At 63.6% G+C, this 111742-nt stretch carries 103 protein-coding genes, 3 rRNA genes, 2 other RNA genes and 1 riboswitch (1 of these 109 cut by a window edge); of the genes, 67 read left to right on the forward strand and 41 right to left on the reverse strand.

The features are described 5' to 3' along the window. The 9 genes from PQU95_RS03010 to speB all read left to right on the forward strand — a co-directional run. Nucleotides 1-2728: ribosomal RNA gene (locus PQU95_RS03010) — 23S ribosomal RNA — on the forward strand; the annotation flags it as partial. Between the two features lie 107 nt (nt 2729-2835). Further along, nucleotides 2836-2948: ribosomal RNA gene (gene rrf / locus PQU95_RS03015) — 5S ribosomal RNA — on the forward strand. 68 nt (nt 2949-3016) lie between these two features. Continuing rightward, a 5S ribosomal RNA gene (gene rrf, locus PQU95_RS03020) occupies nt 3017-3130 on the forward strand. Between the two features lie 127 nt (nt 3131-3257). Continuing rightward, complete coding sequence (rfaE2, locus tag PQU95_RS03025; RefSeq protein WP_272750626.1) at nt 3258-3761, forward strand: D-glycero-beta-D-manno-heptose 1-phosphate adenylyltransferase; 504 nt, start codon at nt 3258-3260, stop codon at nt 3759-3761. Next, a complete protein-coding gene (locus tag PQU95_RS03030) occupies nt 3758-4723 on the forward strand; it encodes a biotin--[acetyl-CoA-carboxylase] ligase (protein WP_272750627.1) in 966 nt (321 codons plus the stop codon). The genes rfaE2 and PQU95_RS03030 overlap by 4 nt, the downstream gene beginning before the upstream one ends. Continuing rightward, nucleotides 4720-5433: a type III pantothenate kinase gene (locus tag PQU95_RS03035; protein ID WP_272750628.1), complete on the forward strand. Its 714-nt coding sequence runs from the start codon at nt 4720-4722 to the stop codon at nt 5431-5433. Before PQU95_RS03030 ends, PQU95_RS03035 begins: the two co-directional genes overlap by 4 nt. Next, on the forward strand, nt 5430-6284 hold the full coding sequence (locus tag PQU95_RS03040; protein ID WP_272750629.1) for an SPOR domain-containing protein: 855 nt from the start codon (nt 5430-5432) through the stop codon (nt 6282-6284). Before PQU95_RS03035 ends, PQU95_RS03040 begins: the two co-directional genes overlap by 4 nt. Nucleotides 6285-6434: 150 nt before the next feature. After that, nucleotides 6435-8396 carry a PhoX family protein gene (locus PQU95_RS03045; RefSeq protein WP_272750630.1) on the forward strand — a complete coding sequence of 654 codons (1962 nt, stop codon included), beginning with the start codon at nt 6435-6437 and terminating at the stop codon, nt 8394-8396. Nucleotides 8397-8686: 290 nt separating this feature from the next. Continuing rightward, complete coding sequence (gene speB, locus PQU95_RS03050) at nt 8687-9655, forward strand: agmatinase (protein ID WP_147694998.1); 969 nt, start codon at nt 8687-8689, stop codon at nt 9653-9655. Between the two features lie 69 nt (nt 9656-9724). On the opposite strand, the gene PQU95_RS03055 is transcribed toward speB, so the two are convergent. The 3 genes from PQU95_RS03055 to cobT all read right to left on the reverse strand — a co-directional run bounded on the left by PQU95_RS03055 (nt 9725) and on the right by cobT (nt 12387). Continuing rightward, nucleotides 9725-10543, reverse strand: a complete 819-nt coding sequence (locus PQU95_RS03055; RefSeq protein WP_272750631.1) for an adenosylcobinamide-GDP ribazoletransferase — start codon at nt 10541-10543, stop codon at nt 9725-9727. 73 nt (nt 10544-10616) lie between these two features. Beyond that, nucleotides 10617-11222 (reverse strand): histidine phosphatase family protein, encoded by a 606-nt coding sequence (locus tag PQU95_RS03060; RefSeq protein ID WP_272750632.1) that lies wholly within the window; start codon nt 11220-11222, stop codon nt 10617-10619. A 130-nt stretch (nt 11223-11352) separates the two neighbouring features. Then, nucleotides 11353-12387 carry a nicotinate-nucleotide--dimethylbenzimidazole phosphoribosyltransferase gene (cobT, locus tag PQU95_RS03065; protein ID WP_272750633.1) on the reverse strand — a complete coding sequence of 345 codons (1035 nt, stop codon included), beginning with the start codon at nt 12385-12387 and terminating at the stop codon, nt 11353-11355. A gap of 138 nt (nt 12388-12525) precedes the next feature. Beyond that, nucleotides 12526-12731, forward strand: a riboswitch (cobalamin riboswitch). A gap of 125 nt (nt 12732-12856) precedes the next feature. Here cobT and PQU95_RS03070 point away from each other — a divergent pair. The 13 genes from PQU95_RS03070 (at nt 12857) to holA (ending at nt 23614) form a co-directional block, all read left to right on the forward strand. Next, nucleotides 12857-14686 (forward strand): TonB-dependent receptor domain-containing protein, encoded by a 1830-nt coding sequence (locus PQU95_RS03070; RefSeq protein WP_272750634.1) that lies wholly within the window; start codon nt 12857-12859, stop codon nt 14684-14686. Nucleotides 14687-14824: 138 nt separating this feature from the next. After that, on the forward strand, nt 14825-15358 hold the full coding sequence (gene cobU / locus PQU95_RS03075) for a bifunctional adenosylcobinamide kinase/adenosylcobinamide-phosphate guanylyltransferase (RefSeq protein ID WP_272750635.1): 534 nt from the start codon (nt 14825-14827) through the stop codon (nt 15356-15358). After that, nucleotides 15355-16227 (forward strand): cobalamin-binding protein, encoded by an 873-nt coding sequence (locus tag PQU95_RS03080; RefSeq protein ID WP_272750636.1) that lies wholly within the window; start codon nt 15355-15357, stop codon nt 16225-16227. Before cobU ends, PQU95_RS03080 begins: the two co-directional genes overlap by 4 nt. Before the next feature lie 21 nt (nt 16228-16248). Further along, a complete protein-coding gene (locus tag PQU95_RS03085) occupies nt 16249-16452 on the forward strand; it encodes a hypothetical protein (RefSeq protein ID WP_017507600.1) in 204 nt (67 codons plus the stop codon). After that, nucleotides 16449-16766 (forward strand): cell division protein ZapA, encoded by a 318-nt coding sequence (locus PQU95_RS03090; protein ID WP_017507599.1) that lies wholly within the window; start codon nt 16449-16451, stop codon nt 16764-16766. Before PQU95_RS03085 ends, PQU95_RS03090 begins: the two co-directional genes overlap by 4 nt. A 15-nt stretch (nt 16767-16781) precedes the next feature. Continuing rightward, a non-coding RNA gene (ssrS, locus tag PQU95_RS03095) (6S RNA) lies at nt 16782-16965 on the forward strand. A 26-nt stretch (nt 16966-16991) separates the two neighbouring features. Further along, nucleotides 16992-17585, forward strand: coding sequence for a 5-formyltetrahydrofolate cyclo-ligase (locus PQU95_RS03100; protein ID WP_272750637.1), 594 nt, complete (start codon nt 16992-16994; stop codon nt 17583-17585). 27 nt (nt 17586-17612) lie between these two features. Then, nucleotides 17613-18071 carry an EVE domain-containing protein gene (locus tag PQU95_RS03105; RefSeq protein WP_272750638.1) on the forward strand — a complete coding sequence of 153 codons (459 nt, stop codon included), beginning with the start codon at nt 17613-17615 and terminating at the stop codon, nt 18069-18071. Next, on the forward strand, nt 18071-18883 hold the full coding sequence (locus tag PQU95_RS03110; protein WP_272750639.1) for a sulfite exporter TauE/SafE family protein: 813 nt from the start codon (nt 18071-18073) through the stop codon (nt 18881-18883). The genes PQU95_RS03105 and PQU95_RS03110 overlap by 1 nt, the downstream gene beginning before the upstream one ends. An 11-nt stretch (nt 18884-18894) precedes the next feature. Continuing rightward, the gene (locus tag PQU95_RS03115) at nt 18895-19275 is read left to right on the forward strand and encodes a hypothetical protein (protein ID WP_272750640.1); all 381 of its coding nucleotides are present in this window, start codon (nt 18895-18897) and stop codon (nt 19273-19275) included. Between the two features lie 118 nt (nt 19276-19393). Further along, nucleotides 19394-22009, forward strand: a complete 2616-nt coding sequence (gene leuS / locus PQU95_RS03120; RefSeq protein WP_272750641.1) for a leucine--tRNA ligase — start codon at nt 19394-19396, stop codon at nt 22007-22009. An 83-nt stretch (nt 22010-22092) separates the two neighbouring features. Continuing rightward, entirely contained in the window at nt 22093-22620 is a 528-nt protein-coding gene (locus tag PQU95_RS03125) for an LPS-assembly lipoprotein LptE (protein ID WP_272750642.1), read from the forward strand. Continuing rightward, nucleotides 22601-23614 carry a DNA polymerase III subunit delta gene (gene holA / locus PQU95_RS03130; RefSeq protein WP_272750643.1) on the forward strand — a complete coding sequence of 338 codons (1014 nt, stop codon included), beginning with the start codon at nt 22601-22603 and terminating at the stop codon, nt 23612-23614. The genes PQU95_RS03125 and holA overlap by 20 nt, the downstream gene beginning before the upstream one ends. 65 nt (nt 23615-23679) lie before the next feature. On the opposite strand, the gene PQU95_RS03135 is transcribed toward holA, so the two are convergent. Beyond that, nucleotides 23680-24405: a lytic transglycosylase domain-containing protein gene (locus PQU95_RS03135; protein WP_272750644.1), complete on the reverse strand. Its 726-nt coding sequence runs from the start codon at nt 24403-24405 to the stop codon at nt 23680-23682. Between the two features lie 36 nt (nt 24406-24441). Between PQU95_RS03135 and PQU95_RS03140 the strand changes: the two genes are divergently transcribed. Next, the gene (locus tag PQU95_RS03140) at nt 24442-24621 is read left to right on the forward strand and encodes a hypothetical protein (protein WP_272750645.1); all 180 of its coding nucleotides are present in this window, start codon (nt 24442-24444) and stop codon (nt 24619-24621) included. Nucleotides 24622-24636: 15 nt separating this feature from the next. Here PQU95_RS03140 and PQU95_RS03145 read toward each other — a convergent pair whose 3' ends face one another. From PQU95_RS03145 to PQU95_RS03175, 7 genes are all read right to left on the reverse strand, one after another. Then, complete coding sequence (locus tag PQU95_RS03145) at nt 24637-25089, reverse strand: YcnI family copper-binding membrane protein (protein ID WP_272750646.1); 453 nt, start codon at nt 25087-25089, stop codon at nt 24637-24639. 93 nt (nt 25090-25182) lie between these two features. Next, the gene (gene rlmH, locus PQU95_RS03150) at nt 25183-25653 is read right to left on the reverse strand and encodes a 23S rRNA (pseudouridine(1915)-N(3))-methyltransferase RlmH (protein ID WP_272750647.1); all 471 of its coding nucleotides are present in this window, start codon (nt 25651-25653) and stop codon (nt 25183-25185) included. Between the two features lie 73 nt (nt 25654-25726). Then, on the reverse strand, nt 25727-26098 hold the full coding sequence (gene rsfS / locus PQU95_RS03155; protein WP_017507585.1) for a ribosome silencing factor: 372 nt from the start codon (nt 26096-26098) through the stop codon (nt 25727-25729). A gap of 122 nt (nt 26099-26220) precedes the next feature. Next, nucleotides 26221-26880 (reverse strand): nicotinate-nucleotide adenylyltransferase, encoded by a 660-nt coding sequence (nadD, locus tag PQU95_RS03160; RefSeq protein ID WP_272750648.1) that lies wholly within the window; start codon nt 26878-26880, stop codon nt 26221-26223. Next, a complete protein-coding gene (locus PQU95_RS03165) occupies nt 26864-27427 on the reverse strand; it encodes a beta-class carbonic anhydrase (RefSeq protein WP_272750649.1) in 564 nt (187 codons plus the stop codon). The genes nadD and PQU95_RS03165 overlap by 17 nt, the downstream gene beginning before the upstream one ends. 188 nt (nt 27428-27615) lie before the next feature. Next, nucleotides 27616-28053 carry a GNAT family N-acetyltransferase gene (locus PQU95_RS03170; protein WP_272750650.1) on the reverse strand — a complete coding sequence of 146 codons (438 nt, stop codon included), beginning with the start codon at nt 28051-28053 and terminating at the stop codon, nt 27616-27618. After that, nucleotides 28047-29039 (reverse strand): DUF2804 domain-containing protein, encoded by a 993-nt coding sequence (locus PQU95_RS03175; protein WP_373321368.1) that lies wholly within the window; start codon nt 29037-29039, stop codon nt 28047-28049. The genes PQU95_RS03170 and PQU95_RS03175 overlap by 7 nt, the downstream gene beginning before the upstream one ends. A gap of 384 nt (nt 29040-29423) precedes the next feature. Between PQU95_RS03175 and PQU95_RS03180 the strand changes: the two genes are divergently transcribed. From PQU95_RS03180 to lpdA, 5 genes are all read left to right on the forward strand, one after another. Next, complete coding sequence (locus PQU95_RS03180) at nt 29424-29762, forward strand: ArsR/SmtB family transcription factor (protein WP_272750652.1); 339 nt, start codon at nt 29424-29426, stop codon at nt 29760-29762. A 140-nt stretch (nt 29763-29902) separates the two neighbouring features. Next, nucleotides 29903-31342 (forward strand): beta-barrel assembly-enhancing protease, encoded by a 1440-nt coding sequence (locus PQU95_RS03185; protein WP_272750653.1) that lies wholly within the window; start codon nt 29903-29905, stop codon nt 31340-31342. 379 nt (nt 31343-31721) lie between these two features. Continuing rightward, nucleotides 31722-34385, forward strand: a complete 2664-nt coding sequence (gene aceE / locus PQU95_RS03190; protein WP_272750654.1) for a pyruvate dehydrogenase (acetyl-transferring), homodimeric type — start codon at nt 31722-31724, stop codon at nt 34383-34385. A 111-nt stretch (nt 34386-34496) separates the two neighbouring features. Then, on the forward strand, nt 34497-36155 hold the full coding sequence (aceF, locus tag PQU95_RS03195; RefSeq protein ID WP_272750655.1) for a dihydrolipoyllysine-residue acetyltransferase: 1659 nt from the start codon (nt 34497-34499) through the stop codon (nt 36153-36155). 57 nt (nt 36156-36212) lie between these two features. Further along, entirely contained in the window at nt 36213-37994 is a 1782-nt protein-coding gene (gene lpdA, locus PQU95_RS03200; RefSeq protein ID WP_272750656.1) for a dihydrolipoyl dehydrogenase, read from the forward strand. 136 nt (nt 37995-38130) lie between these two features. On the opposite strand, the gene trxC is transcribed toward lpdA, so the two are convergent. The 3 genes from trxC to PQU95_RS03215 form a co-directional block, all read right to left on the reverse strand. Then, nucleotides 38131-38592: a thioredoxin TrxC gene (gene trxC, locus PQU95_RS03205; protein WP_272750657.1), complete on the reverse strand. Its 462-nt coding sequence runs from the start codon at nt 38590-38592 to the stop codon at nt 38131-38133. Between the two features lie 69 nt (nt 38593-38661). Beyond that, the gene (locus PQU95_RS03210; RefSeq protein ID WP_272750658.1) at nt 38662-38991 is read right to left on the reverse strand and encodes a low molecular weight protein tyrosine phosphatase family protein; all 330 of its coding nucleotides are present in this window, start codon (nt 38989-38991) and stop codon (nt 38662-38664) included. After that, the gene (locus PQU95_RS03215) at nt 38988-39593 is read right to left on the reverse strand and encodes a TetR/AcrR family transcriptional regulator (protein WP_272750659.1); all 606 of its coding nucleotides are present in this window, start codon (nt 39591-39593) and stop codon (nt 38988-38990) included. The genes PQU95_RS03210 and PQU95_RS03215 overlap by 4 nt, the downstream gene beginning before the upstream one ends. A 96-nt stretch (nt 39594-39689) precedes the next feature. Between PQU95_RS03215 and PQU95_RS03220 the strand changes: the two genes are divergently transcribed. Then, entirely contained in the window at nt 39690-40577 is an 888-nt protein-coding gene (locus tag PQU95_RS03220) for an alpha/beta hydrolase family protein (RefSeq protein WP_272750660.1), read from the forward strand. 82 nt (nt 40578-40659) lie between these two features. Next, entirely contained in the window at nt 40660-41892 is a 1233-nt protein-coding gene (gene fliB, locus PQU95_RS03225) for a flagellin lysine-N-methylase (RefSeq protein WP_272750661.1), read from the forward strand. Here fliB and PQU95_RS03230 read toward each other — a convergent pair. Beyond that, nucleotides 41881-42285, reverse strand: a complete 405-nt coding sequence (locus PQU95_RS03230) for a VOC family protein (RefSeq protein ID WP_272750662.1) — start codon at nt 42283-42285, stop codon at nt 41881-41883. The genes fliB and PQU95_RS03230 overlap by 12 nt on opposite strands. A gap of 174 nt (nt 42286-42459) precedes the next feature. Here PQU95_RS03230 and PQU95_RS03235 point away from each other — a divergent pair, with 174 nt between their 5' ends. Beyond that, nucleotides 42460-44184 carry an autotransporter assembly complex protein TamA gene (locus PQU95_RS03235; RefSeq protein WP_272750663.1) on the forward strand — a complete coding sequence of 575 codons (1725 nt, stop codon included), beginning with the start codon at nt 42460-42462 and terminating at the stop codon, nt 44182-44184. Beyond that, on the forward strand, nt 44181-47993 hold the full coding sequence (locus PQU95_RS03240) for a translocation/assembly module TamB domain-containing protein (RefSeq protein ID WP_272750664.1): 3813 nt from the start codon (nt 44181-44183) through the stop codon (nt 47991-47993). The genes PQU95_RS03235 and PQU95_RS03240 overlap by 4 nt, the downstream gene beginning before the upstream one ends. 57 nt (nt 47994-48050) lie before the next feature. Here the strand turns inward: PQU95_RS03240 and PQU95_RS03245 are convergent, their stop codons facing one another. Then, nucleotides 48051-51173, reverse strand: coding sequence for a bifunctional diguanylate cyclase/phosphodiesterase (locus PQU95_RS03245; protein WP_272750665.1), 3123 nt, complete (start codon nt 51171-51173; stop codon nt 48051-48053). 117 nt (nt 51174-51290) lie between these two features. Between PQU95_RS03245 and rnpB the strand changes: the two genes are divergently transcribed. From rnpB to tolQ, 9 genes are all read left to right on the forward strand, one after another. Beyond that, nucleotides 51291-51657, forward strand: an RNA gene (gene rnpB, locus PQU95_RS03250) — RNase P RNA component class A. A 171-nt stretch (nt 51658-51828) separates the two neighbouring features. Then, nucleotides 51829-52860 carry a tRNA dihydrouridine synthase DusB gene (gene dusB / locus PQU95_RS03255; protein ID WP_272750666.1) on the forward strand — a complete coding sequence of 344 codons (1032 nt, stop codon included), beginning with the start codon at nt 51829-51831 and terminating at the stop codon, nt 52858-52860. Between the two features lie 22 nt (nt 52861-52882). Next, entirely contained in the window at nt 52883-53119 is a 237-nt protein-coding gene (locus tag PQU95_RS03260) for a helix-turn-helix domain-containing protein (protein ID WP_017507566.1), read from the forward strand. Nucleotides 53120-53376: 257 nt separating this feature from the next. Further along, nucleotides 53377-54954, forward strand: coding sequence for a bifunctional phosphoribosylaminoimidazolecarboxamide formyltransferase/IMP cyclohydrolase (gene purH, locus PQU95_RS03265; protein WP_272750667.1), 1578 nt, complete (start codon nt 53377-53379; stop codon nt 54952-54954). Nucleotides 54955-55034: 80 nt separating this feature from the next. Then, a complete protein-coding gene (gene pagP, locus PQU95_RS03270; protein ID WP_272750668.1) occupies nt 55035-55565 on the forward strand; it encodes a lipid IV(A) palmitoyltransferase PagP in 531 nt (176 codons plus the stop codon). A gap of 55 nt (nt 55566-55620) precedes the next feature. Continuing rightward, on the forward strand, nt 55621-56898 hold the full coding sequence (gene purD / locus PQU95_RS03275; RefSeq protein WP_272750669.1) for a phosphoribosylamine--glycine ligase: 1278 nt from the start codon (nt 55621-55623) through the stop codon (nt 56896-56898). Nucleotides 56899-57269: 371 nt separating this feature from the next. Beyond that, a complete protein-coding gene (locus PQU95_RS03280) occupies nt 57270-58001 on the forward strand; it encodes a substrate-binding periplasmic protein (protein ID WP_272750670.1) in 732 nt (243 codons plus the stop codon). Nucleotides 58002-58060: 59 nt separating this feature from the next. Continuing rightward, entirely contained in the window at nt 58061-58636 is a 576-nt protein-coding gene (tsaC, locus tag PQU95_RS03285; RefSeq protein ID WP_272750671.1) for an L-threonylcarbamoyladenylate synthase type 1 TsaC, read from the forward strand. Between the two features lie 18 nt (nt 58637-58654). Further along, on the forward strand, nt 58655-59323 hold the full coding sequence (gene tolQ, locus PQU95_RS03290) for a protein TolQ (RefSeq protein WP_272750672.1): 669 nt from the start codon (nt 58655-58657) through the stop codon (nt 59321-59323). Between the two features lie 98 nt (nt 59324-59421). Here the strand turns inward: tolQ and PQU95_RS03295 are convergent, their stop codons facing one another. After that, on the reverse strand, nt 59422-60018 hold the full coding sequence (locus PQU95_RS03295; RefSeq protein WP_272750673.1) for a phosphorylase family protein: 597 nt from the start codon (nt 60016-60018) through the stop codon (nt 59422-59424). 84 nt (nt 60019-60102) lie between these two features. Between PQU95_RS03295 and PQU95_RS03300 the strand changes: the two genes are divergently transcribed. Beyond that, nucleotides 60103-60597, forward strand: a complete 495-nt coding sequence (locus PQU95_RS03300) for a YgjP-like metallopeptidase domain-containing protein (protein ID WP_272750674.1) — start codon at nt 60103-60105, stop codon at nt 60595-60597. 60 nt (nt 60598-60657) lie between these two features. Here PQU95_RS03300 and PQU95_RS03305 read toward each other — a convergent pair whose 3' ends face one another. The 7 genes from PQU95_RS03305 to zwf all read right to left on the reverse strand — a co-directional run bounded on the left by PQU95_RS03305 (nt 60658) and on the right by zwf (nt 68203). Beyond that, nucleotides 60658-61293 (reverse strand): LysE family translocator, encoded by a 636-nt coding sequence (locus PQU95_RS03305; RefSeq protein ID WP_272750675.1) that lies wholly within the window; start codon nt 61291-61293, stop codon nt 60658-60660. A gap of 66 nt (nt 61294-61359) precedes the next feature. Further along, the gene (locus PQU95_RS03310; RefSeq protein ID WP_272750676.1) at nt 61360-62166 is read right to left on the reverse strand and encodes a helix-turn-helix transcriptional regulator; all 807 of its coding nucleotides are present in this window, start codon (nt 62164-62166) and stop codon (nt 61360-61362) included. Between the two features lie 193 nt (nt 62167-62359). Next, on the reverse strand, nt 62360-64009 hold the full coding sequence (gene pgi / locus PQU95_RS03315; protein ID WP_272750677.1) for a glucose-6-phosphate isomerase: 1650 nt from the start codon (nt 64007-64009) through the stop codon (nt 62360-62362). A 45-nt stretch (nt 64010-64054) separates the two neighbouring features. Then, on the reverse strand, nt 64055-64906 hold the full coding sequence (hexR, locus tag PQU95_RS03320) for a transcriptional regulator HexR (RefSeq protein ID WP_272750678.1): 852 nt from the start codon (nt 64904-64906) through the stop codon (nt 64055-64057). Next, a complete protein-coding gene (locus PQU95_RS03325) occupies nt 64899-65885 on the reverse strand; it encodes a glucokinase (RefSeq protein WP_272750679.1) in 987 nt (328 codons plus the stop codon). The genes hexR and PQU95_RS03325 overlap by 8 nt, the downstream gene beginning before the upstream one ends. Continuing rightward, a complete protein-coding gene (gene pgl / locus PQU95_RS03330) occupies nt 65866-66543 on the reverse strand; it encodes a 6-phosphogluconolactonase (RefSeq protein ID WP_272750680.1) in 678 nt (225 codons plus the stop codon). The genes PQU95_RS03325 and pgl overlap by 20 nt, the downstream gene beginning before the upstream one ends. Nucleotides 66544-66730: 187 nt before the next feature. After that, nucleotides 66731-68203, reverse strand: a complete 1473-nt coding sequence (zwf, locus tag PQU95_RS03335) for a glucose-6-phosphate dehydrogenase (RefSeq protein WP_272750681.1) — start codon at nt 68201-68203, stop codon at nt 66731-66733. A 249-nt stretch (nt 68204-68452) separates the two neighbouring features. On the opposite strand from zwf, the gene edd reads away from it, so the two are divergent. The 15 genes from edd to alaC all read left to right on the forward strand — a co-directional run bounded on the left by edd (nt 68453) and on the right by alaC (nt 85855). Next, nucleotides 68453-70291: a phosphogluconate dehydratase gene (edd, locus tag PQU95_RS03340; RefSeq protein ID WP_272750682.1), complete on the forward strand. Its 1839-nt coding sequence runs from the start codon at nt 68453-68455 to the stop codon at nt 70289-70291. A 94-nt stretch (nt 70292-70385) separates the two neighbouring features. After that, the gene (gene eda, locus PQU95_RS03345; protein ID WP_272750683.1) at nt 70386-71012 is read left to right on the forward strand and encodes a bifunctional 4-hydroxy-2-oxoglutarate aldolase/2-dehydro-3-deoxy-phosphogluconate aldolase; all 627 of its coding nucleotides are present in this window, start codon (nt 70386-70388) and stop codon (nt 71010-71012) included. Between the two features lie 285 nt (nt 71013-71297). Further along, nucleotides 71298-72359 carry a dTDP-glucose 4,6-dehydratase gene (gene rfbB / locus PQU95_RS03350; protein ID WP_272750684.1) on the forward strand — a complete coding sequence of 354 codons (1062 nt, stop codon included), beginning with the start codon at nt 71298-71300 and terminating at the stop codon, nt 72357-72359. A gap of 2 nt (nt 72360-72361) precedes the next feature. Then, a complete protein-coding gene (gene rfbD, locus PQU95_RS03355; RefSeq protein ID WP_272750685.1) occupies nt 72362-73255 on the forward strand; it encodes a dTDP-4-dehydrorhamnose reductase in 894 nt (297 codons plus the stop codon). Then, complete coding sequence (gene rfbA, locus PQU95_RS03360) at nt 73252-74142, forward strand: glucose-1-phosphate thymidylyltransferase RfbA (protein ID WP_272750686.1); 891 nt, start codon at nt 73252-73254, stop codon at nt 74140-74142. Before rfbD ends, rfbA begins: the two co-directional genes overlap by 4 nt. Nucleotides 74143-74202: 60 nt before the next feature. Then, complete coding sequence (rfbC, locus tag PQU95_RS03365; RefSeq protein ID WP_272750687.1) at nt 74203-74751, forward strand: dTDP-4-dehydrorhamnose 3,5-epimerase; 549 nt, start codon at nt 74203-74205, stop codon at nt 74749-74751. A 126-nt stretch (nt 74752-74877) separates the two neighbouring features. Beyond that, the gene (locus PQU95_RS03370; protein ID WP_272750688.1) at nt 74878-75558 is read left to right on the forward strand and encodes a response regulator transcription factor; all 681 of its coding nucleotides are present in this window, start codon (nt 74878-74880) and stop codon (nt 75556-75558) included. A 29-nt stretch (nt 75559-75587) separates the two neighbouring features. Then, the gene (locus tag PQU95_RS03375) at nt 75588-76997 is read left to right on the forward strand and encodes a sensor histidine kinase (RefSeq protein WP_272750689.1); all 1410 of its coding nucleotides are present in this window, start codon (nt 75588-75590) and stop codon (nt 76995-76997) included. Nucleotides 76998-77314: 317 nt separating this feature from the next. Continuing rightward, entirely contained in the window at nt 77315-78559 is a 1245-nt protein-coding gene (locus tag PQU95_RS03380) for an ABC transporter substrate-binding protein (protein WP_272750690.1), read from the forward strand. Between the two features lie 181 nt (nt 78560-78740). Then, nucleotides 78741-79643: a carbohydrate ABC transporter permease gene (locus PQU95_RS03385; protein ID WP_147688193.1), complete on the forward strand. Its 903-nt coding sequence runs from the start codon at nt 78741-78743 to the stop codon at nt 79641-79643. After that, nucleotides 79636-80634, forward strand: coding sequence for a carbohydrate ABC transporter permease (locus PQU95_RS03390; protein WP_272750691.1), 999 nt, complete (start codon nt 79636-79638; stop codon nt 80632-80634). The genes PQU95_RS03385 and PQU95_RS03390 overlap by 8 nt, the downstream gene beginning before the upstream one ends. Before the next feature lie 4 nt (nt 80635-80638). Then, nucleotides 80639-81748, forward strand: coding sequence for an ABC transporter ATP-binding protein (locus PQU95_RS03395; protein WP_272750692.1), 1110 nt, complete (start codon nt 80639-80641; stop codon nt 81746-81748). A 317-nt stretch (nt 81749-82065) separates the two neighbouring features. Beyond that, a complete protein-coding gene (gene kynB / locus PQU95_RS03400) occupies nt 82066-82704 on the forward strand; it encodes an arylformamidase (RefSeq protein ID WP_272750693.1) in 639 nt (212 codons plus the stop codon). Nucleotides 82705-82857: 153 nt separating this feature from the next. After that, nucleotides 82858-84246, forward strand: a complete 1389-nt coding sequence (locus tag PQU95_RS03405; RefSeq protein ID WP_272750694.1) for an amino acid permease — start codon at nt 82858-82860, stop codon at nt 84244-84246. Between the two features lie 400 nt (nt 84247-84646). Beyond that, nucleotides 84647-85855 (forward strand): alanine transaminase, encoded by a 1209-nt coding sequence (gene alaC / locus PQU95_RS03410; RefSeq protein WP_272750695.1) that lies wholly within the window; start codon nt 84647-84649, stop codon nt 85853-85855. 592 nt (nt 85856-86447) lie between these two features. Here alaC and PQU95_RS03415 read toward each other — a convergent pair. The 3 genes from PQU95_RS03415 to alr all read right to left on the reverse strand — a co-directional run bounded on the left by PQU95_RS03415 (nt 86448) and on the right by alr (nt 88782). Further along, entirely contained in the window at nt 86448-86849 is a 402-nt protein-coding gene (locus PQU95_RS03415; RefSeq protein ID WP_272750696.1) for a GFA family protein, read from the reverse strand. A gap of 85 nt (nt 86850-86934) precedes the next feature. Beyond that, nucleotides 86935-87477, reverse strand: a complete 543-nt coding sequence (locus PQU95_RS03420; RefSeq protein WP_272750697.1) for a methylated-DNA--[protein]-cysteine S-methyltransferase — start codon at nt 87475-87477, stop codon at nt 86935-86937. A gap of 78 nt (nt 87478-87555) precedes the next feature. After that, nucleotides 87556-88782, reverse strand: a complete 1227-nt coding sequence (gene alr, locus PQU95_RS03425) for an alanine racemase (RefSeq protein ID WP_272750698.1) — start codon at nt 88780-88782, stop codon at nt 87556-87558. A gap of 257 nt (nt 88783-89039) precedes the next feature. Here alr and PQU95_RS03430 point away from each other — a divergent pair, with 257 nt between their 5' ends. Both PQU95_RS03430 and PQU95_RS03435 read left to right on the forward strand, forming a co-directional pair. Next, on the forward strand, nt 89040-89279 hold the full coding sequence (locus PQU95_RS03430) for a hypothetical protein (RefSeq protein ID WP_272750699.1): 240 nt from the start codon (nt 89040-89042) through the stop codon (nt 89277-89279). Nucleotides 89280-89511: 232 nt separating this feature from the next. After that, complete coding sequence (locus PQU95_RS03435) at nt 89512-90336, forward strand: HDOD domain-containing protein (RefSeq protein ID WP_272750700.1); 825 nt, start codon at nt 89512-89514, stop codon at nt 90334-90336. Between the two features lie 61 nt (nt 90337-90397). Here the strand turns inward: PQU95_RS03435 and PQU95_RS03440 are convergent, their stop codons facing one another. Continuing rightward, nucleotides 90398-92284: a ribonuclease catalytic domain-containing protein gene (locus tag PQU95_RS03440; RefSeq protein ID WP_272750701.1), complete on the reverse strand. Its 1887-nt coding sequence runs from the start codon at nt 92282-92284 to the stop codon at nt 90398-90400. Nucleotides 92285-92414: 130 nt separating this feature from the next. On the opposite strand from PQU95_RS03440, the gene PQU95_RS03445 reads away from it, so the two are divergent. Further along, nucleotides 92415-94007 carry a GGDEF domain-containing protein gene (locus PQU95_RS03445; RefSeq protein WP_272750702.1) on the forward strand — a complete coding sequence of 531 codons (1593 nt, stop codon included), beginning with the start codon at nt 92415-92417 and terminating at the stop codon, nt 94005-94007. Nucleotides 94008-94064: 57 nt separating this feature from the next. Here PQU95_RS03445 and PQU95_RS03450 read toward each other — a convergent pair whose 3' ends face one another. The 4 genes from PQU95_RS03450 to PQU95_RS03465 form a co-directional block, all read right to left on the reverse strand. Then, complete coding sequence (locus PQU95_RS03450; RefSeq protein WP_017507526.1) at nt 94065-94835, reverse strand: DeoR/GlpR family DNA-binding transcription regulator; 771 nt, start codon at nt 94833-94835, stop codon at nt 94065-94067. Between the two features lie 287 nt (nt 94836-95122). Next, the gene (locus tag PQU95_RS03455) at nt 95123-95905 is read right to left on the reverse strand and encodes an outer membrane protein OmpK (RefSeq protein ID WP_272750703.1); all 783 of its coding nucleotides are present in this window, start codon (nt 95903-95905) and stop codon (nt 95123-95125) included. 181 nt (nt 95906-96086) lie between these two features. After that, nucleotides 96087-96407: an MGMT family protein gene (locus tag PQU95_RS03460; protein ID WP_272750704.1), complete on the reverse strand. Its 321-nt coding sequence runs from the start codon at nt 96405-96407 to the stop codon at nt 96087-96089. Then, complete coding sequence (locus PQU95_RS03465) at nt 96407-97057, reverse strand: MBL fold metallo-hydrolase (protein WP_272750705.1); 651 nt, start codon at nt 97055-97057, stop codon at nt 96407-96409. The genes PQU95_RS03460 and PQU95_RS03465 overlap by 1 nt, the downstream gene beginning before the upstream one ends. 138 nt (nt 97058-97195) lie before the next feature. On the opposite strand from PQU95_RS03465, the gene PQU95_RS03470 reads away from it, so the two are divergent. From PQU95_RS03470 to PQU95_RS03480, 3 genes are read left to right on the forward strand one after another with little or no spacing between them, the layout of a single operon-like run. Further along, complete coding sequence (locus PQU95_RS03470) at nt 97196-98086, forward strand: GGDEF domain-containing protein (protein ID WP_272750706.1); 891 nt, start codon at nt 97196-97198, stop codon at nt 98084-98086. Nucleotides 98087-98129: 43 nt separating this feature from the next. Further along, nucleotides 98130-98951 carry a class I SAM-dependent methyltransferase gene (locus tag PQU95_RS03475; RefSeq protein ID WP_272750707.1) on the forward strand — a complete coding sequence of 274 codons (822 nt, stop codon included), beginning with the start codon at nt 98130-98132 and terminating at the stop codon, nt 98949-98951. A gap of 10 nt (nt 98952-98961) precedes the next feature. After that, a complete protein-coding gene (locus tag PQU95_RS03480; protein WP_272750708.1) occupies nt 98962-99846 on the forward strand; it encodes a LysR family transcriptional regulator in 885 nt (294 codons plus the stop codon). Between the two features lies 1 nt (nt 99847). Here the strand turns inward: PQU95_RS03480 and dsdA are convergent, their stop codons facing one another. After that, nucleotides 99848-101059: a D-serine ammonia-lyase gene (dsdA, locus tag PQU95_RS03485; RefSeq protein WP_272750709.1), complete on the reverse strand. Its 1212-nt coding sequence runs from the start codon at nt 101057-101059 to the stop codon at nt 99848-99850. Nucleotides 101060-101245: 186 nt separating this feature from the next. On the opposite strand from dsdA, the gene PQU95_RS03490 reads away from it, so the two are divergent. After that, entirely contained in the window at nt 101246-103207 is a 1962-nt protein-coding gene (locus tag PQU95_RS03490; protein ID WP_272750710.1) for an EAL domain-containing protein, read from the forward strand. Here the strand turns inward: PQU95_RS03490 and PQU95_RS03495 are convergent. The 8 genes from PQU95_RS03495 to PQU95_RS03530 all read right to left on the reverse strand — a co-directional run bounded on the left by PQU95_RS03495 (nt 103165) and on the right by PQU95_RS03530 (nt 108782). Beyond that, nucleotides 103165-103479, reverse strand: coding sequence for a GIY-YIG nuclease family protein (locus PQU95_RS03495; RefSeq protein WP_272750711.1), 315 nt, complete (start codon nt 103477-103479; stop codon nt 103165-103167). The two genes, PQU95_RS03490 and PQU95_RS03495, sit on opposite strands and share 43 nt — an antisense overlap. Then, entirely contained in the window at nt 103476-104654 is a 1179-nt protein-coding gene (locus PQU95_RS03500) for an aminotransferase class I/II-fold pyridoxal phosphate-dependent enzyme (protein ID WP_272750712.1), read from the reverse strand. Before PQU95_RS03500 ends, PQU95_RS03495 begins: the two co-directional genes overlap by 4 nt. Nucleotides 104655-104725: 71 nt before the next feature. Next, nucleotides 104726-105265: a YbhB/YbcL family Raf kinase inhibitor-like protein gene (locus PQU95_RS03505; protein WP_272750713.1), complete on the reverse strand. Its 540-nt coding sequence runs from the start codon at nt 105263-105265 to the stop codon at nt 104726-104728. Between the two features lie 101 nt (nt 105266-105366). Next, the gene (locus PQU95_RS03510; protein WP_272750714.1) at nt 105367-106173 is read right to left on the reverse strand and encodes a helix-turn-helix transcriptional regulator; all 807 of its coding nucleotides are present in this window, start codon (nt 106171-106173) and stop codon (nt 105367-105369) included. 100 nt (nt 106174-106273) lie between these two features. Then, on the reverse strand, nt 106274-106519 hold the full coding sequence (locus tag PQU95_RS03515) for a hypothetical protein (protein WP_272750715.1): 246 nt from the start codon (nt 106517-106519) through the stop codon (nt 106274-106276). Beyond that, a complete protein-coding gene (locus PQU95_RS03520; protein ID WP_272750717.1) occupies nt 106516-106998 on the reverse strand; it encodes a YehS family protein in 483 nt (160 codons plus the stop codon). Before PQU95_RS03520 ends, PQU95_RS03515 begins: the two co-directional genes overlap by 4 nt. Before the next feature lie 49 nt (nt 106999-107047). After that, on the reverse strand, nt 107048-107689 hold the full coding sequence (gene pdxH, locus PQU95_RS03525) for a pyridoxamine 5'-phosphate oxidase (RefSeq protein ID WP_272750718.1): 642 nt from the start codon (nt 107687-107689) through the stop codon (nt 107048-107050). 202 nt (nt 107690-107891) lie between these two features. After that, nucleotides 107892-108782, reverse strand: a complete 891-nt coding sequence (locus tag PQU95_RS03530) for a LysR substrate-binding domain-containing protein (RefSeq protein ID WP_272750719.1) — start codon at nt 108780-108782, stop codon at nt 107892-107894. 65 nt (nt 108783-108847) lie between these two features. On the opposite strand from PQU95_RS03530, the gene PQU95_RS03535 reads away from it, so the two are divergent. The 3 genes from PQU95_RS03535 to hemA all read left to right on the forward strand — a co-directional run. Then, nucleotides 108848-110008, forward strand: a complete 1161-nt coding sequence (locus tag PQU95_RS03535; protein ID WP_441374543.1) for an S-(hydroxymethyl)glutathione dehydrogenase/class III alcohol dehydrogenase — start codon at nt 108848-108850, stop codon at nt 110006-110008. A gap of 55 nt (nt 110009-110063) precedes the next feature. Continuing rightward, the gene (gene fghA / locus PQU95_RS03540) at nt 110064-110903 is read left to right on the forward strand and encodes an S-formylglutathione hydrolase (RefSeq protein WP_272750817.1); all 840 of its coding nucleotides are present in this window, start codon (nt 110064-110066) and stop codon (nt 110901-110903) included. A gap of 115 nt (nt 110904-111018) precedes the next feature. Next, nucleotides 111019-111742, forward strand: the 5' portion of a protein-coding gene (gene hemA / locus PQU95_RS03545; RefSeq protein WP_272750720.1) for a glutamyl-tRNA reductase. 530 nt of this gene lie beyond the right edge of the window; the window shows 724 of its 1254 coding nt (coding positions 1-724); the start codon lies at nt 111019-111021; its stop codon lies beyond the right edge, outside the window.

Raw genomic sequence — 111742 nt, forward strand, 5'->3', positions numbered from 1 at the left:
CGCATGGAGGCGAACCGGGAGAACTGAAACATCTAAGTACCCCGAGGAAAAGAAATCAACCGAGATTCCGTAAGTAGTGGCGAGCGAACGCGGAAGAGCCTGTATGTGTTATGGATTGAGTTAGTGGAACGCTCTGGAAAGTGCGGCCATAGTGGGTGATAGCCCCGTACACGAAAACCCATTCCAAGAACTAAGCATACGACAAGTAGGGCGGGACACGCGAAATCCTGTCTGAATATGGGGGGACCATCCTCCAAGGCTAAATACTCGTGATCGACCGATAGTGAACCAGTACCGTGAGGGAAAGGCGAAAAGAACCCCGGGAGGGGAGTGAAATAGAACCTGAAACCGGATGCATACAAACAGTGGGAGCCTGGAAACGGGTGACTGCGTACCTTTTGTATAATGGGTCAGCGACTTACATTCAGTGGCAAGCTTAACCGCATAGGGGAGGCGTAGGGAAACCGAGTCCGAATAGGGCGAATCAGTCGCTGGGTGTAGACCCGAAACCGAGTGATCTATCCATGGCCAGGATGAAGGTGCGGTAACACGCACTGGAGGTCCGAACCCACTAGTGTTGCAAAACTAGGGGATGAGCTGTGGATAGGGGTGAAAGGCTAAACAAACTCGGAGATAGCTGGTTCTCCCCGAAAACTATTTAGGTAGTGCCTCATGTATCACTTCCGGGGGTAAAGCACTGTTATGGCTAGGGGGTCATTGCGATTTACCAAACCATGGCAAACTCTGAATACCGGAAAGTGCAAGCATGGGAGACAGACGGTGGGTGCTAACGTCCATCGTCAAGAGGGAAACAACCCAGACCGCCAGCTAAGGTCCCAAATGATCAGTTAAGTGGTAAACGAGGTGGGAAGGCCTAGACAGCCAGGATGTTGGCTTAGAAGCAGCCATCATTTAAAGAAAGCGTAATAGCTCACTGGTCGAGTCGTCCTGCGCGGAAGATGTAACGGGGCTCAAACTGATAACCGAAGCTGCGGATGGGCACATTAATGTGTCCGTGGTAGGGGAGCGTTCTGTAGGTCTGTGAAGGTGGTGGTGTAAACCCTGCTGGAGATATCAGAAGTGCGAATGCTGACATGAGTAGCGATAAAGCGGGTGAAAAGCCCGCTCGCCGAAAGCCCAAGGTTTCCTACGCAACGTTCATCGGCGTAGGGTGAGTCGGCCCCTAAGGCGAGGCTGAAAAGCGTAGTCGATGGGAAACGGGTTAATATTCCCGTACTTTTATGCAGTGCGATGTGGGGACGGAGAAGGTTAGGTTAGCGGCCTGTTGGAATAGGTCGTTTAAGCCGGTAGGCTGGTGCGGTAGGCAAATCCGCTGCACCTTAAGGCCGAGAGGTGATGACGAGGGTCTACGGACCTGAAGTAACTGATACCACGCTTCCAGGAAAAGCCACTAAGCTTCAGCTGCATAAGAACCGTACCGCAAACCGACACAGGTGGGCAGGATGAGAATTCTAAGGCGCTTGAGAGAACTCAGGAGAAGGAACTCGGCAAATTGACACCGTAACTTCGGGAGAAGGTGTGCCTCTGTTGGTGTAGGACTTCGCGTCCGAAGCTAGTAGAGGTCGCAGAGAATAGGTGGCTGCGACTGTTTAACAAAAACACAGCTCTGTGCCAACACGAAAGTGGACGTATACGGAGTGACGCCTGCCCGGTGCTGGAAGATTAAATGATGGGGTGCAAGCTCTTGATTGAAGTCCCAGTAAACGGCGGCCGTAACTATAACGGTCCTAAGGTAGCGAAATTCCTTGTCGGGTAAGTTCCGACCCGCACGAATGGCGTAACGATGGCCACACTGTCTCCTCCTGAGACTCAGCGAAGTTGAAATGTTTGTGAAGATGCAATCTACCCGCTGCTAGACGGAAAGACCCCGTGAACCTTTACTGTAGCTTTGCATTGGACTTTGAACAGACTTGTGTAGGATAGGTGGGAGGCTATGAAGCTGGAACGCTAGTTTCAGTGGAGCCGTCCTTGAAATACCACCCTGGTGTGTTTGAGGTTCTAACCTTGGTCCGTGATCCGGATCGGGGACAGTGCATGGTAGGCAGTTTGACTGGGGCGGTCTCCTCCCAAAGTGTAACGGAGGAGTTCGAAGGTTACCTAGGTACGGTCGGAAATCGTGCTGATAGTGCAATGGCAAAAGGTAGCTTAACTGCGAGACCGACAAGTCGAGCAGGTGCGAAAGCAGGACATAGTGATCCGGTGGTTCTGAATGGAAGGGCCATCGCTCAACGGATAAAAGGTACTCCGGGGATAACAGGCTGATTCCGCCCAAGAGTTCACATCGACGGCGGAGTTTGGCACCTCGATGTCGGCTCATCACATCCTGGGGCTGTAGCCGGTCCCAAGGGTATGGCTGTTCGCCATTTAAAGTGGTACGTGAGCTGGGTTCAAAACGTCGTGAGACAGTTTGGTCCCTATCTGCAGTGGGCGTTGGAAGTTTGACGGGGGCTGCTCCTAGTACGAGAGGACCGGAGTGGACGAACCTCTGGTGTACCGGTTGTGACGCCAGTCGCATCGCCGGGTAGCTAAGTTCGGAAGAGATAACCGCTGAAAGCATCTAAGCGGGAAACTTGCCTGAAGATGAGACTTCCCTGGAGGCTTGACCTCCCTGAAGAGTCGTTCGAGACCAGGACGTTGATAGGTCGGGTGTGGAAGCGCTGTGAGGCGTTAAGCTAACCGATACTAATTGCTCGTGAGGCTTGATCCTATCATTTGAGTTGCTTTGTTGATGACGAAGCGCTGGTTGATACAAGAAAATTCTACCGGCTGGAGAGCAAATCCAGCCTGGCTTCTTCAAGTTTGTGACAGTTTATGTCTGGTGGCCATAGCGAGGTGGTCCCACGCCTTCCCATTCCGAACAGGACCGTGAAACGCCTCAGCGCCGATGATAGTGCAGATACCTGTGTGAAAGTAGGACACCGCCAGACGCCCGATACAGACGCCCAGACCACCGGTCTGGGCGTTGGTTTACCCAGCAAGGTAGACAAACAGTTTTTCTGGTGACCATAGCAGAGTGGTCCCACGCCTTCCCATTCCGAACAGGACCGTGAAACACTCTAGCGCCGATGATAGTGCCGATTGCCGGTGTGAAAGTAGGACATTGCCAGAACCCCATTACGAAGCCCGGACCCCATGGTCCGGGCTTTTTGCATTTGGGATGCGGGCAGTGCGATGGTATCCTTGCGCCGTTGCAATCAAAGAGACATATGCGCAGGCACTGCCCTGGCACAGGAAGGATGAGCATGAGCTACCCCGCACCGGATTTCGAAAACAAGATCTGCCCGCCCGAGGTGCTGGCCGAGAAGCTGGCGGCTTTGCCGCGCCCTATCGTGTTTACCAATGGCTGTTTCGATATCCTGCACCGCGGCCATGTGACCTATCTGGCACAAGCGCGGGCGCTGGGTGCCAGCCTGGTACTGGGCTTGAATACCGATGCCTCGGTCAAACGCCTGGGTAAAGGGGATGATCGCCCTATCAATAACGAGCTGAACCGTGCTGCGGTACTGGCTGCCTTGCAAAGCGTAGATCTGGTGACCTGGTTTGATAGCGATACCCCGGCCGAGTTGATCGAACGGGTAAAGCCGGATGTGCTGGTAAAGGGTGGCGATTGGGCGCCGGACAAGATCGTTGGTAGTGCCGAAACGCTGGCACGTGGTGGTAGCGTGCATTCCATTCCGTTTTTGTTTGCTACCTCTACTACCGAAACCATCAAGAAAATCCGCACCGTGGACGGCCAATGAGCGACCTGGCTTTTGCGGTGTTGCGCACGCTGGCGAATGGCAAGTTCCACTCCGGTGAGGCTATGGCGCAGCAGCTGGGCTGTTCGCGCACATTGGTCTGGCAAGCGGTACACCATCTGGAAAGCGAGTTCGGCCTGACGGTATTCAGCGTGCGTGGCCAGGGGTACCGTTTGCCACAGCCCTTTGCCTTGCTGGATGTAGCCAGCATCCGTGCTACGCTGGATGAGTATGCGGCCAACGTGTTTACCCTGGCGTTGGCCGAGCAGATCGACTCCTCCAACACCCAGCTGATGACCCGTGCCGCGCAAGGGGCGCCGCATGGTTTGGTGCTGGCTGCCGAACGGCAGACGGCTGGCCGTGGCCGGCTGGGGCGGCGCTGGCAGATGCGCCTGGGCGCAGGCTTGACGTTCTCTTTGCTATGGCGTTTCGAGCGCGGTTTGTCCGGTTTGGCCGGCTTGTCGCTGGCGGTAGGGATTGCCATGGTGCGTGCTCTGCGCGAGTTTGGCGCCCCGGTCAGCCTGAAGTGGCCTAATGATGTATTGCTGGATGGCCGCAAACTGGCGGGTATCCTGATCGAATTGTCTGGCGATGCCCTGGGCCCGGCGGCCGTGGTGATTGGTATCGGCCTGAATGTGGCCAACCCGGGTGAGGTTGACCAGCCGGTAGCCAACCTGGCGGATGCCGGCATCAAGGTTGGCCGCAATGAACTGATGGCGGCGTTATTGAACCAGCTGGCGCAAGTATTGAGTCAGTTTGACCGCGAAGGTTTTATCGCTTTCCGAGAAGAGTGGCTGGGTTTGGCCGCTTACCTGCAGCAGCCGGTACGGCTGGCTTTCAGCCACGGGCAGCCGGTGGACGGTATGGCTACCGGGGTGGATGAGAGCGGTGCCTTGTTGGTGGACACCGCCGATGGGCCACGTGTGTTCCACGTGGGTGAAGTCAGCCTGAGGCCGCAGCCATGAAGCTGCTGATCGACGCCGGCAACAGCCGGGTCAAGTGGGCGCTATGGGATGGCGAAAGCTTGTCCCCGGTACAGGCCTTGCCGCATGCAGATCTGGGCCAGCTGGCCGCGCATTGGCAGAGCCTGGCAGTCGATGCTGTGCTGGCAGCCAATGTGGCCAGCAGCAGCGTGCGTGCCGCCATTACCAACGCGGCACCCTGTCCCGTGCAATGGCAGCACGCACAGCCTGCCGCACTGGGTGTGCGCAATCACTACCGGCAAGTGGCCGAGCAGGGGGCCGATCGCTGGCTGGCCGTGCTGGGCGCGCGGCAGCTCTGTGCGGATGATGTCGTGATTGCCAGTGCTGGCACCGCGCTGACGATTGAAGTGCTGACCGCCGGTGGCAACTATCTGGGCGGTGACATCCTGCCGGGCTACCGCCTGATGCTGCAGGCACTGGCGCACAATACAGCGCAGCTGGATCGTGCTGCAGGGCAGGTGTGTGATTTTCCACAGGGTACGGAAGACGCATTGGCTACCGGGGTGGTCGATGCCTTGTGCGGCGCGATAGAGCGTGTGGTACGCAGGTTGGCCGCACAGCAGGGGCGGGTGCCGCAGGTGCTGCTCACTGGCGGGGACGCGGCTTTGTTGCGGCCACACCTCCCGTTTGATGCCCGTATCGTGGATAATCTTGTCATCTATGGTTTAGCAAACGTGGCGAACGGCTCATGAAGTGGTTTATTGGAACGCTGGTAGTGGTCAACCTGTTGGCCGCGCTGTATGGCGCGCTGAAACAAAAGCCCGAAGTGGATATTCACGCGCAGGAAGTCAATGCAGCACAGCTGAAAATGCTGCCGGCTAACTGGAAACCGTCGCTAGCCAGTGCGCCAGAAGCCAGCGCGCCGGCGACCGATATCGCCAGCAGCATGCCGCAGGCCGAGAGCATGCCGGCGGTACCCGCCGTGACCAGTGCCACCGCAACGGTAGCGGCGCCGAAAGAGACCAAGCCCGCCGTGCTGGCCGCCAAGCCCGAAGCCAAAGTGCAGGAAGCGAAAGCAGAGGACAAGGCCGTGAAACCGGCCGAGACCAAAGTCGCCGATGCCAAACCGGCCGCCGCGACACTGTGCTACAGCTGGGGTGGGCTCGACCCGCAACAGTTGGCGCGGGTACAAGGTGGTGTGCCTTTGCTGAAGTTGTCCAGCCCGCCACAAGCCAGTGTCGAAGACCAGCGCCGAGGTTCGGGCAAGACCTGGGTGTTCTATCCGCCGCTAGCTACACAGGCGGAGACCCAGACGCTGGTTGCCGAGCTCAAAGCCAAAGGTTTTGACAGCTATATCGTGCAGACCGCGGGCGAGTTCAAGGGCCATTTGTCGCTGGGCCTGTTTGGCCGTGAAGAGGGCGCGCAGGCACTGGTGAAACGGCTGAAGGCCGCCGGTTACGACAAGGCAAAAGTGGATAGCCGCGGTGATGTGGTGAAAGTCACCACACTGAGCTTCCGCCAGCTGGATGAGGCCACCGCCAGCAAACTCAAAGCGCTACAAAAGCGGCTGCTACCAGGCATACCGGTACAGGCGTGCCGCTAGGCGGGATACCAAGGCAGACGAGAGTCTGCCTTTTTTATTGCGGCCAACCATGACGTGTCATGTTATGGACATATTGCCTTGATCGTACTGTCACAAAGATACCTTAAGGTTGCAACGTTCATTTCAACGCTTGCAGCAATGGGGTCCCACATGTCAGACGGCTACAAAATCAAACACCATGGTGTGAATGACACCGCCAATACCTGTAATAACCCGGCACTGTCCGACGTGCTGGAAGCGCGCCTGTCGCGCCGCGGCCTGTTGCAAGGTACCGGCGCATTGGGTATGGCCGGCTTGTTTACCGGCACATTTACCACGCTGGCCGAAGCGGCGCAGGGTGTCGGTACCCTGGCGGCACCCAAGCTGGGTTTCGCACCCGTGCCATTCGGTTTTGAAGACAAGGTAGTCGTACCGGCAGGCTACACCGCCGAAGTGCTGTACGCCTGGGGCGACCCGGTGGGCATCCCCGGCAATATGCCGGCGTTCAAACAAGACGCGTCCAATACCGCTGCCGAACAGGAAGCCCAGGCCGGCATGCACCACGACGGCATGCACTACTACCCGCTGCCACTGGGTGCCACCGGCTCCAAGCACGGCCTGCTGGCGATTAACCACGAATACACCGACGACGGCCTGCTGCACGTAAACGGCATGAACGGCTGGAACGGCGATAAAGTGAAGAAAGCCCAGGCAGCGGTTGGGGTTTCCATTGTGGAAGTGGAAGCTACCGGCAAAGGCTGGCAAGTCGTGCGTCCGTCCAAGTACGCCCGCCGCATTACCGCCAATACCCCTATCGCCATTGGCGGCCCGGCACGTGGCCACGACCTGATGAAAACCGAAGCCGACCCGCAAGCAGTAGAAATTCTGGGTACCTTCCAGAACTGCGCCAGCGGCCCGACCCCGTGGGGCACCTACCTTACCTGCGAAGAAAACTTCGACGGCGTATTTGCCAACGAGTCCGGCAACCTGACCGACCTGGAAAAGCGCTACGGCATTTCCCCTACCGGTGCCGGCTACAAGTGGGCGTGGGAAGACTTCCGCTTTGACCTGCAGCTGAACCCCAACGAAGCCAACCGCTTTGGCTGGGTGGTAGAAATCGACCCGTTCGACCCGAAAGCCAAGCCGGTGAAGCGCACCGCACTGGGCCGCATCAAGCACGAAGGCGCCACCACTACCATCGCGGCCAACGGCCATGTGGTGGTGTACATGGGCGACGACCAGCGCTTCGAATACATCTACAAGTTTGTTTCCAAGAACAAGTACGACCCGAAAAACCGCAAGGCCAATATGCAGCTGCTGGAAGAAGGCACGCTGTACGTGGCGCGCTTCGATGCGGACGGCAGCGGTAGCTGGCTGCCGCTGGTGGCCGGCCAGAACGGCCTGACCGCCGACAAGGGCTTTGCCAACCAGGGTGACGTGGTGATCAAGGCCCGTATGGCTGCCGACATTGCCGGCGCCACCAAGATGGACCGCCCGGAATGGATCGCCGTTAACCCGCGCAAAGCGGGCGAGGTGTACTGCACACTGACCAACAACAGCGATCGCGGCAAGGAAGGCAAGCCGGGTGCCGATGCGGCCAACCCGCGCAACGCCAACCTGTTCGGTCACATCATCCGCTGGCAAGAAAATGCGGGCGACGCCACCAGCACCGGCTTCAAGTGGGATATCTTCGCACTGGCCGGCCGCCCGGACGCAGCCAAGCAAGAACACGTGGGCAATATCAAGGGCGACGCCTTCGGTAGCCCGGACGGCCTGAAGTTCGACCAGCTGGGCGTGCTGTGGGTACAGACCGACGTGTCGACGTCCACCGTCAACATGAAAGAGTACAAGGACATGGGCAACAACCAGATGTTGGCCGTGGTGCCGGAAACCGGCGAATTCCGCCGCTTCCTTACCGGGCCGAATGGTTGTGAAATCACCGGTCTGGCCTTTACCCCGGATAACAAGACCATGTTCGTCAACATCCAGCACCCGGGCGAACCGGCTGACGAGCGCAATGACCCGGCCAAGCCGCTGGCCATTTCCAGCTGGCCGGATGGCCCGAAAGCCGGCCGTCCACGCGCTGCCACCGTGGTGGTGCGCAAGCTGGATGGCGGCGTGATCGGCAGCTAAGCCTGCCGTAGCGCAAAGGCAAGCCGCCCCGAGCGATCGGGGCGGCTTTTTCATGGCCGCGTGCCAGCGTCAGGGCAGGCCTCGCATGGCCATCGCCCGGGGTGTGTCTGCCATCAACAGGCCAGGGCGGATGTTGTGGCGGTCGTGGTGATAAAACTTGCCGTGTGGCGCCGCTGGCGTCACACTTCGCGCTGCGTGCCGCGGGGTGCGCCAGCCTCAAACCGTCGGCTGTACAGATGGACGGTAATCGCCGTGGCGTCACTACGGCGTGCTCTTTTTGTGGAGCGAACATGTCTGACGATCAAATCCGTGGCGACGGTGCCATCCGCCGCCAAAGCCTGTACGGCTCTTCCATCGAAAACACCTACGCCGGCGTACTGTCCTTCATGCGCCGCAACTACACGCGCAACCTGGAAGGCGTGGACGTGGTGGTATCCGGCATTCCGCTGGACCTGTCGGTGACCTTCCGCAGCGGTGCGCGCATGGGCCCGCAGGCCATCCGCGCTGCCAGCGTGCAGCTGGCCGAGCTCAAGCCCTACCCGTGGGGCTTCGACCCGTTTGAAGACCTGGCCGTGGTGGATTACGGCGATTGCTGGTTCGACGCGCACAACCCGCTCACCATCAAGCCGTCCATCATCGAACACGCCCGCACCATCCTGGCCAGCGGCGCCAAGATGCTGACCTTCGGCGGCGACCACTTCGTCACCTACCCCTTGCTGATTGCACACGCCGAAAAGTACGGCAAGCCGCTGGCGCTGCTGCATTTCGATGCGCACTGTGACACCTGGCCGGACGACGAGCCGGACAGCCTGAACCACGGCACCATGTTCTACAAGGCGGTGAAAGAAGGCCTGATCGACCCGGCCAAATCGGTACAGGTGGGCATCCGCACCTGGAACGACGACTTCATGGGCCTGAACGTGCTGGGCGCACCGTGGGTACACGATAACGGCGTGGACGCTACCATCGCCGAGATCAAGAAAACCATCGGCGATGCGCCGGTGTACGTCACCTTCGATATCGACTGCCTGGACCCGTCCGCCGCGCCGGGCACCGGCACGCCGGTACCGGGTGGCCTGACCACCGCGCAGGCGCTGAAGATCATCCGCAATCTGGGCGACCTCAACATCGTCGGTATGGATGTCGTGGAAGTGGCCCCCAGCTACGACCAGAGCGAAATCACCGCCATTGCGGCGGCGCACATCGCCTGTGACATGCTGTGCCTGATGCGCAACAAGAAGGTGGCAGGTACGCTGTAAGCCAGCTGTTGCGGCCAACCTTGGCCGTACTGCCCGCACCGCGCTCGGCAGCCTGCCCGGCGCGGTTTTTCATGCCAGACCGCTATGGGCTGCCACCACCAGCGCCAGCAGCAGCAGGCTCTCGCACACCTCGATGCCGGCCCCCAGGCAGTCGCCGGTCATGCCGCCCAGTTTGCGCTTCAGGTAGACCCACCAGCACAGCCCGGCCAGCGGCGCCAGCAGCAACACCGGCGCCAGCCAGGCGCTGGCGGCGGCCAGCAGCAGGCCGCACAGCCAGAAGCTGGGCCAGTGCGGGCGCCAGGCAAAGCGTTCGCCGCTGCCGGCGGCCAGGCTGGGTAGCGTGGCCGACCACGCCACGGTAAACAGCCGCGCCCAGGCTGGCACCAACACCAAGCCACCCAGCGTTGCGGCCAACCCTGCCAGCGCGGTGATGCCGGTGCTGCTGTGGTCACCCCGATAAGCCGCAGGTGCATCCGGGGCAAGCGGCGCTAAGCTCAGCTTCACCAGCAGCATCAGTAGTACCAGCTTCACGATCAGCTGCGTGGCCAGGCTCAGCACGCCAAAGCTGCCCAGATGCGGGTCTTTCAGCACCTCAAGAAAGCGCTCGCGCGAGCGGTGCGCCGCGCCCTGCGCGTCGGCCAGGTCGGCCAGGCCGTCGATATGCAGGCCGCCGGTGACCCACAGCCAGGCCAGCAGGCCGGCCAGTGCGGCCAACCAGGGGTCCACCAGGCTACCGGCCAGCACCGCCAGCCACACGATGGCGCCTACCAGCACGCCCACCGGGGCAAACCAGCGCGCGGCGTCGGCCAGCCACGCCGGGTCGAAGGTTTTCAGCTGCGGCGTGGGCAGGCGGGTAAGAAACTGGATCGCCAGAATGAGGGTGCGCATGGGCAATAAGCTGTGGATAAGGTTGTGGGTAAGCAGTGGGCTGCCCGTGGGTAGCCTGTGCGTTGCTTGTGGGCTAGCCCGCTGGCTGCGGCGATTCCAGCCGCGTCAGGTAAGCCGGGTGGCCATCCAGAATCGACAGCTGGGCAAAGCCGCCGCGCTGTACCGCCATCAGCCGGGCCACGTTGAACTCGGTGCCCAGCAGCTCGGCCAGTAGCACGTTGATCACGCCGCCGTGGCTGACCAGTACGCGGTGGCTGCCACGCGCCTGCTGCATCCACTCGGCAAAGCCGGTGAGCACGCGGGTACGGAAAGCATCGAAGCTTTCCCCGCCTTCCGGCGTGAGCAGGCCGCGCGCCAGCAGCGTTTGCCAGTCTGGCGTGGTGGCGCTGATATCGGCCAGCGGGCGGTTTTCCCAGGCGCCAAAGTGGCACTCGGCCAAGGCCGGGGCCACGTGCAAGGGCACGCGGCTGGCCAGCGCCTGCTGCACGGCAAACTCGCGGCAACGCAGCAGCGGCGAAGTGGCCATGCAGCTGACCGGCGCCAACTGCACGATGCGCTGCCAGCTGGCAGCCATATCGGCGCGGCCGCGTTCGGTCAGCGGCAGGTCGGTGTGGCCGATCAGCCGCCCCTGGTGGTCGATGTCGCCGTGGCGCAGCAGGGTGAGGGTGTAGGGGTTCATGCAGCAAGCCTCCTGGCCACGAAAGCAGAGGGGAAACACGAGACCCGCTGCCGGTTGTGGCTGGCCGGCAGCGGACGCCTGGCAAGGATACCCGTCACCGGCTAGCCCTGCGATGGCTTCAATGTGGCAATCAGGCGCTTTTGCCGGCCACGCCTGCTTCGGCAAAGGTGGCCATGCCGGCGTGCAGTGCGATGGCTTGCTGCAGCAGTGGCAGCGCGGCGGCGGCACCGCTGCCCTCGCCCAGGCGGAAGCCCAGGTCGATCAGCGGGCTCAGACCCAGCGCCTGTAGCGCCAGCGCATGGCCGGTTTCCTGCGAGCAATGGCTGGCCAGCAGCCACGGGGCAATGTCGGCATCGATGGCATGGGCGGCCAGCGCGGCGGCAGTGCTGATGAAACCATCCAGCAACAGCGGTACGCCCTGGCGTGCGCCTTCCAGATAAAAACCGGCCATGGCGGCGATTTCCAGCCCGCCCAGCTCGGCCAGCACGCCGTGGCCGTCCAGCGTTTGCCCGGCCAAGCGTGCCAGCGCGTCGGCTACTACCTGGCGTTTTACTGCCAGGCCGGCATCGCTGACGCCGGTGCCGCGGCCAACGATGGCCTCCACGCCGTGGCCGGTGAGGCGGCAAATCAGCGCGGCAGACGGCGTGGTGTTGCCAATGCCCATGTCGCCGGCGATCAGCAGCGTGGCGCCGTCGGCTATGGCACGGCGGGCGGCGTCGCGGCCAACCTCCAGCGCGGCTTCGGCCTGCTGGCGGGTCATCGCGGCTTCATGGCGCAGGTTGCCGCTGCCGGCACGCACCTTGGCGTGCACGATGGGCAGGGTGGACAGGTCGCTGGCCACGCCGGCGTCCACCACTTCCAGCCGCGCCTGGTTGGCACGCGCCAGTACGCTGATGGCGGCGCCGCCGTGGACGAAGTTGGCCACCATGGCGCCGGTGACTTCTGGCGGGAAAGCCGATACGCCCTCGGCGCAGACGCCGTGGTCGCCGGCAAACACGGTAATGGCCGGCGATAGCGGTAGCGGGATGTCGCGCCCCTGCAGCCCGGCCAGGGTGACGGCCAGCTGCTCCAGTTTGCCCAGGCTGCCGGCGGGTTTGGTCAGCTGCTGCTGGCGGGCTTCGGCGGCTTGGCGGGTAGACAGATTGGGGGCGGGGATACGTGGCATGTGGGGTCCTTGCATGATTTTCTGGCCTGCAGGGCAGGCGAACGGGCAGACCATACGACAGCACGGCGCAGCTGGCAATGGGCGCTTCATGCAGATGGTTTAATTTCCCGCGCTGGCGTTCTGCGGCGCAGCATCCCGTTATAATAGCGGCTTGCAGGTGCCTGCCACACCCGAACGGTGTGGGCAGGTGAAACGGGAAGCCGGTGAAAGACCGGCGCTGCCCCCGCAACGGTAAGGCCTGAGCGTACGCGCTCCAGGCATCGTACAAGCCACTGCCCCGCAGGGTGGGAAGGCACGATGCCGCATGGCCCAGCCCGGAGACCGGCCTGCAATAGACGCGGCGGAATCGCGTCTTGCTGGAGTATCGCGGGGAGGCGATAAGACAGCCTGCTGCCGGTGCCTGCCGGCAGTGCGCTTGTGTCCTTTTATTTCTCCGCACTCCCTTTTTGTCCTTACGGAGTGTGTCTACATGTCTTTCAGCAACAAACCCCTGGCCACGCTGGTAGCGCTGGCCTGTGCCCAGGCCGCCATGGCCAACCAGCCTGTCACCCTGGATGAAGTGGTCGTAACCGCCACGCGTACCACCACCCCGGTGGCCAAAGTGCTATCCGATATCACCGTGCTGGGGCGCGAGGAAATCGCCCAGTCCGGCAACCTTACCGTCGCCGAGCTGCTCAGCCGCGAAGCGGGCGTGGAGTTTTACAGCAACGGTGGCGAAGGCAAGAGCAGTAACCTGATGCTGCGCGGCGCTACGGCCAAACAGACCGTGGTGCTGATTGACGGCGTGCGCGTCGTCTCGGCTACCTCGGGGGTAACCTCGCTGGAATACCTGAACCCGGACGCCATCGAGCGCATCGAGATCCTGCGCGGTCCGGCTTCCAGCCTGTACGGTGCCGACGCCATCGGCGGCGTAGTGCAGATCTTTACCAAGCGTGGCAGCGGCGCGCCAGCGCTGTCGGCCAATGTGGGCGTGGGTGCCGAAGGCAAGCGTGTGGTGGGTGCCGGTATCTCCGGCAAGGTAGACCGCACCGCGTTCAACCTGGCCTTCAGCCATAACCGTACCGACGGTATTTCGGCACGCAGCAACCGTCTGTCTACTTATAACCCGGACCGCGACGGCTACGAGAACACCACCTATACCGCCAGCGTGCAGCACCAGCTGGCCCCCGGCCACAGCTTGAACCTGACAGCGTTCCAGTCGGAAAGCCTCAACGAATACGACTCTTCGGCCAAGGCGCAGGATGAAGCCGACTCCCGGCTGGTAGGCCAGAGCCTGGAGCTGAAAAACCGCCTGGGCGAGCGCTGGAACAGCAGCTTGCGCTACAGCTATAGCGCCGATAAATCGCTGAACTACACCAACGGCAACTTCGCCAAGGCCAGCAGCTTATTTGACACCCGCCAGAACGAATGGCAGTGGCAGAATGATCTGGACCTGGGCAGTGCGGGCCAGCTGGCGCTGGGTTTGGTGAATACCGAACAGCACGTACTCAGCAGCACGGCTTTCACCCAGACCCGCCGCAGCGTGAATGCCGCGTTTGCTGGCTACCAGGGCGAGTTTGGCGCTCACCGCCTGCAAGGTAGCGTGCGTTATGACGATAACTCGCAGTTTGGCGGCCATCGTACTGGCCAGATCGGCTACGGCTTTGTTCCTGCTGCCGGCTGGCTGCTGCGCGTGGGTTACGGCACGGCGTTCAAGGCACCAACCTTTAACGACCTGTACTGGCCGCTGGCATTCGGCTACCAAGGCAACCCCAAGCTGAAACCGGAAGAGGCGCGCAACCGCGAGCTATCCGCCCAGTGGCGCCAGGGTGGCAGCAACGTGAAGCTCACCGCTTTCGATAACCATATCGATAACCTGATCGTCGGCAATGCTAACTTCTCCAGCGTGGACAATATCGACCAGGCCCGCATCATCGGCCAGACGCTGGAAGGCAGCACCGTGATTGCTGGTGTCAACCTGTCGGCCAACGTTACCTCGCAGCGCGCCCGCGACGAAAAAACCGGCAAGACACTGCAGTACCGCAGCAAGTTGCACGGTGGCGTTACCGCCAGCCTGGGGCTGGACCGTGCCACGCTGAGCGCCGAGCTGCGTGCTGCCGGCAAGCGCCCGACCAGTGCGGCAAACACCGAGTACCTGCGCGGCTATGGCGTAGTGAACCTGGGTGCCGACTACCAGCTGGACAAGCAGTGGACGCTGAACACCAAGCTGACCAATGTGGGTGACAAGCGTTACGAAACGGTAAAAGACTACAATCAGCCAGGCCGTGGCTGGTTCGTCGGCGTACGCTACGCCCAGTAAGCCTGCTGCCGGCACCCCGCTGGCGCGGGGTCTTGCCTGCTGGCCGCCCGTGTGCGGCCAACCCCGCCCCGCTTGCCTTGGCAGCGGGGTTTGTCTTACCTTGCCCGCCCCGAGCCGGTTTTGACAGGAATACACACCATGACCACTACCCACCTGATCAGCGGCGGCGCCCGCAGCGGCAAGAGCCGCTACGCCGAAAGCCTGGCGCTGCAGCACGGCGGCGCCGTGTGCTACGTGGCCACCGCCGAGCGCCGCAGCGATGCGGCCTTTGCCGAGCGCATCGCCCACCATCGGGCGCGACGCCCGGCGCACTGGAGCCTGGCCGAGGTTGGCCGCAATCTGGGTGAGGCGCTGCTGCAGGCTGCGCCGGGTAGCCTGGTACTGGTGGATTGCCTGGGCATGTGGCTGATGCGTTTTTTTGACGAGGATGGCCAGTTCGACGCCGGTGCCTGGCAGCAGCAACGCAGCAGCTTGCTGGCGGTGTTGGCCGCGCCGCCGGCGCAAATCGTGCTGGTAAGCAACGAGGTGGGCTGGGGCGTGGTGCCGCTGGGGGCGGAAACCCGCCATTTTGTCGACGAGCTGGGGCGGCTGAACCAGGACGTGGCAGCGGTATGCCAGCGCGTCACGCTGGTGGCCTGCGGCCAACCTTTGGTCTTGAAAGGCGCGGCATGAGGTGGCGGCTATGGGCGGCTGCGCTATGGCTGGCTGCGCCGGCCATAGCGGCGGTATCGGTGCGCGATGCGCAGGGGAATAGTGTGGTGCTGCCCGCACCGGCGCGCCGTGTGGTGGCGCTGGTGCCGCACGCGGTGGAAAACCTGTACGCCATTGGCGCGGGTAGCCAGCTGGTGGCGGCGGTGGATTACAGCGATTACCCACCCGCCGCGCGCCAGCTGCCGCGTGTCGGCGGCTATAGCGGCCTGAGCATCGAAGCCATCCTGCAACAACAGCCGGATCTGATCGTGGCCTGGCGCGATGGCGGCAACCCGCGCACCGTACAAAAGCTGCGCGACATGGGCGTGCCGGTGTATATCAGCGCCCCGCTGCAGCTGGCTGACATTCCGCGCGAGATGCGCGATCTGGGCCAGCTGACCGGCCACGCCGCCCAGGCCGATGCGCAGGCCACGGCGTTCGAGCGCCGCATCGCCAGCCTGCAGCAGCGCTACCGCCGCAGCGCGCCGGTGTCGGTATTTATGCAAATAGGCGACAACCCCGTGTTTACCGTGAGCAAGCACAGCTTTCTGGGCTCGCTCATCACCCTGTGTGGTGGCCACAATGTGTTTGCCGGGGCCGCCCTGCCTGCGCCACAGGTCAGTATCGAGGCCGTTGTGCTGGCGCGCCCGCAGGTCATGCTGGCGTTTAATGCGGCCAACCACGCCCGCTGGCAACGTTGGCCGCAGCTGCCCGCCGTAGCGCAAGGCTTGCAACTTACCCTGGATCAGGACACGATAAGCCGTCCCGGCCCGCGTCTGGCCGGGGCTGCCGAACAACTGTGTAGCACTCTGGATCATGCCAGGCGCAAGCTGGGTTTGACGCCCCCGTAGCGCTTGGCTATTCTCGCCGCCATGGAACACGAACTCGAATATCTGGAAGGCCGTGTCGCTGCGCTGATTGCGCGCATTCACGAGCTGGAAACCCAAAATAGCCGCTTTGCCTCGGCGCTGGCCGAAGCCATGCGTGAAAACGCCGAGATGAAGTTCAATCTGGAAGAAACGCGCCACCGCGTGACCCTGCTGATTGACCGCTTGCCGAAGGAGGAAGAAGCATGAGCGACGTGGTTCAGGTGGATGTCACCCTGCTGGGCCGCCATTTTTCCATTGGCACCCCGGCAGAGGAGCGCGAAACGCTGGAGCAGGCCGTGCGTCTGCTGGGCGAAAAAATCGATAGTATTCAAGCCACTGGCCGCGTAATGGATACTGACAAGGTCGCCATCATGGCTGCGCTGAACATTGCACACGATCTGTTGAAAGTGAAAGTAGGCGATGGTGGCTTGGAGATGGCCGCAATCCAGCGTAAAATACGCAGTATGAGCGAGGCAGCAGACCAGGCGCTAAGCGCTGGCCAGCAAGGCTTGCTCTCGTAGTACAGAACATCCGTCTACCCCCTGCGGTGTTCGAGAAGGCTCCCAAATTCCTTTGTACCAATGCGTTCGCTACGGTTGCTAGCCATGGTTGCAGGTGTGCCGCGTCCCTTAGCCGGATGTGCCCGAAGCAACGGGCGGGCGACCACCCTGGAAACAGGGTACAAGCGAATTTTGCCGGATCGACACTCGCGGGGGACTCCCCCCCGTTTTCCCCCTTGATACCCGATGACAGCCGCCGACCCGCTTAGCGCCAAGGCACAGCTGCGCAAAACGCTGCGCCGCGCCCGCATGGCCTTGCCGCGCGCCTATCGCCAGCAAGCCGCCCGCGCCATTGCCCGCCATGCCTCGCGCTTGTTGCGCCGTGGCAAGCACCTGGGTGCCTATATCGCCGCCGGTAGCGAGCTGGATATGGCGCCGCTGATGGCCGCCGCGCGCGGCCGTGGTGCGGCGCTGTACCTGCCGGTGATCCCGCAGCGCGGGCGCCGGCTGTGGTTCGCCCGCCTGGGTGCGGCCAACCTTTGGTATACCCACCCGCGCTACGGCATTGCCGAGTACGCCGGCCCGCAGCTGCGCGCCGAGCGGCTGGACGTGCTGTTTGTGCCCTTGCTGGGTATCGATGCCGACGGCTACCGCATGGGGCAGGGCGGCGGTTTCTACGACAGCACGCTGGCGTTCCGCCGCCGCCACCCGCGCTACGGCAAGCCGCTTTTGGTGGGCGTGGCTTACGACTGCCAGCGCGTGGCCCGTGTGCCGCGCGAGCCGTGGGACGTGCGCCTCGACTACCTGCTGACCGAAAGCGGCCTGCATCGTTTTGCCTGAGCGCATGATGCGCGCGAAAGGACCCCCATGGCCTACTGGCTGATGAAATCCGAGCCCGACGATGTGGGCATCGACCACCTGCAAGCCGCCCCGCAGCGCCACTTTGTGTGGACCGGTGTGCGTAACTATCAGGCGCGCAACTTCATGCGCGACCAGATGCAGCCGGGTGATTTGCTGCTGTTCTGGCACTCGTCCTGCCCAGAGCCGGGCATTGCCGGTATTGCCGAGGTGGTGGCAGCGGCACACGACGACCCCAGCCAGTTTGACCCGGCCAGCCCTTATTTCGACCCCAAATCCCACCCCGACAAGCCACGCTGGCAATGCGTGGACGTACGCTTTGTTCGCAAGACGCGGCTGGTGTCGCCGGCAGAATTGCGCCAGCATGACGCTTTGCAGGACATGACGGTGCTGGCGCGCGGCAACCGTTTGTCCATCACCCCCGTCACGCCCGAACAGTGGGCCTATCTGCAGGAGCACGTTTTCTGATGTTGTCTTTAGCGATGTTTGCCGTACTGCTGGGTTTTGGTGCTATTGCCGGCTTTCTGGCCGGTTTGCTGGGTGTGGGTGGTGGTCTGGTGATTGTGCCGGTGGTGGTCGGCGTGTTGGAGGCCGCAGGCTTGGGTGGCAATCATGTACAGCACCTGGCAGTAGGCACCTCGCTGGCGGTAATGGTGTTTACCAGCTTTGCCAGCGTACGCGAGCACCACAAGAAGGGCGCGGTAAGCTGGGCCATCGTGCGCGGTATGGTACCGGCCATGGTACTGGGCACCTTTGCCGGTAGCCTGTTGGCCGGAGATATCCCCAGTAATGGCCTGAAGTGGTTCTTCGTGGTGTATGCCTACGCTATTGGTGCACAGATGTTTTTCGGCGCCAAGCCGCCCGCCAGCCGCGATATGCCTGGCCTGGTGGGTAAAGGCGCCGCCGGTGGTGTCATCGGTATGGTGTCCAGCTGGGTGGGTATCGGCGGTGGCTCCATGAGCGTACCGTTCATGAGCTGGTGTAATGTGCCGGTGCATACCGCCATTGCCACCAGCGCTGCGCTGGGCTGGCCGATTGCGGTATCCGGTGCGCTGGGCTACCTGTCCAGCGGCTGGGGGGTGGCCGGTTTGCCGTGGGGCAGTGCCGGGTTCATTTATTTGCCGGCCATGCTGGCCTTGATGTTGATGACCGTGCTGTGCGCCCCGCTGGGTGCCCGTGCCGCGCATACCTTGCCGGTGGCAAAACTGAAAAAGGCCTTCGCCGTGCTGATGGTGGTGATGGCCAGCGAAATGTTGTGGACGCTGCTGCGCCACGGCTGAAAGGACACACCATGAAGCGCATGTTGACCGCGTGCTTGCTGGCCGGGTTGGCCGCAGGCACCGCCCAGGCCGATAGCGGGCCGCTCTATACCGGCCAGCCGGGCGAGCTGCCGGTACAGGTGGCGCTGGCCTACCTGGCGCCGGATATGGGCCGCGATGGCCAGTTCGAGTATGCCCGCCTGCGCATCAGCCAGCGCAGCCAGCCGGAATCGTTCGACCGCGTTAGCGTGAGCATCCAGCAAGATGGCTTGCTGGACGACAGCGTGCGCGCGCGGCGCTGGTCGCTGCAGCTGATCCGCGGTGGCGACAGCCGCTGGTATATCACCCGCCAGCTGGCCGAGCAGCGCTGCTACCGCGGCCCGCAGGGCTGGCAGCGCAAACCCTGCCCCTGAGCGCCGGCCGGCTATGGTCTTTTTCGCCAGGCTGCCAGCTGCCGTGTAGGCACTGGCAGCCTGCGTCGTTATAATGTCCCGATTGAATTTTCACGCTTTTTTGCGCCAAGAGATCCCCATGCAAGAACAATACAGCCCGCGCGAGCTTGAAGCCGCCGCCCAGCAGAAATGGCAAAAAACCGCGGCCTTCAAGGCCGTGGAAGACAGCACCCGCCCCAAGTACTACGCCTTGTCGATGTTCCCGTACCCGTCCGGCAAGCTGCACATGGGCCATGTGCGTAACTACACCATTACCGACGTGCTGGCCCGCTTCAAGCGCGCGCAAGGCTTTAATGTGCTGCAGCCCATGGGCTGGGATGCTTTTGGCCTGCCGGCAGAGAACGCCGCCATGAAAAACGGTGGTGCACCGGCCGCATGGACCTACGCCAACATCGAATACATGAAAAAGCAGCTGGACAGCCTGGGCTTTGCCCTGGACTGGGAGCGCGAGCTGGCTACCTGCAAGCCCGACTACTACCGCTGGGAACAGTGGCTGTTCACCCGCCTGTTCGAGAAGGGCATCATCTACAAGAAAAACGGCGTGGTGAACTGGGACCCGGTAGACCAGACCGTACTGGCTAACGAACAAGTAGTGGATGGCCGCGGCTGGCGCTCTGGCGCGCTGGTGGAAAAGCGCGAAATCCCGATGTATTACTTCGCCATTACCAAGTACGCCGACGAGCTGCTGAACGACCTGGACAAACTGGACGGCTGGCCGGAGCAGGTGAAAACCATGCAGCGCAACTGGATCGGCAAGAGCTTTGGCTCCGACGTGTCCTTTGCCTACGACGTAGACAGCATCGGCCACGCTGGCGAAATGAAGGTGTACACCACCCGTCCGGATACCCTGATGGGCGCCACCTACGTGGCCGTGGCTGCCGAGCACCCGCTGGCTACCCAGGCTGCTGCGGCCAACCCTGCGCTGCAGGCATTTATTGCCGAATGCAAAGCCGGCTCCGTGGCCGAGGCTGACGTGGCCAAGATGGAAAAGAAAGGCGTGGACACCGGCCTGTTCGTGATCCACCCGCTGACCGGTGCCAAGCTGCCGGTATGGATTGCCAACTACGTGTTGTGGGGCTACGGCGAAGGCGCAGTGATGGCCGTGCCGGCGCACGACGAGCGCGACTTCGAGTTTGCCAACAAGTACAGCCTGCCGATTACCCAGGTGTACGCCCCGGCTAGCGGCGAAGACAACTTCGACGCCACTATCTGGCAAGACTGGTACGGCGCCAAGGAAGGCCTGATCACCCGCAACAGCGGCAAGTACGACGGCCTGGCCTTTGCCGCCGCCTTCGACGCCATCGTGGCCGACCTGGAAGCCAAAGCCGCCGGCGCCAAGAAAACCCAGTACCGCCTGCGCGACTGGGGTATCAGCCGCCAGCGCTACTGGGGCTGCCCGATTCCTGTCATCCACTGCCCGTGCTGCGGCGACGTGCCGGTGCCGGAAAAAGACCTGCCGGTAGTACTGCCGGAAGACGTGATTCCCGACGGCGCCGGTAGCCCGCTGGCCAAGATGCCGGCCTTCTACGAAACCATCTGCCCCAAGTGTGGTGGCGAAGCCCGTCGCGAAACCGACACCATGGACACCTTCGTGGAGTCCAGCTGGTACTACGCCCGCTACGCCAGCCCGCAGTGCGACACTGCCATGCTGGACAAGGCTGCGGCCAACTACTGGCTGCAGGTAGACCAGTACGTGGGCGGTATCGAACACGCCATCCTGCACCTGCTGTACGCGCGCTTCTTCCACAAGCTGATGCGCGACGAAGGCCTGGTAGACAGCGACGAGCCGTTCAAAAGCCTGCTGACCCAGGGCATGGTGATCTGCGAAACCTTCTACCGCGACCTGCCTAACGGCAGCAAGGACTGGATCGCGCCGCAAGACGTGGTACTGGAACGCGACGCCAAGGGCAAGATCATCGGCGCGACCCACCGCGTAGACGGCCTGCCGGTAGTGGTGGGCGGCGTAGAGAAAATGTCCAAGTCCAAGAACAACGGCGTGGACCCGCAGGAATTCATCGAAAACTACGGTGCCGACACCGCGCGCCTGTTCATGATGTTTGCCGCCCCGCCAGAGCAGAGCCTGGAATGGTCCGACGCCGGTGTGGAAGGCGCGTTCCGCTTCCTGAAACGCCTGTGGAAGCTGAGCCGCGAACACGTGGCTGCCGGCATCGCCGCGCCGTACAGCGCGGGCGAGCTGAACGCCAGCCAGAAAGAGCTGCGCTTCAAGCTGCACAGCACCATCCAGAAAGTGGCCGACGATTACGGCCGCCGCCTGCAATTCAACACCGCCATCGCCGCGGTGATGGAGCTGCTGAACACCTACGACAAGGCCGATACCAGCGGTGACGTTGGCCGCGCCGTGGCGCAGGAAGTGCTGGAAGCCGCCACTATCCTGCTGTCGCCTATCGTGCCGCACATTACCGACGCCATCTGGCGTGCCCTGAAACCGGGTACCGAGCTGCTGGCCCAAGCCTGGCCGCAGGTAGACGAGAGTGCGCTGGTGAAGAGCGAGATCGAACTGATGGTGCAGGTGTGCGGCAAGCTGCGTGGCAGCGTAACCGTGGCTGCCGACGCCGGCAAGGACGTGATCGAAGCCGCTGCGCTGGCGCACGAAAACGTGATCAAGTTCATGGAAGGCAAGCCGGCCAAGAAGATCATCGTGGTGCCCGGCCGCCTGGTCAATATCGTGGTTTAAACCCGTACCCGGGCCCTGGCGCACGTAGCCGGGGCGGGTGCACGGCGCGGCCTGGCCCGCGCCGTTTTCATCGGTAACACGCCATGAAGCGAACTTTGCATTGTGCTGTTCTGGCCGTGGGTATCAGCCTGCTGGCGGGCTGCGGCTTTCATCTGCGCGGCATGTCTGCACCGCTGGGGCCGCTGTCGTTCAGCAGCCTGAGCCTGCAAAACACCGGCTCGCTGGATGAAGCCTTGCGCGCAGCGCTGCAACGCGATGGCCGCCTGACCCTGCAAACGGGTACGGCTCAGGCCACGCTGCGGGTGGTAGACGAAGAAAGCCGCAAGGACATCCTCACCATCAACCGTGGTGGCAAGGTCAACGAGTACCTGCTGATCTACCGTGTGAGTGCCACTGTACAGCGCCTGACTGACAGCGCGCCTGTGCCCATGTCGGTGGTGGTGCGCCGCGAGATGAGCTACAGCGACGCCGCCGTACTGGGCAAAGAGCGCGAAGAAGCCCTGTTGTGGGCCGATATGCGCCGCGACGCCGCCGAGCAGCTGGTGCGCCGCCTGTCTTATCTGCCGGCGGTGACGCCTGCCAAGCCTGCCAATGCCAGCACTCAGCCCTGACGCCCTGAAAGAGCAGCTGGCGCGCAGCCCGCTGGCACCGCTTTATGTGGTGTACGGCGAGGAGGCGTTGCTGGCGCTGGAGGCAGCAGATACCCTGCGTGCCAGCGCCCGCCAGGCCGGCTATCTGGAGCGCGAGGTACTGACGGTAGAGGGCGGCCATTTTGACTGGTCTCGCCTGCGTGATGCCATGAGCAGCGTGTCGCTGTTTGCCAGCCTCAAGCTGCTGGAAATCCGCATCCCCGGTGGCAAGCCGGGCGTCGACGGTGCCGAGGCGCTGCAGCAGTTGGCCGCGCAGCCGCCGCAGGACACCATCACGCTGATCCAGCTGCCGCGTCTGGACAAAGCCCAGCAAAAAGCCAAATGGTTTGCTGCGCTGGAAAAGCACGCGGTGCTGGTAGAGGCCCGCCCGGTTGGCCGCAGCGAGCTGCCGGCCTGGATCAGCCGCCGGCTGAAGGCACAGGGGCAGAGCGTGGCGCACGACAGCGCTGCGTTCTTTGCCGACCGCGTAGAAGGCAACTTGCTGGCCGCCAAGCAGGAAATCGACAAGCTGGCGCTGCTATACCCCAAAGGCGAGCTGAGCCTGGCCGATATCCGCGATGCGGTGGCCAATGTGGCGCGCTTTGACGTATTCCACCTGTCCGAGAGCTGGCTGGCGGGCGATGCCGCCCGTGCTACCCGCATGCTGGACGGGCTGGAAGCCGAGGGCGAAGCGCCGGTGCTGGTGTTGTGGTCGTTCACCGAAGACGTGCGCATGCTGATCAAGCTGGGCCGTGGCCTGAAGGATGGCCGTCAGGTGCGCGACATGGCGGGCGAACTGCGTTTGTGGGGCGACAAGCAAAAGCTGGCCGCGCCGGCGGTGCAGCGTATCGGGCCGCGCCGTCTGACCGATGCGCTGGCTACCTGTGCGCGCATCGACCGCCAGATCAAGGGGGTAGAGCAAGGCGATGCCTGGCATAGCCTGAAAAGGTTGGCCGCCAGCCTGGCGGCACGCTAGCGCGAGCAAATAAAAAGGCCGGATCGAAAGATCCGGCCTTTTTGTTGCGCAGGGCGCCAGCTGGCTTACAGCGGTGTATCCGCCGGGAAGGTTACGCGTACCCGGCCGCCTACGGTGGCGGTAGCGGTGCTTGCAAGCAGCAGGCTCTGGCCTGTGCGCTTCTCGTAGGAAGCCAGTACCTTGGCCACGTACATCCGGGTTTCCGGGTAGGGCGGGATACTGTTGCGGTACTTGCTGACACTGCCCTCGCCAGCATTGTAGGCGGCGATCACCAGGGGCATATCGTGCTTGAACGCCGTCAGCAGGAAGCGCACATAGCGCGCACCGGCTCGCAGATTGTCCAGCGGGTCTGCCGGGTTGCTGGCACCGAAGCGGGCAGCCGTTTGCGGCATCAGCTGCATCAGCCCTTGCGCCCCTTTGGGCGATAAGGCTTCCGGGTCGTAGCCCGATTCCACCGCAATGATGGCGTGCAGCAGCTGGGGATCGACTTTTTGCTCGCGGGCAACTTTTGCGATCAGTTTGTTGAAAGTGGCTGCCTGGCGCGCATCGACAGATGGCGCTTTGACTACCGGGATATCGAGCGCTTTGATGGCTTTGACGGCCGGGGGCTTACGGAAAGGCGGTACTGCCTCCGGGTTCAGCTTGGTACCCAAGCCCGGCGCAATGGCGTCATCCAGCTCGCGGTAAAGGCCTAAAGCGTGATCGGTTTGGATATCACTCCAGCTGTCGGCCCAAGCCGCAGGCAGGGTGGCAAAGGCGATCAGCCCGGCCAGTATCGGTCGTATAGTCATGAGTAAAGAACCAATGCCCTTGCGGGCGGAACATGCATGTTACTGATTATCTTGGTAAATTTCCAGTTTTTGGGCGATTTTGTAAAAACGGGTGTGCTGGCGCAGGGGCATTCTTATGGCTTAAAGCCAGCTATAGCTGGCTTTGCGGGGTGTTGCCGAGGCAGAATTTTTTTGCCTAAAAAAAAGGCAAAAGGGTACCGAAGCACCCTTTTTTGACCGGGTCAGGCTGGTTTAGTGGCTATGTGCCGGGCTGGCTGGCGGGGTCAGTTTTACCCCGGCCGCGGGTTTGGCCAGTGCTTTGCCATCGGCAGGCATCTCATCCCAGCGCGTCTCGCCCTTCGTGCATTTTTGTACCACTTTAAACCAGGCGGTTTCACCTGCCCTTGCCGGCAGCGTGCCGCGGAAAACAAATTCGTCGTAGAAATCGTCGGGCAGATTGCCGCCACGCCATTCGATTTCACTCACATCTTCACGCACGGTAGTGCCGTGGTTGTCGAACGGTTCCACGGCTTTGTAGACCGTAACCAGCTGCCAGCCCGCCTTGGGCATGGGTTTGGCCAAGCGGAAGCCTTCCGGCAGCAGCACGCGGATACTGGTGGTGGGGCTGCCATCGCAGCCATGTGGTACGCGCAGTACCGTTTTGCGCCGCTGCCGGCAGGGTGCAGAGTGCCCGTGTGGCGCCAAGCAGCAGGTTATTCATGACTCATGCACCACACAGAATGAAGTGGGGCAATAGTCGATGAGGCCTGTGCCGGGCTATTGCGGCGCGGTGGCCTGCTATTCGCGGTGGTAAGGGTGGTTATTCAGGATGGAGTACGCGCGGTACAGCTGTTCGGCCAGCAGCACACGCACCATGCCGTGTGGCAGGGTCATGGCAGACAGCTGCAGCATGATATCGGCGCGGGCTTTCAGCGGCTGCGACAGGCCGTCGGCCCCGCCGATGACGATGCAGATATCGTCGCCGCCGGCCATCCACTCCTTCATGGCGCCCGCCAGCTGTACCGAGGTCCAGTTTTTGCCGCGTTCGTCCAGGATGACCAGCTTGCTGCGCGGCGGAATGGCGGCCACGATGCGTTCGTGTTCGGCGGCAATGCCTTTTTCGGCGGTGACGCCGCCGCCGCGTTTTTCCGGCTTGATTTCTTTGAGCTCGAACTGGATATCGCGGCCAAAGCGCTTGGCGTAGTCGCCAAAGGCATCGTCTACCCAGCGTGGCATCTTGCTGCCCACGGCAAGCAGGGTGATTTTCATGGGTGCATCCCCAAAAAGGTTGGCCGCAGCACCTTGCGGGGCTGCGGCCAACGGGTTACTGCATGGGCTTAGCTTAGACTGCAGCGTTCCACGGGCGGCCGCCTACCGGCACGAAGGATGGCTTTTCGCCGCCCCACAGTGCTTCGATATCGTAGTAGTCGCGCACGGCCGGCAGCATCACGTGGATGACCACGTCGCCGGCGTCTACCAGTACCCATTCGCCGCTTTCGTGGCCTTCGGTACCTACCAGGTCGATACCTTTTTCTTTCAGGGTCACGGCAACGTTATTGGCCAGGGCTTTGACCTGACGGTTGGAGTCGCCGGTGCACACGATCAGGCGTGCAAACAGCGAGGTCAGCTGGGTGGTGTCCAGCTCGACGATATCTTTGCCTTTTACGTCTTCCAGGGCTTCTACAGCCAGCTTGGCGATGTCTTGAACTTGCATGGTATTCCTTGAGTAGTGTGTCGGGGACGTAATGTCACGTCAGCGTCCGGTGCCAACAGAGGTCCCGTAAAGAGCAAACGGCCGCGGGACGGCGGCACGTGCAATCAATAGCCTGCCACCGTCTACCGGTATAGCTGGTGCTGGCGGATATAGGCCAGTACCGGCTTGGCAATCAGCCCGCTGCAGTCGCTGCCACTGGCGAGGCGGGCTCGCAGTTCGGTGGCAGAGAGGGGGACGGGTGGCAAGGTCAGGGCGCGGATTGTACCGGAAGGCGCGCTGTTTGAAAAATCAGATACTTGCGCGGCCTGCCAGCGGCTGGCGATATCGGGGTGCAGGCGGGTGGGGTCGAACCCCGGCCGGATGGCTACGGCCAGGTTGGCGGTGTCCAGCAGGTGGTGCCAGCGGTGCCAGGTATGCAGGTTTTCCAGCGAGTCGCCGCCCACCAGAAACCACAGTGTGCAGCCCGGGGGCAGCTCGGCGCGGATTTCTTCCAGCGTTTCAATGGTATAGGCGTGGTGGCCGCGTTGTACTTCGCGCCCGTCAGCCAGCCAGCCGGGCCGGCCTGCTATGGCTTGCTGCACCATGGCCAGGCGCTGTGTGGCGCTGGCGGCGGGGCCTTGCTGGCGGTGGTAGGGTTGGCCGGCTGGGATCAGGTGCAGGCGCGTGAGCGCGCATTGCTGCCAGAACGCGTCGGCCATGCGCAGGTGCGCGGCGTGGATGGGGTCGAAGGTGCCGCCAAACACGCCCACGCAGCAGGGTGCGTGCTCAGCTGGCGTAGCCATCCAGGATCAGGTCGAGCTGGCCGGTGGCCGGGTGAATCACCAGGCCGTGTACCGGGATGTCTTTGGGCATCAGCGGGTGGTTGCGGATGGTATGCACGGTGTGGCGTACGCTGTCTTGCACATTGTCAAAACCCTTCAGCCAGGCGTCCAGGTCGATACCGGCACCGCGCAGGGTGGTGATGGTGTCGGCGCTGACGCCGCGCTCTTGCGCATTGGCCAGAATGCGGGCCGGGTCGATGGCGCGCATGCCACAGTCGTGGTGGGCGACGACGCAGATTTCTTCTGCGCGCAGCTCGTATACCGCTACCAGCAGGCTGCGCATGACCGAACCCCATTGGTGGGTCACCAGTGCGCCTGCGTTTTTGATGAGCTTGGCGTCGCCGTTTTTCAGGCCCATGGCCTTGGGCAGCAGCTCTACCAGCCGTGCGTCCATGCAGGCCAGGACAGCCAGGTTTTTGTCGGGGAATTTGTCGGTTTCGAATTGTTCGTACTCGCGCGCTTCAACGAAGGCACGGTTGTGCTCCAGCAGGCTATTCAGCAGTCCCATCGGGGGTCTCCAGTGTGACAGCCACCGGGGCAGGCGGCGCCGGGTGGCTGGCTTGGTTCACGCCACGGCAGCCAGGTGGGGTGCCGTGTCGCAGCTCGTGGCAGGCCGCGGATGGCGGCTGCCGCTACGGGATGTTGGTATGTTTGCTCTATATCTGGCGGGCGCCATGCTACCACGGGCAGGGTGTTTTATGGTGTCAGCCGCTTGCGCAGGCATAGCTGGCGTTTGGCCACGTGGTAGCCCTGGTTCTGGTAGAAGCGGTGCGCGCCGGTACGCTGTTCGTGGCAGCGCACGGTTAGCTGTGTCACGCCTTGCTGGCGGGCCCAGCTTTCGGCCGCGGTAAGCAGCAGGGCGCCAATGCCCTGGCCGCGTGCGCGCTCAGCCACCACCAGCCCGCCGATTTCCAGTGCCGGGTCTGATTCCAGCAGCGGGCGGATGTAGCCGTGTATCCAGCCGCACAGGCCGCTAGCGTTTTCGGCCACCAGTAGCAGGTGGGTGGCCGGCTGGGCGAGTAATGCGGCCAACCTGGGGGCCAGCTGCCCGGCGCTGGCCGGGTAGCCCAGCTCACCGCATAGCGGGGCGAGGGCGGCGATATCGTCAGGGTGGGCGGGGCGCAGCTTTACCATTTGGCGTAGTGGTCTTCGGTAACACCCACCAGCTGGCTTACCGTATGGGCACGGCCGCTGTCGGGGTGGATGAGGGTACCTGTAAAGGTACCGATGGGCTGGATATAGCGGCTGGCGGCGATGAACAGGTCTTTGTTTTCGCCACGCGCGCCCTCGGGGTAAAACTGCAGGTCTACCGCGCCATCATCGGTATGGATGTGCCATGGTGCCAGCGGCTTGGCCGCGTCGTAGCGAAAGTGGGCAGGGCCGACCGCCAGTAGCTCACCATCCAGCCAGATGGCGTTTTCCGCGTCACCCATATAGCCGGCTTGCAGGTTGAAGCCTAGTGCCGGGCTGTGCGCGCTGGCCCAGCGCCAGCTGGTTTCACGCGCCAGCAGGCCGTTCGAGGCATCCAGGCTGGCGATGGCACCATCCAGCGACAAGCGCTGGCCGGCGCACTCGGCAAAGCCGCTTACCGCCAGGGCGCTGCTTTTGTGGGTGGCGTGGGCTTGCCAGTTGGCGGGGGCGATCACCGCCAGGGTTTGCTCTGGCATGGGCAGGGCAAGATGTGCGGCCAACTTGAGCGCATCGGTATTGATGGTGAGCTCGAGGCGGTTATCGGCGCGGCGAAAGGCAATGCGCTGCTTGCCGCGCTGGAAAGTGGCGTCGCCAAAGGCGCGGTTTTCCATCCGGGTGGCCAGCAATGGCAGGCCATCGGCACTAAAACTGGCCAGCAGCGTGCGCTGGCGGCGGTCAAACAGGTAGGCAAAAGCGCTGCTGACCCAGCCCGCGTCCACCACCGCCACGCCGATAAAGTAATGCTCGTGTGCCAGCGCGGCGTACTGCCAGCGCTTGTGGTGCAAGGGGCGTAGCAGCTGTCTGGCGGGCGGCATGCGCAAAGCCTGCCAGTCAAGCCGGGTAACGATACCTTGGTAAGTACCAAAAGCCGGTATGCCGCGTTCGTGTACCAGGCGCGCCGGCGCCGGGGGGAGTGAGCTGCTTGCCATCAGGCCGGGGCGGACTGCCGCCTATGTGTAAAAGGACTCCCGAGTCTAGCGCACATTGCACCTGTTGCGCGCGATGCCGGCATGTTGGCCGCCAAAGCGCGCAAGATAACGGCAGTAGCGCTCGTCCGGGCGCGGGATGTGTTGCCCGCTTGCGACACGATGCCTGACCGCCGGCGCAGGTGACAGGCCGTGTTGTGCGCATGTCAGGTGTGGCGCTTTGCCATAATTTGTTACATTGTGGCCAACTCTGCTGCTGCAGTACCGCGCGGCCAGGTGCGCCAGCAGGTGATAGTGTTGGCAAGGGGCTGTTTTTACACTATCAATAAATACATAATATTTGTATTCCGCCAGAACGACAAAAAACAGACATGAGAGGGTCATCACATGGATTTGACTGTGTTGCACGATAACGCAAACCGTGCCGCCAGCCTGCTAAAGAGCCTGGCAAACCAGGACCGGCTGCTGTTGTTGTGCCAGCTGGTAGCCGGCGAGCGCACGGTGTCCGAGCTGGAAAAGCTCACCGGCATCCGCCAGCCTACCCTGTCCCAGCAGCTGGGCGTGTTGCGCAACGAAGCGCTGGTCAGCACGCGGCGTGATGGCAAATGGATTTATTACCGCGTGGCCAGCCAGGAAGCCATGGCGATCCTGGAAACACTCTACGGCTTGTATTGTGGTGCCCAGCAGGACACCCCGGTCTGCGAGCTGCCCCCCTCCGCGGCCTAGCCGCCAGGTAAAGCAGGCCTGGCACGCTGCCTATGCCCTCTGTACGCCAGCCTTGCCCGGGCTGGCGTTTTGCTTGCGCTGCGTCGTCGGGCAGTTGATCTTGCGTGCAACTTTTGCCGCAGGGGCCCTATCATAGCGGCATGACCTTGCGCCCCCGTCTTGTCGCCCTGGCGACCTCGCTGGCTCTGATCTGGCCAGCCGCCCCCAGTACCGCCCACGACCTGCCCAATCTGGGGACGGTTGCCGAATCTGCCTTGCCCCAGGCCGAAGAAAACCGTATCGGCCGCGATATCCTGCGTAGTCTGCGTGACGATGGCGACGTGATCGACGATGCCGAAGTCGGTGACTACCTGGCCGACCTGGGCGGCAGCCTGGCCGCTACGGCGCAGGCACCCCTGTTGACCTTCCGTTTTTTTACCGTGAACGACCGCAGCATCAACGCCTTTGCCCTGCCTGGCGGGGTGATCGGCGTACACAGCGGCCTGCTGATGGTGGCGCAAAGCGAGGGCGAGGTGGCCTCGGTGCTAGCGCATGAAATTGCCCACGTTACCCAGCGCCATCTGGCGCGCATGCAGGAAAACCAGGGCAAGAACCAGCTTTGGTTGCTGGCGGCTGTGCTGGCCGGCGCGTTGGCGGCCTCGCGCAGCAGTAATGGTGATGCCACCTTTGGCGCGCTGAACGCCGGTGTGGGCCTGTCTATTAGCCAGCAGCTGGCCTATAGCCGCGATTTCGAACGCGAAGCCGACCGGCTGGGCATGCAGTATCTGGCGGCAGCCGGTTTCGACCCCCGCGCCATGCCGGCGTTCTTTGAGCGCCTGCAGCAGGAGCAGCGCCATAACGACAATAACGCGCTGGGCTTTTTGCGTACGCACCCTTTAACCGTGGAACGCATCAGCGAGGGCCAGGGCCGTGCACAAAGCTACCCGGTGAAGATGCGCGCCAACAGTACCGACTTTGTCCTGATGCGCGAAAAGCTGCGCATCGCTACGCTAGGTGCGCAGGACGCCCTGGCGTACTACCAGACCGCGTTGGCTAGCGGGCGTTACCTGAACCGTGGCGCGGCACTGTACGGGCAGGCGCGTGCCTTGCTGGCGCAGGGCGAAACGGCCGCTGCCCAGGCCTTGTTGCCTGCGGTGCGTCAACAGCTTGGCAGCCACCCGTCTGTCTTGCTGCTGGAAGGCGATATCCAGCGTGCTGCGGCCAACCTGCCCGCCGCCATCCAGACCTACCATCAGGCCCTGCAAACCTGGCCGGCCCGCCGTGCCTTGCGGCTGGCCGAGATCGACACCCTGCTGCAAGCCGGTCGCAGTAGCGACGCGCGGCAGGCCATAGACGCGGCGCTGCTGCGCTACGGCGACGACGCCCAGCTGTGGCGGCTGTCGGCGCGCAGCTACGGCGAGGCCGACGCCTTGCGCTACCACGCCGCACTGGGAAATGCGTTCTTTTTCGAACAAAAGTTCGATTCCGCACGCGTACAGTACCAGCTGGCCAGCCGCGCACGCGGGGACGACTTTTATTTGCGCTCGTCTATCGAAGCGCGGCTGCGCGAGCTCGATGCCCTGCTGAAAACCGGGCCTTGAGCACATCGCCATACCGTCTTTTCCCTGCCATTCGGGTGCAAGGTGCGCGATACCGGGTAAAAGCCCGCCAGCTGTGCCGGGCGTAGTGTTATGACAACATGACGCTGGCACGCGGCAATCGCAAAAATACAACATGATGCGGCGCAATATCCCTGATTTTAAAGCTGGTTTTGAGTGAAAACCCCAATAGCCTATTCCGCCCGATCACAGGCAGGATTTACACTCTGCACCGTGTAAGAAAGTTTTCGTTTCCGCAAATTTTATTTGCGAAAATGTTCGCTTATAATCCGTGTTGACCTGAAGCGGCCTCTACCCGGGGCTGAAACGACATGCAGGGCGTCGCCACAAGATGCCCCTAACAATAATGTGAGGATGTGAGATGGCAGCAATCTACCCTGACGATATCGACCCGATTGAAACCCATGAGTGGACCGATGCGCTGGAGTCCGTACTGGACAGCGATGGCGCTGAACGCGCCCATTTCCTGCTGGAAAAAATGGTTGAGCGCACCCGTCGTCGCGGCGCCCACCTGCCATTCGAAGCCACCACGGCTTATCAGAACACCATCCCGGTAGGCAAAGAGCAAAAGTCGCCGGGCAACCACGAGATGGAGCACCGCATCCGCTCGATCAACCGCTGGAACGCCATGGCCCTGGTGCTGCGTGCCGGCAAGAAAGACCTGGAGCTGGGTGGCCACATTGCCTCCTTCCAGTCGTCCGCCACCCTGTACGACGTCGGTTTCAACCACTTCTGGCGCGCCCATAACGACGAGCAAGAAGGCGATCTGGTGTACTTCCAGGGCCATATTTCCCCAGGCGTGTATGCCCGTGCCTACCTGGAAGGCCGCCTGAACGAAGAACAGCTGGACAGCTTCCGCCAGGAAGTGGACGGCGGTGGCCTGTCGTCCTACCCGCACCCGTGGCTGATGGAAGACTTCTGGCAGTTCCCTACCGTATCCATGGGCCTGGGCCCGTTGATGGCCATCTACCAGGCACGCTTCCTGAAGTACCTGGAAAGCCGCGGTCTGGCCAAGACCCCTGGCCGTAAAGTGTGGTGCTTCTGCGGCGACGGCGAGATGGACGAGCCGGAATCCCTGGGCGCGATCGCCCTGGCCGCCCGCGAAGGCCTGGACAACCTGGTATTCGTGATCAACTGCAACCTGCAGCGTCTGGACGGCCCGGTACGCGGTAACGGCAAGATCATCCAGGAACTGGAAGGCGACTTCCGCGGTTCCGGCTGGAACGTGCTGAAAGTGATCTGGGGCTCGCGTTGGGACCCGCTGCTGGCCATGGATACCAAAGGCCTGCTGAAAAAGCGCATGGACGAGTGCGTGGATGGCGATTACCAGACCTTCAAGTCCAAAGACGGCGCCTACGTTCGCGAACACTTCTTCGGTAAACACCCGGAGCTGCGCGAGATGGTGGCCAATATGTCCGACGACGAGATCTGGGCACTGAACCGTGGTGGCCACGACCCGCACAAAGTGTACGCGGCGTACCACGAAGCGACCCACAATGCCAATGGCCGCCCGACCGTGATCCTGGCCAAGACCATCAAAGGTTACGGCATGGGCTCCAGCGGCGAAGCGCAAAACGTGGCGCACCAGGCCAAGAAAATGGCGCTGGAAAACCTGCGCAAGTTCCGCGACCGCTTTGCCATTCCGGTGTCCGACGAAGATCTGGAAAAAGTACCGTACTACAAGCCGGCCGAAGACAGCCCGGAAATGCAGTACATGCGCGAGCGCCGCGCGGCGCTGGGTGGCTACCTGCCAGCCCGCAAACCGGTGAAAACCCCGCTGGCCGTACCTGGCCTGCACGTGTTCGACAGCCAGTTCAGCGATTCCGGCGAGCGCGAGTTCTCCACCACCATGGCTTTCGTACGTCAGCTGGGCATCCTGCTGAAAGACAAGAACATCGGTAAGCAGATCGTACCTATCGTGCCGGACGAGTCCCGCACCTTCGGTATGGAAGGCATGTTCCGCCAGTACGGCATCTGGTCTACCCAAGGCCAGAACTACGTACCGCAGGACGCCGACCAGCTGATGTTCTACAAGGAATCCAAAGACGGCCAGATGCTGCAGGAAGGCATCAACGAGCCGGGCGCGATGTCCTCGTGGATTGCGGCAGCCACCAGCTACGCCAACCACGGCATCCCGATGATTCCGTTCTACATCTACTACTCGATGTTCGGCTTCCAGCGCATTGGCGATCTGGCCTGGGCAGCGGGCGACATGCGCGCACGCGGCTTCATGCTGGGCGGCACCGCCGGCCGTACCACCCTGAACGGTGAAGGCCTGCAGCACGAAGACGGCCACAGCCACATCCAGGCCGGCCTGATCCCGAACTGCATCAGCTACGACCCGACCTTCGCCTACGAGCTGGCCGTGATCCTGCAAGACGGCCTGCGCCGCATGTATGTAGAACAGCAAGACGTGTTCTATTACATCACCCTGATGAACGAGAACTACACCCACCCGGCCATGCCGCAGGGCGCCGAAGAAGGCATCCTGAAGGGGATGTACCTGTTCAAGGACGGTGGCGACGCCGAGGTGAAAGTGCAGCTGATGGGCTCCGGCACCATCCTGCGCGAAGTGATTGCCGCGGCCGACCTGCTGCGCAATGACTTCGGTATCGCGTCCGATATCTGGAGCGTGACCTCGTTCAACGAGCTGCGTCGCGACGGCATGGAAACCGCCCGCCACAACCTGCTGAACCCGCTGGGCGAACAGCGCCTGTCCTACGTAGAACAGCAGCTGGCAGGCCGTACCGGCCCGGTAGTGGCTTCTACCGACTACATCCGCAACTACGCCGACCAGATCCGCGAATACGTACCAGGCCGCTACGTGGTACTGGGTACCGACGGTTATGGCCGCTCCGACAGCCGCGCCAAGCTGCGCGAGTTCTTCGAAGTGAACCGTTACTACGTGGTGGTAGCCGCCCTGTCGGCGCTGGCACGCGAAGGCAAGATCGACGCCGCCCGCGTACAGGAATCCATCACCAAGTACGGCATCAACGTGAACAAGCTGCCAAGCTGGAAGGTTTAAGCCGCCTGCGGCCAACCTTGGGGAAGGGCGCGCCGCACGGCGCGCCCTGCACAAGCCGAATAGTGGCAGCCGGCGTTTACCCGCCTGCTGCCCCACGATGTGGATAAAGCCATGAGCAATCTGATCGAACTGAAAGTGCCCGACATTGGCGGGCACAGCAATGTAGACGTGATCGAAGTATTCATCCAGCCGGGCCAGACCGTTGCCGTAGACGACAGCCTGATCACGCTGGAAACCGATAAAGCCACCATGGAAGTACCGGCCGAAGCCGCCGGCGTGGTGAAAGAAGTGCGCGCCGTACTGGGTGGCAAGATCTCCGAAGGCGACGTGATCGCCATTATCGAAGTGGGTGCCAGCGCCGCTGCCCCGGCGCCGGCTGCTGCCGTGGCGGCCCCCGTTGCTGCTGCGCCGGCCCCGGTAGCCGCACCTGCACCTGCTGCAGCCCCGGCCGCTGCGGCCAACGTTGGCCGCAGCGAGATCCGCATTCCGGATATCGGCGGCCACAGCGGTGTGGACGTGATCGAGGTATCGGTAAAAGTGGGTGACGAGATCAAGGTGGACGACAGCCTGATCACCCTGGAAACCGACAAGGCCACCATGGAAGTGCCGGCTACCGCCGCAGGCCGTGTGGTAGAGGTGAAAGTAAAAGTAGGCGACAAGGCCAGCGAAGGCGACCTGATCGTGGTGGTAGAGGGTGCCGGCGCTGCTGCTGCACCGGCCGCTGCCGCACCGGTGGCTGCCCCGGCACCCGCTGCCGCGCCAGCTGCCGTAGCCGCACCTGCTGCTGTCCCTGTGGTCGCCCCGGTAGCCGCTGCCGTGGCTGCTGCGTTCAACGAAGCCGGCTTTGCCAAGTCGCACGCTGGCCCGTCGGTACGCAAGCTGGCGCGCGAGCTGGGCGTGGACCTGTCCAAGGTGAAGGGTTCCGGCCGCAAGGGCCGTATCGTCGAAGACGATGTGAAGGGCTTCGTGAAAGCCGTGCTGCAGAACCCGGCTGCGCTGGCACCGGCTGCCGCCGCACCGGCAGGCAGCGGCGTGGGTCTGGACCTGCTGCCGTGGCCGAAGGTGGACTTCGCCAAGTTCGGCCCGATCGAAACCAAGCCGCTGTCGCGCATCCAGAAGATTTCTGGCGCCAACCTCAGCCGCAACTGGGTGATGATCCCGCACGTCACGTTCAACGACGAGTGCGACATCACCGAGCTGGAAGACTTCCGCAAGACCATCGGCAAAGAGTGGGAAAAGTCCGGCCTGAAGATCAGCCCGCTGGCCTTCATCATCAAGGCCGCCGCCGAAGCGCTGAAGGCGTTCCCCACCTTCAACAGCTCGCTGGACGGTGACAACCTGGTGCTCAAGCAGTACTACCATATCGGCTTTGCTGCCGACACGCCGAACGGCCTGGTGGTACCGGTGATCAAGAACGTGGACCAGAAGGGCATCAAGCAGATTGCCAAGGAACTCACCGACCTGTCCGCGCTGGCGCGCGACGGCAAGCTGAAGCCGACCGACATGCAGGGTGCGACCTTCACCATCTCCAGCCTGGGCGGTATTGGCGGCACCAGCTTCACCCCGATCGTGAATGCGCCGGAAGTGGCCATCCTGGGCGTGTGCAAATCGCAGATCAAGCCGGTATGGAACGGTAAAGAGTTCGCACCGCGCCTGATGTGCCCGCTCTCGCTGTCCTTCGACCACCGCGTGATCGACGGCGCCGCTGCGGCCCGCTTCACCGTGTACCTGGGCAAGCTGCTGTCCGACGTACGTCGCCTGATCCTGTAATCATGCCTGGCGCAGGTTGGCCGCGGCCAGCCTGCCCGCCATTGCGGATGGAAAACCATGAGCAATCTGATTGAACTGAAAGTGCCGGACATCGGCGGCCACAGCAATGTGGACGTGATCGACGTGTTCGTGAAAGTAGGCGACACCGTTGCCAAAGACGACAGCCTGATCACGCTGGAAACCGACAAAGCCACCATGGAAGTGCCGGCCGAACAAGCCGGCGTGGTGAAAGAAGTGCGTACCGCTGTGGGCGGCAAAATCTCCGAAGGTGACGTAATCGTCATTATCGAAGCTGCCGGTGCTGCCGCTGCGGCCAACCCCGCGCCAGCAGCTGCCCCGGCCGCTGCTGCACCCGCCGCAGCCCCTGCAGCTGCCCCGGTGGCTGGCAGCCACGCAGGTGCTGCCGACATCGAGTGCGACGTGCTGGTACTGGGCGCCGGCCCTGGCGGCTACTCCGCCGCCTTCCGCGCGGCCGACCTGGGCCTGAAAGTGGTACTGGTCGAGCGTTACGCCACCCTGGGCGGCGTGTGCCTGAACGTGGGCTGCATCCCGTCCAAGGCGCTGCTGCACAACGCGGCGGTGATCGACGAGGTGAAACACCTGGCTGCCAACGGCATCAAGTTTGCCGCGCCGGAAATCGACATCGACATGCTGCGTGGCTACAAGGAAAAAGTCATCGGCAAACTCACCGGTGGTCTGGCCGGCATGGCCAAGGCACGCAAGGTGCAAGTGGTGCGCGGTGTCGGCCAGTTCCTGGACCCGTACCACCTGCAGGTGGAAACCACCGAAGGCAGCGGCCAGGACAAGACCGGTGCCAAGCAGGTGATCAAGTTCAAGAACGCCATCATCGCTGCCGGTAGCCGCGTGGTGAACCTGCCGTTCATCCCGCAAGACCCGCGCATCGTGGATTCCACCGGCGCGCTGGAGCTGAAAACCGTGCCCGGCAAGATGCTGGTGATCGGTGGCGGCATTATCGGCCTGGAAATGGGCACCGTGTACTCCACGCTGGGCGCACGCCTGGACGTGGTGGAAATGATGGACGGCCTGATGCAAGGCCCGGACCGTGATCTGGTGAAGGTATGGGAAAAGTACAACGCCCATCGCTTCGACAACATCATGACCGGCACCAAAACCGTGGCGGTAGAAGCCCGTGAAGACGGCATCTACGTGAGCTTTGAAGGTGCCAAGGCTCCGAAAGAGCCGCAGCGTTACGACCTGGTACTGGTCGCCGCCGGCCGCGCGCCGAACGGCAAGCTGATCGGCGCCGAAAACGCCGGTATTGCCGTGAGCGACCGTGGCTTTATCGAAGTGGACAAGCAGCAGCGCACCAACGTGCCGCACATCTACGCCATCGGCGATATCGTTGGCCAGCCTATGCTGGCGCACAAGGCGGTGCACGAGGCGCACGTGGCAGCGGAAAACTGCGCCGGCCACAAAGCCTACTTCGACGCCCGCGTGATTCCGGGTGTGGCCTACACCGACCCGGAAGTAGCGTGGGTAGGCGTGACCGAAGAGAGCGCCAAGCGTGACGGCATCAAGATCGAAAAAGCGGTGTTCCCGTGGGCTGCCTCCGGCCGCGCCATCGCTAACGGTCGTGACGAAGGCTTCACCAAGCTGATTTTCGACGCCGAGACCCATCAGGTGATCGGCGGCGCCATCGTGGGTACCCACGCCGGCGACATGCTGGGCGAAATCTGCCTGGCCATCGAAATGGGCTGCGACGCCACCGACATCGGCAAGACCATCCATGCGCACCCGACCCTGGGCGAGAGCATCGGCATGGCCGCCGAAGTGGCACACGGCAGCTGCACCGACCTGCCGCCGCAACGCAAGAAGTAAACCCGCGCCTGCGGCCAACCTTGGCCGCACGGCCAGGCAACAAGGGCAAGCCCACGGGCTTGCCCTTTTTCATTGATGTGGCGCGGCCTGCGCTGGCTTTGCCAAGGCCGACAGGCCGCTTGCGGGCCTGTCACGATTACCTGGCTGTGCCCTGGCTTTGCCGCAGTGCGCCCGTTACCCAGCGCTGGATGTTGGCCGCATCCATCGCGCCGGCCTGGCGTTGTACTTCCTGGCCGTTCACAAACAGGATCAGCGTGGGGATGCTGCGGATATTGAAACGCTGCCCCAGCGTGGTTTCGCCCTGGGTGTCGATCTTGGCAAAGCGTAGCTGCGGCATGGCGGCGGCGGCCTGGGCGAAGGCCGGGCCCATCATCTGGCAGGGGCCGCACCACGGGGCCCAGAAGTCCACCACTACCGGAATGTCGTTGCGGCTAAGGTGGCGTTCGGCGTTATCCACCGTGAGCTTGACCGGTTTGCCGTGCAGCAGTGGCTGGTGGCACTGGCCGCAATTGGGCTGGTCGTTGAGGCGCGCGGCGGGCAGGCGGTTGATGGCGTCGCAGTGCGGGCACACCAGGTGGCGGGCGTCGTGGCTGGTCATCGGCGTTCTCCTCGAAGTGACGCGAAGCAGATGGTGGTGGCGGGCAATACTTTCAAGTGATTGATAGTGTTACCGCGGCGGTAGCCATTTCGGCACCCGTGCCAGCAGCCGGTCAACTAGCGCCGGGTCCATGTAGCGGTAGTTGTCGGGTATGTCGAGGCAGACGATGCGCGCGTGGCGCAGGTGGGCGCGGAACTGGCGTGACAGCTTGCGCTGGTGGGCGCTTTCCATCACGAAGATCAGCTCGGCCCAGGCCAGCAGCTCGGGCGTGACCGGGTTTTCTGCTTCGTTGAGCAGGCCGGCCGACGCGGTTTCCACGCCGGGCCAGTCGGCAAACACCTGCTCGGCGGTGGGGCTGCGCAGCCGGTTCTGGCTACAAATGAATAACACCCGCTTCATGGCTCGCCCTGTGCGGCCACGCCCGCCAGGGCATTATCCAGTAGCAGCCGCAGCTCTTCCGCCACCTCGTCCAGCGCTGTGGTGTTGCCTTGCGCCCGGCATAGCAGGATGGCGCCTTCCACCGCAGCGATCAACAAAGTTGCCAGCCGGGCGGCCCGCGCTGCCGGCAAGCCTGCTGTGACAAGGCTGTCGCCCAGCGGCTGTTGCCAGGCGCGGATGGCAGCTGCCACCGCGGCCAACATTGGCGCGTCGTCGTCGGCTGCGCTGTCATCGGCGGCTACGGCCATCACCGGGCAGCCGGCGCGGCAGGCTTTGTCTTGCAACAGCTGCCGCCACAGCGCGACAAACGCCAGCAGCCCGTCGCGCGGGCCGGCGGCGAAGGTGCGTGTCAGGTAGCGGGCGACCTGTTCGCCGCTCAGTTGTACCGCTTCGCTGATCAGCTGCGGCTTGCCGCCAGGGAAGTAGTGGTAAGTAGAGCCCAGCGGCGCCTGCGCCAGCTTGGCCACTTCGCGCACGCTGGTGGCGTTCAGGCCGCGCTGGCGCAGCATGTCGGCGGCGGCCAGCACCAGGCGTTGACGTGGATCGACAGCGGAATCATTCATCGGCATGGTCTTGCTATAACAGTCGTCATAGTCTAGCATCGAAATCATTATAACGACTGTCATAGATCAAGCATGACAACTCACGAGAGGCCTATCATGACCCTACCCGAGACGGCAGCGGGCACGGTGCACGCGTTTATCTTGCCGGCGCGCGACGGCTACCCCTTGGCCGCAACGTTGTTCCAGGCCGCCGGCCAGCCGCGTGGCGGCATCATCTTGGCCGGTGCCACCGGTGTACCGCAGCGCTTCTACCGCCGTTTTGCCGAGCACGCGCAGCAAGGCGGCTTTACCGTACTGACGCTGGACTATCGCGGGATCGGCCGGTCGCGGCCGCCCAGCCTGCGCGGCTTTGACATGCAGTACACCGACTGGGGCAAGCTGGACCTGGCCGCCGCGGTGGATGCGATGGCGGACGCGCCGGTGCCGCTGTACTGGGTGGGCCATTCGTACGGTGGCCACGCGCTGGGCATGCTGCCCAATCACCAGCGGGTAACAGCCGCGTACGCGCTGGGGGTAGGTGCGGGATGGCATGGCTGGATGCCGTGGTACGAAAGCCTGCGCGTGCGCTTCATGTGGGCCACGGTGCTGCCGTGGCTGACGCGCTGCAAGGGCTATTCGCCGTGGGCGATGCTGGGAATCGGCGAAGACCTGCCGGCTGGTGTGTTCTGGCAATGGCGGCACTGGTGCCGATTTCCGCGCTATTTCTTTGACGACCCGGCCAGTGCCTGGGTACACGACGCCTTTGCCAGCGTACGTACTCCGCTCGTGGCGGCTACCGCGCTGGACGACCTGTGGGCCATGCCGCGTTCGCGCGACGCTTTTTTCGATGGTTACCGCCAGGCGCCGCAACAGCGCCGTGACCTGGACCCGGCGCAGTACGGCAAGCTGGGGCATATGGGCTATTTCCGTGCCCACGCGCAGCCCTTGTGGCAGGAGGTGCTGGACTGGTTCGATACGCAGGGCCAGTGCAGTACCGTGGCGTAGCCTGTGTGAAGGCGACGGTGTATCGCAACTGCGCTACGATGATGCATTATCGATAATGCACAGTGCAGCAAAAGGTGACCTCATGGCAATCGACGAGCAGGCCAGTTTTCTGGCACCGGCCTACCTGGCTGACTTTGCCTGTAACGGGCCGGTGTGCCCCGATACCTGCTGTACCACCAGCTGGGCTATCGAGCTGGACCAGCCCACCTATGCCCGTTACCAGGCCTGTACCGATGACCAGCTGCAGCCCTTGTTCCGGCAGCATTTGCAGCGCTTGCCGGCGAGCCCGCGCACGCTGGCGTATGGCCGCATTGCCGCGGCTGGCCACAGCGGCGATTGCCCGATGCTGGATGCCAGCCGGCTGTGCCGCATCCAGTCGCGGCTAGGCGAAGCGGCCTTGTCTCATACCTGTTTTGCCTACCCGCGGCACCACTACCAGCTGAACGGCGTATTGCATCAGGTAGCCTCGCTGTCGTGCCCGGAAACCGCCCGTCTGGCGCTGGCCAGCCCGGACGCCATGACGTTTACCGAATTGCAGCGCCCGCTGCGGCCCGAGGTGTTGCATCAACCGCAAGCGGCACAAGCAGATGCGGCCCAGCAGGCCGCGCAAGAGCTGCATTACCTGTGCCTGCAGCTGCTCGCCGAGCCGGCATTGGCGCTGTGGCAAGCACTGGCGGTGTGCGGCGTTGTCTGCCAGTGCCTGCAGGACCTGCCGGCCGCTCACGATCCGGCCAGGCTGCTGGCCTTGCTGGACGATATCCGTACGTCACTGGCCGCGACAGACGGGCTGTTAACCGATCTGGCCGCCGTGCGCCCGGACTACGAAGGCCAGGCCCGGCTGCTGTACCTGTTCACCAGCATGCCGCGCACGCAGGCCCGGGCGGCAGCGCAGCCGCGCTTTGGCACCGTTGTGCAGCGAGTGCAGCGGGTGATGGGTGATAGCGCCGAACAGTACACCCGCAGCTACCCGGCTTTGCTGGCAGCATGGCAGATGCGGCTGGAAGACCTGGAGCTGGACTACGTGCTGCGCAATTACCTGTTGAACCTGATGCAGGTACGCACCTTTCCGCTGGATGAGGGCATGGCACCAGCGCAAGCGTACGCTTCGCTGGTGGTGGCATATCTATGGGTGCGCGGTTTCTGTGCGGCGCTGGCGGCCGAGCGCGGCAGCGTGACGCTAGACGACATGGTGCTGGTGATCCAGACGCTGGAGCGCACCTGCGAGCACGACCGCAGCTTCCTGCTGGCCATGGCAGGTGGCTTGCAGCGCAGCGGCCTGACCCGGTTGGAAGCGCTGTTGCCGCTATTGCCCTGAGCTTGCCGGCGGCAGCCGCTGCAGCAAGTCCCAGCGGTTGCCGTACAAATCCTCGAACACCACCACCCAGCCGTAGTCCTCGTGGCGCGGGCTCTCGCAAAAGTGTACGCCGGCGGCCAGCATGCGCTGGTAGTCGGTGTGGAAGTCGTCACTTTCCAGAAACAGCCACACCCGCCCGCCGGCCTGGTGGCCGATAAAGCCGGCCTGCAAGGGGTTGGCCGCACGCGCCAGCAATAGCGCACAGCTACCGCCGGGCGGGGCCACCACCACCCAGCGCTTGTCGCCTTGCGGGGTGTCTTCCAGCAGGCTAAAGCCCAGTTTGCCGGTAAACCAGGCAATGGCTTCGTCGTAGTCGCGCACCACCAGGGCCACGCGTGAAAGCAGGGTAGACATCAGGCTCCTTTGCCATGCTCAGAGGGGTTTTGTCGCCAACAGCGAAGTTTATCGCTGAAAAGCTAATTGCTAATTATCGAAAATTGCCAGAATGGCAATTCTGCCAGCTTGTTGGTTTTGCATTAACAGCTATCTGCTCTAACATGGAGCGTCCTGCTTACCCCGTCTGTCATCATGCGCCGCGCCCTGCTATTGCTTGCCCTGTGTTCCCCGTCTGCCTGGTCCGCACTGGACTACCAGGTAGAGATCGTTGCGCCTGACAGCCTGAAAACCCTGCTGCAAAACAACCTCGACCTGACGCAATTGCGCGAGGACGAGGCGCTGCGCGAAAGTGACCTGCAGGCCATGATGGCCAGCACGCCGGACGAAGTGAAAAAGCTGCTGGAAACCGAAGGCTATTTTGCGGCCAACGTTACCGTGCAGCGCGAGGGTAATACCGTGCGCGTGCAGCTGGACCCGGGCGAGCCGGTGATGGTGTACGACGTCAACGTCAGCCTGCAAGGGGCGGTACGGCAGGAGGCGGATTTCGGGCGTTTCATCAGTACCGCACTGGCCGAGTGGGTGCTGCCCATTGGCGGCCAGTTCCGCCAGGACGACTGGGATAGCAGCAAGAAAGGCGTGCTGCGCCCGTTGTTGCTGGAGCGTTTTCCGCTGGCAAAGATTACCGAGGCCCGGGCGGATATCGACCCTGCCAGGCATAGCGCCGAGCTGAACGTGGTGATCGATAGCGGCCCGCGCATCAGCTATGGCCCGCTGCAGATAGAAGGCGCACAGCGCTACCCGGAACAAGTGATACGCGGCCAGGCCAATTTTCGCGAAGGCGGCCCCTACAAGCAGGCCGATATGCTGGACTACCAGGCCAGCCTGGAGCGCGACAGCCACTACACCAATGTGGTGGTGGCGCCGCTGTGGGAAGAGCGCCAGGATGACCGCGTGCCTATCCAGGTCAAGGTCACCGAGATGCAGCGGCAAAAGCTGGATACCGGCCTGAACTACAGTACCGGCGACGGCGCCGGTATCCGCCTGGGCTACGAGCACTACAACATCTTCAAGCGCGGCTACACCGGCTCGGTGGTGTACGACTGGAAGAAATCGCGCCAGCAGCTGGACCTGGGCCTGGGCTTTCCGCGTACCGCTAGCGGCTACTCCCACGCCATCGGCCTGAAGCAGCGTCATACCGAAGCCGACAACACCGTGACCGACGCCAGCGAGGCCGGCATTTTCCGTATCCGCCAGGTCGGCAATATCGAGTCGCGGCTGGGGTTGGAGTATCTGGTGGAAAAAGAAGCCCTGGCCCAGACGCTGACCCGCGACAACCGCGCCATCCTGGTGTCCTATGGCTGGACGCAGCGCGCCATCGACAACGCGCTGCGCCCCGGCCGCGGCTACCTGATCGAAGCGCAGGCAGCCACCACGGTTGGGAATGTGGCCAGCGATACGCGCTTTAGCCGCGGCTACCTGCGCCTGTCCAATTACTGGACGCCGGGCTTTCTGCCGCGCAGCACACTGGTCACCCGCGTGGAAGCCGGCCAGGTCTGGGCGCAAGACAGCACGGAAGTGCCGGTTTCGCGCCTGTTCAAGGCCGGTGGCGTCAACAGCGTGCGTGGCTACAACTACCAGAGCCTGGGCGTTTCCGACAGCAATGGCACCATTACCGGCGGGCGCGTGCTGGCCACGGCCAGCGTGGAATACCAGTACGCCGTCACGCGCGACTGGCGGGCCGCGCTGTTTTACGACGCCGGTGATGCGGCCAACAGCTGGCAGGACGTGCGCGTCGCCAAGGGCTGGGGTGCCGGTGCGCGCTGGCTTACCCCTATTGCGCCACTGGCGTTTGATATTGCCCGCGGCGAGCGCGACCACCGCTGGCGCTGGAACCTGAACCTGGGATTGGCATTTTGAACCCGCAACACCCCACCCCCGATACGCCGCCGGAAGACACCATGCCGGCGCTACCGCGCCGCCGCCTGCTGGGGCGCCTGTTCTGGCTGCTGTGCTTGTTGCCAGTCTTGCTGCTGGGTGCCAGCGGCTGGTGGCTTACCGCCACCCCTGCCGGCTTTGCCACCCTGTGGCGCTGGGCCAGCCAGCTAAGCGCCGGCCAGCTACAGCTTGGCCACGTGCAAGGCACGCTGTGGCAGGGCTTTACCCTGCAAGACCTGCGCTGGAAAACACCGGATAGCCAGCTGGGCATCAGCCGGCTGACGCTGGACTGGCAGCCGCAAGCTTTGTGGCAGCGCCAGCTGCACATCCGCCAGCTGGCGCTAGGCACGGTCAGCTGGCAAAGCCGGCCGGACCCGCAGCCCAAACCGGCGCAGCCGCCGGCTGACCTGAGCCTGCCGCTGGCCATACGCCTCGATAGCCTGAGCCTGGCGCAGCTGCAGCTGCCGGCACAAAAGCTGCAACTGCAAAATCTGCAGGCCAGCTACCGCTACCAGGCAGCGCAGCACCAGCTGCAGCTGTCGCAGCTGGGCACCCCGTGGGGCGCGCTGGGCGGGCAGCTGGCATTGGGCGACGCCTCGCCCTTTGCCCTGCAAGGCAGGGTACATTACCAAGGCCGGCTGGACGATGTGGCCACACAGGGCCAGCTGGGCATGAGCGGCAGTCTGCTGCTGCCGCAGCTGCAGGGCGAGGTCAACGCGCGCGGGCTCTTGATTGCGCTGAACGGCAAGCTTGCCCCGTTTGACGTGACCCCGCTGCGCCGCCTGCGCCAGCTGGACTTGCGCGTGGGTGGCATCAACCCGCAAGCCTTCCAGCCCGACTGGCCGCAGGCGGCACTGGCGTTGTCGGTACAGCTGAAGCCGCAAGACGCCGACACGGTTGCCGGTGGCCTTAGCCTGGTAAACAGCCAGCCGGGTGCCCTATCAGCCAAGCGCCTGCCGTTGTCGCTGCTGTGGGGCGATTTCCGTATTCATCAAGACACCTTGCAGCTGCCCGGCCTGACGGCGCAGCTGGCCGGTGGCCAGCTCACCCTGCGTGGCCAGGCCAGCGCCAGTGCGCTGGCGCTGCAGCTGGGCCTGGCCGGGCTGGATAGCCAGGCGGTAGATAGCAGCCTGCCGGCGCATAAGGTGTCCGGCACCGTGGCGGTGAGCGGCAGCCCGCAGCTGCCGGCCTTGGCGCTGAAACTGGCCAGCGGCAAGCTGGCGGTGGAAAGCCGCGTTGCCCTGGCCGAGAAACCGCGCCGGGTAAAACTGGACGACCTGCTGCTACGCACCGGGCTGGGCCGTTTCCAGGGCAAGGGGCAGTACCTGATCGACGACAAGGCGCTGGGGTTTGACGGCCGCTTTATCAGCTTCGACCCCGGCCTGCTGGATGCCCGCCTGCCACGGGGTAATGTCAACGGCCAACTCTTGGCCAGCGCCCGCCTGGCCAGCCAGCCGCAGGGCGATGTATCGCTCAAGTTTGCCCCCAGCCAGCTCGGTGGTGCCGAGCTCGCTGGCCAGCTGGCGCTGAAATGGCAAACGCAGCGTATCAGCGCGGTCAACGCCGACCTGAGCCTGGGCCGCAACCGCCTGCAGGCGCAAGGTGCTTACGGCGTGGCGGGCGATACCCTCAAACTGCAGTTGGCCGCACCCGACCTCAGCCCGCTGGGGCCCGCTTTCTCCGGCGAGCTCAACGCCCGGCTGGCGCTGGCCGGCACCCCGGCGCGGCCGGATATCAGCGCGCAAGTGCAAGCCAGCCGCCTGGCGCTGCCCGGTGGGGTACAGCTGGCCAGCCTGGACGCCGACGGCCGCAGCGGTACCGCAGAGGACAGCCCCTTCCAGCTGACGCTGCAAGGGCGCGGCCTGCAGGCCGGCGGCCAGCGCCTGGACGACATCACACTTAACAGCAGCGGTGTACGCGCCGCGCACCAGCTGAGCCTGGCTTTGCGTGGCCAGCTGCAAGGCAAGCCGCAAACGCTGAGCCTGGCGTTGCAAGGCGGGCTGGATACCCACACCCTGCGCTGGCGCGGTACGCTGGCCAGCCTGCAGGCAGACGGTGCCGTGCCACTGCGGCTGGCTGCCCCGGCTGCGCTGCAGCTGGCACAAGACAGTGTGACGCTGGCGCCTAGCCGCTGGCAGGCACTGGGCAGCAGCTGGCAGCTGGGCGATACCAGTTGGCAGCAGGCAGCGGGCTGGCGTAGCCAGGGCCAGGTCAATGCCCTGGCGCTTTCGGCGCTGGCGCCGTGGTGGACACCGCCGCTGCCGCAAGACCTGGTACTGGCCGGGCAGTGGTCGCTGGCTGGCCAGCACGGCCTGCCACAGGGCAAGATCGCGCTGCAGCGCCTCAGTGGCGACCTCACCCTGCCGGCGCAGGGCAGCCACCCGGCGCAAAGCCTGGGACTAAGCCGCGCCATGCTGCAGCTGGGTCTGGGGGAAAACGCCCCCTTCAGCCTGCAGCTGGATACCCGTTTTGGCCGTGTCGGCGGCGAAGGCAGCATCAACCTGCCGGCCGGCAGCACCAGCCTGGACGCTGCCAGCATCAATGGCCGCCTGACTGCCGCCGTGCCCGCGCTGGCGATATTGCAAAGCCGCATGCCGGCCGGTACCGAGCTGGATGGCAGCCTGGCGGCCAACCTCACGCTGGCCGGCCCGCTACTGGCGCCACAGCTGGGCGGTACGCTCAGCGGGCAGGGCTTGCGCTTTGTGGAGCGCAAGAACGGCATCCGGCTGGAAGAAGGCGTGCTGGCGGCGCGGCTGCAAAACCGCAGCCTGCTGATCGACACCCTGCAGTTTGGCCGCGCCGCCGAGCTGTCGGCCAGCGGCGAGCTGGCGCTGGATGGCAGTACCCCTATGGCCGCCGTCACCCTGAAACTGAACCGCTTTGCCGTGCTGGACCGCCCGGGGCGGCGCCTGCTGGTGTCGGGTAGCAGCAAGATCGGCATCGAGCAGGGCCGCGCCATGGTGCGCGGCAACTTTACCGTAGACCACGGCCGCTTCGACCTGCCCAAGCTGGGTGGCCCGCAGCTGTCGTCCGATGTGTACGTAGTGGGGCGCACGGTAGACGAAGGCGGCAAGGCATTGCCATTGGGGCTGGATCTCACGGTGACACTGTCGGACGACGTGCGCTTTGCCGGTAATGGCCTGGACGCCTGGCTGGGGGGTGATATCCGCCTGCTGGCCCAGCCTGGCGGCCAGCTGCAGGCGCGCGGCCAGATCCGTGTGGACAAGGGCCGTTTCAAGGCCTACGGCCAGGATCTGGACATCAACCGTGGCGTGGTGAGTTTTACCGGCGCGCTGGATAACCCGTCGCTGGATATCCGCGCCAAGCGGCGCATGTCGCAGGTCGGTGCCGGGGTGGAAATCACCGGTTCGGTGCTGACGCCCACGGTAAAACTGGTGGCCGACGAGGCCATGTCGGAAAAAGACAAGTTGTCCTGGCTGATCCTGAACCGTGCCGCCACCAGCGGCGAGCGTGACAGCGATATTGCCGGCGCCTCGGCCGGTGGCCTGCTGGCCGGTATGGTGAATGATAAAGTCGGCTTGTTCGACGATGTGGGCGTGCAGTCGCGTGCCGAAAGCACCAGCGCCACCGGCACGGTCAGCCCGGCCGAGCAGGTGGTGGTGCTGGGCAAGCAGCTGACGCGCGAGCTGTACGTGGGCTACGAGTACGGCCTGCGTAGCGCGGAGCAAGCCATCCGCCTGAACTATCAGCTGTCGCAAAAGCTGTCGCTGGTTGGCCGCATGGGCTACGAGGTGTCGTCGGAGCTGCGCTACACGCTGCGCTTTGACTAGCCGCCGCCACCCTGCCGTGCCAGGCCGCTGTAGCCTGGCACGGCAGGGCCGGGCGTGTCAGGGCCGGGCGGTAGCCGCTACCAGCCCGGCGGCGCTATCCAGCGCCAATGGCCGGCCGGTCAGGTAGCCTTGTACGGCTTCGCAGCCCAGCTGCGCCAATGCGGCCAACTCTTCTTCGGTTTCCACCCCTTCGGCCAGTGCTTCCATCTTCAGGCTCTTGGCCAGCGTGATGATGGCCAGCACGATGGCGGCGTTGTCGTGGCGGTTTTGCAGGTCGGTGACAAAGCAGCGGTCGATTTTGACCGTATCGGGCGCAAAGTCTTTCAGATAGGCCAGGCTGGAATAGCCGGTGCCGAAGTCATCCACTGCCAGCCGTACGCCTAGCGCTTTCAAGCCGTCCAGTGCGGCTTTCACATTGCCGGTGCGTTCCAGCAGGGCGCTTTCGGTGACCTCGATTTCCAGCTGCGCTGCCGCCAGGCCGGTATCGCGCAGGATGCTGGCCACCAGCTCGGCAAAGCCCGGCTGCGCCAGCTGGCGCGGCGACACATTCACGGCCATGGTCAGCGCCGGGCCACTGGCCGGGGCGGGCCAGGCGGCGGCCAGCTGGCACGCCTGGCGCAGCACCCAGCTGCCGATTTCGATAATCAGGCCGGACTCTTCCGCCACCGGGATGAACTCGGCCGGCGAGGTGGCTACGCCATCGCAGTCGGTCCAGCGCAGCAGTGCCTCGAAGCCGGACAGGCGGCGGTCGGCTACCCAGAACTTGGGCTGCAGCATCAGGTGCAGCTCCTGGCGGGCCAGTGCGCCGCGCAGACGGTTTTCCATCAGCAGGCGCTGGCGCACCTCGGCGGTCATGCGCTCGGTAAAGAAGCGGTAGTTGTTGCGCCCCTGCGCCTTGGCCTCGTACATGGCCATGTCGGCATTTTTCAGCAACAGCTGGGCGTCCTTGCCATCGTCCGGGCTGATGGAAATGCCGATGCTGGCGGTAATCACCAGCTGGTGGCCATCCAGCACAAAGGGCTGGCGCAGGGTGTCCAGTACGCGCTCGGCAATCAGCGCGGCCTGGGCGTTGTCGGCCAGCTCGGGCAGGATCATCACGAACTCGTCGCCGCCGGTGCGGCCAACGGTGTCCATTTCGCGCACCACGGCGCGGGTGCGGCGTGCCACTTCCTGCAGCAGGGTATCGCCGGTGGCGTGGCCCAGGGTGTCGTTGATGTTCTTGAAGCGGTCCAGGTCCATGAACAGCACGGCCACCTTGTGGCGGCTGCGCTCGGCCACGCGCAGCGATTGCTGCAGGCGGTCCATCAGTAGCAGGCGGTTGGGCAGGTCGGTCAGGTAGTCGTACTCGGCCAGGTGCTGTACGCGGGCTTCGGCTTCCTTGCGCTCGCTGATGTCGGAGAACAGCGCGATATAGTTGGTAAGCGTGCCGTGGCTATCGCGCAGGGCGTTGATGCTGAGCCACTCGGGGTAGACTTCGCCACTTTTGCGCCGGTTCCAGATCTCGCCGGCCCATTGGCCGCGCGCCGTCAGGTGGTTCCACAGGTCGTGGAAGAAGTCGGCGTCGTGCTTGCCCGAGCTGAGCAGGGCAGGGGTCTGGCCCAGCGCCTCGGCCTCGCTATAGCCGGTGATGGCGGTAAAGGCCTGGTTCACCGCCACGATGCGGCTGGCGGCGTCGGTAATCACGATGGCTTCGGTGCTGGCTTCAAATACCTTGGAGGCCAGGCGCAGCTCGCGTTCCTGTTCGATACGGGCGCCAATATCGCGGGCGGTGGCGCAGCGGTATTGCTCGCCCTGGTAGTCCACGGTGCTGAGTTTGACTTCCAGCGTCACCGGCCCGTGGCAGCACGTCAGCTGCAGCTCGGCGCTGTCGCCGTCCGGCAGGGTGCTGGCAAACAGTTGCTGCAGGGTGTCTTCGTGGCAGCCGTCAAAACACTCGCGCGCGCGCTGGTTGCGGTAGGCCACCTGGCCTTGCGCATCCAGCAGCACGATGATGTCGGCGGCGCTGTCGCTCATGTAGCGGGTCAGCTCGATTTCGCGCGCATTTTGTTCCAGCGCGTTCTGCCGGCTTTCTATCTGCTGGCGGTAGCCGTCGGCCAGCTGGCGCATCCAGCGCGAGAAAAACAGCGAGAACAGCACCGCCAGCAGCAGGGCCGCGACAAAGATACCCAGTGTGGCCAGTACGCGGGCCCGGGTCTGCTCGCCCAGGCGCTGTTGCAGCTGGTCGTCATGCCCCTGCAGCATGCTGCTGGGCGCCACGGCAATCACGCGCCAGCCCCAGGCGGCCATGCGGCCAACGTAGGCGGTGTACTGCACGCCCTGCAGGTTAAAGTCGATAAAGCTGCCCAGTGGCGCAGCTTGCAGGCGTTGCTGCAGGCGGGCGTCAAGCGTGGTCTTGCCCGGCAGAAAGTCTTGCAGCGGCTGGCCTTGCCGGTCCAGTACGATAAAGCCGCCGCGCTGGCCGGTACGCATTTGCGCCAGCAGCGCCAGGCCCTGCTTTTGCAGGTCCATGGCCACATTGTCTACGTACTCGCCGCCACCGATCAGCCAGCCCAGGGGCTCGAAGCGCCGCGCGTAGGCTACTTTTTCCGCCATGCGCTTTTCGCCGGGGCGGTACCAGCGGTAGCTGGCAAAGCCTGCGCCCTCGGCATTTTGCGTGGCGGCAATGAGGCTGCGCATGATGTAGGTGCCGGCGTCGTCACGGTTGTTCAGCAGCGACGTGCCCTCCAGTGCCGGGCTGGTGGGCAGCAGTACGCAGTCGCCCTGCAGTGTGTCGATAAAAAAGTAACCGCGGCCATGGAAGTAGCGCAGCGGGCGCAGTGCCTCGACGATTTCGCGCCGCGAGCGGCTGGTAGGCTGGCTGGAGTGCGCATGGGTCTGGTACAGCGCGGTAGCCAGCGCGTGCGCCTGGTCCACTTGTTCCTGGATACGCTGGCGTAGCAAGGAGTGTGTCTGGTGGTCCAGCGTGTCCAGCGTAATGATGGCGTCGTCGCCCCAGGTGCGCAGGAAGGTCTGCCCGTGCTGCAGCGTTTGCTGTTGCACGGCTTGGCGGTTGCTCTGGTAGTCCTGCCATTGCTGGTAGAAGAAGTAGCTGGCCAGCAAGACCACCACGGTAATTACCAGGCTCAGCATGCCCGCCAGTTGCAGGCGGGCGAGACGGGTCTGGTCGGGCAAACGTGACACGGCAGTACCTGGTACGAATAGGGGGAGGGTGCATTATAGAAACGCAGGCCGGCCAGGTATTGATATTTGTCAGTGCGTGCGGCGTTATGCCACGGTTTGCGGTACAATCCGCGCCGGGAAGTTGGACAGACAGTCGCCGCGTGCTTGCACGGGGAGGAAAGTCCGGGCTCCGCAGGGCAGGATGCTGGCTAACGGCCAGGCGCCGCGAGGCGACGGAAAGTGGAACAGAGAGCTGAACCGCCGATGGCTGCAGTACCCGCAAGGGTGCTGCAGCACAGGCAAGGGTGAAAAGGTGCGGTAAGAGCGCACCGCGGACGCAGCAATGCGCACGGCAGGCTAAACCCCATCCGGAGCAAGACCAAATAGGGGTACATTGGCGTGGCCCGCGCTGTACCCGGGTAGGTTGCTTGAGCTTGTCGGTAACGGCAAGACTAGAGGAATGACTGTCCAACGACAAAACCCGGCTTATCGGCCAACTTCCCGCCCCCCATTCCTGTCGCCCGCCACACGCTGGTGCGGCTCCGCCCTTTGCACCGCAGTCGGGCATTTCTTCCTGCTATTGTCATTGCTCAAAAAATAGGCAAAAAGCTTTTTACCCGCCGCGTAAAAGGCAGTACAATGGCGACCCTTTTCACCCCATGTCCTTCTTTTTGCGATGCAAATCGGCCCTTACGTTCTGAAAAACCGTCTGATCGTCGCCCCCATGGCGGGCGTGACAGACCGGCCGTTCCGCATGCTGTGCAAAAAGCTGGGCGCGGGCATGGCGGTATCGGAAATGATTACCGCCAACAAGGCGCTGTGGACCACCCCCAAGACACTGCGCCGCGCCAACCACGAAGGCGAAGTGGAGCCCATCGTGGTGCAGATCGCCGGTGGCGACGCGCAGATGCTGGCCGATGCCGCCCGCCTGAACGTGGAGCACGGCGCGCAGATCATAGACATCAATATGGGCTGCCCCGCCAAGAAGGTGTGCAATGTGGCCGCCGGTAGCGCCTTGCTGCGCGACCTGGGCAACGTTGGCCGCATCCTGGAGGCGGTGGTGAAGGCGGTGGACGTGCCGGTGACGCTGAAAACCCGCACCGGCTGGAGCCAGGACGTGAAAACCGCGCTGCAGGTAGCGCGCATGGCCGAGGATGCCGGCATTGCCGCCCTGGCCCTGCACGGGCGCACGCGCGAGGACATGTACCGCGGCGCGGCCGAGTACGACACCATCGCCGCGGTCAAGCAGGCCGTGCGCATGCCGGTGATCGCCAACGGCGATATCGACAGCCCGCAGAAGGCCAAATACGTGCTGGATTACACCGGCGCCGACGCCATCATGATCGGCCGTGCGGCGCAGGGGCGGCCGTGGATCTTTCGCGAGATCCAGCATTATCTGGACACCGGCGAGCTATTACCGCCGCCGCGTATCGCCGAGATCAGCGCCATCATGCAGGCGCACCTGGCCGAGCTGTACGATTTTTACGGCGAATACAGCGGCAGCCGTATCGCGCGCAAGCATATTGCCTGGTACACCAAGGGGCTGCGCGGCAGTAACGAATTCCGCCAGGCGATGTACCAGCTGGAAACCACAGCCGAGCAGCAGCAAGCGGTAGCGCATTATTTTGACAGCCTGGCCCGGCATTCGGACCGGCTGCAATACGTAGCAGACAGCAGCACCAGCGCCGAAGCCGACGCGCTGGCATAACCACCAAGACAACAATAACATCATGCAAAACAACGACGACATTTCCCTTAGCGTGCGCCTGGCCATGGAGCAGTACTTTCGCGACCTGGACGGCGAAGCGCCTGCTGCCATTTACGATATGGTGCTGGCCTGTGTGGAAAAACCGCTTTTGGAAGTCGTGCTGAACCATACCCAGGGTAACCAGACGCGGGCTGCCGAGCTACTCGGCCTGAACCGCAATACCCTGCGCAAAAAGATGAAGGCCTACGACCTGATCTGACAGCCAAGCCACCCGTGTAAGCGGGTGGCTTTTGTTTTGCCTGAAGCCAGCCGCCCCGCGCGGCAGGCACTATAAAACCATGTGGCAGTGCGTTGGCGCTGCCGCTAACTCCCCTGCAAGGCAGGGGCGGGGGACGGGATCATTCAGCCAGGCCGTTGCGGCCGGTGCGGGCAGAGGCCGGCACAGCAGCACGGCCAGTATTTATCACGGCAAGGCAGTAGCCTGGCCACTGTTTTTTAGACTAGCGGTAGAGAATCATGACCAAGATCGAACGTGCGCTGATCAGCGTTTCCGACAAAACCGGTGTACTGGAATTTGCCCGTGCCCTGGCGGGTTTCGGTGTAGAAATCCTGTCCACAGGCGGTACTTCCAAACTGCTGCGCGATGCCGGCGTGCCGGTAATTGACGTATCCGACTACACCGGCTTCCCGGAAATGCTGGATGGCCGTGTGAAAACCCTGCACCCTAAAGTACACGGCGGCATTCTGGGCCGTCGCGACCTGCCGGAACACGTAGCCACCATGCAAGAGCACGGTATCGGCAACATCGACCTGGTGTGCGTGAACCTCTACCCGTTTGAAGCCACCATCGCCAAGACCGACTGCCCGCTGGAAGACGCCATCGAGAACATCGATATCGGCGGCCCTACCATGGTGCGCTCCGCCGCCAAAAACTGGCAGCACGTGGCCATCGTCACCGACGCGGCAGACTACAGCGCGCTGGTCGCCGAAATGCAGGCCAACGCCGGCCAGCTGTCCAAGCTGACCCGCCTGAGCCTGTGCAAGAAAGCCTTTACCCACACCGCCGCCTACGATGGCGCCATCTCCAACTACCTGACCAGCCTGGCCGAAGGCGTAGACGCCGGCGTGCCGGACCGCGCCGCCTTCCCGGACCGTCTGAACGTGCAGTTCGTCAAAGTGCAGGACATGCGCTACGGTGAAAACCCGCACCAGTCCGCCGCGTTCTACCGCGACCTGGACCCGGCCGCCGGTACCATTGCCGGTTATCGCCAGCTGCAGGGTAAAGAGCTGTCGTACAACAACATCGCCGACGCCGACGCCGCCTGGGAAGCCGTGAAAACCTTCGACGCCCCGGCCTGTGTCATCGTGAAGCACGCCAACCCGTGCGGCGTGGCCATTGCTGCCGACACGCTTACCGCCTACCGTCTGGCGTTTGCTACCGATACCACCAGCGCTTTTGGCGGCATCATTGCCTTCAACCGCCCGGTAGATGCTGAAACCGTGGAAGCGGTAACCGGCCAGTTCCTGGAAGTGCTGATGGCACCGTCGTTTACCGACGAAGCCAAAGCCATCATCGCCGCCAAGAAAAACGTACGCGTGCTGGAAGTACCGCTGCACGACGGCGCCAACCGCTTCGAACTGAAGCGCGTAGGCGGTGGTGTGCTGGTGCAGACCCCGGATATCCGCAACGTGGGCCTGGACGAGCTGCGCGTGGTGACCAAGCGTGCCCCGACCGAACAGGAAATGGCCGACCTGCTGTTTGCCTGGCGCGTGGCCAAGTACGTGAAGTCCAACGCCATCGTGTTCTGCAAGAACGGCCAGACCGCCGGTATCGGCGCCGGCCAGATGAGCCGCGTGGATTCCACCCGCATTGCCGCGCGCAAGGCACAAGACGCCGGCCTGGCGCTGCAAGGTGCCGTGGCCTCCAGTGATGCCTTCTTCCCGTTCCGTGACGGTATCGATGTGATCGCCGAGCAAGGCATCAAGGCCATCATCCAGCCGGGTGGCTCCATGCGTGACGACGAAGTGTTCGCCGCCGCCGACGAGCACGGCATTGCCATGGTGCTCACCGGCGTACGTCACTTCCGCCATTAAGCTTTTCTGCCGCAAGGTTGGCCGCCTTCCTTGCGGCCAACCTGTTAAAGGCATCAGTTTTGATAAAAAAGAGTTTTGTATTGAGCAGCCTGCTGCTGGTGGCAGCATCGGCACAGGCGCTGGAATGCGGTAACAGTGACAGCTGGCTGGACAAAGGCTGTCGCCGCACGACCCAGGTGCTGAACGAGGGCGAAACCGATATCTACGCTACCGGTTACGCCTACCATCTGCGCAGCATGTATAGCGCCGAGAAGATCAAGTCGTTCAACGAGCGCGCCTGGGGCGGCGGTGTGGGCAAAAGCCTGTACGACGAAGACGGCGACTGGCACGGCGTATACGCCATGGCGTTTCTGGACTCGCATAAAGACGTGGAGCCCACTGCCGGCTACGGCTACCAGAAAATGGTGCCCATAGCGGGCGAGTGGAAGGTGGGGGCCGGTTTTACCGCCTTTCTCACCAGCCGCACCGACACCCTGAAAGGCGTGCCGGTACCGGTGGTGCTGCCGCTGGCGTCCTTGCAGTACCGCAAGAGTGCGCTGATGGCGTCGTTCATGCCGGGGCCCAAAGGCAACGGTAATGTGTTTTTCCTGTTTGGCCGCATTCACTACTAACCCTGCGCGCTGCCACCGGCAGCCGCACGACGACACCCATGTTTGAGGAAAGCAGATGAAAATCCTGGTAATCGGCTCTGGTGGCCGCGAACACGCACTGGCCTGGCGCATTGCCCAATCCCGCCGCGTGTCCAAAGTGTATGTGGCACCGGGTAATGCGGGTACCGAGCTGGACCCGAATCTGAGCAATGTGGCCATTACTGCCATCCCCGAGCTGGTAGCGTTTGCCCGTGACGAAAAAATCGAGCTGACGGTAGTCGGCCCCGAAGCCCCGCTGGCCGCCGGCGTGGTAGACGCCTTCCGTGCCGCCGGCCTGAAGATCTTCGGCCCCACCCAGTACGCCGCGCAGCTGGAAAGCTCCAAAGACTTTGCCAAAGCCTTCATGCAGCGCCACGGCATCCCGACTGCCGGCTACGAAACCTTCAGCGACGCCGCTGCCGCCCACGACTACGTTGGCCGCAAGGGCGCGCCTATCGTGATCAAGGCCGACGGCCTGGCCGCTGGCAAGGGCGTGGTGGTAGCGATGACGCTGGACGAAGCGCACGCCGCCATCGACGACATGCTGGTGGGCAACAAGATGGGCGACGCCGGTGCCCGCGTGGTGATCGAGGACTTCCTGCAGGGCGAGGAAGCCAGTTTTATCGTGATGGTAGACGGCGACAACGTGCTGGCCATGGCCACCAGCCAGGACCACAAGCGCCTGCTGGACGGCGACAAGGGCCCCAACACCGGCGGCATGGGTGCCTACAGCCCGGCACCGGTGGTCACCCCGGAAATCCATGCCCGCGTGATGCGTGAAATCATCATGCCTACCGTGCGTGGCATGAAGGCCGACGGCCACACCTACACCGGTTTCCTGTACGCCGGCCTGATGATAGACGCCGATGGCAACCCGTTCACCATCGAGTTCAACTGCCGCTTTGGCGACCCGGAAACCCAGCCCATCATGGCGCGTTTGAAGTCCGACTTCACCGTACTGCTGGAAGCCGGCGTCAACGGCAAGCTGGACACGGTAGAAGCCGACTGGGACCGCCGTGTGGCACTGGGCGTGGTACTGGCGGCCGATGGCTACCCGGAAGCGCCGCGCAAGGGCGACCTGATCAGCGGCATTCCGGCGCACACCGAAGACACCATGACCTTCCACGCCGGCAGCACCTTCAATGCCGACAAGCAGCTGGTCACCAATGGTGGCCGCGTGCTGTGTGTCGTGGGCCTGGGCGACAACGTGAAGCTGGCGCAGCAGAAAGCCTACGCCGTGGCAGACCAGATCCAGTTCGCAGGCAAGCAGTTGCGCCGCGATATCGGCGGCAAGGCGCTGAACCGCGCCAAGTAAGCATCGCCAGTCACATCGCCAACGGCACCGTAAGGTGCCGTTTTTTTATGCCTGTTTGACCGTGCACCAGCTGTATTTGTCGCGCTTTTGTTACCCCGCCCGCTAGATTGCCCTTATCGCATCCTGTGAAAGGCAAAACATGCAAAGTACCGCCCCAAGCCGCTGGTGGGCACGCTGGCGGCGATACTGGCGCCGCGAAAAGCGCAGCTGGTGCCGGGTAGCCTACTGGCTGCGCCAGCCCCCGCGCTATGACCGCTGCTGTGCCTGGCAGCGCAGCCCGCCGAGCAGGCAAGAAAAATCGCAACTTGGCCTGCCGCCCGGGCAGAAGCGCCTACACTGGTAACAGGATGTTTGTTTCGGGAGCGTGCGCCATGAAGCAATTTCTATCGGCAAGCCTGTTCAGCGCTTGCCTCAGTCTGACGCCGGCGCAGGCTGCCGACCCGGCGCACCTGAAGCTGCTGACCGAAGACTACCCGCCGTTCAATATGTCGGACGTCAGTGGCCACATCACCGGTTTGTCCACCGATATCGTGCACCAGCTGCTGCAGCGTGCCGGTATCAGCCACGACATCGAGCTGCTGCCGTGGGTGCGAGCCTTCAATCGCGCCGTGCTGGAGCCTGGCTCCTGCGTATACTCCACGACGCGTACCGAGCAGCGCGAGCATCAGCTCAAATGGATAGGCCCCATCGTAGAGAACCCCTGGGTGCTGTACGCCCGTAGCGATAACAAGACCGTGGTCACCACGCTGGAATCCGTGCGCCCCTACCGGCTGGGCGGTTACAGTGGCGATGCCACCGCCCAGTACCTGATCAGCAAGAATTTCGAGGTAGATCTGGCGAGCACCGACGTACAAAACGTGCGCAAGCTGGTGGCCGGGCGTATCGACTTCTGGGCTACCGGCAAATACAGTGGGGCTATGCTGGCTACCCGCGAAAAGGCGGCCAACATCCGCCCGGTGCTTACCTTCAACACCACCTTCATGTACCTGGCCTGCCACCCGCGCATGGACGACCGCACGGTAGCCCTGCTCAACAACACGCTAGACCGGATGCGCAAAGACGGTACAGTGGCTAAAATCACTGCCCGATACCATCAGGACTAGACGGAACCAAGCCACAGCGCGGCCGGTCTGTCCCTTTACCGAATTCCATAGCGCTGACCGTGAAAAAACCGTTTCCCCGCCTGCCGGCGCAGGCCCAGATCGACGCCGCCCGTGGCCGCTTTCGTGAAGGTGGCGTATTGGCTTACGCCACCGAATCCTGCTTTGGTCTGGGCTGTGACCCGTTCAATGTGCGCGCCATCCGCCGTATCCTGGCGATCAAGGCGCGCCCCACGCACAAAGGCCTGATCGTGATTGCGGCCAACCTGCAGCAGCTGCGCCCGCTGATCCGCCCGCTCACGCCGGCGCAGCTGGCCACCGTGCAGCGCTACTGGCCCGGCCCGTACACTTTTTTATTGCCGGCATCGCGCCGCGTGCCCACGCTGCTACGCGGGCGGCATGATAAAATTGCCGTCCGCATCAGCGCCCACGGCGAAGCCGCCGCGCTATGCCAGGCTTTGGGTTCGCCGCTGGTGTCTACCTCGGCCAACCGGGCCGGGCAAAAGTCGCTGAAAACCGCGCGTGCCTGCCGCCAGGCATTTGGCCGCGAACAGGTGCTGACGCTCAAAGGCCGTATCGGCAAGCGCCGCAAGCCTTCCACCATTATCGATCTCGACAGCGGGCGCGTACTGCGCTAGCGCTGCAAGGAGCCACGAGTGCAGGAAATTTCCATCCTTAGCCTGATCATGCACGCCAGCCTGCCGGTGCAGCTGGTGATGGCCGGCCTGGTGCTGCTGTCCCTGATGTCCTGGGGCATCATCTTCAACAAGATTGCCGTGCTGGGCCGCGCCCGCCGCGCCACGCAAGATTTCGAGCAGCAGTTCTGGAGCGGTACCGACCTGAACAGCCTGTTCGAGAAAAACCGCGCCAACGGCGACGCCGTGGCCACCGAAAAGCTGTTCCAGGCCGGCTTTGCCGAGTTCCTGAAGCTGCGCCGCCAGCCTGGCGTGGATAGCTCCGACCAGCTGGACGGCGCCCGCCGCGCCATGCGCGCCGCCGCCCAGCGCGAGCTGGACGCGCTGGACCACCACAACAGCTTTCTGGCCACCGTCGGCTCGGTCAGCCCCTATATCGGCTTGTTTGGCACCGTGTGGGGCATCATGCACGCCTTTATCGGCCTGGGTAACGCCGGCCAGGCCACACTGGCTACCGTGGCGCCAGGCATTGCCGAAGCGCTGATCGCCACCGCCATCGGCCTGTTTGCCGCCATCCCCGCCGTGGTGGCCTACAACCGCTTTGCTGCCGATGTCGACCGCCTGGCCGGCCGTTTTGACTCGTTCATGGAAGAGTTTTCCAACATCCTGCAGCGCCTGGCCGCCAAATAACGCGCCAGATAAGCCGGGCAGTCACCACGCAAAAGCCGCTATCTACAGATAGCGGCTTTTTGTTTGCCAGGCGGCACAAGCTTGGCCGCAAGCGCTGCTCAGGCCGCCTGCAGCTGGTCGATCAGCCGGTGCAGCGCGTCGGTTAGCGCGCGTATCGAGCCGGGCAGGTCCCAGTTGTCGTCGCCCGGCTGCACCACGTTGGAGATGGCGCGCAGCTGCAGAAAGCGCTGCCCTTCTTGCAGGCAGACGTGGAAGAACGCCGCGCCCTCCATGTTTTCGATGTCCACCGCGCTGCTATCGATAAACGGCGCCATCGCCACGTTCAACGACGCGCTGCGCGCCGTGCGCCAGCCGCCCTCTGCCGGCAGGTGCGGGCAGGCCAGCGTGTGGCGGCGCTCGAAATCCATGTCCAGCGGCAGGTGCGCCAGGTGCACAAAGCCGTCCGGCGTGTGAAAGCCCAAATCGGCCTCTACTTCGCTTTCCACCAGTACCACGTCGCCGATGGCGAGGTCGGCGTGCGGGTAGTAGCCGGCCACCCCGGCCAGAATCAGCCAGTGCGGCCGCCCGGCGTGCAGCGTTTTCAGTGTCTGGTAGGCGGTGGCGGTCAGCCCCACGCCGCTCACCAGCGTAGTAACGCCGTCGCGCTGGAACAGGCTGGCTTCGGTGGCAGTGGGAAACAAGACGGTGATTTGCATACAGGTTGGCCGCAATAAAAGGGGATAGGCGATTCTAGCGCCCCCGCGCTGCGGCCAACAGCCACCGCCGCGCTACAATGCCGCATGGCAGACATCAAATACCTGGCGGGCTACCCGCCGCACCTCATCGAACAAGTGGCCGGCCTGCTGCAGGCCGGCAAGCTGGGCGCCTGGGTGGCCAACCGCTACCCCGGCAGCCACGACATCCAGACCGACCGTGCGCTGTACGACTATGTATCCGAGCTGAAGCAGCGCTACATGAAAAACGCCGGCGCGCTGGCCAAGGTGGTGTACGACAACAACCTGCACCCGATGCGCGGCACGCTGGGCACCAACGCCTTTGTGTCGCGGGTGCAGGGCGGCAAGCTCAAAAGCAAGAATGAAATCCGCATCGGCAGCCTGTTCCGCGACGCACCGGAAGCCTTCCTGCGCATGATCGTGGTACACGAGCTGGCCCACCTGAAGGTAAAAGACCACGACAAGGCGTTCTACCAGCTGTGCTGCCACATGGAGCCGCACTACCACCAGCTGGAATTCGACATGCGGCTATGGCTGCTGGCGCGCGAGGCGGAGGCGTAGGGTGGGCAAAGCGTAGCGTGCCCACCACGACGTCTGGCTGGTGGGCACGTACTTGCTTGCTCATCCAGCCTGAAACACACCGCGCACCGCCCACAGCATACCTGCTGCTACCGCCCACAACAGCAGTGCACTGGCTCGATGCAACAGAGGCAGCTGGCGCTGAAACCAGGCCAGAGACGTTGGCCGCGCCAGCGCCCAGCATACCAGCGCATCCCAGCCCAGCACCGCCACAAACAGCCACACACCGGCGGCGCTGCGTTGCCACACTGTGCTCTCCTTGCCGGCCAGCAAGGCAAACAGGGTCAGATAAAACAGCGCATTCTTTGGGTTGAGCAAGCCGGACAACAAACCACGCCACCAGAAAGCAGTTTGTCTGGCCGCTAGCCCGGCGGATGGTGCGCCACCTCCGTGCAGGCCGGCTGCTTGCCAGAACTGCCAACCCAGCCACAACAAGTAATTGCAACCAGCAACATAGACCAGCCAATACGCCACCGGGCTGTCCTGCAGCCAACTGACACCGGCCACAGCTGCCACGATAAATATGCCGTTGGCGCAGGCAATACCCAGCGCCGTCAGCAAGCCGGCACGCAAGCCATAGGCAACGGTGTGATTGAGTAGCAGGAAAAAGTCCGGCCCCGGGCTAAGTAGCGCCAGAAAATGGGCGCCGGCCAGCAATATGAAATGATGCCAAGTCATGGATACCTCCCTGTTGAAGAGAGGCCAGCTTGGCAGCCTGCAGGCCGAGGGTATTGCAGAAAAGTGCTACGCCTTGCCAATGCCGCGCTGGTATTCGCCCGGAGTGACAGCTACACGCTCACGGAAAGCATGCTGGAAATGGCTTTGGTCGCTAAAGCCCAAGCGATAGGCCAGGTCGGCCAGTGCCTCGCCTTGGCGCAGCCATTGCCTGGCGCGCTGGATGCGGCAATCCAGCAGGTAGGCATGGGGTGTCGTGCCACAGTGCTGCCGGAACAAGCGGATAAAGTGGTAGCGGCTCAAGCCCACCGATGCGGCCAGGCTGGCAACTGGCCAGGCTTGTTCGCATTGCTCACGTAGCTGCCTGCATAGCGGGGGTAACCACCCTGGTGGTTTGCCAGCAGCTTGCTCGGCTGGCAGTATCAACTCGCTGACAAAGGCAATCAGCGACTCCTCCTTCACGCCGGCTGGCGACGGTGAAAACAGTACCTGATTTAGCAGGCAGAATGCTGCATACCTCGCTGGGTCACGCCAGTGGCTGGTATGGGCGGTACCCAGGGTAAAAGCCTGGCCATGTGCTTCGTGCCACAGTGCATCGAGCCATGCGGTATCGAGATGCAGCATCTGGTAACTCCACGCGCCGCCGGGCTGTGGGTTGCAGGCGTGCATGCAGTTGGCCGGTATCACCACCACATCCCCCGCCTGCAATGGCTGCTCCGCTCTGCCGGCCACCTGTAGCAAAGACGCGCCAGCATCCACCGCACCGATAGACAGTGTTGAATGGCTGTGGGCACGGTAACAAGCCCGGCTTTGCTGGGCACGCCTGCTTTCGATATAGGGCATGGCGTCGTCGCGCCAGAACTGCTGTGTGGTCATGGTTGTGTGAAACCGATGCGTACTGGCAGGATTTTGACACGTTTTTCCTACTAGAGTAGGTACGACCTGGGGCCTTGGTCCGAAAGCTCTAAATAAGATCGCTCGGTTGGTTGGAGGGAGGTCACCGCCAAAACAAAAAACGCCCCGTGTCGACGGGGCGTTTTGCTGTGGCAGGGCCAGGTTGGCCGCAGGCTTACTGGCCGGCGTTGGCGCGGCGGTAGCGTTCGATCAGCGCGGTGGTGGAGCTGTCGTGCGGCGCGCTCTTGAGCTTGCCGGCCAGCTCGGCGTGGATGGTTTTGGCCAGCTGTTTGCCCAGCTCCACGCCCCACTGGTCGAAGCTGTTGATGCCCCAGATCACGCCTTGCACGAAGATCTTGTGCTCGTACAGCGCAATCAGGCTGCCCAGGTTGCGCGGGTCCAGGCGGTCCATCAGCAGGGTGTTGGTGGGGCGGTTGCCGCCAAACACCTTGTGCGGCACCAGCGCTTCCAGCGCGTCGCCTTTCAGGCCCTGTGCGGCCAGCTCTTCGCGTACTTCTTCGGCAGTTTTGCCGCGCATGAAGGCTTCGGCCTGGGCAAACACGTTGGCCAGCAGGATTTCGTGGTGGCCCGGCAGGCTGGAGCTGTTCTGCAGCGAGCAGATCAGGTCGATAGGCGAGATGTGGGTGCCCTGGTGCAGCAGCTGGAAGAAGGCGTGCTGGCCGTTGATGCCGGTTTCTCCCCAGATGATGGGCGCGGTTTCAAAGTCGACCGGGCTGCCGTCCAGACAGGTTTGCTTGCCGTTGGATTCCATGTCCAGCTGCTGGATGAAGGCGGGCAGGCGGTGCAGGTACTGGTCGTACGGGGCGATGACGTGGCTGCCGCCGCCGTAGTAGTTGATGTACCAGATGCCGATCATGGCCAGCAGCACCGGCATGTTCTGCTCGAACGAGGCGTTGGCGAAGTGCTGGTCCATGATGTGGGCGCCGTTCAGCAGCTCGGTGAAGTTTTCTTCGCCCAGGTACAGCATGATGGGCAGGCCGATGGCCGACCACAGGCTGTAGCGGCCGCCGACCCAGTCCCAGAATTCGAACATATTGGCCGGGTCGATGCCGAATTCGGCCACGGCTTTCTTGTTGGTGGATACCGCCACAAAGTGCTTGGCCACCGCTTTTTCGTCGCGCGCGCGCGCCACGAACCACTCGCGGGCGGTCAGTGCGTTGGTCAGCGTTTCCTGGGTGGTGAAGGTTTTGGATTCCACGATGAACAGGGTGGTTTCCGGGTGTACTTTCTTCAGCGTTTCCTTCAGCTGCGCGCCGTCCACGTTGGACACGAAGTGCATGTTCATGCGCGGGTGGCCAAACGGCTTGAGCGCGCTGCATACCATCAGCGGGCCCAGGTCGCTGCCGCCGATGCCGATGCTGACCACGTCGGTAATAGGCTGGTGGGTGTAGCCCAGCCATTCGCCGCTGCGGATGGCGTGGCAGAACTTGCCCATGCGCGCCAGTACCGAGTTTACCTTGGGCATCACATCTTCGCCGTCTACCAGAATCGGCGAATTGGTGCGGTTGCGCAGCGCCACGTGCAGCACGGCGCGGTTCTCGGTGCTGTTGATCTTTTCGCCCTTGAACATGGCCTTGAGCTTGGCCGGCAGGCCGGCTTCGCGCGCCAGCTGCATCAGGCCGCGCAGGGTGTCGTCGGTAATGCGGTTTTTGGAGTAGTCCAGGAACAGGCCGCCCACTTCCAGCGCGTAGCGTTCGGCACGCTGCGGGTCGCTGGCAAACAGGTCACGCATATGGTGATGCTTGGCGTCGGCAAAGTGGTCCCACAGGGCTTGCCAGGCGGGGAGCTGGGTGAGGGCGCTCATGTTTTCTCCAGGTTCTGTGTGTCTGCGGCCAACGTGGGGCGCAGCTTATTCGTCGTCGTTGTCGTTGCGCAGCCGTTTTTGCCTCAGGCTGCGTTTGGCTTTTTCCAGTTGCGTGGCCAGGCCAGGGCCGCGTTTTAGCGCCACGCCCACGGTCAGGATGTCGATCAGCACCAGGTGCAGGATGCGGCTGAGCATGGGGCTGTAGGTTTCGTTGTCTTCCGGCGAGTCTACTTCCAGCGTCACGGTGGCGCGTTCGGCCAGCGGCGTGCCCGGCACGGTGATGGCAATGACCTTGGCGCCGCTTTCCAGCGCGGCGTTCACCGCGTCCATCAGCTCGCGCGAGCGGCCGGAGCTGGAGATGGCCACCAGCACGTCGTCCGGTGTCAGCAGCGTGGCGGCCATGATCTGGATGTGGCTGTCGGCGTAGGCCACGGTGGGGATGCCGAAGCGGAAGAACTTGTGCTGGGCGTCGGCGGCGATGATGCCGGAGTTGCCCAGGCCGTAAAACTCGATACGGCGGGCGTGCGACAGCAGGTCTACTGCGGCATCGACTGCCAGCGGGTTCACATCGTTGCGGCACTTCAGCAGCGCGGTGACGGTGTTGTCGAACACCTTGGCGGTGATTTCCGACACCGGGTCTTCCGGGCGCACGCTGGAGTGCACGAAGGGCACGCCACCTACCAGGGTGCCGGCCAGCTTGAGCTTGAAGTCGGACAGGCCGGAAAACCCCATGCTGCGGCAAAAGCGGATCACCGTGGGCTGGCTGACGCCGGCGCTGGCGGCAATATCGGATACCGCCGACTGCATCACGGTATACGGCTGCGCCAGCACTTGTTCGGCTACCCGGCGTTCGGCACCGGACAGTTTATCCAGGTCGCTGCGGATTTTCTCAAGCATCGTGCTCTCCCAGGTGGCTGCGCAGCGCGGCGCGCACGCCGGTTAGCGCGGGGTAGGGGCTGTGGATCACGTACACCGGCATGGCGCCGGTGTAGGCGGCAAAGCGGCCGGTGGCCTCGAAGCGGGTGCGGAATTCGGAGCGGGTAAAGAACTCGCCCAGGCGCGGTACTACGCCACCGCCGATGTACACACCGCCCACGGCGCCCAGCGTCAGTGCCAGGTTGGCCGCAGCGCTGCCCAGCATGGCGCAGAACAGCTCCAGCACGCGCACGCAGCGCGCATCGCGGCCGGCCAGGCCGCGTTCGCTGATCTGCGCGGCCGACAGCTGGCCGGCGGCTTCACCCGCCTGCACGCAGAGCGCGTCGTGAATCAGCTCCAGGCCGGGGCCGGACAAAAAGCGCTCGGCGGAAACGTGCTCGCCAAAGCGGGTCTGCGCGTAGCGCAGCAGCGCGGCTTCGTCGTCGTTCAGCGGCGAAAACGCCACGTGGCCGCCTTCGCCGGCAATCGCCACCCAGTCGCCGCCGGCCGGCAGCAGGCCGGATACGCCCAGGCCGGTGCCGGCGCCGATCAGCGCCTTGGCACCGGGTTTGGCCTCGCCGCCGCCTACCTGTACCAGCTCGTCGGCCGGCAGGTGCGGCAGCGACAGCGCCAGCGCGGTGAAGTCGTTCAGTACCAGCAGGGTGTGCAGGCCCAGCGCCTGGCGGGTTTCCTCGATGGAAAACGACCAGTGGTGGTTGGTCATCTGCACGCGGTCACCGTTTACCGGGTTGGCAATGCCGATGGCAGCGTGGTGCACGGCGCGGGTATGGGCGCCTTCCAGATAGCTGCGCATGGCGTCGGCCAGCGTGGCGTAGCTGTTGCACGGCAGTACGTCGATATCTTCAATCACGCCGGGGCCGGTTTCCAGCGCAAAGCGGGCGTTGGTGCCGCCGATGTCGGCCAGCAGGCGCGGATAGGGATTAGGCTGCCCAGTAGACATGAAGCGGTTTCTCCGAAGGCTGCAGCAGGTAGCTGATGGGGTAGGTGTCGTTCACGCCTTGCAGGGCGGTGTCGAGCACGGCGCGTTTGTTGGCACCGGCAATGGCCAGGTACAGCTTGCCGCTGCGGCGCAGCTCGGCCAGCGTCATGCTGATGCGGGTATGCGGCGCGGCGGGGGGCACCACGGTGAGCAGGGCGTGCGGGTTGGCCGCATCCAGCCCGGCGGCCAGCTGTGCGGCGGCGGGAAACAGCGAGGCGGTGTGGCCGTCGTCGCCCATGCCCAGCACTACCACGTCCGGCGTTTGCCACAGCGTTTGCGCGGTGGCCAGCTCTTGCTCGGGGTTGGCCGCGGTGTTCACCAGCGGCAGGAAGGCGGCCACGGCAGCCTGGCCTTGCAGCAGGTACTGGCGCACCAGGCCGGCGTTGCTGTCGGCGTGGCCAGGTGGTACCACGCGTTCGTCTACCAGCGTGATGGTGACGCGCGGCCAGTCCAGCGCAGCTTGTGCCAGCGCCTGGAAAAACGGCACCGGCGAGCGGCCGCCGGACACCGCCAGCGTGGCGCGGCCACGGGTTTCGATGGCGGCAGCCAGGTCGGCGGCTACCGCCTGGGCCAGGGCCGCGCTCGCGTCGGCAGCCTGGGGAAATTCATTCAGATGCATCTCTGTATCGTCCATGCAGGGGTCGTCTTGCGGCGACCTGGTCGGCCCGGTGGTCCGGGCTCGAAAGCTATGCTGGCGGCGCTCATGCGTGTCGGAGTGGGGCATGAGCGCCGCCGGTTTTTTTAGCCGGCTGTGCCGGGGGGCAAGGTTGGCCGCAGCGCGCTGGCCGGGCCGGTCTTGCTGCTTGTTAGGATTCTTCGTGCCAGCTGATACCGTCACGGCTCAGTAGCGCGCTGGAGGCTGCAGGGCCCCAGGTGCCGGCGGTGTACTGCTTGGGCGGCATGGTGCTGCGCGCCCAGTTGTCCATGATGGGCTCTACCCAGCGCCAGGCTTCCACCAGCTCGTCACGGCGCATGAATAGCGCCAGCTTGCCGCGGATCACGTCCAGCAACAGGCGCTCGTAGGCGTCGGCGCGGCGCGCCTTGAACGACTCGTGGAAGTCCAGGTTCAGGTGTACCGGCTGCAGGCGCTGCGTGTCGCCCGGCTCCTTGGACAGGAAGTACAGGCGGATGCTTTCTTCCGGCTGCAGGCGGATGACCAGACGGTTGGCGGTGTTCTGGCCGGTAGGGCTGGCAAACAGGTGGTGCGGTACGTCGCGGAAGTTGATCACGATCTCGGCCAGGCGTTCCTGCATGCGCTTGCCGGTGCGCAGGAAGAACGGCACGCCGGCCCAGCGCCAGTTGTCGATTTCGGCCTTGATGGCGACGAAGGTTTCGGTCTGGCTGCCGGCGGGGATGCCTTGCTCTTGCAGATAGCCGGTCACCGGCTGGCCGGCCACGGCACCGGCTTTGTACTGGCCGCGCACGGTTTTGCCGGCTACGTCTTGCTCGGTAAACGGGCGCAGCGCTTTCAGCACTTTCAGTTTTTCGTCGCGTACGGCGTCGGCACCCAGGTTGGCCGGCGGCTCCATGGTGACGATGCACAGCAGTTGCAGCAGGTGGTTTTGCACCATGTCGCGCAGCGCACCGGTGTCGTCGTAAAAGTCGCCACGCGTACCTACGCCCAGGTCTTCGGCAATGGTGATCTGTACATCGTGAATCCACTCGCGGCGCCATAGCGGCTCGAACAGTGCGTTGGCAAAGCGGATGGCCAGCAGGTTCTGTACCGATTCTTTACCCAGATAGTGGTCGATACGGTACAGCTGCTCTTCCTTGAAGTGGCGTGCTACCGCTTCGTTGATCTCGTTGGACGATTCCAGGTCGTGGCCCAGCGGTTTTTCCAGTACCACGCGTACCTGGTCGTGGTTTAGCCCGACGGCGGCCAGGTTGTCGCAGATGCCTTCAAACAGGTCGGGCGCGGTGGCCAGGTAGCACACGGTCACGCGGTCGCCTCCGGCTTTTACCGCCTCGGCCAGCGCCGGGTAGTGTTCCGGTGTGGCAGCGTCTACCTTCAGGTACTGCACGCGGGCGAGGAAACTGTCCCAGGCTTGAGTGGAGAAGTGCTCTTTCACATGCACGCGCGCGCTCTTTTCGACCATGGCCAGGTAGTCGTCACGGCTCATGTCGCGGCGGCCCAGCGCCAGGATACGGCCGGCTTCGTGCAGCAGGCCGGCAGCGTGCGCCTGGTAAAGCGACGGTAGCAGCTTGCGCATCACCAAGTCGCCAGTGCCCCCGAATAGCACCATATCGAATGCCGGGGTGTGCAGGTTTGCGTTCTCCATCCTGATTATTCTCGCCCAAGGTTGTGATGTAGTTATATTACCAAACACTGCCCGCTTGTCTACGTCGATTGTGCGCACGGCTGCGCTACGGTTTTTATTGTTGCTGCTGGCCAACACTGCAATAACATGATGAAATTTAATGATTAAATGGCAATTTTGCCAAAATAAGCCGGCTTTTTATCGTGTAGCGCCTTGCAAACAGACTGTAGTAAAACTACCATTCAAGCACCTTCATCAGGGCCGATACCAATGAGTCTGCATCCCGTTCTGCACGCTGTTACCCAGCGCATCATCGAACGCAGCCGCGATACCCGCGCTGCCTACCTGGCCGGTAGCCAAGCCGCCATGCGCCAGGGCAAGGTCGAGCGTTCCCAGCTGTCCTGTACCAACCTGGCGCACGCCTTTGCCGCCATGCCGGACGGGATCAAGATTCATCTGAAAGAAGCGGCCCGCCCCAACCTGGCCATCGTGTCGGCTTATAACGACATGCTGTCGGCGCACCAGCCGCTGGAAACCTTCCCCACCATTATCAAGGCCGAAGCGCTGAAAGTGGGCGCTACCGCCCAGTTTGCCGGTGGTGTACCGGCGATGTGCGATGGTGTGACCCAGGGCTTCGAGGGCATGGAGCTGAGTTTGTTCTCGCGCGACGTGATTGCCATGAGCACCGCCATCGCGCTGAGCCACCAGATGTTCGACGCCGCGCTGTACCTGGGCGTGTGCGACAAGATCGTGCCGGGCCTGCTGATCGGCGCGCTGGCCTTTGGCCACCTGCCGGCGGTGTTTGTGCCGGCCGGCCCGATGACTACCGGCATCGCCAACGACGACAAAGCCAAGGTGCGCCAGCTGTACGCCGAGGGCAAGGTTGGCCGCGACGCGCTGCTGGAATCCGAAATGGCGTCCTACCACGGCCCGGGTACCTGCACCTTCTACGGCACCGCCAACAGTAACCAGATGCTGATGGAAGTGATGGGCCTGCACCTGCCGGGCGCCGCCTTCGTCAACCCGAATACCCCGCTGCGTGACGCGCTGACGCGCCGCGCCGCCCGTGTGGCCGCCGAGATTTCGGCCCAGGGCAGCCGCTTCACCCCGATTTGCGAGGTGATCGACGAGAAAGCCATCGTCAACGGTATCGTTGGCCTGCTGGCCACCGGCGGCTCCACCAACCACACCCTGCACATCAATGCCATCGCCCGTGCGGCCGGCATCAACGTGAACTGGGACGATTTCGACGAACTGTCGGCTGTGGTGCCGCTGATCGTGCGCGCCTACCCCAACGGCAAAGCCGACGTGAACCACTTCCACGCCGCTGGCGGCATGGGTTTCGTGATTCGCGAACTGCTGGACGCCGGCCTGCTGCACGACGACGTGACCACCATCATGGGCCGTGGCCTGCGCGCCCACAGCCAGGAAGCCTGGCTGCAAGACGGCGAAGCCGCGTTCCGCGACGCGCCGGCGGTCTCTGGCGACGACGGTGTGCTGCGCCCGGCGGCCAACCCGTTCTCGGCCGACGGCGGCCTGAAAGTGCTGACCGGCAATATCGGCCGCGCCGTGATCAAGGTGTCGGCGGTGAAGACCGAGCACCGCGTGGTGGAAGCACCCGCCGTGGTATTCCACGACCAGAACGAACTGCTGGCGGCGTTCAAGCGCGGCGAGCTGGAAAAAGACTTTGTGGCGGTGATCCGCTTCCAGGGGCCGCGCGCCAACGGCATGCCGGAGCTGCACAAGCTGACGCCGCCGCTGGGCGTGCTGCAGGAGCGTGGCTTCAAGGTGGCGCTGGTCACCGACGGCCGCATGTCCGGCGCGTCCGGCAAAGTGCCGGCCGCCATCCACGTGTCGCCGGAAGCACTGCTGGGTGGCGACATCGGCAAGGTGCGCAATGGTGACCTGGTACGCCTGGACGCTAATACCGGCGAGCTGGGCATCCTGGTAGACGCGGCCGAATGGGCAGCGCGCGAGCACGTACAGATTGACCTCAGCGCTAACCAGCACGGTGTGGGCCGCGACCTGTTTGCCGGTTTCCGCCAGCTGGCCACCGCCGCCGAAGACGGCGCGATGAGCTTTGCCCACCCGCTGTGGGCGGGCCGCTAAGCGCCTGAGCCCGCTGCCGTGTGGCGGTGGGCTATAAACACTGCATCGATCATTTACCGGGTTGGCCGCGGCCAACCCTAGCAAAGGACACACCATGGACGCACTGTCTCTGCTTCGCCAAGGCCCGGTGGTACCGGTTATCGTGGTCAACGACGCCGCCGTAGCGGTAGACCTGGCGCACGCGCTGGTTGCCGGCGGCATCCGCACCCTGGAAATCACGCTGCGCACCAAGGCCGCGCTGGCTGCCATGCGCCGCATCCGCGACGAAGTACCCGACGCGCTGGTGGGCGCCGGTACCGTGCGTACCCGTGCCCATCTGGAAGCGGCGCTGGACGCCGGTGCCCAGTTCGGCATCAGCCCGGGCCTGACCGCCGAGCTGGCTGCTGCTGCCCGCGCCTCGGGCGTGCCCTTCATCCCCGGCATCGCCACCCCGTCCGAAGCCATGCACGCGCAAGACGAGGGTTTCAATATCCTGAAGCTGTTCCCGGCCGAGGCCGTGGGCGGCGTGAAGCTGCTGAAATCGCTGGCCGGCCCGTTGCCGGAGCTGCGTTTCTGCCCCACCGGCGGTATCGACGTGAACAGCGCGCCAAGCTACCTGGCGCTGCCTAATGTGCTGGCCGTGGGTGGCAGCTGGCTGACCCCGGACGACGCCATCGCGGCGCAGGACTGGGACCGTATCACTGCACTGGCCCGTGCGGCCAGCGCGCTGGCGGTACGCTAGGCATAGCCAGGCGCTGCTGCACTGTGGCCGGAGCTGCCTGGGGGTAGCCTGTGGCGGCCAATGTGCAGGGCACATCGCCTGTTTGTGTCCGCTTGCCCCGTGATTCCTGTTGGCTGTAGCGACATGGCTTACAGGCTTTGAAGTTCGTTTTGTTGCATTCTCTTCTGGCTCTGCCGACTCTCCCCGGCAGAGCCTTTTTTTATCTGTTTGACGTAGCGTGGTACTGAAACGGCGGCAGAGCAGCTAACATGCAGCATTATCTTTCCTGTACGGCAAGGGCTGGGCATGGCGATCTTGGTAACCGGCGGTGCCGGCTTTATTGGTGGCAACTTTGTGCTGGACTGGTTGGCCGCACACGATGAAACCGTGGTCAATCTGGACAAGCTGACTTACGCCGGTAATCTGCAGACGCTGGCCAGCCTGCAGGGCAACCCGCGGCACGTATTTGTGCAGGGTGATATCGGCGACCGCGAGCTGGTGGCCGGTTTGCTGGCGCAATACCAGCCGCGTGCCGTGCTGAACTTTGCCGCCGAAAGCCACGTGGATCGTTCCATTCATGGCCCGGGTGATTTCATCCACACCAATGTGCTGGGCACGTTCAACTTGCTGGAATCGGTACGCGCCTACTGGGGTGAACTGCCAGCTGCGGAAAAGCAGGCGTTCCGTTTCCTGCACGTGTCCACCGACGAGGTGTACGGTACGCTGTCGCCGCAAGACCCGCCGTTTGCCGAACACAACCGCTACGAGCCCAACAGCCCTTATTCGGCCAGCAAGGCAGCCAGCGACCATCTGGTACGCGCCTGGCACCATACCTACGGCCTGCCGGTGCTGACCACCAATTGCAGCAACAACTACGGCCCTTATCACTTTCCCGAAAAACTGATTCCGCTGGTCATCCTCAATGCCCTGGCCGGCAAGCCGCTGCCTATCTACGGCGACGGCCAGCAGGTGCGCGACTGGCTGTACGTGAAGGACCACTGCAGCGCCATCCGCCGCGTGCTGGCAGCAGGCAAACTGGGCGAAACCTATAACGTGGGTGGCTGGAACGAAAAAACCAACCTGGGCGTGGTACGCAGCATTTGTGGCCTGCTGGACGAGCTGCGCCCGCGCACCGACGGCCAGCCCTACGCCAGCCAGATTACCTATGTGCAAGACCGCCCCGGTCACGATCGCCGCTACGCCATCGACGCCCGCAAACTGGAGCGCGAGCTGGGCTGGCTGCCGGCAGAAACTTTCGATAGCGGCATCCGCAAGACGGTGCAGTGGTATCTGGACAATCAGCACTGGGTGGCCGGCGTGACCAGCGGCAGCTACCGCGACTGGCTGAGCCAGCAGTACGGCGCCTAAGCATGACAACACGCATCCTGATTACCGGCAGTAGCGGCCAGGTAGGCTTCGAGCTGAAGCGGGCGCTGGCGCTGCAAGGCGAGCTGATCTGCCCGCCACGGCAGGCGTTTGACCTTGCACAGCCTGCCAGCCTGGCCGCTGCGTTAGATAGCTGGCAGCCCGACATCATCGTCAACCCGGCGGCCTACACGGCTGTAGATCGGGCAGAAGACGAGCCGGCGCTGGCGCAGGCCATCAATGCCGACGCGGTGGCGGTGATGGCGCAGTGGGCGGCGGCGCACCACGCGTTGCTGCTGCATTACTCCACCGATTACGTGTTTGACGGTGATAAAACGGGTGCCTGGCGCGAAGACGATGCGGCCAAGCCGCAGTCGGTGTACGGCAGCAGCAAATGGCAGGGCGAGCAGGCGGTGCGTGCCAGCGGCTGCCGCCATTTCATCCTGCGTACCTCGTGGGTGGCCGGTATCTATGGCCAGAACTTCCTGAAGACCATGCTGCGCCTGGCTGCGAGCCGCGACAGCCTGTCGGTGGTGGCCGACCAGTTCGGTGCGCCCACGCCAGCCAGCCTGCTGGCCGACGTGGCGGCCAACCTGGTGCAGCGTACCCGCAGTACACAGGGTCAGCCTTACGGCACCTACCACGTGGCGGCACAAGGGCGCACCAGCTGGCACGAGTACGCCAGCTATGTGATCGCGCTGGCACGTGAGGCCGGCTGGCCACTACAGTTGGCCGCGGCACCACAGGCCATCCCCGGCAGTGCCTACCCGCAAAAGGCCCGCCGCCCAGCCAATTCGCAGCTGGATTGCAGCAAGCTGATGCAGGCTTTTGACCTGCAATTGCCGCACTGGCAGCCGGCGGTGAAACAGATCTTCGATACGCTGGATAATCTCAAATGAGCACAAAAGCACGCAAAGGCATCATCCTGGCCGGTGGTTCCGGCACCCGGTTGTACCCGGCTACCTTGGCGGTGAGCAAGCAGCTACTGCCGATCTACGACAAGCCGATGATCTATTACCCGCTCAGCACGCTGATGCTGGCGGGTATCCGCGAGATTCTGGTCATTTCCACGCCGCAGGACACACCGCGTTTCCAGCAGCTGCTGGGTGACGGCAGCCAGTGGGGCATCCGCCTTGAGTACACCGTGCAGCCTAGCCCGGATGGCCTGGCGCAGGCATTTATCCTGGGCGAGTCGTTTCTGGATGGCGCGCCGTCGGCGCTGGTGCTGGGGGACAATATTTTTTATGGGAATGATTTCCAGAAGCTGCTGCGCCGCGCCAGCAGCCAGACCCACGGCGCCACCGTGTTTGCCTACCATGTCAACGACCCGGAACGTTACGGCGTGGTGGCCTTCGATAGCGATGGTCACGCCGTGAGCATCGAGGAAAAACCAGTGCAACCGAAGTCGAACTACGCGGTTACCGGTCTGTATTTTTACGATGAGCAGGTAGTGGATATTGCCAAGTCCATCAAACCCTCGCACCGTGGCGAGCTGGAAATCACCGATGTCAATGCCACCTACCTGCAGCAGGGCAAGCTGGATGTGCAGACCATGGGCCGTGGCTATGCCTGGCTGGATACCGGTACCCACGAGTCCATGCTGGAAGCCAGCCAGTTCATCGCCACGGTGGAAAATCGCCAGGGCCTGAAAGTGGCGTGTCTGGAAGAAATCGCCTTCGCGGCCGGCTGGATCGATGCGACCCAGGTTGAAAGGTTGGCCGCACCGCTCAAGAAGAACGCCTACGGCCAGTATTTGCTGGGCATGCTGCGTCAGGTGCAACGTTAAGCGGTTTTACCTACTTATTAGGCTGCGGCGAAAGTCGCAGCCTGTTTCCTCGGTTGTCATATGAACATCATCGATACCATTATTCCCGACGTCAAAATCATTGAACCCAAGGTCTTTGGCGATGAGCGTGGCTATTTCTACGAAAGCTTCAGCCAGCGTCTGTTCGACGAAGCAGTAGGGCATCACGTTGACTTCGTACAGGACAACCACAGCCGTTCGGCGCGCGGTGTGCTGCGCGGCCTGCATTACCAGCTGCCCCCGTTTGCGCAGGGCAAGCTGGTGCGTTGCACTGTGGGCGAGGTGTTTGATGTGGCGGTGGATATCCGCCGCAGTTCGCCCACCTTCGGCCACTGGCTAGGCGTACACCTGTCGGCCGAAAACAAGCGCCAGCTGTGGATTCCTGCGGGGTTTGCCCACGGTTTTGTCACCCTTAGCGAACACGCCGAGTTTCTGTACAAGACCACGCAGTACTACGCGCCCAGCCACGACCGCGGTATCTTGTGGAATGATCCGGCCATTGGTATTGCCTGGCCGGATGCCGGCGCGCTGCAGCTATCCGGCAAAGACCAGATACAGCCTTTACTGGCAGCGGCCGAGCTGTTTGATTAAGCGCGGCTAAATAGCGCGCCTGCTCCTGCGCTGCCCGGTTTTGCTCGCGGTGCCGCTGCAAATCCTCCTCATGGTGACCGTTTGGCGCTATCGTTACGCCTTGCATTGCTCTCGCAAGGATTTTCCATGAAGCTTCTGATTGCCGAAGACGACGCCGTGCTGGCCGACGCGCTGTTGACGCGGCTGGACCGGCTGGGCTTTAGCACCACCCACGCTGCCGATGGCCTGCTGGCGCAGCAGCTGTTGCTGGCCGAGGCGTTTGACGCCGTGATTCTGGATATCGGCCTGCCCGGCCTGGACGGCTTGCAGGTATTGCGTAATGTGCGTGTGCATAAACCGGCCTTGCCCATTCTCATTCTCACCGCGCTGGACAGCATGGAAGACCGTGTGGCCGGGCTGGACGCAGGGGCTGATGATTATCTGGTCAAGCCGTTCGAGTTTCCCGAGCTGGAAGCACGCATCCGCGCCTTGCTGCGCCGCCACCGTGTGGTGGAGGCCGTACGCGACGAGCTGTATTTTGCCGGCCTGCGCCTGGACCGTGCCGGCCAGCGCGTCTGGGCCGGCGAGCAGGCGCTGGACTTGTCGGCGCGCGAGCTGCAGCTGATGGACATCCTGATGACCAACGGCGAGCGGGTGGTGACCAAAGAGCAGATTGCCGGCGAGTTGGCCGCAGACGGCGAAGAGGTCGGCGTGAACGCGGTAGAAGTCTACGTGCACCGCCTGCGCAAAAAGCTGGATGGTTGCGGTGTGGGTATCCGGGCGGTACGCGGCCTGGGTTATCTGCTGGCGGCCACCGACGACGCCTGACCCTGGCTGCGGCCAACCCTGGAGCTGCCATGTCCCGCCCCCGCGAGCTTTCCCTGCGCCGCCAGCTACTGATGTGGCTACTGCTGCCCCAGCTGGTCTTGTGGCTGTCGGCCGCATTTCTGGCCTACAACATGGCGCTGGTGTACACCAGTGAAGTCATCGATCGTACGCTGGCCAAGTCCAGCAGCGCACTGGCGCGCCAGGTCAAACCGTTTGGTGGCGGTTTCTATGTGGATTTCCCGCGCGCGGCGCGCGATATTCTGGAGCAAGACCCGGATGACCGCGTGCACTATATGGTGAGCTCGCCACCCGAGGCGTTCTTGCTGGGCGAGCCTGCCATGCCGCGCCCGCCTGCTGGTGTGGCTGCTAAAGCTGGAGACAGCTTTTTTTACAACGCCCGCATGAAAGGCATGGAGGTGCGCGTTGCGGCGCAGTACTTGCTGGCCGGTACCGAAGAGCGGCCGCAGCTGATGCTGGTACAGGTTGCCAAAAGCCGTGCACTGAATGCCGAGCTGGCGCGCAAGATTCTGGTAGACATGGGTCTGCCACTATTGGGCCTGATGCTGCTGACCAGCGTGCTGGTATGGGGTGGCATCAGCCGTGGCCTGTCACCGCTACGCAGCCTGCGTCGCCGCGTGGAAGACTGCAGCGCCCGTGACCTGGCCCCCATCGAGATAGAAAACGCCCCCAACGAAGTGCGTTCGCTGACTACCGCCATCAACAGCCTGCTGGACGAGGTGCACGGCCAGGTAGCACAGCAGCGGCGCTTTATTGCTGATGCCGCGCACCAGCTGCGCACGCCGCTGGCGGGCCTGAAGTCGCAAACCGAGCTGGTGCGTGCCGAGCTGCGCGAGGCTCAGCCAGATCTGCCACTGCTGAGCCGCCAGCTGGCGCAGGTAGAAACCAGCGTGGCGCGCTCCATCCGGCTGGTAAACCAGCTATTGGCGCTGGCACGCGCCGAGCCCGAGGCGGGTCTGACGCTGCAAACGCTGGATTTGGCCCAGTTGGTGCGCGAGGTGACGACAGAGGCGGTACCCCGCGCGCTGAGCGCCCGGATCGACCTGGGTCTGGAAGCCGAAGCAGGCAGCATGATGATCCGCGGTCATGCCGGTTTGCTGCGCGAGCTGCTGGCCAACCTGCTGGATAACGCCGTGCAGTACACCGGCCCCGGTGGCGAGGTAACGGTGTTGCTGCAGCGTCGTGGCCACAGTGTGTACCTGGCGGTGCAAGATAATGGCCCCGGCATCCCCCTGGCCGAGCGCGAACGCGTGTTCGAGCGCTTCTATCGTGGCAGTGCCGAGGGCAAGGGCAAGGGTTGCGGCCTGGGCCTGGCCATCGTGCAGGAGATTGCGCGCCGTCACGGCAGTCAGCTTCTGCTAGGCGATACGCCCGGTGGCGGGCTGAGTGCCAGCCTGCAGCTGGCGCTTGTGCCGGCCTAGCGGCGATGGCGCGGTGCCTGGTCTGCACTGTAGTCGTGTAGTTGACACACTAGATGTCCCCCTTATGGTGCGCTGCAATAGCTGCGCCATGCCCCGTATCTGCTTGATTTGCCTGAATGTCATGCTGCCCTGCGTACCGGCCTGGTGCAAAACTTACATCTTTCGCACTCAAAACTTACACAATACTTACGGCTTGCGGCTATAGTTCAGCCAACTGCCAAGGCGCTGAGGAGAACAGCGCCTGCGGTTAAGCCAATAATCCGCCGCCAGGCATGGCCGGCAAGGCGGAAAGACGCATCACAATCATGGAGATGAACATGAAGCTGAAAAGCCTGACCCTGGCCGTAATGGCCGCTACCCTGTTGCCCGCTGCTGCTTTTGCCGGTGATGTGGAAGTACTGCACTGGTGGACTTCCGGTGGCGAAGCCAAATCGGCTGCCGAGCTGAAAAAAATGATGACCGCCAAAGGTCACGCCTGGAAAGATTTCGCTGTCGCCGGTGGTGGTGGTGACAACGCCATGACCGCACTGAAAACCCGCGTGGTATCCGGCAACCCGCCAACCGCCGCCCAGATCAAGGGCCCGGCCATCCAGGAATGGGGTGCTGAAGGCGTGCTGGCTGACATCGATGCTGTGGCTAAAGCCGGCAACTGGGACAAGCAGCTGCCAGTGGTAGTCAGCAATGTGATGAAGTACAAAGGCAAATACGTCGCCGCTCCGGTCAACGTACACCGTGTGAACTGGCTGTGGGTGAACCCGGAAGCCTTCAAGAAAGCCGGTGCGACCGTACCGAAAACCTGGCCGGAATTCTTTGCAGCTGCCGACAAGCTGCAAAAAGCCGGTATCCAGCCGGTGGCCCATGGCGGCCAACCTTGGCAGGACGCCACCCTGTTTGAATCGGTAGCCCTGGGTGTGGGTGGTGCCGATTACTACAACAAGGCTTTTGTCAAACTGGACAAAGCCACGCTGGCCGGCCCGACTACCGTGAAGGTGTTCGAGACCATGGCCAAGATCAAGACCTATATCGATAAAGGTGCTGCCGGCCGCGACTGGAACCTGGCGACTGCCATGGTGATCAACGGCAAGGCCGGTATGCAGTTCATGGGTGACTGGGCCAAAGGCGAATTCACCGCCGCCGGCAAAGTACCGGGCAAAGACTTCATCTGTACCGATGCCCCGGGTACCCAGAACGCCTTTACCTTCAACATCGACTCCATGGCCATGTTCCAGCAGAAATCGCCTGCTGCGGTGAAAGCCCAGGCTGACCTGGCTGCCACCATCATGAGCCCGGCCTTCCAGGAAGTGTTCAACCTGAACAAGGGTTCCATCCCGGCCCGCCTGGATACCCCGATGGGCAAGTTTGACGACTGCGCCAAGAAGTCCAGCTTCGACATGAACGCGGCAGCCAAGAGCAACAAGCTGGTACCAAGCTTTGCGCACAAGATGGCCATGCCTTCCGCTACCGAAGGTGCCATGGTGGACGTGATCTCGCAGTTCATGAACTCGAGCATGACCCCGGCGCAAGCTACCGAGCGTCTGGCCAAGGCCGGCGCCGTACGCTAAGCACCGCCGCCCTGCTGCCAGCAGCAGGGCGGTTGCCTGATGTTGCGCACAGGCCGGCGTGCCCGGCCTGTTCCTGCCCCCCTATCCGTCTAGCCACCATGCTGCGCCCCGCGGCAGGGTAGCTTGCGGCCAACTGCCGGGCAGAGCGCGTGTTTACCGACCGAGACAGCAAGGAATACACATGTCTGCCTCCCCCTCTCAAGGCCGCCTCAGCGCACTGGCCGACCGCTGGCTACCCAAGCTGGTGCTGTCGCCTACGCTGGCCGCCAGCCTGATCTTCGTCTACGGCTTCATTGCCTGGACGGGGTGGCTATCTTTTACCGAATCCCGCCTGATGCCGCGTTACGACTGGGCAGGCCTGCTGCAATACCAAGCCTTGTTTGAAAACGAGCGCTGGTGGACCGCTGCGGCCAACCTGGGCATTTTTGGCAGCCTGTTCATTCTGTTCTGTCTGCTGGTGGGCCTGCTGATGGCCGTGCTGCTGGACCAGAAAATCCGCGCCGAAGGTGCGTTGCGCACCATCTACCTGTACCCGATGGCATTGTCCTTCGTGGTAACGGGTACCGCGTGGAAATGGATGCTGAACCCGGACATGGGCCTGCAAAAGGTGATGAACGACCTGGGTTTTGCCAACTTTACTTTCGACTGGCTGGTGAACCCGGACATGTCCATCTACACCGTGGTGATTGCCGGTGTGTGGCAAAGCTCGGGCTTCGTGATGGCGCTGTTCCTGGCCGGCCTGCGCGGCATTGACGATTCCATCATCAAGGCTGCCCAGGTAGACGGCGCCAGCCTGCCTACCATCTATCGCCGTATCCTGATCCCCAGCCTGCGCCCGGTGTTCTTCAGCGTGCTGCTGATCCTGTCGCACATTGCCATCAAGAGCTTCGACCTGGTGATGGCGCTGACCGGCGGCGGCCCCGGTACCTCGTCCGACGTACCCGCCATCTTCATGTACCAGTTTGCCTTTACCCGTGGCCAGCTGGGCCAGGGTGCCGCTTCGGCCATGATGATGCTGTTCACCATCGTCGCCGTCCTCGTCCCGCTGATGTATATGGAAACAAGGAGTGCCAAACGTGTTTAATTCTGCAAAAAACACGGCTGTGCAGCCCGATAGCGGCGTTGCGCGCTGCTCGGGGTCTCGCCGTACTCCATGTACTGTCTCGACCCCTGCGCTGCGGGCGCCTGGCTCTCGAACCGCACAGGCCGGTTTTGTCCTGTTACCCAACCTCACCGTTGGCCGCGCGCTGGTGTACGCCGCGCTGCTCCTGATGGCCATTTACTACCTGCTGCCGCTGTACGTGATGCTGACCACCTCGTTCAAGAGCCTGGACGACATCCGCGCCGGCAATATGCTGTCGCTGCCGCAAGCCTGGCAGGGCGGGGCGTGGGTGAAAGCCTGGGCCGAGGCTTGCACCGGGGTGGAATGCAACGGCATGCAGGGCTTCTTCTGGAACTCCATCAAGATGACGCTGCCGGCCGTCGCCATCTCCACCATCCTGGGGGCGGTAAACGGCTACGTGGTATCGATGTGGCGTTTCCGTGGCTCCGACGCGCTGTTCACCATGCTGCTGGTGGGCTGCTTCATCCCGTTCCAGGTGGTACTGCTGCCGATGGCGCAGGTGCTGGGCATGCTGGGTATCGCCAATACCACCACCGGCCTGGTGCTGGTGCACGTGGTGTACGGCACCGCGTTTACCACGCTGTTCTTCCGTAACTTTTACATCACCGTACCGGACGAGCTGGTGAAAGCCGCCCGTATCGACGGCGCCGGCTTCTGGACGATTTTCCTGCGCATCCTGTTGCCGATCTCCGGCCCGATCTTCGTGGTGTGCATCATCTGGCAGTTCACCCAGATCTGGAACGACTTCCTGTTCGGCGTGGTATTCGCCAGCGGCGAAGCCCAGCCCATTACGGTGGCGCTGAACAACCTGGTGAACACCTCTACCGGGGTGAAGGAATACAACGTGGACATGGCCGCAGCCATTATTGCTGCGCTGCCGACTCTGTTTGTTTACATGGTTGCTGGCCGCTACTTCGTGCGTGGCCTGACAGCCGGTGCTGTGAAAGGTTAATGCGATGGCCGCTCTTTCCATCAACAATGTGTACAAGACTTACGCCAACGGCACCGACGTGCTCAAGGGCATCGATATCGCCATCGAAGATGGCCAGTTCCTGATTCTGGTGGGCCCATCCGGCTGCGGTAAATCCACGCTGCTGAACATGATTGCCGGCCTGGACGACATCAGCAGTGGCGACATCGAAATCGGTGGCAAACGTGTGAATGACCTGTCGCCCAAAGACCGCGACATCGCCATGGTGTTCCAGAGCTACGCGCTGTACCCGTCGATGACCGTGCGCCAGAACATCAGCTTTGGCCTGGAAATCCGCAAGGTAGCGCAGGCCGAGATCGACGCCACGGTAAACCGCGTGGCCGAGATGCTGCAGATCACCCACCTGCTGGACCGCAAGCCGGGGCAGATGTCCGGCGGCCAGCGTCAGCGCGTGGCCATGGGCCGTGCGCTGGCCCGCAACCCGTCCATCTTCCTGTTTGACGAGCCGCTGTCCAACCTGGACGCCAAGCTGCGCGTGGAGATGCGCACCGAAATCAAGCTGATGCACCAGCGCCTGAAGTCCACCATCGTGTACGTGACCCACGACCAGATCGAGGCCATGACGCTGGGTGACAAGATCGCGGTGATGAAGGACGGCATCGTGCAGCAGTTCGGCAGCCCGCAAGACATCTACGACAACCCGGCCAACCTGTTTGTGGCCAGCTTCATCGGCTCGCCGTCGATGAACTTCATCCCGGCTACCGTAGTGCAAACCGGCAGCGATATCGGCGTGAAGATCTGCGACGACAAAGGCTGTGTGGTGCTGCCGCTGCCGCACGACAAGGCCAAGCTGGCCAGTTTTGTTGGCCAGGAAGTGATCTTCGGCATTCGCCCGGAACAGATCACCGATGCGCGTACCGCGTACCGCGAAGGTCTGCCGGTGATGAGCTGCCACATCGACGTGATCGAGCCTACCGGCCCGGACACCCTGGTATTCGTATCGCTGAACAACACCAAGGTGTGCTGCCGTACCCACCCCACCGAAGCCAAACACCCGGGGCACAGTATGGAGCTGGTGTTCGACGTGTCCAAGGCGGTGCTGTTCGACCCGAAAACCGAAGCCCGGATCGTGTAACGGCGGCGCTGGCCCTGCACAGGTTGGCCGCAGCAGGCCATGGCACTGCGTAAACAAAATCCCATCTATCCCGCTGTCAGCGGGAGCGACTCTCCTTTGGCGGCCTGCGGGCCGCTTTTTCTTTGCCAGGCAGCGTAGTGTGGCGACTGGAAATCGGTGAAACGTGGTGCTCGACAGCCGATTTCGAATTTCCTGCGGTTTAAAAGCGAGCAGCTGAATAATCTGCAAAAGTCGCGCCGTCACAAGACCGACTTTGCAATAAGTCACCGTATAGCCGGTGCTAAGCTTTCTGCAGTAATTCAGCTGCGAGGCCCGCCATGCTTTACGACATCAGCCCCGCCCTGACTACCGGCATGCCGGTATGGCCGGGCGACACCCCATACCAGTCCAGCCCCAACTGGGTGCTCGAAGGTGGCTGCCCGGTCAATGTGGCTTGCCTGACGCTTTCGCCCCATAGCGGCGCCCACGCCGATGCACCGCTGCATTACCAGGCCGAAGGGGCCCCGATTGGCGCGGTAGCGCTCACCCCCTATCTCGGCCCCTGTCGCGTGGTGCACTGCCTGGCACCGGGGCGCTTGCTGACGCTGGCGCAACTGCAGGCGGCACTGGCACTAGCCGGTAGTGGCCCGCTGCCGCAACGCGTGCTGCTACGCATGTACTCCCGTTTTCCACACCACACCTGGGACCCACACTTTCCCGGTATCGATCCCGCCGTCATCGACTGGCTGGGCGAGCAGGGCATGCTGCTGATCGGCGTCGACACCGCCTCGCTAGACCCGGCCGACAGCAAGGATATGCATGCCCACCTAGCGGTGGCGCGCCAAGGCATGGCGATTCTGGAAAACCTGGTGCTGGACGATGTCCCTCCGGGTGATTACGAGCTGATCGCCTTGCCGCTGAAGCTGATGAGCACCGACGCCAGTCCGGTGCGCGCCGTCCTTCGCAGCCTGGCATAGCGGCCCACTCCATAGCGCACTCCCGGCGCAGCGTTCTGCACGCTGTGCTGGATTCGTGTGCCTGCGCTCAGGCGGCAGGCACTTCCACAGGCCTGACAGCGGCTGCACAGACAGCACGGGGCTGGACACATCTGGAGTATTACGGAGCACAACATGAGTAAAAGTTTTCAGAAAATAAAAGACCGGGAGCAGGGGCTGCAGCGCCGTCTGAGCTCGGGGCAGATGAGCATGATCGCCATTGGCGGTGCCATCGGTACTGGCCTGTTTCTGGGTAGCAAGTTTGCTATCGGTTTTGCCGGCCCCAGCGTGCTGCTTAGCTACGCGATTGGCGGGCTGATTACCCTGTTGCTGATGGGTTGCCTGGCGGAGATGACGGTAGCGCACGCTACCTCGGGCTCGTTTGGTGCGTACGCTGAGCATTACATCAGCCCGCTCGCGGGCTTTCTGGTGCGTTATGCCTATTGGTCGGCCATTGTACTGGCGGTGGGTACCGAGGTAACCGCCATTGCCGACTATATGGCTTACTGGTTTCCGGCGGTGCCATCATGGTGGTGGATATCGCTGTTTTCCGGGCTGTTGATCCTGGTAAATGCCAGCAGCGTCAAGGCTTTTGGCGCGGTAGAGTACGGCTTTTCCAGTATCAAGATTGCCGCGATCCTGGGGTTTATCCTGCTGGGTAGCGTGGTGGTGTGGGGGGGCAACCGGCCCGAGTTCGGCGTGCATCTGTATACCGCCGGCAGTGGTTTCCTGCCGCATGGCTGGTGGGGGATGTGGGTGGCGGTGATCATTTCCATCTTCAGCTATTTAAGTGTGGAAATGATTGCGGTGGCTGCCGGCGAGGCTGAAGACCCCGAGCGGGCAGTCAAGCAGGCTTTCCGCGCCACCATTGTGCGTTTGCTGGTGTTTTATCTGCTATCGCTGGCGCTGATTCTGGCCATTGTGCCGTGGGAGCGGATAGGCGAGGGTAGCAGCCCCTTTGTAACCGTCATGCAGGTGCTGGGCATTCCCTACGCGGCCGACATTTTGAATTTTGTGGTTATCGTGGCGGCGCTATCTGCCATGAACAGCCAGCTTTACATTACCACGCGCATGATGTTTAGCCTGGCACGGGGTGGTGATGCACCGAAGATGCTAGGCCAGGTCAACAGCAAAGGCGTGCCGCTGAACGCACTGATGCTGTCGTCCATCGGTATTGCCGTGGCCACTTTGCTGTACGTGCTCTATCCGCAAGATGCCTTCATCCTGATGATTTCCCTGTCGATGTTTGGCGCCATGTTTACGTGGATGATGATCTTTCTTACCCACCTGTTCTTCCGCCGCAAATACGAGGCCGCGGGCAACCCGCCACTGGCCTTCCGCATGAAATTCTATCCGTTTGTCAGCCTGCTGGGTTTGGTACTGATGCTGGCCACCATGGTGACCACGCTGTTTACCGATGAATTCAACATGACGTTGAAATTCGGCCTGCCGTTTCTGCTGGTGCTGGTATTCCTGTATAAATTCGTGCGCCCGCCGCATGCTACCTACGACGATGCGATGTAGCACGATACAAGTTTTTTGTGTCGAAAGTCTTGCCCTTTTGAAGCGGGGGGCGGGCCATTGACCACCCCCCGATTACTCGGGGGTTTATTTTTTTTCAGGCCGCAAATCTGCTCGGCTGCTGCCAAGCGGCCCTGATGATGACACTGTTGGCCGCTCGGTACGGCAAACCGGGCCGGGTCGGGAAGGCCTTGGCCGATGGCAGGGGAAAGCAATAGTCCGCTTGCGCGGTGACTGTCCGCGATGCCTGTTGCGCCATGATGGCCACGGCCCGGGCAGCTTTCTTTGGCCACTGGCGTAACTGGCTGGACAGCTACCATGCCAGCCGCTTACGATGGCTTATCCCCTGTGTCGGGGGAGCGTCGCTCGGACGGTTCCGGGCGCTTACGTTGAAAGGTTTCCCATGTCGTCTACCGGCAAGCGCCGCTTTGCGCGCATCGATCGTCTCCCTCCTTACGTTTTCAACATCACCGCCGAACGCAAAATGGCCGCCCGCCGCCGTGGCGACGATATCGTCGACATGAGCATGGGCAACCCGGACGGGGCCACGCCGCCGCATATCGTGGCCAAGCTCACCGAAGCCGCGCAACGGCCCGATACCCACGGTTATTCGGCGTCCAAGGGCATTCCGCGCCTGCGCCGCGCCATTGCGCGCTGGTACCAGCAGCGCTACGCGGTGGATATCGACCCGGATAGCGAGGCCATCGTCACCATCGGCTCCAAAGAAGGCCTGGCGCACCTGATGCTGGCCACGCTGGATCGTGGCGACACCGTGCTGGTGCCGGACCCGAGCTACCCCATCCACATTTACGGCGCGGTGATCGCCGGTGCCGACATCCGCAGCGTGCCGATGGCGCCGGACGTGGACTTCTTTGCCGAGCTGGAAAAAACCATTCGCGGCAGCTACCCCAAGCCCAAGATGATCGTCATCGGCTTTCCGTCCAACCCCACCGCGCAGTGCGTGGAGCTGGACTTCTTCGAGCGCGTGATCGCGCTGGCCAAGAAGCACGACATCTTCGTGGTTCACGACCTGGCGTACGCCGACATCGTGTTCGACGGCTGGAAAGCGCCGTCCATCATGCAGGTGCCGGGCGCCAAGGACATTGCGGTGGAGTTTTTCACCCTGTCCAAGAGCTACAACATGGCCGGCTGGCGTATCGGCTTCATGGTGGGCAACCCCGACCTGGTGGCCGCGCTGGCACGCATCAAGAGCTACCACGACTACGGCACCTTCACCCCGCTGCAGATTGCCGCCATCGCCGCGCTGGAAGGCGACCAGCAATGCGTGCGCGACATTGCCGCCACCTACCAGAAGCGCCGCGACGTGCTGTACAAGGGGCTGATGGAGGCGGGCTGGCAGGTGGACCTGCCCAAGGCATCGATGTATATCTGGGCGCGCATCCCCGCGCACTACCGCGCGCTGGGCTCGCTGGCGTTTGCCAACCTGCTGCTGGACAAGGCCAAGGTGTCGGTGTCGCCGGGCGTGGGCTTTGGCGACTACGGCGACGAGTACGTGCGCTTTGCACTGATCGAGAACGAAAGCCGCATCCGCCAGGCTATCCGCGGCATCAAGACCATGTTCCGTGCCGACGGGCTGCTGCCGCCGGCTTGACCGAGTGCGTGCCCGGCCGCGTCCGGGTGAGAGCAGCAGGCAAAACGTCACCTATAGGTAAATGCCAGTCAGTTTGTGCTGACTGGCATTTCTTACTGTTCGATTATTGTGGTGGTGAATGCTGTTGTGTCCGCTACGCGGACGATGTTTCGATGCCGGTTCCGCCCGTGACCGAGCGAGGCAAGCGCAGCGTCGCGAGGGAATAGGACGAGAAAGGGGGCGGATTGCCGCCCCCTTTTCTATCGCTGAGCGAATCAAAGATTCGCACGCAGACCCCGCAACCCGGGGCTGCTCGAAACCCCGTTCAAAATGGCACACCCCAGGCGCCGCCGAACTCGCATCGCTGAGCAAATCAAAGATTTGCACGCAGATCGCTAACGGCTCGGGGCTCAAACAAATCGGCGTCTTGCGCGTGCGAATCTTCGATTCGCTCAGCACAACCCTGGGGCGCACCATTTTGACCGGCTCGCGCCAACGGGATGGGGCGCTTCACTCATGCCCTCCTATCTGATAGCCATCTACATTCGCCTCACCGCACGGTATTAGCCCTTCTGGGCGGCGTTGTCACGTGCGGCCAACGTTGGCCGCAGGGCTAGCCCTGGCGGTCGGCCGGGTGGTTGACGCCGTCGTTTACCGGGATATTGCCCAGCAGATAGGGGTTGACGCCGTCCAGGCAGCCGACGTTGTAGCCGTATTCGTCCGGGTGCGAGCGGCGCTGGTGGTGGGTGTAGATGCCGCATACCGAGCAGAAGTAGTGTTTGGCGGTGTGGGTGTTGAACTGGTACAGCTGCAGCAGCTCGGCACCTTGCTCGATGCGGATACCGTCCAGCTTCACCGACGCCACGATGGCGCCTTTGCGGCGGCAGATCGAGCAATCGCAGCGGCGCGGGCGGTCTATGCCGTTGGGTAGCGTTAGCGCCAGCACCACGCCGCCGCAGTGGCAGCGTGCGGTATGCACCGGCTGGATCAGGGTGTCGCCTACTTGCTTGATCATGGGGTGTGCTCCGGCAGCGAAAGCACCAGTATCGGCTGCGGCCAACGCTTTGTCATGCGCCCGGCGGCCAAGGTTGGCCGCCAGCTCAGAACAGCTGCGGCTGGGTGTCGCCAAAGCGGCTGCGTTGCTCGTGCGCCAGCAGCCAGGCCTTGCGCTGCAGGCCGCCGCCGTAGCCGGTAAGGCTGCCGTCTTTGCCGATGACGCGGTGGCAGGGCACGATAATGGCGACGCGGTTGGCACCGTTGGCACCGGCCACGGCGCGGATGGCGGCCGGTTTGCCCAGGTGGTCGGCCTGCTGCTGGTAGCTGGTGGTATCGCCGTAGGGAATGTTTTGCAGCGCTTGCCACACCTGCTGCTGGAAGGCCGTGCCGGGCAGGTGTAGCGCTACGTCGAAGCGCTGGCGGCTGCCGGCAAAATACTCGCCGATTTCGCGCTCGGCCTGGCGCGTGTGCTCGTTCTCGCCGGCCAGAATGCGGCAGCCCAGCAGCCGTTGCAGGTCGGCAAACTCGCGTTCGTTACGCTGGCTGACGGCAAACTCCAGCAGGCAGACGCCCTGTTCGCTGGCGCAGACGAACATCGGCCCCAGCGGGCTGTGAAACCGGTGTAACAGCAGGGCAGGTGGGGTCATGGTGTGGCAGTCTGAGTCGGGCAGGCGGCCAGTGTAACGCAGTGGCCGCCTGCTGTAGCCTGCCGTTTTGGCGGGCGTTTACTTCAGCCGGCGCGGGTTGCTGTTGCCCCATACCGTGTACAGGTCGGCCAGCAGTGCGCCGTTGATGTCTTCCATTTCGGTTTGGGTAATGTCAGCGTTGCCCTGCTTGCCGAACAGCACCACTTCGTCACCCGGTTTCACGCCGGGGATGTCGGTGACGTCCACCATGGTGGTGTTCATCGACACCTTGCCCACCACCGGCGCGCGCTGGCCGTTGACCAACACATAACCCTTGTTGGTGAATACGCGGCGGTAGCCGTCGGAATAGCCCAGTGGCAGGTTGGCCAGCAGGCTGTCACGCTTGAGGGTGTAGGTGCGGTCGTAGCCCACGGTATTGCCGGCCGGGTAGGCGTTGACGGCGGCAACACGAGTCTTGAATGCCATCACGCGGCGGTATTCGGTGTAGCTGGGGATGGTGTCACCGTAGATCAGGCCGCCGGGGCGCACCATGTCGAGGTGGCTTTCCGGTACTTCCAGCGTGGCGAACGAGTTGGCCGCGTGCAGCGTCAGCTTGCTGCGGTCCAGGCCGGCGGTATCGATCAGCCACTGGCTTTGTTCCTTGAATGCGGCCAAGCCTTTGCGTACGTCGTCGGCGTCCTCCACGGCAAAGTGGGTCATGATGCCTACCAGTTTCAGGCCGGGCTGTTTCACCAGCGCCAGCGCGTCCTGACGGCCCTGTTCTGTGCCCATTTCCAGCCCGTTGCGGCTCATGCCCGACGAGTTCAGGCCCAGGTGGATGCGCAGGGTGCGGCCTTGTTGTTGCGCCAGTTGGCCGGCGGCGCGGGCGTGCGCCAGGTTGCCTACCAGCTCTTCCATGTTGTAACGCAGTGCGCCACGGATTTCGGCCAGCGTGGCGGTGCGCACGCGCATCAGGCGGCCTTTGAAGCCTTTTTCGCGTACCACGCGGGCTTCTTCGTTGCTGGCAACGCCGATACAGGGTACGCCGGTGGCGATGATGGACGGTACCAGCAGCGCGATGCCGTGGCCGTAGGCATCGGCTTTCATCACGGCGCAGATTTGCGACTTGCCCGCCAGGCGGGTTTGCAGCTGGCGGATATTGTGTTCGAAGGCGGCCTTGTCGATTTCCACCCAGGCGTTGCTGGCGGGGGCCGCGGCTTCACTGCGTGCCGGGGCCGCGGCGTCCAGTAGCGGGGCGGACAGGGCGGGCTGGCTGCCCAGCAGGGTGGCCAGGCTCAGGGCGAGCAGAGTACGGTGAAACGGCATGTTTTCTCCTTTGTGGCGTCGCCGGCGCTTGTTTTGTGTGCGGCTGTCACAGCACTGTCATATTGGCGAGTTGCCATGCTATGCCATTTATGTTTGATGTGTGCATTATTGATGCGACATGGATTTATAGAAAATGACAGGTTTTGTGTCTGTACGTATACCGTTCCGATACAAACTGACAGCATTTGGCGGCACTGCCTGCGCTAGCCTTGTGCTGCCGGTACACGGTGTGCCGGTATGGCCAGGAGGTGCACGCTATGAGTATTTCAGGCATTTCTGCAGCCGGCTCTACCATCTACGGCGGTGTCAGTGCCGTGGGCAGCGGGGCGGGCAAAATTGCGTCGGGGGTGAGTGATATCGCCAGCGGCGTGGTCTCGGTAGCCACTGGCGTTGCCAGCGGTGTGGAAGAAGCTGGCGATGCGGTAATGGAAGGTATTTCTCTCGGTGGTGAGGCCATTGCCAAAGCAATAGGCGGCACTATCGACACACTGGTGTAAGGCGCGGGCCGGGCCCGAGCCTGCCCGGCCCGTGGTAGTAGAGCAGCAGGCTGTGCTGAGTTGTTATGTACTTGGGCCGGTATGGGCCCGGCAGCAAAGGATGGGGCGGGCCCGGATAGGCACTGGCCATGTTCACGACATTTTTTGCCGCCGCGAAAATACCGGCTGTTTTTTTATCGATCCTTGCCTAAGCTCACTCTATGCGCCAGCGCACACGACAAGGAGACCGACTATGCAAGTGGCAGAGCTATTCGACAAAGCATCCGGCAAATTACCGATGGTGCCCAAGGTGGTCCAGGAGCTGATTGCCAGCTTCAACGACAAAAACATCAATATGGACGACGTGGCCAACAAGGTGGCGCACGACCAGGTACTGAGCGCGCGCGTACTGCGCCTGGCCAATACCGCGCGTTTTGGTGGCAGCCGCAAGATCGGCTCGCTGGAAGACGCGGTGGTGATGCTGGGGTTCGATAACCTGCGCGTGCTGGTGATTGCTTCCGGTGTCAGCGGTGCCACGGCCAATATCCCCGGTTTCGACATGAAAAGCTTCTGGGGGCGCAGCTTCGAGATGGCCAATACCAGCAAGGCGCTGGCCAAACTGGCGGGGCTGGACACCCAACTGGGCTATACCTGCGGCCTGATGTCCAATATCGGCGAGCTGGTACTGCACGTGGCCGAGCCGGAAAAAGCGGTGCAGATCGACCGCGTGGTGGATGGCGGGGCCGACCGCCTGGCTACCGAGCGCATGGTGCTGGGCATGGACCTGACCGAAGTGGGCGCCGAGCTGGCGCGGCGCTGGAATTTCCCCGACGCCATCCAGGACGCCATCCGCAACCAGCACAATCTGGTGCCGCCGGCCGACGCGTCGCCGTATGCGCTGCTGATCGGCCTGGCGTCGTATATTGTGGCGGGTTTCAATCGTGGCATGAGCGAGCAGGACATGCTGGAAACGGTACCGCAGCGCGTGGTGTCGGCGCTGAATATCAGTGCCGAGCTGCTGGAGGGGGCGATTGGCCACCTGAAAGAGATGAGTACCCAGATCGACAGCCTGTTGTAGGTGTTGTCTGGCAGTACAAAGCACAAGGCCCCGCGCTGCGGGGCCTTGTGCTTTAGCGGCCTCAGGCCGGCTGTTCGGCAGCGTCTGCCGGCGGGGTCTTGCGCGAGATCACCGAGACAAAGCGGCATTCCAGCTCTTGCATCAGCTCGTCGATGCGGATGATCTGCAGCTGGATGCGGTCGCCGTTTTCCAGCTCTGGCAGGCCAGGGATGCGCAGGCGTACCGGTACGCCGTCGATGCGCACCAGGTCTTCCTTGATGAACGTCGCTGTCGGCTCGCTGATGCCTTCCTGGCTGAACCAGCGCAGGCACCAGAAGTACTCCATCTTGTCCTGGAAGCCCAGGTAGGCGCTGTAGGCGGCGTCGAAGTCGCGCAGCAGGGCAAACAGCATGGCGTCGCCTTGCGGGTACTGCGGCTCGTCGCCACGGATCATCGCCACCAGCTGGCGCTGGTTCACAAAGTCGGATGCGCGGCGCAGCGGCGAGGTGCTCCACGCGTACTGCGCTACGCCCAGGCCGATGTGCGGCTCGGGGCGGGTGGTCATGCGCACCTTGCCCATGCTTTGCGCACGGTACATGGCCGGGATGTCGGCCTCGGCCAGCATGCGGCCCCACTCGCTGTTGGCCAGGATCATCAGCTCGGAAACCAGCTTGTCCATGGGCGAGCCGCGCTTGCGGATGGTGATGCGCACCTTGCCGTCTTCCACGGCAAAGTTGTAGTCCACCTGCGGCGGGCGGTTCGGGTCCGGCGTCTTGCCGCGGAAGGCTTCGCGGGCGTTGGCAAACTGCCACAGCCAGACCAGCTCGCGCTTGAAGGCGTAGTCGGGGCCAAAGCCGGGTGCGGCCAACGTTTCTTCGTTGAATACCTGTTCCAGCTGGTCGTGGCGCAGGTTGGCCGCAATGTGTACGCGCTCCACGCGGTTTTCAAAGTCCACCAGCTCGAACGAGGGGGTCACGTCCACGTACAGGCTCAGTGCCGGGCACGCCTGGCCTTCCTGCAGGGTGAACTGTGCTACCACGTCGTCCGGCAGCATGGTGATCTTGTTGCCGGGGAAATACACGGTAGACAAGCGCTGGTGCACGATTTTTTCCAGGTCGCTGTCCGGCGCAATACCCAGCGTGGGGGCGGCAATGTGGATGCCGACGCGGATATGGCCGTTGGCCAGCCACTGTACCGACAGCGCATCGTCGATCTCGGTGGTGGCGGCATCGTCGATGGAGAACGCCTGCACCTCGGCCAGCGGCAGCTCGTCCGGCAGGGTGGCCGGCGCGTACTGGCCAAAGCCCAGGCCTTTGGGAAAGTGCTCCATCTGGAAGCCGGCCATCATGTAGTCCGGCACCGACGGAATGCCGCCTACCTTGTCGGCCAGGCGCAGCGGCGGCAGGCTGGTGGCGCGGCTGGCCTGGTCGAAGGCCTTGAATTCCAGCGTGTTCTTGTCCGGGCGGTACAAAATGGCCATCAAGTGGCTGCGGATGGCGTCCGGCAGGGTGCCGGCGGCCAGCTGCACGGCCCAGGCGTCGATCTGCTCTTGTTCGCGCTTCTTGCGCTCGATGCCGGCCAGTGCGGCTTTCAGGGTTTCTTCCGGTGCCGCCTTGAAGCGGCCCTTGGCCTTTTTGTAGAAGTACATCGGCGCGGCGTACAGGCGCAGCAGGATGGCTGCGTTTTCCAGCGCGCTGGGTGCGTGGCCAAAGTAGTCGGCGGCCAGTACTTCAAAGCCGAATTCGTCGTCGCCGCAGCATTCCCACAGGAAGTCCACGTCAATATCGGCAGCAATCGCCTCGGCGGCGGGCAGAAAGTCTGGCAGCGCGCTGCCGAACTCCAGAAACACGTTGGCCGCTTTCAGTTTGGTGCGCTTGCCGTGCTGGGTGTCGATTTGCAGACTGGCGTCAGCGCGGGACACCACGCTGCCTACCTTGAAGCTGCCGCTTTCTTCGTAAAAGACGTTCATACTGCCTCTGGCGGGACCTAGTCTGCCCCGTGCTATGAATGAAACGGAAGATTATAGCAGCAGGCTGCGTCACACCGCTTTACTGCCGGTATACTGCGCTTCTTTGTATAAATGTTTGTTTAATTTAGCCATGTCAGCGCAGAGCATTCCTCAAACACTGCTGGGCCTTTCCCAGGAAATGGACCATGTTGGCCGCCAACTGCTGGATCGTTGGGACCCCGAGCTTGCCCGGCGCTTTACTGCGCTAAGCCAGTGTTTGCAGGGCGTAGCCGAGCAAGGCGGGGCCGACGAGCTGCTGCGTGCCAATGACGAGCTGGCCGCCCAGCTGCGTGCATGGCTGAAACGGCGCCGCGCGCCAGACGATATCCTGGGCCTGCGCCAGCAGCTCTCGCTGGTCACCCAGCTGGCCAGCATGCCGGCGCCGGTAAAGCAGACGGCCAGCGCCGTGACCCTGCGCCAGAACCACCGCCTGTTCCTGTGGGCGGGCGAGCGTGAAGTAGACCACTATCTTGTAGAGCAGCTGGCGTGCTTTGGCTACCAGATGGACGTGTTCCGCGATGCTTTGCTGCTGCAGCAGGCGCTGCGCCAGCACACGCCCGGTGCGCTGGTGGTGTATAGCGATTTTATGGGAGAGGCCAGCCTGTTCCCGCCCGGGATGCCCATGCCGTGCCCGGTGTTGTACGCCAGCCCGCGTCGCGACTTCGAAGCCAGACTCAAGGCTGTACGCAGTGGCGGCCAGGGCTTTCTGGCCTGGCCCATGCAGGTGCGCGAGCTGCTGGACGCGCTGGTGCTCCCGCAGCAGCAAGACCGCCGCAACCCGCTGCGTGTGCTGCTGATCGAGGATATGGGTTCGCTGGCCGGCCTGTATTCGGCAGTGCTGAACCAGCACGGCATCCTGACCGAAGAAGTCACCCGCCCCAGCCGTGCGCTGGAAGCGATCGAGCGTTTCCGCCCCGACCTGATCCTGATGGACATGTATATGCCGGAGTGCGACGGCAAGGAGCTGGCACGCATCATCCGCCAGCAGGGGCTGATGGATGGTATTCCCATTATTTTCCTGTCGATGGAAAAGCGGCAGGACATCCAGCTCGACACCCTGGCGCTGGGGGTGGACGGCTACCTGACCAAGCCGGTATCCAGCGACGAGCTGGTGGTTACCGTGACCACCCGCGCCCGCCGCTACCGCAAGCTGCGCTCCTATATCAGCACCGACAGCCTCACCGGCCTGCTGAACCACACCCACCTGTTTGCGCGGCTGGAGTACGAGTTTGCCCGTGCCCAGCGTGAGCGTGTACCGCTGGTGATGGTGATGCTGGACCTGGACCACTTCAAGCGTATCAATGATAACTACGGTCACCAGGCCGGTGACGAAGTGCTGGTGAATCTGGCGCGCTTCCTGCGCGAGCGCCTGCGCCGCAGCGACCTGATCGGCCGTTACGGTGGCGAGGAGTTTGCGCTGGTGTTGCCGGGTATGACGGTAGATCAGGCGTACCGCTTGCTGGAGGCGATTCGTGGCGATTTCGAGCTGCTGGACCAGCAGTCGCCGCGCGGGCGTTTCCGCCAGACCTTCAGTGCCGGCCTGTGTGGTGCCGAGGGTGTCACCGACGTGGTGGCACTGGTGCAGCGCGCCGATGCCATGCTGTACCGCGCCAAGGAGCTGGGGCGTAACCTGGTGGTGGCGTGGAGTGCCGACGCCGGGGCGTATTTGCCGCCGCAGCCCTAATCTGCCAAACGAACAAGGGCGCCTGCGGCGCCCTTGTGCTGTGTACTGCGGCCAACCTTATACCGGGTCGGCCAGGTACATGCGGACGTTGTGGTCGTCCAGCAGCTTTTTCAGGCTTTCCGGCGGCATGGCGTCGGTGAAAATGGCGTTGAACTCGCTGATATGGCCCATGCGTACCAGCGCGTTACGGCCGAACTTGCTGTGGTCTGCCGCCAGGAAGCGGTGGCGGGCGTTGTTCATCATGGCCTGCGCCACGCGTACTTCGCGGTAGTCGAAATCCAGCAGCGAGCCGTCGGTCTCTATCCCCGACACACCGATCACGGCGTAGTCCACCTTGAACTGGTTGATGAAATCCAGCGTGGCCACGCCGGTAATGCCACCGTCGGAGGCGCGTACCACGCCCGAGGTAATCATCACGGTAAAGTCGGGGTTGGCCGACATGATGGACGCCACGTGGATGTTGTTGGTGATCACGCGCAAGCCCTTGTGGCTGGCGGTCAGCGCCTGGGCTACCGCCTCGATGGTGGTGCCGATGCTCATGAACAGCGAGGCATGGTCGGGGATGTTTTCCGCGATCATGTCTGCAATATGCGCTTTTTCGCTTTGCAGCTTGCCCTTGCGCGAGAAGTAGTCTTCGTTTTCGACGCTGTTCCCCAGCGCCGCTCCGCCGTGGTAGCGGCGCAGCAGATTGGCTTCGCACAGCTGGTTGATGTCGCGACGGATGGTCTGTGGCGTCACGTCCAGAATGCGTGCCAGCTCTTCGATAGGCATGAAGCCATTCTCGCGTACCAGCTGCAGGATTTTGTCGTGTCTTGGTGATCGGCTCATGGGGTGGCAAGTTCGGAATCGAAAATTACCCTGAGTCTTTAACATATTTCCGGCGGCTGCGGCAACTTCACCTTGTCATAAGCGAATGTTTGATGATGAAAAAACGCCAGTGTGGGCGCACTGGCGTTGGATATTGTTGACAAATGGCAGGCTGCAAGGCAGTGCGGCCATCGGCCAGCGTACGTTCTGTTACGGCACTGCCGCTGCCCGTCAGGCGGCCAGCCAGCCGGTAGCGCACGGACGCTGCACCGCTGGCTGCCAGCCCGGCGCGGCAGGCGGTACGCGTATCAGAAGTTGTACTTGATGGTGGTGATCAGGGCGCGCTGGTAGGTAGCGGAGCCCAGTTTCTGGTCGGCGTAGCGGTAGGTCAGGCCACCGGTCACGCTCTTGGTGGCGTTCCACCACAGCGATACGGCGCCGTTATTGGCCAGTTTGCGGCCGTTGACTACTTTGCCGTCCTTACCCATGGCCAGGTAGCGGTTTTCACGGTCGAATTCGATCTCGTGCCACTGGGTCACCATCAGGTCCTGACCGGCGGCCTTGAACGGGAAGCCCAGCACCCAGCCGGCCATCATGCCGTTGCGGTGTGCGCCTACACCTTGTTTGAATTCCTGATGCGCGCCCAGGAACGGTTTTACCCACAGGCTGCCGGCGGAGAAGCTGGTGCCCAGGCCCAGAACGCGGTTCTGGTCGTAGAACTTGCCTTCACGGAAGTCGTACACGTGGGCGTAAGCCTGTACCGGCAGGTTGCCGATTTGCGCCACGTTCACGCGGGCTACTACCTTGGTGGCGTAGCGACGGTTCTGGCCGCCGTTTTCGCGGGTGTTCTGGTCGGCGTTTTCTACGTCGGCAAAGCCGTACAGGTCGCCCCAGTTACCGCCCATGCCGCCTTCGGCTTCCAGGTAGGCAAAGTCTGCCTTGCCGCCGAACGGGCCTTTATTGGTACGGTCCTGGGTATTGGACGACCAGTCCAGCCAGTTGGCGCTTACGTTGGAGAAGGTGTAGTCGGCGTGGGCAAAGCCGGCACAGGAGGCCAGTGCCAGAGCGATCAGGGTAGTGCGAGTTTTCATGAGTGATTCTGCTGCGTGCGTTAAAAAAACACCCGCTTGCCTAGCATGGCGACACCATGCCGGAAAACGGGGACGCGGAGAATAGCAGAAATAGCGATAAATGCGCAGTCAAACGGTTGTTTAGCATAAATGCTGTGTTATTCCTGCACGTTTGCCGTCATAAGATGACGATGGCGCATGATTAACGCATGAAGTCGGCAGGCCAGCCGTAGCGGCGCAAGTCGATGCGGCCGTTGCGGCCAAGCTCGATACCGTCTTCTTCCAGCAGCAGGCGCTGGTAATCCGCCTGCGGGGTGCCGGGGCGGGCAATGTGCCCGCTGCCGCTGACCACGCGGAACCACGGCCAGCCCGCGCCTTCGGGCGCACTGGCCAGCAGCTTGCCCACGTGGCGGGCGTGGCGCGGGTAGCCCGCCAGCGCGGCCAGCACACCGTAGCTGCTGACGCGCCCCGGCGGAATGGCCAGCAGCTGCGCCAGTACGGCGCGTTCGAAAGCGGCGTCCATCAGCCGTAGCGGCGGTCGGCCACGAAGGGGTTGCTGCGGCGCTCGTTGCCAATGGTGGTGAACGGGCCGTGGCCGGGTACCACCGTCATGTCATCCGGCAGGGCGAACAGCTTGCTGCGGATGGCATCGATCAGCTGCTCGTGATTGCCCATCGGAAAGTCGGTACGGCCGATACTGCCCTGGAACAGCACGTCGCCGACGATACAGACGTTGGCCGCACGGCTGACAAACACCACGTGGCCCGGGGTGTGGCCGGGGCAGTGCAGCACGTCCAGCAGCTGATTGCCCACGCCGACGCTGTCGCCTTCGTGCAGCCAGCGTTCCGGCGTGAGCGGCTCGGCGCGGGGAAAACCGAACATGGTGCCCTGGCTGGGTAGCTGGTCCAGCCAGAAGCTTTCGGCCGGGTGCGGCCCTTCGATCGCCACGCCTAACGCATCTGCCAGCTCGCGCGCTCCGCCTGCGTGATCGATATGGCCGTGGGTGAGCAGCAGTTTCACGACTGTCAGCCCCTGTGCGTCGAGAAAGGCGCGAATACGGCCGATATCGCCACCGGCATCCACCACGGCAGCCTGGGCTGTTTCATCGCACCAGATCACCGAGCAGTTCTGCTGGAACGGGGTAACGGGAATGACCTTTAGCTGTAAAGACATGGCTATAGAATCCTACGGTTAATTTAATTGTTTCAATTTTGACAGCCCAGTAGCGCTGCTAAAAGTACTTTTGCTGCTTGCCGGCCTGCGCAGAAACGGCGATGCTACCACCCAGCAAACCCTGCTTTTGTCACTATCATGCCTGAATTCCCCGCCAAAAAGCCTTATCTGCGCCAACATCGTCGACGTTTCATGCTGTGTTTGGCCGCCTTGCTGTTACTCGAGATCGCCTTCCACCTGCTTTGGCTGCCAGCCTTGCCGGAAATCTGGTTATTCAGCGTGGGCGGGATCGCCGAGCTGACCGTGTTGCTGATCATTATGGTCATGTTATGGGGGGTACAGCGTAATGAGCTATCAGCTACCTCTTATAACTGGCTGACCAGCGGGCTGAGCTTGTGGCTGGTGAGTGCGGTGGCCGATGTGATGGACGAGGTGGTGCGGCAGCCGCGCTGGCTGTCGGCGTTTGGCGAAGACCTGATGCGGGTATTCGGCATGGCACTGGTAGCCTGTGGCGTGTTCAGCCTGATGCGCCATGCCCGCCGCGTGCATCAGCAATTGAATAGCCTGGCCAATACCGACGAGCTGACCGGCTTGTGTAACCGCCGCCATTTCAACCTGCTGGGTGCCGACATGCAGCCTGCCGGCATAGGCCTGCTGCTGCTGGATCTGGATCATTTCAAGTCGGTGAATGACACCTACGGCCATAGCGTGGGCGACGCGGCATTGCGCGAGCTGGGGCGCATCCTGGCGCTGCAGTGCCCACCCGAGGGCGTGGCGGCAAGGCTGGGCGGCGAGGAGTTTGCCGTGCTGTTGCCCGACATGCCGGATGGCCGCTTGCAGGATCTTGCCGAGCAGATCCGCCTGGCCGTAGCCGCCATGCGTGTGAACGGCAGCCTGCAGCTGACCACCAGTGTTGGCGTTGGCAGGCTGCGGCTGGGCGAAACGCTGGAGCAGCTGCAGCAACGTACCGACCGCGCACTGTACCGCGCCAAGGAGATGGGGCGTAATCGTAGCGAGTGGGCAGATTGACGGCACTGCTACAATAACGGCAACCCAATCTGCGGAGGCCGTCATGAGCCTGATCCCCGAAATCAAACCGCAGCAGTCCATCGAACTGCTGAAAGAGCTGCACATCCTTACCCGCGACGGCAAGATCAACCAGGATACCCGCCGCAAACTGAAGCAGGTGTATCACCTGTACCAGTTCATCGAGCCGCTGATGGCCGACGTGCTGGCGCAAAAGGGCAGCCTGAGCCTGGCCGACCACGGTGCCGGCAAGTCCTACCTGGGTTTCATCCTGTACGACTTGTTCCTGAAGGACAAAGCCGACGCTACCGTTTACGGCGTGGAAACACGGCAGGACCTGGTGGACAAGTCGGTGGAGCTGGCCACGCGTCTGGGCTTTGCCGGCATGCAGTTCCTCAACCTGAGCGTCGAGCAGTCCATCACCTCCGACGCCTTGCCGGCCCAGGTCGACATCATCACCGCACTGCACGCCTGCAATACCGCTACCGACGACGCCATCCGCTTCGCGCTGGCCAAGGACGCCCGCTACATCGTGCTGGTGCCGTGCTGCCAGGCCGAGGTGGCCTCGGTATTGCGCCAGAAAAAGAACGAGACTTTCGGCAAGACGCCGCTGTCCGAGCTGTGGCGTCACCCCATCCATACCCGCGAATTCGGCAGCCAGCTCACCAACGTACTGCGTTGCCTGCAGCTGGAGGCGCGCGGTTACCAGGTGACCGTTACCGAGCTGGTGGGCTGGGAACACTCGATGAAAAACGAGCTGATCATTGCCAAGAAGGTGGGCGGCGGCAAGAAGAGCGCCCGCGAACGCCAGGAAGCCATCCTGCGCGAGCTGAACCTGGAAGCGCTGCGCGAACGCTTCGCCTACTGAGCCCGCCACCATGTTGCCGCGCCGCCTCGACGCCAGCCTGCTGGCCGACCTGTGGTTTTTCCACGCCGTGGCTGCTGCCGGCGGCTTTCGCCGGGCGGCTGCGGTACTGGCCATCACGCCGGGTGCCGTCAGCCAGCGCATGCAGCGGCTGGAAGCACGGCTGGGCCTGGTGCTGATGCAGCGCGGCCCGCGCGGTTTCGTGCTGACCCAGGCCGGTCAGCAGTTGTACCTGGCTGCGCAGCAGGGTTTTGCCGCGCTGGGTGATGGCTTGGCCGCTTTGCAGCCACACGGCGCTAGTGTCCGGCTGGTGGCACCACCATCGCTGGCGCTGGGCTGGCTACTGCCGCGGCTGGGCCGCTTTGCACGCTTGCATCCCGATATCGTGGTTGATCTGCAGGCCGATACCGTGCCACCGCAACGGCCGGCGGCCCCGTCGCACTTGCACCTGTGCTATTTGCCGCAGCCGCCGCAGGGCGCCGTGCCGTACTGGCCCGAATACGGCATGCCGGTGCGTTCGCCTACGGCGCCGGCGCTTGAGGCAGGTTGGCCGCTGCTGCACGACGATAGCCCGTGGAGTGTGCCGTCGGCACCGGGCAGCGAGTGGACACGCTGGCTGGCGGTGCACGGTCGCCCGGCCGGTTGCGGGCTGGCCGAGCGCCATTTCAACCAGGCGCAGCTGGCGTATCGCAGTGCAGAGGCCGGCGAGGGCGTGGCGCTGGGGCGCTGGCGGCTGGTGGCGCCGGCCTTGCAGGCTGGCAGCCTGTGCCGGCTGGACGCCACGCCGCCACTGTTGCTGGGCTGTTATGCGCTGTACGGTGGCGAGCGCAGCGCCGCAGTGGCCACGCTGGCCGGCTGGCTGGGCGACGAGTTGGCCGCCGACGCCGCCGGTATCTGACTCAGCCGGCCAGTAGCGGCAGAAACACCTCATCCGGCAGACCGTTACCACCGGTAGTCCATACTACCGGAATCACGTCCTGCGCCCAGCTGCTGGCGGCCAGCTGGTGGGCCACAAAGCCGGCTGCGGCCGACGGCTCCAGCCGCAGCGCGTGCTGCTGCCATTGCCGGCGCACTTCGGCCAGCAGGCTGTCGTCGCTGACCGTGACTACGGCATCTACCAGGTGTTGCACGAGGCCGGCCACAGTGGCCGACGCACGGGGTACGGCCAAACCGTCGGCCAGTGTGCGGTTATCCAGGCCGATATCGTAAACCGATAGCGCGTCGTCGCCGCTGGCCAGCCGTAGCAGAAAGCACGGCGACGCCACCGGTTCCACGAACACGATCTGCACCGCGTCGCCGTACAGGCACTTCAGCCCGAAAGCCACCCCGCCAGGCGCCCCGCCGACGCCGCAGGGCAGGTAGACACGCAGCGGCCGCGCCGGCGTCGGCCGCTGGCCGGCGGCGTCCAGCTGGGCCTTCAGGTCGTGGGCGGCGGCGGCGTAGCCGAAAAACAGCAACAGCGAGCTCTCGTCGTCGATGAAATAAGCCAGTGGGTCGCTTGCGGCCAAGGTGCGGGCGCTGGACACGGCGCTGGCATAGTCGCCGGCGTGTTCCACCACGCGGGCCCCCAGTGCGCGCAGGCGGTCTTTCTTCCAGGCCTTGGCATCGCTGGACATGTGGACTTCCACCTGCAGCCCCAGCGCGCGCGCCATCACACCCACGCTGTAACCCAGGTTGCCGGTGCTGCCCACCAGAATGGTGTGGCGGGCAAACAGGGCTCGGGCCGCGTCGCCAGCCAGGACCTCGTAGCCCGTACCGGCAGGCAGCAGGCCGGCGGCCAAGGCCAGCGCTTCGGCCTGGCACAGCACCTCGTACACGCCACCGCGTGCCTTGATGCAGGCGGTGACCGGCAGCGCGTGGTCGGCCTTGACCAGCACTCCGCCATCCTGCTGCAACAAGGGCGAGTCGATACGGCCATCGGCCGCCACGCTGTCTGCAAAGCAGTGCGCCAGCAGCGGGGCAAAGCGCTGCCAGCGGGCGATGGCGGCGTCGATGTCGGCCTTACCGTAAGGCAGGGCGCGCAGGGCGGCGGCGGAGGCCTGGCAGGCCGGGTTGTGCCATAGAAACGGTACGGCAGCGGCCAGTTGTGGCGGCAGGGCGGGGTGGGGCATGGCAGTCTCCTGTAAAGTGGATGACGCCAGTGTGCTTGGCCTGCATGGCGGCAACAAGCCAGCATTGCTGCTACAGCTGTTAAGTATGGCTAAACACTAACAGCGCATGTTGTCGCGCAGGCTTTTATAGCGCTACCGGGTGGCTCGCTATGCTGACAGCTATTGCTACCCTGTGATGTTGCCGCCATGAGCTCCCCCGACCTGCATGCCTTGTTTCTGTCTTCATTACCCAGCCTGCCGCTGTTTGCCCTGCAGGCGGCCGCAGCCATCGGCATGATCAGCACCGTACTGGTGCTTACCCGGCAGCGCGGCCTGGCCATCCGCCAGCGCAGCTGGTACCTGGGCCTGGGGATGGGGCTTACCCTCTACCTGATTGCCTGGTTCGTGTCAGACGCGATGAAGGGCCCGGTCAAGCTCAACCTCAGCACCGACCTGCTACTGCTCAGTGGCTTGCTCGGTGGCGTGCCCGGTGGTGCCGCCTGTTTTTTACTGAGCACGCTGGCGCGTTTGCAGTTTGCCGGCAGCGACCGCCTGCTTGCCAGCATGCTGGATACGGCCATGCCAGTGCTGCTGGGTTGCCTGCTGCATGGCCGCTTGTTTCCCGCCATCCGGCAAGCCTTCGCCTTGCGTACGGTGTTGCTGGTGTGGGGCGCGCGCATCGTGGCCACCTACGCCGGTTTTGCGCTGGGTCTGAGTGTGCTGCAGCTACCGTCTTCGCTGATTGCCCAGCTGCTCATGCTGCGCCTGCTGGTGCTGCCTTTGTCGTTCTGCATCCTGTACCTGGCTTTGCACATGGTGCACATGGACGCACAAATCGACGTGCAGCACCGGCGCGAGCACCAGCTGGCCCGCACCGATGCCATCAGCGGCCTGCCGAATCGCCTGGCACTGGAAGAATGCCTGGTGGCCTTGTCGCCACGTGCCGGCTGCCTGCTGGTACTGGAATTGTACAAACTGCGGGACTTCCTGCTGCATTACGGCCCGCAGTACGGCAGCCGCCTGTGGCAGGAGCTGGACGACGTGCGTCAGGCACCTCCGCTCTGGCAGACGCTACAGCCGTTCCGGCCGCAGGTGTTCCAGTATGGTGATTTCGCCCTGGCCGTGGTGCTGCACGACGCGCGCCTGCCGGCGCTGGAGGCATCGGGGGCGGTGGACGCGTTTCTGGATGGCCTGGCGGTACGCATTGCCACTGCGTGGCCGCACTATGTCCCAGTGTTCCGCTGTGCCGTGGTGGAGCTGGACGCGCAGCTGCCAGGGCTGGAACCGGCATACCGCAACATTACGCTGGCACTGAATGCGCGCGACAGCGGCATTGCCTATTTCAACGATATCCTGCGCCACGATACCGGCCTCGATAGCGAGATCGAGTCGGCATTCGACAGCTGGCGGCTGGCACCGCACCTGGTGCCCATGCATCTGCAGCCCAAGGTGCGTATCAGCGATGGCGCCTTGCTGGGGGCCGAAGCGCTGTTGCGCATGCCGCATGCCAGCGGCCAGGCGGTACCTGCCATGCGTGTGATCAGCCTGCTGCGCCAGCGCGGCCGGCTGGCCGAGTTCGAGTGGGTGTCGCTGCAAGCGGTGGTGGCCATGCTGCCGCGCTTGCGCGCGCGGTTTCCCGCACTCTGCGTGGCGGTGAATGTGTCTACCGAATCGTTGTGCCGGCCAGACTTTGCCAGCGGCCTGTGTCAGCTGATGGCCAGGCACGGCATGCCGGGGAGTGCCTTGCGGCTGGAGGTGGTGGAATGGAGCGACGTGCTGCAGCTGCCGCAGGTGGCGCGCAATATGCAGTGCCTGGCCGAGGACGGTTTCAGCCTGTCGCTGGACGACTTCGGCGCCGGTTACTCTACGCTGATGCTGCTGACGCGGTTTGCGTTTTCCGAGGTGAAGCTGGAGCAGTCGCTGGTAGCCGATCTCGATAACCAGAAAGCCTGCAATGTGGTGATGCTGGCGGTAGAGGCCGCCCACCGCAGCGGTGCGCAGGTGGTGGCCGAAGGCACCGAAACCGCCGATATGCTGGCGCGGGTACGCAGCCTGGGGGTAGACGTGGCGCAGGGCTACCTGTTTGCCCCCGCGCTCGATTTGCCCAGCTTCCTGCAGCTACCGGCCTATTTGCCGTTGCCCGCGGGCCTGGCGGCTGCCGGGGCCTGAGCCGCCAGCCAGGCGCGCTTTTGCGCGGCGCCCATCGCCTTTACCGCGTGTTCTGCGGCCAGCGCTTCCCCCTTGCTGGCAAACTGCAGCACGAGCGCAATGCCCAGTGGTGGAAAGCTGCGCGTATAGCGCGCGCCTTTGCCGGCGGCGTGCGCGGCGTAGCGTTGGTCTACATCGGTGGTAATGCCGGTGTACAGGCTGCCGCCACGGCAGTGCAGCACATACATAAACCACGGGCGGCCAGGGTTGGCCGCAAGCGCCGCCTCGCTCACGCCAGCGCCTGTGCCAGGTCGGCAATCAGGTCGCGCACGTCTTCTATGCCCACCGAACAGCGTACCAGCCCGCCCGGAATGCCCAGCGCCACGCGCTCGGCCTCGCTGCATTCCACGTGGCTGGTGGTGCTGGGGATGCCCAGCAGCGTATCTACCGAGCCCAGCGTGGCGGCGCGGATCAGCAGCTGGCAGCGCGGCAGCATGGCCTGCACTGCGGCAAAGCCGCCGGCCAGCTCAAAGCTCAGCACACCGCCAAAGCCCTGCATCTGGCTGGCGGCCAGCGCGTGCTGCGGGTGATCCGGCAGGCCGGGGTAATTGACCCGTGCCACGGCCGGGTGGGCTTGCAGCCATTGCGCCAGTGCCAGCGCGTTGGCGTTGTGCTGGCGCATGCGCAGCGCCAGCGTCTTGATACCGCGCAGGATCAGGAAGGCGCTCATCGGGTCCAGGCAGGCGCCGTGGATTTCGCGGTAGTGGCGCAGCTGGTCGGTGAGTGCGCGGCTGCCGCAGGCGATACCGCCCATGGCGTCGGCGTGGCCGCCCAGAAACTTGGTGGCGCTGTGCAGCACCAGGTCGGCCCCCAGTGCCAGCGGCTGCTGGTTCACCGGCGTGGCGAAAGTATTGTCGATCACCACCCATGCCCCCGCCGCGTGGCCGGCAGCCGCCAGACGGTGGATATCCTGCACCTTCAGCATCGGGTTGGTGGGCGATTCCAGGTACAACAGGTCGCAGCCCTGCGCCATGGCGGCGGCAAAGGCGCCGGCGTCGGTGGTATCGCACAATGTGACCTGCACGCCCCAGTGCGGCAGCGTGTGCTGGAACAGATAGTGGCTACCGCCGTAGGTATCTTTGCCGGCTACCACGCGGGCGCCGGGGCGCAGTAGCGCCATCAGTGTGCTGCTGATGGCCGCCATGCCGCTGCTGAAGGCCACCGCAGCCTCCGCGCCTTCCAGTGCGGCCAACCTGGCTTCCAGCGCCAGCGTGGCCGGCTGTGCGGTGTTGCGGCTGTACAGCGGGCCGGGTGCATCGCCGCGGGCCACTTGCTCCCAGCTGGCTACATCGGGGTAGCCGTGGGCAATGGCAAACTCTACCGGTACGGCCAGCGCATCGTGCGGGCGGAACGGGTCTTCACCGGCGCGGACGGCCAGCGTATCGGGGTGCAGGGTGGGGCGGGTCATGGCAGCTCCGGGCGCAAACATGCGGCATGCTGCGTGGCCGGTAGCGGCACTGTCAAGCCCACCCCCCGTGCTTAGCGCTGGTAGGTAGCTGTCAGGCTGGCCTTGCCCAGGCTATTGGCGTTGAGCATATAGCCCACCAGTGCCGGCATGGCTTTGCTGTCCAGCGCCAGCTTGCTCACCTTCAAGGCATGCACGGTGAAGATGTAGCGGTGCGGTTTGTCGCCTTGTGGTGGACAGGCACCGCCGAAGCCGGGGCCGCCGAAGTCGGTCAGGCTCTGGATGCTGCCGGCCGGGCGTTTGCCTTTGGCGTTGCCGGCACCGGCTGGCAGACCGTTACTGCTGGCGGGCAAGTCGAACAGCACCCAGTGCCACCAGCCGCTGCCAGTCGGGGCATCCGGGTCGTACACGGTAATGGCAAAGCTTTTGGTGCCGGCCGGCGCGTTTTGCCAGCTCAGGGCCGGCGACACGTTGCTGCCGTTGCAGCCGAAGCTGTTGAATTCTTGTGCTTTGGCTAACGCTTGGCCGTCTTGTACATCGGGGCTGCTCAGTTCAAAGGCGGTGGCAGGTATGGCCAGGGCGGCCAGCAAGCTGGCCAGGGCGAGACGGGACATGGTGTGCTCCGTTGCGGTGGATGATGCATACATCATCGCTCATCCGGTGGTTGCTTGCGCGCCACCAGGCGACAAGTACTATGCCGAAACGCTCAGCTTGCTCAGGCCGCCACATCACGCTGCTGGCGCAGCTGGCTGGGCGTGACGCCAAAGCGCTGGCGGAAGGCGGCGGTAAAGCGCGACGGCGACAGGTAGCCGCAGGCGGCGGCCACGTCGCTCAGCGGCTGGTTGCCGCTGTTCACCAGGCCCAGCGCACGCTCCATGCGCACCTCACCCAGCAGGGTGGAGAAGGAGGTGTGCTCTGCGGCCAACCTGCGCCGCAACGTGGCCGGGCTCATGGCCAGGTGGCGGGCGATATCGGTGGCTTGCCAGTCGCGTGCCGGGTCGAAGGCCAGCAGGCTCTGGATTTGTGCCCGCACGTCCTGTCGTGGCTGGCGGAACAGATCGGCGCCCTGTCGTGCGGCGGCCAGCGCCAGCATCAGCCCCTGCCAGGCGTGCTCGGCGCGTGCCTCGCCCAGCGTGCCGGCCTCGGCCTGCGGCAGCAGCATTTGCAGCTGTTGCAGGGCGGCGACGGCGTCGGCGTGGGGGAGGAACACGGGGGCGCTTTCCTGCCACGGTGGCGCCGGCAGCTGGCTGCCGTACTGGGCCAGCAGCCGTTGCAGCCAGTGTTGTGGTTGCACCAGCGTCCAGGCGCGGTAACCGTGGCGGCCGGGCTGATTGATGATGTCCACTTCCTGCCCGCCGGGAATCACCAGCCAGCTGCCGGGCGGGCAGTGCCAGCTACCGTGGCGGGTAAGCAGCTGTTTTTCACCGTGCTCCACCGCCACCAGCAGGGTGGACAGCACCGGTACGCGCGCCAGGCGCTGGCGTTGCAGGCTACGAAAGATGTACAGCGGCAGGGTGGACATGGCGGGCTCCTGGCAGGTTGGCCGCATCATGCCGCAGCCCAGGCGTGCTGACGAGGGGGGTGAGCGGCCAGGGCCAACGCTTGCGCGGTGCGGGCGGGTGTCAGCCTGGCGTGGCCAGCCACGCGCTGACGCTGGCCTGCCAGCCTTCGGGTTCGCCGGCTGCTAGCGTGTATTCGCCGTCGGCCAGCTGCAAGCGTGCCTGGCTGGTGTCGAAGCGCAGCTCGCCCTGGGCAAAGCGGCGGTACTGTGCCGGCTCGGTCTGCATGGCCACGAAGTCCAGCCGCTGCCAGCCGTGGCTGCCGGCAGGGCCGTGGAAGGCAAACAGGCAGCGCAGTGGCAGTATCATGCCCCCGTTTTGTGTGCCATGTCCGGGCGGTGCTTCATCGCCAGGCCCTTGAGCAGGTAGCGCAGGAACTGGTCGCCGCAGACGCGGTAGTTTTTGTGGCCGGGTTTGCGGAACAGCGCGCCGACTTCGGCGCTGGACACGCTGAAACCGGTGCGCGCGATCAGTGCTTCGATGTCTTCCTGCTTCAGCTCGAACGCCACGCGCAGCTTTTTCAGGATGTCGTTATTGTTCAGGCGCAGCGCCGGCGGCGGCAGCGGGGCGTCGTCGCGGCGGCCGCGGCGCTCGATGATCAGGCCGTCCAGGAAGGACGACAGCAGCTCGTCGCTGCAAGCGGCAAAGCCGTCTTCTTCGTCTTTTTTCAGCAGCGCGGCAAAGTCATCGTCGGCGTAGGGCTCCACGTGCTGCAGGATGGCCAGCATGCGCTTGTCGCTGATGTTCAGGATAAAGCGCACGCTGCGCAGGATGTCGTTGTTAAGCATGGTGGTATCGCAAGCAAGGTTGGCCGCAGGGGGCGGCCAACGGGTGGTTTCAGGGGGCCAGGCGGCTGCGGGCCCAGCTGGCGTCGGCAGCCAGCGTGTACAGCACGCGGTCGTGCAGGCGGCTGGGGCGGCCTTGCCAGAATTCGATACGGTCCGGCACGATGGCGTAGCCGCCCCAGTGCGGCGGGCGCGGTACCGACAGCGGGTGCTTCAGGCCAAAGCCGGCGGCACGGGTTACCAGCACGGTCTTGCTGTCGATCTCGGTACTCTGCTCGCTGGCCCAGGCGCCGATGCGGCTGGTGTAGGGGCGGCTGGCGAAGTAGGCGTCCGATACCTCGGGCGCCACTTGTGCCACGCGGCCTTCGATGCGTACCTGGCGTTCCAGCTCCGGCCAGAAGAAGGTCACCGCCACATAGGGGTTGGCCGCCAGCTGGCGGCCCTTGCGGCTAAGGTAGTTGGTGTAGAACACCAGTTGGCCGTTTTCCACGCCCTTGAGCAGCACGATGCGTGCCGACGGGCGGCCGCTGTCATCTACCGTGGCGATGTGCATGGCGGTGGGTTCGTGCACCTGCGAGGCGATGGCTTCGTTCAGCCACACTTCAAACTGGGCTACCGCGTCCGGCAGGCAGTCGTCGGGCGACAGTTCTTTCTTGCTGTATTCGAGGCGGATATCGGCGAGGTTCAGCGACATGGTCGGGCTCCACAGGCAGTAGGGCGGCGTCGGCGCCGCACGAAATCGACAACCCGCCCGCTTTGCAGCGCAAACCGGGTGGGTCTTGCAAACAGCAAGGCTGCGGACGCCAGAACGGTGGGTGGCGGCGGGCCGTTATCTGCCTGCCGCGGTCTGGCCCTGCAGCCTGGTGCGGCGCAGGCGCCGCACGGGTTGGCCGCCATCATACGCCGGTGGCTGCCGGCTGGCCCAGCTTATCGGCCAGGAAATCCACCAGCATGCGGATCTTGGGCGACAGCTGGCGCTTGTGCGGGTACAGCGCCCAGATGCCTTCTTCCGGTGGCTGCCAGGCGGTGAGCAGCGGCTGCAGCGCGCCGCTGGCCAGGTGCGCGGCCACGTAGTAGTCGGGCAGCTGCACGATGCCGTGGCCGGCCAGCGCGGCCTGGGTCAGCGCGTGGCCACTGTTGCAGCGCAGGCGGCCGTGTACGCGCAGCGGGCGGCGTTTGCCGTGTTCGCCGATGAACCAGTGCTCGTGGCTGCCCAGCAGGCAGTTGTGCTGCTCCAGCGCGGCCAGGGTGTGCGGCGTGCCGTGCGCGGCCAGGTAGGCCGGCGCGGCGCAGATGTGCAGGTGGCGGCCGGCCAGCCGGCGCGCGATCAGGCTGGAATCGGGCAGCTGGCCGATGCGGATGGCCAGGTCGTAGCCATCATGTACCAGGTCCAGCAGCTCGTTACTGAGCTGCAGCTTGATGTCCAGCGCCGGGTAGCGCTGGCCGAACTGCAGCAGCAGCGGCGCGATATGGCTTTCGCCGTAGGCCAGCGGCGCGGTGACTTTCAGGCTGCCCTGTGGCGTGGATAGGTGCTGCGACACCGCGCGCTCGGCCTCGCCCAGCGAGTCCAGCAGCTGGCGGCAGTGCTGCAGGTAGAGCTGGCCGGTGTCGGTGAGCGTCACATGGCGGGTGGTGCGGTACAGCAGCTGGGTGCCCAGCCGCGCTTCCAGCCGCGTCAGCTGGCGGCTCACCTGTGATACCGACAGCCCCAGCGCCTGCGCGGCGCGGGTAAAGCTGCCGTGTTCCGCCACGGCGGCAAATTCGCACACCCCTTCCCATGCCAGCATTATTGCGCCCTGTAAAAAATCATTTGCCGATAGCGTGGATTATCCCGCAATAAAAGCCTAATACAATGCGGCCAACCTTTTTACTGACGGAAATCACCATGACTGCCACCACCATTACCTGTAAAGCCGCCGTTGCCTGGGCCGCCGGCCAGCCGCTGACTATCGAAGACGTGCAGGTGATGCCGCCGCAAGCCGGCGAGGTGCGCGTCAAGCTGGTGGCCACCGGCGTGTGCCATACCGACGCCTTTACGCTGTCCGGCGACGACCCGGAAGGCATCTTCCCCTGCATCCTGGGCCACGAAGGCGCGGGTATTGTGGAATCGGTGGGCGAGGGCGTTACCAGCGTGGCGGTGGGCGACCACGTGATTCCGCTGTACACGCCGGAATGCGGCGAGTGCAAGTTCTGCAAGTCGGGCAAGACCAACCTGTGCCAGAAGATTCGCGCTACCCAGGGCAAGGGCCTGATGCCGGACGGCACCACGCGCTTTTCCAAAGACGGCCAGCCGATTTACCACTATATGGGCACCTCCACTTTTGCCGAGTACACCGTGCTGCCGGAAATCTCGCTGGCCAAGGTGAACCCGACGGCACCGCTGGAAGAAGTGTGCCTGCTGGGCTGCGGCGTCACCACCGGCATGGGCGCGGTGATGAACACTGCCAAAGTGAAGGCCGGCGACACTGTGGCCATTTTCGGCCTGGGCGGCATCGGCCTGTCGGCCATCATCGGTGCGCGCATGGCCGGTGCCAGCCGCATCATCGGCATCGATATCAACGAGAGCAAGTTCGCGCTGGCGCAGAAACTGGGCGCCACCGACGTGATTAACCCGCAGCACTTTGCCAAGCCTATCCAGGACGTGATCGTGGAGATGACCGACGGCGGCGTGGACTTCTCGTTCGAGTGCATCGGTAACGTGAACGTGATGCGCTCGGCGCTGGAATGCTGCCACAAGGGCTGGGGCGAGTCGGTGATCATCGGCGTGGCCGGTGCCGGCCAGGAAGTCAGCACTCGCCCGTTCCAGCTGGTGACCGGCCGCGTGTGGCGCGGCTCGGCCTTTGGCGGCGTGCGTGGCCGCTCCGAGCTGCCGCACTTCGTGGAACGCTACCTGAAAGGCGAGTTCCGCCTGGACGACTTCATTACCCACACCATGGCGCTGGACGACATCAATACCGCCTTCGACCTGATGCACGAAGGCAAGAGCATCCGCAGCGTAGTGCACTACCAGTAAACCACCGCCTTGCGGCCAACCTAGGGTTGGCCGCAGCCAGGAAACCACCATGACGCTGGAACAGATCAGCTGCAACCGCAGCTTTGGCGGCGAGCACCGCCAGTACACCCACGCCTCGGCCGTGCTCGGCTGCAGCATGCGCTTTGCCGTCTACCTGCCGCCGGCGGCCCTGGCCGGCGCACGCGTGCCGCTGCTGTACTGGCTGTCCGGCCTGACCTGCAGCGACGAAAACTTCATGCAGAAAGCCGGCGCCCAGCGCGTGGCGGCCGAGCTGGGCATCGCCATTGTGGCGCCGGATACCAGCCCGCGTGGCGCGGCGGTGGCCGACGACCCGGCCTACGACCTGGGGCAGGGCGCGGGCTTTTACCTGAACGCCACCCAGGCGCCGTGGGCGGCGCACTACCGCATGTACGACTACGTCAGCCAGGAGCTGCCGGCCTTGCTGGCGGCCCACTTTGATTTTGGCCCCGCGGCCATTGCCGGCCACAGCATGGGCGGCCACGGCGCGCTGCTGTGCGCGCTGAAACGGCCGCAGGATTACGTATCGGTATCGGCGTTCAGCCCGATTGCCCACCCGGTAAACGTGCCGTGGGGGCAGAAGGCGTTTGCCGCCTACCTGGGCGACGACCCCGCCGCCTGGCCGGCGTGGGACGCCAGCGTGCTGATGGCGGCGGCCAACCCTGCCACCGCGCTGCCGTGCCGGGTAGACGTGGGGCTGGCCGATGGCTTTCTCGATAGCCAGCTGCAGCCGCAGGCGCTGGAAGCGGCCGCGGCCAGCAGCGGCTACCCGCTGCAGCTGCACCGCCACGAGGGCTACGACCACAGCTACTACTTTGTGGCCAGCTTTATCGAGGCGCAGCTGCGCTTTCATGCAGCCTATCTGGCGCGTGCCTGAGTTTTCCTGCCATGTTTTGGCCACGATCAACGCTGATCGTGGCCAGCCGCGCTGCCCCGCGCCAGGTTTTCGGCTAGAATAGCCCGTTTCCCAAAGCGGATTTTCCTTCGCCACCATGCAGCTGGTAGCCATCGGACTCAACCACCATACCGCGCCCTTGTCGATACGCGAGCGGCTGGCCTTTCCTGCAGAAACCCTGCCGGACGCGCTGGCGCAGCTGGTGGATTCGCACGCCGCGCGGGAAGCCACCATTGTGTCCACCTGTAACCGCACCGAGCTGTACTGTGCCACGCAGCGCCCGGAAGACGCCCTGCGCTGGCTGGCCGGCTACCACGGGCTGACGCTGGACGAGGTACGCCCCTACCTGTACCTGCTGGACGCGCCGGAAACCGCGCGCCATGCCTTCCGCGTGGCCTCGGGTCTGGATTCCATGGTGCTGGGCGAAACGCAGATCCTGGGCCAGATCAAGGACGCGGTGCGTACCGCCGAGCGCGCCGGCACCCTGGGCAGCCTGCTCAACGGTTTGTTTCAGAAAACCTTTTCGGTGGCGAAAGATGTACGCAGCCAGACGGCGGTAGGCGCCAGCTCGGTGTCCATGGCCGCAGCCGGGGTGAAGCTGGCCGAGCAGATTTTTGCCAGCGTCGGCGGGCTGAACGTGCTGTTCATCGGTGCCGGCGAGATGATCGAGCTGGTGGCTACCCACTTTGCCGCGCGCCAGCCGGCGCTAATCACCGTGGCCAACCGCACGCTGGAACGCGGCCAACGTCTGGCCGAACAGTTTGGCGGCAACGCCATTACCCTGTCCGAGCTGCCAGACCAGCTGCAGCGCTACGATGTGG

This window comes from Vogesella aquatica (genome assembly GCF_028548455.1).
In the GTDB taxonomy this organism is placed as follows: domain Bacteria; phylum Pseudomonadota; class Gammaproteobacteria; order Burkholderiales; family Chromobacteriaceae; genus Vogesella; species Vogesella aquatica.

Excerpts from the sequence above, each read along its gene's own strand:
- PQU95_RS03135 (WP_272750644.1), bottom strand. The coding sequence starts at position 24,405 with ATGACTATACGACCGATACTGGCCGGGCTGATCGCCTTTGCCACCCTG.
- PQU95_RS03445 (WP_272750702.1), top strand. The coding sequence starts at position 92,415 with ATGTCAGCGCAGAGCATTCCTCAAACACTGCTGGGCCTTTCCCAGGAA.
- holA (WP_272750643.1), top strand. The coding sequence starts at position 22,601 with ATGCCAGCACTCAGCCCTGACGCCCTGAAAGAGCAGCTGGCGCGCAGC.
- PQU95_RS03090 (WP_017507599.1), top strand. The coding sequence starts at position 16,449 with ATGAGCGACGTGGTTCAGGTGGATGTCACCCTGCTGGGCCGCCATTTT.
- PQU95_RS03405 (WP_272750694.1), top strand. The coding sequence starts at position 82,858 with ATGAGTAAAAGTTTTCAGAAAATAAAAGACCGGGAGCAGGGGCTGCAG.
- PQU95_RS03535 (WP_441374543.1), top strand. The coding sequence starts at position 108,848 with ATGCGGCCAACCTTTTTACTGACGGAAATCACCATGACTGCCACCACC.
- lpdA (WP_272750656.1), top strand. The coding sequence starts at position 36,213 with ATGAGCAATCTGATTGAACTGAAAGTGCCGGACATCGGCGGCCACAGC.
- purH (WP_272750667.1), top strand. The coding sequence starts at position 53,377 with ATGACCAAGATCGAACGTGCGCTGATCAGCGTTTCCGACAAAACCGGT.
- rfbD (WP_272750685.1), top strand. The coding sequence starts at position 72,362 with ATGACAACACGCATCCTGATTACCGGCAGTAGCGGCCAGGTAGGCTTC.
- rsfS (WP_017507585.1), bottom strand. The coding sequence starts at position 26,098 with ATGCAAGTTCAAGACATCGCCAAGCTGGCTGTAGAAGCCCTGGAAGAC.
- PQU95_RS03210 (WP_272750658.1), bottom strand. The coding sequence starts at position 38,991 with ATGAAGCGGGTGTTATTCATTTGTAGCCAGAACCGGCTGCGCAGCCCC.
- PQU95_RS03515 (WP_272750715.1), bottom strand. The coding sequence starts at position 106,519 with ATGATACTGCCACTGCGCTGCCTGTTTGCCTTCCACGGCCCTGCCGGC.
- PQU95_RS03235 (WP_272750663.1), top strand. The coding sequence starts at position 42,460 with ATGCGCCGCGCCCTGCTATTGCTTGCCCTGTGTTCCCCGTCTGCCTGG.
- PQU95_RS03215 (WP_272750659.1), bottom strand. The coding sequence starts at position 39,593 with ATGAATGATTCCGCTGTCGATCCACGTCAACGCCTGGTGCTGGCCGCC.
- PQU95_RS03415 (WP_272750696.1), bottom strand. The coding sequence starts at position 86,849 with ATGATCAAGCAAGTAGGCGACACCCTGATCCAGCCGGTGCATACCGCA.
- PQU95_RS03460 (WP_272750704.1), bottom strand. The coding sequence starts at position 96,407 with ATGGACGCCGCTTTCGAACGCGCCGTACTGGCGCAGCTGCTGGCCATT.
- PQU95_RS03080 (WP_272750636.1), top strand. The coding sequence starts at position 15,355 with ATGAGGTGGCGGCTATGGGCGGCTGCGCTATGGCTGGCTGCGCCGGCC.
- aceE (WP_272750654.1), top strand. The coding sequence starts at position 31,722 with ATGGCAGCAATCTACCCTGACGATATCGACCCGATTGAAACCCATGAG.
- PQU95_RS03470 (WP_272750706.1), top strand. The coding sequence starts at position 97,196 with ATGCCTGAATTCCCCGCCAAAAAGCCTTATCTGCGCCAACATCGTCGA.
- PQU95_RS03140 (WP_272750645.1), top strand. The coding sequence starts at position 24,442 with ATGTTACTGATTATCTTGGTAAATTTCCAGTTTTTGGGCGATTTTGTA.
- PQU95_RS03490 (WP_272750710.1), top strand. The coding sequence starts at position 101,246 with ATGAGCTCCCCCGACCTGCATGCCTTGTTTCTGTCTTCATTACCCAGC.
- PQU95_RS03435 (WP_272750700.1), top strand. The coding sequence starts at position 89,512 with ATGCAAGTGGCAGAGCTATTCGACAAAGCATCCGGCAAATTACCGATG.
- PQU95_RS03115 (WP_272750640.1), top strand. The coding sequence starts at position 18,895 with ATGAAGCGCATGTTGACCGCGTGCTTGCTGGCCGGGTTGGCCGCAGGC.
- purD (WP_272750669.1), top strand. The coding sequence starts at position 55,621 with ATGAAAATCCTGGTAATCGGCTCTGGTGGCCGCGAACACGCACTGGCC.
- eda (WP_272750683.1), top strand. The coding sequence starts at position 70,386 with ATGGACGCACTGTCTCTGCTTCGCCAAGGCCCGGTGGTACCGGTTATC.
- PQU95_RS03530 (WP_272750719.1), bottom strand. The coding sequence starts at position 108,782 with ATGCTGGCATGGGAAGGGGTGTGCGAATTTGCCGCCGTGGCGGAACAC.
- PQU95_RS03380 (WP_272750690.1), top strand. The coding sequence starts at position 77,315 with ATGAAGCTGAAAAGCCTGACCCTGGCCGTAATGGCCGCTACCCTGTTG.
- pgi (WP_272750677.1), bottom strand. The coding sequence starts at position 64,009 with ATGAGCGCCCTCACCCAGCTCCCCGCCTGGCAAGCCCTGTGGGACCAC.
- PQU95_RS03510 (WP_272750714.1), bottom strand. The coding sequence starts at position 106,173 with ATGTCCACCCTGCCGCTGTACATCTTTCGTAGCCTGCAACGCCAGCGC.
- rlmH (WP_272750647.1), bottom strand. The coding sequence starts at position 25,653 with ATGAAAATCACCCTGCTTGCCGTGGGCAGCAAGATGCCACGCTGGGTA.
- PQU95_RS03310 (WP_272750676.1), bottom strand. The coding sequence starts at position 62,166 with ATGACCACACAGCAGTTCTGGCGCGACGACGCCATGCCCTATATCGAA.
- PQU95_RS03220 (WP_272750660.1), top strand. The coding sequence starts at position 39,690 with ATGACCCTACCCGAGACGGCAGCGGGCACGGTGCACGCGTTTATCTTG.
- PQU95_RS03060 (WP_272750632.1), bottom strand. The coding sequence starts at position 11,222 with ATGAACCCCTACACCCTCACCCTGCTGCGCCACGGCGACATCGACCAC.
- PQU95_RS03505 (WP_272750713.1), bottom strand. The coding sequence starts at position 105,265 with ATGTCCCGTCTCGCCCTGGCCAGCTTGCTGGCCGCCCTGGCCATACCT.
- PQU95_RS03375 (WP_272750689.1), top strand. The coding sequence starts at position 75,588 with ATGTCCCGCCCCCGCGAGCTTTCCCTGCGCCGCCAGCTACTGATGTGG.
- PQU95_RS03070 (WP_272750634.1), top strand. The coding sequence starts at position 12,857 with ATGTCTTTCAGCAACAAACCCCTGGCCACGCTGGTAGCGCTGGCCTGT.
- rfbB (WP_272750684.1), top strand. The coding sequence starts at position 71,298 with ATGGCGATCTTGGTAACCGGCGGTGCCGGCTTTATTGGTGGCAACTTT.
- PQU95_RS03455 (WP_272750703.1), bottom strand. The coding sequence starts at position 95,905 with ATGAAAACTCGCACTACCCTGATCGCTCTGGCACTGGCCTCCTGTGCC.
- edd (WP_272750682.1), top strand. The coding sequence starts at position 68,453 with ATGAGTCTGCATCCCGTTCTGCACGCTGTTACCCAGCGCATCATCGAA.
- rfbA (WP_272750686.1), top strand. The coding sequence starts at position 73,252 with ATGAGCACAAAAGCACGCAAAGGCATCATCCTGGCCGGTGGTTCCGGC.
- PQU95_RS03105 (WP_272750638.1), top strand. The coding sequence starts at position 17,613 with ATGGCCTACTGGCTGATGAAATCCGAGCCCGACGATGTGGGCATCGAC.
- PQU95_RS03440 (WP_272750701.1), bottom strand. The coding sequence starts at position 92,284 with ATGAACGTCTTTTACGAAGAAAGCGGCAGCTTCAAGGTAGGCAGCGTG.
- kynB (WP_272750693.1), top strand. The coding sequence starts at position 82,066 with ATGCTTTACGACATCAGCCCCGCCCTGACTACCGGCATGCCGGTATGG.
- PQU95_RS03325 (WP_272750679.1), bottom strand. The coding sequence starts at position 65,885 with ATGTCTACTGGGCAGCCTAATCCCTATCCGCGCCTGCTGGCCGACATC.
- PQU95_RS03165 (WP_272750649.1), bottom strand. The coding sequence starts at position 27,427 with ATGGGACTGCTGAATAGCCTGCTGGAGCACAACCGTGCCTTCGTTGAA.
- PQU95_RS03295 (WP_272750673.1), bottom strand. The coding sequence starts at position 60,018 with ATGCAAATCACCGTCTTGTTTCCCACTGCCACCGAAGCCAGCCTGTTC.
- leuS (WP_272750641.1), top strand. The coding sequence starts at position 19,394 with ATGCAAGAACAATACAGCCCGCGCGAGCTTGAAGCCGCCGCCCAGCAG.
- PQU95_RS03040 (WP_272750629.1), top strand. The coding sequence starts at position 5,430 with ATGAAGTGGTTTATTGGAACGCTGGTAGTGGTCAACCTGTTGGCCGCG.
- PQU95_RS03170 (WP_272750650.1), bottom strand. The coding sequence starts at position 28,053 with ATGGTAAAGCTGCGCCCCGCCCACCCTGACGATATCGCCGCCCTCGCC.
- PQU95_RS03180 (WP_272750652.1), top strand. The coding sequence starts at position 29,424 with ATGGATTTGACTGTGTTGCACGATAACGCAAACCGTGCCGCCAGCCTG.
- PQU95_RS03030 (WP_272750627.1), top strand. The coding sequence starts at position 3,758 with ATGAGCGACCTGGCTTTTGCGGTGTTGCGCACGCTGGCGAATGGCAAG.
- PQU95_RS03385 (WP_147688193.1), top strand. The coding sequence starts at position 78,741 with ATGTCTGCCTCCCCCTCTCAAGGCCGCCTCAGCGCACTGGCCGACCGC.
- dsdA (WP_272750709.1), bottom strand. The coding sequence starts at position 101,059 with ATGCCCCACCCCGCCCTGCCGCCACAACTGGCCGCTGCCGTACCGTTT.
- fliB (WP_272750661.1), top strand. The coding sequence starts at position 40,660 with ATGGCAATCGACGAGCAGGCCAGTTTTCTGGCACCGGCCTACCTGGCT.
- PQU95_RS03035 (WP_272750628.1), top strand. The coding sequence starts at position 4,720 with ATGAAGCTGCTGATCGACGCCGGCAACAGCCGGGTCAAGTGGGCGCTA.
- PQU95_RS03230 (WP_272750662.1), bottom strand. The coding sequence starts at position 42,285 with ATGTCTACCCTGCTTTCACGCGTGGCCCTGGTGGTGCGCGACTACGAC.
- PQU95_RS03420 (WP_272750697.1), bottom strand. The coding sequence starts at position 87,477 with ATGACCCCACCTGCCCTGCTGTTACACCGGTTTCACAGCCCGCTGGGG.
- pdxH (WP_272750718.1), bottom strand. The coding sequence starts at position 107,689 with ATGTCGCTGAACCTCGCCGATATCCGCCTCGAATACAGCAAGAAAGAA.
- PQU95_RS03085 (WP_017507600.1), top strand. The coding sequence starts at position 16,249 with ATGGAACACGAACTCGAATATCTGGAAGGCCGTGTCGCTGCGCTGATT.
- alaC (WP_272750695.1), top strand. The coding sequence starts at position 84,647 with ATGTCGTCTACCGGCAAGCGCCGCTTTGCGCGCATCGATCGTCTCCCT.
- PQU95_RS03100 (WP_272750637.1), top strand. The coding sequence starts at position 16,992 with ATGACAGCCGCCGACCCGCTTAGCGCCAAGGCACAGCTGCGCAAAACG.
- PQU95_RS03055 (WP_272750631.1), bottom strand. The coding sequence starts at position 10,543 with ATGCGCACCCTCATTCTGGCGATCCAGTTTCTTACCCGCCTGCCCACG.
- PQU95_RS03450 (WP_017507526.1), bottom strand. The coding sequence starts at position 94,835 with ATGAGCCGATCACCAAGACACGACAAAATCCTGCAGCTGGTACGCGAG.
- pgl (WP_272750680.1), bottom strand. The coding sequence starts at position 66,543 with ATGCATCTGAATGAATTTCCCCAGGCTGCCGACGCGAGCGCGGCCCTG.
- rfbC (WP_272750687.1), top strand. The coding sequence starts at position 74,203 with ATGAACATCATCGATACCATTATTCCCGACGTCAAAATCATTGAACCC.
- cobT (WP_272750633.1), bottom strand. The coding sequence starts at position 12,387 with ATGCCACGTATCCCCGCCCCCAATCTGTCTACCCGCCAAGCCGCCGAA.
- PQU95_RS03430 (WP_272750699.1), top strand. The coding sequence starts at position 89,040 with ATGAGTATTTCAGGCATTTCTGCAGCCGGCTCTACCATCTACGGCGGT.
- PQU95_RS03520 (WP_272750717.1), bottom strand. The coding sequence starts at position 106,998 with ATGCTTAACAACGACATCCTGCGCAGCGTGCGCTTTATCCTGAACATC.
- PQU95_RS03300 (WP_272750674.1), top strand. The coding sequence starts at position 60,103 with ATGGCAGACATCAAATACCTGGCGGGCTACCCGCCGCACCTCATCGAA.
- PQU95_RS03110 (WP_272750639.1), top strand. The coding sequence starts at position 18,071 with ATGTTGTCTTTAGCGATGTTTGCCGTACTGCTGGGTTTTGGTGCTATT.
- PQU95_RS03395 (WP_272750692.1), top strand. The coding sequence starts at position 80,639 with ATGGCCGCTCTTTCCATCAACAATGTGTACAAGACTTACGCCAACGGC.
- PQU95_RS03480 (WP_272750708.1), top strand. The coding sequence starts at position 98,962 with ATGTTGCCGCGCCGCCTCGACGCCAGCCTGCTGGCCGACCTGTGGTTT.
- PQU95_RS03260 (WP_017507566.1), top strand. The coding sequence starts at position 52,883 with ATGCAAAACAACGACGACATTTCCCTTAGCGTGCGCCTGGCCATGGAG.
- PQU95_RS03500 (WP_272750712.1), bottom strand. The coding sequence starts at position 104,654 with ATGACCCGCCCCACCCTGCACCCCGATACGCTGGCCGTCCGCGCCGGT.
- PQU95_RS03045 (WP_272750630.1), top strand. The coding sequence starts at position 6,435 with ATGTCAGACGGCTACAAAATCAAACACCATGGTGTGAATGACACCGCC.
- zwf (WP_272750681.1), bottom strand. The coding sequence starts at position 68,203 with ATGGAGAACGCAAACCTGCACACCCCGGCATTCGATATGGTGCTATTC.
- dusB (WP_272750666.1), top strand. The coding sequence starts at position 51,829 with ATGCAAATCGGCCCTTACGTTCTGAAAAACCGTCTGATCGTCGCCCCC.
- PQU95_RS03125 (WP_272750642.1), top strand. The coding sequence starts at position 22,093 with ATGAAGCGAACTTTGCATTGTGCTGTTCTGGCCGTGGGTATCAGCCTG.
- cobU (WP_272750635.1), top strand. The coding sequence starts at position 14,825 with ATGACCACTACCCACCTGATCAGCGGCGGCGCCCGCAGCGGCAAGAGC.
- aceF (WP_272750655.1), top strand. The coding sequence starts at position 34,497 with ATGAGCAATCTGATCGAACTGAAAGTGCCCGACATTGGCGGGCACAGC.
- speB (WP_147694998.1), top strand. The coding sequence starts at position 8,687 with ATGTCTGACGATCAAATCCGTGGCGACGGTGCCATCCGCCGCCAAAGC.
- PQU95_RS03305 (WP_272750675.1), bottom strand. The coding sequence starts at position 61,293 with ATGACTTGGCATCATTTCATATTGCTGGCCGGCGCCCATTTTCTGGCG.
- PQU95_RS03280 (WP_272750670.1), top strand. The coding sequence starts at position 57,270 with ATGAAGCAATTTCTATCGGCAAGCCTGTTCAGCGCTTGCCTCAGTCTG.
- PQU95_RS03475 (WP_272750707.1), top strand. The coding sequence starts at position 98,130 with ATGAGCCTGATCCCCGAAATCAAACCGCAGCAGTCCATCGAACTGCTG.
- alr (WP_272750698.1), bottom strand. The coding sequence starts at position 88,782 with ATGCCGTTTCACCGTACTCTGCTCGCCCTGAGCCTGGCCACCCTGCTG.
- rfaE2 (WP_272750626.1), top strand. The coding sequence starts at position 3,258 with ATGAGCATGAGCTACCCCGCACCGGATTTCGAAAACAAGATCTGCCCG.
- PQU95_RS03185 (WP_272750653.1), top strand. The coding sequence starts at position 29,903 with ATGACCTTGCGCCCCCGTCTTGTCGCCCTGGCGACCTCGCTGGCTCTG.
- PQU95_RS03370 (WP_272750688.1), top strand. The coding sequence starts at position 74,878 with ATGAAGCTTCTGATTGCCGAAGACGACGCCGTGCTGGCCGACGCGCTG.
- hexR (WP_272750678.1), bottom strand. The coding sequence starts at position 64,906 with ATGCTTGAGAAAATCCGCAGCGACCTGGATAAACTGTCCGGTGCCGAA.
- PQU95_RS03175 (WP_373321368.1), bottom strand. The coding sequence starts at position 29,039 with ATGGCAAGCAGCTCACTCCCCCCGGCGCCGGCGCGCCTGGTACACGAA.
- nadD (WP_272750648.1), bottom strand. The coding sequence starts at position 26,880 with ATGGCTACGCCAGCTGAGCACGCACCCTGCTGCGTGGGCGTGTTTGGC.
- PQU95_RS03465 (WP_272750705.1), bottom strand. The coding sequence starts at position 97,057 with ATGTCTTTACAGCTAAAGGTCATTCCCGTTACCCCGTTCCAGCAGAAC.
- trxC (WP_272750657.1), bottom strand. The coding sequence starts at position 38,592 with ATGACCAGCCACGACGCCCGCCACCTGGTGTGCCCGCACTGCGACGCC.